Source organism: Streptomyces sp. NPDC001410 (assembly GCF_042895235.1).
GTDB lineage: Bacteria > Actinomycetota > Actinomycetes > Streptomycetales > Streptomycetaceae > Streptomyces.
Window position 1 is genome coordinate 1 of record NZ_JBIAWE010000023.1, and the last position, 103,624, is coordinate 103,624.

General features: G+C 72.2%; 93 protein-coding genes and 4 pseudogenes. 42 read left to right on the top strand and 55 right to left on the bottom strand.

Features of this window, described 5'->3' with window-relative positions; genetic code table 11:
- Nucleotides 1-57 precede the first annotated feature (57 nt).
- The gene (locus ACFY3C_RS38150) at nucleotides 58-954 is read right to left on the bottom strand and encodes a ketose-bisphosphate aldolase (protein WP_390774094.1); all 897 of its coding nucleotides are present in this window, start codon (nucleotides 952-954) and stop codon (nucleotides 58-60) included.
- 26 nt (nucleotides 955-980) lie between these two features.
- Nucleotides 981-1,862, bottom strand: a complete 882-nt coding sequence (locus ACFY3C_RS38155; protein WP_390774095.1) for an SIS domain-containing protein — start codon at nucleotides 1,860-1,862, stop codon at nucleotides 981-983.
- A 123-nt stretch (nucleotides 1,863-1,985) separates the two neighbouring features.
- On the opposite strand from ACFY3C_RS38155, the gene ACFY3C_RS38160 reads away from it, so the two are divergent.
- Complete coding sequence (locus ACFY3C_RS38160; protein WP_386575150.1) at nucleotides 1,986-2,765, top strand: DeoR/GlpR family DNA-binding transcription regulator; 780 nt, start codon at nucleotides 1,986-1,988, stop codon at nucleotides 2,763-2,765.
- Between the two features lies 1 nt (nucleotide 2,766).
- On the opposite strand, the gene ACFY3C_RS38165 is transcribed toward ACFY3C_RS38160, so the two are convergent.
- Together ACFY3C_RS38165 and ACFY3C_RS38170 are read right to left on the bottom strand one after the other, a co-directional pair.
- Entirely contained in the window at nucleotides 2,767-3,162 is a 396-nt protein-coding gene (locus ACFY3C_RS38165; RefSeq protein WP_390774096.1) for a luciferase family protein, read from the bottom strand.
- Nucleotides 3,163-3,418: 256 nt separating this feature from the next.
- Nucleotides 3,419-4,135, bottom strand: coding sequence for a DUF899 domain-containing protein (locus tag ACFY3C_RS38170; RefSeq protein WP_390774097.1), 717 nt, complete (start codon nucleotides 4,133-4,135; stop codon nucleotides 3,419-3,421).
- A 279-nt stretch (nucleotides 4,136-4,414) separates the two neighbouring features.
- Here ACFY3C_RS38170 and helR point away from each other — a divergent pair, with 279 nt between their 5' ends.
- The 3 genes from helR (at nucleotide 4,415) to ACFY3C_RS38185 (ending at nucleotide 7,884) form a co-directional block, all read left to right on the top strand.
- Nucleotides 4,415-6,568, top strand: a complete 2,154-nt coding sequence (gene helR, locus ACFY3C_RS38175) for an RNA polymerase recycling motor ATPase HelR (protein ID WP_390774098.1) — start codon at nucleotides 4,415-4,417, stop codon at nucleotides 6,566-6,568.
- Nucleotides 6,569-7,053: 485 nt separating this feature from the next.
- Nucleotides 7,054-7,632, top strand: coding sequence for a hypothetical protein (locus ACFY3C_RS38180; protein WP_390774099.1), 579 nt, complete (start codon nucleotides 7,054-7,056; stop codon nucleotides 7,630-7,632).
- Between the two features lie 9 nt (nucleotides 7,633-7,641).
- Nucleotides 7,642-7,884: a hypothetical protein gene (locus ACFY3C_RS38185; protein ID WP_208643372.1), complete on the top strand. Its 243-nt coding sequence runs from the start codon at nucleotides 7,642-7,644 to the stop codon at nucleotides 7,882-7,884.
- A gap of 11 nt (nucleotides 7,885-7,895) precedes the next feature.
- Here ACFY3C_RS38185 and ACFY3C_RS38190 read toward each other — a convergent pair whose 3' ends face one another.
- Nucleotides 7,896-8,945 (bottom strand): LacI family DNA-binding transcriptional regulator, encoded by a 1,050-nt coding sequence (locus ACFY3C_RS38190; RefSeq protein ID WP_390774100.1) that lies wholly within the window; start codon nucleotides 8,943-8,945, stop codon nucleotides 7,896-7,898.
- A gap of 40 nt (nucleotides 8,946-8,985) precedes the next feature.
- On the opposite strand from ACFY3C_RS38190, the pseudogene ACFY3C_RS38195 reads away from it, so the two are divergent.
- Nucleotides 8,986-9,105, top strand: a pseudogene (locus ACFY3C_RS38195) (sugar ABC transporter substrate-binding protein); the annotation flags it as partial.
- 47 nt (nucleotides 9,106-9,152) lie between these two features.
- Complete coding sequence (locus ACFY3C_RS38200; RefSeq protein WP_390774101.1) at nucleotides 9,153-9,893, top strand: maleylpyruvate isomerase family mycothiol-dependent enzyme; 741 nt, start codon at nucleotides 9,153-9,155, stop codon at nucleotides 9,891-9,893.
- Between the two features lie 7 nt (nucleotides 9,894-9,900).
- Here ACFY3C_RS38200 and ACFY3C_RS38205 read toward each other — a convergent pair whose 3' ends face one another.
- Nucleotides 9,901-10,299 (bottom strand): MarR family winged helix-turn-helix transcriptional regulator, encoded by a 399-nt coding sequence (locus ACFY3C_RS38205; protein WP_386575139.1) that lies wholly within the window; start codon nucleotides 10,297-10,299, stop codon nucleotides 9,901-9,903.
- An 85-nt stretch (nucleotides 10,300-10,384) separates the two neighbouring features.
- Here ACFY3C_RS38205 and ACFY3C_RS38210 point away from each other — a divergent pair, with 85 nt between their 5' ends.
- Nucleotides 10,385-11,875: an MFS transporter gene (locus tag ACFY3C_RS38210; RefSeq protein WP_390774102.1), complete on the top strand. Its 1,491-nt coding sequence runs from the start codon at nucleotides 10,385-10,387 to the stop codon at nucleotides 11,873-11,875.
- Between the two features lie 71 nt (nucleotides 11,876-11,946).
- On the top strand, nucleotides 11,947-12,231 hold the full coding sequence (locus ACFY3C_RS38215; RefSeq protein ID WP_386575137.1) for a DUF6332 family protein: 285 nt from the start codon (nucleotides 11,947-11,949) through the stop codon (nucleotides 12,229-12,231).
- Here the strand turns inward: ACFY3C_RS38215 and ACFY3C_RS38220 are convergent.
- The 3 genes from ACFY3C_RS38220 to ACFY3C_RS38230 all read right to left on the bottom strand — a co-directional run bounded on the left by ACFY3C_RS38220 (nucleotide 12,192) and on the right by ACFY3C_RS38230 (nucleotide 14,816).
- On the bottom strand, nucleotides 12,192-12,857 hold the full coding sequence (locus ACFY3C_RS38220; RefSeq protein WP_386575136.1) for a response regulator: 666 nt from the start codon (nucleotides 12,855-12,857) through the stop codon (nucleotides 12,192-12,194). The two genes, ACFY3C_RS38215 and ACFY3C_RS38220, sit on opposite strands and share 40 nt — an antisense overlap.
- A complete protein-coding gene (locus ACFY3C_RS38225; RefSeq protein WP_390774103.1) occupies nucleotides 12,854-14,074 on the bottom strand; it encodes a sensor histidine kinase in 1,221 nt (406 codons plus the stop codon). The genes ACFY3C_RS38220 and ACFY3C_RS38225 overlap by 4 nt, the downstream gene beginning before the upstream one ends.
- 91 nt (nucleotides 14,075-14,165) lie before the next feature.
- Complete coding sequence (locus ACFY3C_RS38230; RefSeq protein WP_390774104.1) at nucleotides 14,166-14,816, bottom strand: TetR/AcrR family transcriptional regulator; 651 nt, start codon at nucleotides 14,814-14,816, stop codon at nucleotides 14,166-14,168.
- Nucleotides 14,817-14,994: 178 nt separating this feature from the next.
- Here ACFY3C_RS38230 and ACFY3C_RS38235 point away from each other — a divergent pair, with 178 nt between their 5' ends.
- Nucleotides 14,995-16,047 carry a medium chain dehydrogenase/reductase family protein gene (locus ACFY3C_RS38235; protein WP_390774105.1) on the top strand — a complete coding sequence of 351 codons (1,053 nt, stop codon included), beginning with the start codon at nucleotides 14,995-14,997 and terminating at the stop codon, nucleotides 16,045-16,047.
- A gap of 33 nt (nucleotides 16,048-16,080) precedes the next feature.
- Here the strand turns inward: ACFY3C_RS38235 and ACFY3C_RS38240 are convergent, their stop codons facing one another.
- The gene (locus ACFY3C_RS38240; protein ID WP_390774106.1) at nucleotides 16,081-16,770 is read right to left on the bottom strand and encodes a TetR/AcrR family transcriptional regulator; all 690 of its coding nucleotides are present in this window, start codon (nucleotides 16,768-16,770) and stop codon (nucleotides 16,081-16,083) included.
- A gap of 149 nt (nucleotides 16,771-16,919) precedes the next feature.
- Between ACFY3C_RS38240 and ACFY3C_RS38245 the strand changes: the two genes are divergently transcribed.
- Nucleotides 16,920-17,375 carry a nitroreductase family deazaflavin-dependent oxidoreductase gene (locus ACFY3C_RS38245; RefSeq protein WP_386575130.1) on the top strand — a complete coding sequence of 152 codons (456 nt, stop codon included), beginning with the start codon at nucleotides 16,920-16,922 and terminating at the stop codon, nucleotides 17,373-17,375.
- On the opposite strand, the gene ACFY3C_RS38250 is transcribed toward ACFY3C_RS38245, so the two are convergent.
- The gene (locus ACFY3C_RS38250; RefSeq protein ID WP_386575129.1) at nucleotides 17,365-18,606 is read right to left on the bottom strand and encodes a geranylgeranyl reductase family protein; all 1,242 of its coding nucleotides are present in this window, start codon (nucleotides 18,604-18,606) and stop codon (nucleotides 17,365-17,367) included. The two genes, ACFY3C_RS38245 and ACFY3C_RS38250, sit on opposite strands and share 11 nt — an antisense overlap.
- 131 nt (nucleotides 18,607-18,737) lie before the next feature.
- Between ACFY3C_RS38250 and ACFY3C_RS38255 the strand changes: the two genes are divergently transcribed.
- From ACFY3C_RS38255 to ACFY3C_RS38265, 3 genes are all read left to right on the top strand, one after another.
- Nucleotides 18,738-20,093 (top strand): dipeptidase, encoded by a 1,356-nt coding sequence (locus ACFY3C_RS38255; protein ID WP_390774107.1) that lies wholly within the window; start codon nucleotides 18,738-18,740, stop codon nucleotides 20,091-20,093.
- A gap of 62 nt (nucleotides 20,094-20,155) precedes the next feature.
- The gene (locus tag ACFY3C_RS38260; RefSeq protein WP_390774108.1) at nucleotides 20,156-20,872 is read left to right on the top strand and encodes an MBL fold metallo-hydrolase; all 717 of its coding nucleotides are present in this window, start codon (nucleotides 20,156-20,158) and stop codon (nucleotides 20,870-20,872) included.
- Between the two features lie 11 nt (nucleotides 20,873-20,883).
- Nucleotides 20,884-21,939: a protein kinase family protein gene (locus tag ACFY3C_RS38265; protein WP_390774109.1), complete on the top strand. Its 1,056-nt coding sequence runs from the start codon at nucleotides 20,884-20,886 to the stop codon at nucleotides 21,937-21,939.
- A 147-nt stretch (nucleotides 21,940-22,086) separates the two neighbouring features.
- On the opposite strand, the gene ACFY3C_RS38270 is transcribed toward ACFY3C_RS38265, so the two are convergent.
- Both ACFY3C_RS38270 and ACFY3C_RS38275 read right to left on the bottom strand, forming a co-directional pair.
- Entirely contained in the window at nucleotides 22,087-23,142 is a 1,056-nt protein-coding gene (locus ACFY3C_RS38270) for an NUDIX domain-containing protein (RefSeq protein WP_390774110.1), read from the bottom strand.
- A 144-nt stretch (nucleotides 23,143-23,286) separates the two neighbouring features.
- Nucleotides 23,287-23,478, bottom strand: a complete 192-nt coding sequence (locus ACFY3C_RS38275; protein ID WP_386575124.1) for a hypothetical protein — start codon at nucleotides 23,476-23,478, stop codon at nucleotides 23,287-23,289.
- A gap of 220 nt (nucleotides 23,479-23,698) precedes the next feature.
- On the opposite strand from ACFY3C_RS38275, the gene ACFY3C_RS38280 reads away from it, so the two are divergent.
- Nucleotides 23,699-24,052 (top strand): hypothetical protein, encoded by a 354-nt coding sequence (locus ACFY3C_RS38280; RefSeq protein ID WP_389178005.1) that lies wholly within the window; start codon nucleotides 23,699-23,701, stop codon nucleotides 24,050-24,052.
- A 209-nt stretch (nucleotides 24,053-24,261) separates the two neighbouring features.
- Nucleotides 24,262-26,295: an NPCBM/NEW2 domain-containing protein gene (locus tag ACFY3C_RS38285; RefSeq protein WP_390774111.1), complete on the top strand. Its 2,034-nt coding sequence runs from the start codon at nucleotides 24,262-24,264 to the stop codon at nucleotides 26,293-26,295.
- A 432-nt stretch (nucleotides 26,296-26,727) separates the two neighbouring features.
- Here ACFY3C_RS38285 and ACFY3C_RS38290 read toward each other — a convergent pair whose 3' ends face one another.
- On the bottom strand, nucleotides 26,728-27,681 hold the full coding sequence (locus ACFY3C_RS38290; RefSeq protein WP_389178011.1) for an ROK family protein: 954 nt from the start codon (nucleotides 27,679-27,681) through the stop codon (nucleotides 26,728-26,730).
- A 211-nt stretch (nucleotides 27,682-27,892) separates the two neighbouring features.
- On the opposite strand from ACFY3C_RS38290, the gene ACFY3C_RS38295 reads away from it, so the two are divergent.
- Together ACFY3C_RS38295 and ACFY3C_RS38300 are read left to right on the top strand one after the other, a co-directional pair.
- Complete coding sequence (locus ACFY3C_RS38295; protein WP_390774208.1) at nucleotides 27,893-28,951, top strand: LacI family DNA-binding transcriptional regulator; 1,059 nt, start codon at nucleotides 27,893-27,895, stop codon at nucleotides 28,949-28,951.
- A gap of 7 nt (nucleotides 28,952-28,958) precedes the next feature.
- Entirely contained in the window at nucleotides 28,959-29,699 is a 741-nt protein-coding gene (locus ACFY3C_RS38300) for a hypothetical protein (RefSeq protein WP_390774112.1), read from the top strand.
- 165 nt (nucleotides 29,700-29,864) lie between these two features.
- Here ACFY3C_RS38300 and ACFY3C_RS38305 read toward each other — a convergent pair whose 3' ends face one another.
- A complete protein-coding gene (locus ACFY3C_RS38305) occupies nucleotides 29,865-31,163 on the bottom strand; it encodes a DUF6986 family protein (RefSeq protein WP_390774113.1) in 1,299 nt (432 codons plus the stop codon).
- 156 nt (nucleotides 31,164-31,319) lie between these two features.
- Between ACFY3C_RS38305 and ACFY3C_RS38310 the strand changes: the two genes are divergently transcribed.
- Nucleotides 31,320-32,225 (top strand): endonuclease/exonuclease/phosphatase family protein, encoded by a 906-nt coding sequence (locus ACFY3C_RS38310; protein WP_390774114.1) that lies wholly within the window; start codon nucleotides 31,320-31,322, stop codon nucleotides 32,223-32,225.
- 57 nt (nucleotides 32,226-32,282) lie between these two features.
- Here the strand turns inward: ACFY3C_RS38310 and ACFY3C_RS38315 are convergent, their stop codons facing one another.
- The 4 genes from ACFY3C_RS38315 to ACFY3C_RS38330 all read right to left on the bottom strand — a co-directional run bounded on the left by ACFY3C_RS38315 (nucleotide 32,283) and on the right by ACFY3C_RS38330 (nucleotide 35,409).
- A complete protein-coding gene (locus ACFY3C_RS38315; RefSeq protein WP_386575116.1) occupies nucleotides 32,283-33,245 on the bottom strand; it encodes an electron transfer flavoprotein subunit alpha/FixB family protein in 963 nt (320 codons plus the stop codon).
- Between the two features lie 56 nt (nucleotides 33,246-33,301).
- The gene (locus ACFY3C_RS38320; protein WP_386575115.1) at nucleotides 33,302-34,090 is read right to left on the bottom strand and encodes an electron transfer flavoprotein subunit beta/FixA family protein; all 789 of its coding nucleotides are present in this window, start codon (nucleotides 34,088-34,090) and stop codon (nucleotides 33,302-33,304) included.
- Between the two features lie 218 nt (nucleotides 34,091-34,308).
- The gene (locus ACFY3C_RS38325; RefSeq protein ID WP_390774115.1) at nucleotides 34,309-34,818 is read right to left on the bottom strand and encodes a flavin reductase family protein; all 510 of its coding nucleotides are present in this window, start codon (nucleotides 34,816-34,818) and stop codon (nucleotides 34,309-34,311) included.
- 216 nt (nucleotides 34,819-35,034) lie between these two features.
- Nucleotides 35,035-35,409, bottom strand: a complete 375-nt coding sequence (locus tag ACFY3C_RS38330; RefSeq protein ID WP_390774116.1) for a thioredoxin family protein — start codon at nucleotides 35,407-35,409, stop codon at nucleotides 35,035-35,037.
- Nucleotides 35,410-35,619: 210 nt separating this feature from the next.
- Here ACFY3C_RS38330 and ACFY3C_RS38335 point away from each other — a divergent pair, with 210 nt between their 5' ends.
- Nucleotides 35,620-36,348, top strand: a complete 729-nt coding sequence (locus ACFY3C_RS38335; RefSeq protein WP_386575110.1) for a lysophospholipid acyltransferase family protein — start codon at nucleotides 35,620-35,622, stop codon at nucleotides 36,346-36,348.
- A 58-nt stretch (nucleotides 36,349-36,406) separates the two neighbouring features.
- Here ACFY3C_RS38335 and ACFY3C_RS38340 read toward each other — a convergent pair whose 3' ends face one another.
- The 5 genes from ACFY3C_RS38340 to ACFY3C_RS38360 all read right to left on the bottom strand — a co-directional run bounded on the left by ACFY3C_RS38340 (nucleotide 36,407) and on the right by ACFY3C_RS38360 (nucleotide 41,051).
- Complete coding sequence (locus tag ACFY3C_RS38340) at nucleotides 36,407-37,117, bottom strand: B3/4 domain-containing protein (RefSeq protein WP_390774117.1); 711 nt, start codon at nucleotides 37,115-37,117, stop codon at nucleotides 36,407-36,409.
- Nucleotides 37,118-37,127: 10 nt separating this feature from the next.
- Nucleotides 37,128-37,721, bottom strand: coding sequence for a transglutaminase domain-containing protein (locus tag ACFY3C_RS38345; protein WP_390774118.1), 594 nt, complete (start codon nucleotides 37,719-37,721; stop codon nucleotides 37,128-37,130).
- A 77-nt stretch (nucleotides 37,722-37,798) separates the two neighbouring features.
- Nucleotides 37,799-38,869, bottom strand: coding sequence for a threonine aldolase family protein (locus tag ACFY3C_RS38350; protein WP_390774119.1), 1,071 nt, complete (start codon nucleotides 38,867-38,869; stop codon nucleotides 37,799-37,801).
- Nucleotides 38,866-39,657, bottom strand: coding sequence for an SDR family NAD(P)-dependent oxidoreductase (locus tag ACFY3C_RS38355; RefSeq protein WP_390774120.1), 792 nt, complete (start codon nucleotides 39,655-39,657; stop codon nucleotides 38,866-38,868). Before ACFY3C_RS38355 ends, ACFY3C_RS38350 begins: the two co-directional genes overlap by 4 nt.
- Entirely contained in the window at nucleotides 39,654-41,051 is a 1,398-nt protein-coding gene (locus ACFY3C_RS38360) for a DUF6421 family protein (protein WP_390774121.1), read from the bottom strand. The genes ACFY3C_RS38355 and ACFY3C_RS38360 overlap by 4 nt, the downstream gene beginning before the upstream one ends.
- Nucleotides 41,052-41,456: 405 nt before the next feature.
- Here ACFY3C_RS38360 and ACFY3C_RS38365 point away from each other — a divergent pair, with 405 nt between their 5' ends.
- Complete coding sequence (locus tag ACFY3C_RS38365) at nucleotides 41,457-42,140, top strand: glycerophosphodiester phosphodiesterase (protein ID WP_390774122.1); 684 nt, start codon at nucleotides 41,457-41,459, stop codon at nucleotides 42,138-42,140.
- Nucleotides 42,141-42,168: 28 nt separating this feature from the next.
- On the opposite strand, the gene ACFY3C_RS38370 is transcribed toward ACFY3C_RS38365, so the two are convergent.
- On the bottom strand, nucleotides 42,169-42,708 hold the full coding sequence (locus tag ACFY3C_RS38370; protein ID WP_386575102.1) for a GNAT family N-acetyltransferase: 540 nt from the start codon (nucleotides 42,706-42,708) through the stop codon (nucleotides 42,169-42,171).
- Nucleotides 42,709-42,779: 71 nt separating this feature from the next.
- Between ACFY3C_RS38370 and ACFY3C_RS38375 the strand changes: the two genes are divergently transcribed.
- Nucleotides 42,780-43,172 carry a VOC family protein gene (locus tag ACFY3C_RS38375; protein ID WP_386575101.1) on the top strand — a complete coding sequence of 131 codons (393 nt, stop codon included), beginning with the start codon at nucleotides 42,780-42,782 and terminating at the stop codon, nucleotides 43,170-43,172.
- Between the two features lie 43 nt (nucleotides 43,173-43,215).
- Here the strand turns inward: ACFY3C_RS38375 and ACFY3C_RS38380 are convergent, their stop codons facing one another.
- Nucleotides 43,216-44,046: a class I SAM-dependent methyltransferase gene (locus tag ACFY3C_RS38380; protein WP_390774123.1), complete on the bottom strand. Its 831-nt coding sequence runs from the start codon at nucleotides 44,044-44,046 to the stop codon at nucleotides 43,216-43,218.
- A 188-nt stretch (nucleotides 44,047-44,234) separates the two neighbouring features.
- Between ACFY3C_RS38380 and ACFY3C_RS38385 the strand changes: the two genes are divergently transcribed.
- A complete protein-coding gene (locus ACFY3C_RS38385; RefSeq protein WP_390774124.1) occupies nucleotides 44,235-44,999 on the top strand; it encodes a VOC family protein in 765 nt (254 codons plus the stop codon).
- A gap of 78 nt (nucleotides 45,000-45,077) precedes the next feature.
- On the opposite strand, the gene ACFY3C_RS38390 is transcribed toward ACFY3C_RS38385, so the two are convergent.
- Together ACFY3C_RS38390 and ACFY3C_RS38395 are read right to left on the bottom strand one after the other, a co-directional pair.
- Nucleotides 45,078-45,737: a MarR family winged helix-turn-helix transcriptional regulator gene (locus ACFY3C_RS38390; protein ID WP_390774125.1), complete on the bottom strand. Its 660-nt coding sequence runs from the start codon at nucleotides 45,735-45,737 to the stop codon at nucleotides 45,078-45,080.
- The gene (locus ACFY3C_RS38395) at nucleotides 45,734-47,398 is read right to left on the bottom strand and encodes an FUSC family protein (protein WP_390774126.1); all 1,665 of its coding nucleotides are present in this window, start codon (nucleotides 47,396-47,398) and stop codon (nucleotides 45,734-45,736) included. Before ACFY3C_RS38395 ends, ACFY3C_RS38390 begins: the two co-directional genes overlap by 4 nt.
- A 178-nt stretch (nucleotides 47,399-47,576) precedes the next feature.
- On the opposite strand from ACFY3C_RS38395, the gene ACFY3C_RS38400 reads away from it, so the two are divergent.
- Entirely contained in the window at nucleotides 47,577-48,140 is a 564-nt protein-coding gene (locus ACFY3C_RS38400) for a DUF5134 domain-containing protein (protein ID WP_390774127.1), read from the top strand.
- Between the two features lie 99 nt (nucleotides 48,141-48,239).
- Nucleotides 48,240-49,175, top strand: coding sequence for a M56 family metallopeptidase (locus ACFY3C_RS38405; RefSeq protein WP_390774128.1), 936 nt, complete (start codon nucleotides 48,240-48,242; stop codon nucleotides 49,173-49,175).
- Nucleotides 49,176-49,237: 62 nt separating this feature from the next.
- Here the strand turns inward: ACFY3C_RS38405 and ACFY3C_RS38410 are convergent, their stop codons facing one another.
- Nucleotides 49,238-49,450 (bottom strand): DUF4287 domain-containing protein, encoded by a 213-nt coding sequence (locus ACFY3C_RS38410; protein ID WP_390774129.1) that lies wholly within the window; start codon nucleotides 49,448-49,450, stop codon nucleotides 49,238-49,240.
- A gap of 72 nt (nucleotides 49,451-49,522) precedes the next feature.
- Nucleotides 49,523-50,197, bottom strand: coding sequence for a DUF998 domain-containing protein (locus ACFY3C_RS38415; RefSeq protein ID WP_390774130.1), 675 nt, complete (start codon nucleotides 50,195-50,197; stop codon nucleotides 49,523-49,525).
- 130 nt (nucleotides 50,198-50,327) lie between these two features.
- Here ACFY3C_RS38415 and ACFY3C_RS38420 point away from each other — a divergent pair, with 130 nt between their 5' ends.
- From ACFY3C_RS38420 to ACFY3C_RS38445, 6 genes are all read left to right on the top strand, one after another.
- On the top strand, nucleotides 50,328-50,948 hold the full coding sequence (locus ACFY3C_RS38420) for a TetR/AcrR family transcriptional regulator (protein ID WP_390774131.1): 621 nt from the start codon (nucleotides 50,328-50,330) through the stop codon (nucleotides 50,946-50,948).
- An 83-nt stretch (nucleotides 50,949-51,031) separates the two neighbouring features.
- Entirely contained in the window at nucleotides 51,032-51,721 is a 690-nt protein-coding gene (locus ACFY3C_RS38425; protein WP_390774132.1) for an HAD family hydrolase, read from the top strand.
- Nucleotides 51,722-51,880: 159 nt separating this feature from the next.
- Entirely contained in the window at nucleotides 51,881-52,546 is a 666-nt protein-coding gene (locus ACFY3C_RS38430) for a TetR/AcrR family transcriptional regulator (protein ID WP_390774133.1), read from the top strand.
- Between the two features lie 257 nt (nucleotides 52,547-52,803).
- A complete protein-coding gene (locus ACFY3C_RS38435; protein ID WP_390774134.1) occupies nucleotides 52,804-54,144 on the top strand; it encodes an FAD-dependent oxidoreductase in 1,341 nt (446 codons plus the stop codon).
- A 138-nt stretch (nucleotides 54,145-54,282) separates the two neighbouring features.
- Nucleotides 54,283-55,644 (top strand): nucleobase:cation symporter-2 family protein, encoded by a 1,362-nt coding sequence (locus tag ACFY3C_RS38440; RefSeq protein WP_390774135.1) that lies wholly within the window; start codon nucleotides 54,283-54,285, stop codon nucleotides 55,642-55,644.
- Between the two features lie 279 nt (nucleotides 55,645-55,923).
- Nucleotides 55,924-56,142, top strand: coding sequence for a hypothetical protein (locus ACFY3C_RS38445; protein ID WP_390774136.1), 219 nt, complete (start codon nucleotides 55,924-55,926; stop codon nucleotides 56,140-56,142).
- A gap of 19 nt (nucleotides 56,143-56,161) precedes the next feature.
- Here ACFY3C_RS38445 and ACFY3C_RS38450 read toward each other — a convergent pair.
- Nucleotides 56,162-56,977 (bottom strand): annotated as a pseudogene (locus ACFY3C_RS38450) (SGNH/GDSL hydrolase family protein); the annotation flags it as partial.
- Here ACFY3C_RS38450 and ACFY3C_RS38455 point away from each other — a divergent pair.
- Nucleotides 56,974-57,078 (top strand): annotated as a pseudogene (locus ACFY3C_RS38455) (pectate lyase); the annotation flags it as partial. The pseudogenes ACFY3C_RS38450 and ACFY3C_RS38455 sit on opposite strands and share 4 nt — an antisense overlap.
- 37 nt (nucleotides 57,079-57,115) lie before the next feature.
- Here the strand turns inward: ACFY3C_RS38455 and ACFY3C_RS38460 are convergent.
- Nucleotides 57,116-57,928, bottom strand: a complete 813-nt coding sequence (locus ACFY3C_RS38460; RefSeq protein ID WP_390774137.1) for a PaaX family transcriptional regulator C-terminal domain-containing protein — start codon at nucleotides 57,926-57,928, stop codon at nucleotides 57,116-57,118.
- A 71-nt stretch (nucleotides 57,929-57,999) separates the two neighbouring features.
- Between ACFY3C_RS38460 and ACFY3C_RS38465 the strand changes: the two genes are divergently transcribed.
- Both ACFY3C_RS38465 and ACFY3C_RS38470 read left to right on the top strand, forming a co-directional pair.
- Complete coding sequence (locus ACFY3C_RS38465) at nucleotides 58,000-59,664, top strand: acyl-CoA dehydrogenase family protein (RefSeq protein WP_390774138.1); 1,665 nt, start codon at nucleotides 58,000-58,002, stop codon at nucleotides 59,662-59,664.
- Between the two features lie 145 nt (nucleotides 59,665-59,809).
- Nucleotides 59,810-61,786, top strand: coding sequence for a HEAT repeat domain-containing protein (locus ACFY3C_RS38470; RefSeq protein WP_390774139.1), 1,977 nt, complete (start codon nucleotides 59,810-59,812; stop codon nucleotides 61,784-61,786).
- 79 nt (nucleotides 61,787-61,865) lie between these two features.
- On the opposite strand, the gene ACFY3C_RS38475 is transcribed toward ACFY3C_RS38470, so the two are convergent.
- Complete coding sequence (locus ACFY3C_RS38475) at nucleotides 61,866-62,453, bottom strand: hypothetical protein (RefSeq protein WP_390774140.1); 588 nt, start codon at nucleotides 62,451-62,453, stop codon at nucleotides 61,866-61,868.
- Nucleotides 62,454-62,724: 271 nt separating this feature from the next.
- On the opposite strand from ACFY3C_RS38475, the gene ACFY3C_RS38480 reads away from it, so the two are divergent.
- From ACFY3C_RS38480 to ACFY3C_RS38495, 4 genes are all read left to right on the top strand, one after another.
- Nucleotides 62,725-63,810, top strand: coding sequence for a WD40/YVTN/BNR-like repeat-containing protein (locus ACFY3C_RS38480; RefSeq protein ID WP_390774209.1), 1,086 nt, complete (start codon nucleotides 62,725-62,727; stop codon nucleotides 63,808-63,810).
- 159 nt (nucleotides 63,811-63,969) lie between these two features.
- A complete protein-coding gene (locus ACFY3C_RS38485) occupies nucleotides 63,970-64,647 on the top strand; it encodes a uracil-DNA glycosylase (protein ID WP_389178100.1) in 678 nt (225 codons plus the stop codon).
- Nucleotides 64,644-65,618 (top strand): N-acetylglucosamine kinase, encoded by a 975-nt coding sequence (locus ACFY3C_RS38490; RefSeq protein ID WP_390774141.1) that lies wholly within the window; start codon nucleotides 64,644-64,646, stop codon nucleotides 65,616-65,618. The genes ACFY3C_RS38485 and ACFY3C_RS38490 overlap by 4 nt, the downstream gene beginning before the upstream one ends.
- 142 nt (nucleotides 65,619-65,760) lie before the next feature.
- Nucleotides 65,761-66,684, top strand: coding sequence for a sirohydrochlorin chelatase (locus tag ACFY3C_RS38495; protein WP_386575077.1), 924 nt, complete (start codon nucleotides 65,761-65,763; stop codon nucleotides 66,682-66,684).
- Nucleotides 66,685-66,762: 78 nt separating this feature from the next.
- Here the strand turns inward: ACFY3C_RS38495 and ACFY3C_RS38500 are convergent, their stop codons facing one another.
- The 3 genes from ACFY3C_RS38500 to ACFY3C_RS38510 all read right to left on the bottom strand — a co-directional run bounded on the left by ACFY3C_RS38500 (nucleotide 66,763) and on the right by ACFY3C_RS38510 (nucleotide 69,834).
- Complete coding sequence (locus tag ACFY3C_RS38500; protein WP_390774142.1) at nucleotides 66,763-67,794, bottom strand: lactonase family protein; 1,032 nt, start codon at nucleotides 67,792-67,794, stop codon at nucleotides 66,763-66,765.
- Nucleotides 67,795-67,850: 56 nt separating this feature from the next.
- The gene (locus ACFY3C_RS38505; protein WP_390774143.1) at nucleotides 67,851-68,009 is read right to left on the bottom strand and encodes a hypothetical protein; all 159 of its coding nucleotides are present in this window, start codon (nucleotides 68,007-68,009) and stop codon (nucleotides 67,851-67,853) included.
- A 334-nt stretch (nucleotides 68,010-68,343) separates the two neighbouring features.
- On the bottom strand, nucleotides 68,344-69,834 hold the full coding sequence (locus tag ACFY3C_RS38510; protein WP_386575074.1) for an FUSC family protein: 1,491 nt from the start codon (nucleotides 69,832-69,834) through the stop codon (nucleotides 68,344-68,346).
- A 232-nt stretch (nucleotides 69,835-70,066) separates the two neighbouring features.
- On the opposite strand from ACFY3C_RS38510, the gene ACFY3C_RS38515 reads away from it, so the two are divergent.
- From ACFY3C_RS38515 to ACFY3C_RS38530, 4 genes are all read left to right on the top strand, one after another.
- Nucleotides 70,067-70,543 carry an Lrp/AsnC family transcriptional regulator gene (locus ACFY3C_RS38515; protein WP_179851790.1) on the top strand — a complete coding sequence of 159 codons (477 nt, stop codon included), beginning with the start codon at nucleotides 70,067-70,069 and terminating at the stop codon, nucleotides 70,541-70,543.
- Nucleotides 70,544-70,563: 20 nt separating this feature from the next.
- Nucleotides 70,564-71,259 carry an HAD family hydrolase gene (locus ACFY3C_RS38520; protein ID WP_390774144.1) on the top strand — a complete coding sequence of 232 codons (696 nt, stop codon included), beginning with the start codon at nucleotides 70,564-70,566 and terminating at the stop codon, nucleotides 71,257-71,259.
- Nucleotides 71,260-71,372: 113 nt separating this feature from the next.
- Nucleotides 71,373-74,204, top strand: a complete 2,832-nt coding sequence (locus tag ACFY3C_RS38525) for a beta-L-arabinofuranosidase domain-containing protein (RefSeq protein WP_390774145.1) — start codon at nucleotides 71,373-71,375, stop codon at nucleotides 74,202-74,204.
- A 66-nt stretch (nucleotides 74,205-74,270) separates the two neighbouring features.
- On the top strand, nucleotides 74,271-75,743 hold the full coding sequence (locus tag ACFY3C_RS38530) for an MFS transporter (RefSeq protein WP_390774146.1): 1,473 nt from the start codon (nucleotides 74,271-74,273) through the stop codon (nucleotides 75,741-75,743).
- A gap of 4 nt (nucleotides 75,744-75,747) precedes the next feature.
- Here the strand turns inward: ACFY3C_RS38530 and ACFY3C_RS38535 are convergent, their stop codons facing one another.
- Entirely contained in the window at nucleotides 75,748-76,536 is a 789-nt protein-coding gene (locus tag ACFY3C_RS38535) for a LysR family substrate-binding domain-containing protein (protein WP_390774147.1), read from the bottom strand.
- A gap of 58 nt (nucleotides 76,537-76,594) precedes the next feature.
- Here ACFY3C_RS38535 and ACFY3C_RS38540 point away from each other — a divergent pair, with 58 nt between their 5' ends.
- The gene (locus tag ACFY3C_RS38540; protein ID WP_390774148.1) at nucleotides 76,595-77,005 is read left to right on the top strand and encodes a DUF5997 family protein; all 411 of its coding nucleotides are present in this window, start codon (nucleotides 76,595-76,597) and stop codon (nucleotides 77,003-77,005) included.
- Between the two features lie 15 nt (nucleotides 77,006-77,020).
- On the opposite strand, the gene ACFY3C_RS38545 is transcribed toward ACFY3C_RS38540, so the two are convergent.
- From ACFY3C_RS38545 to ACFY3C_RS38630, 18 genes and pseudogenes are all read right to left on the bottom strand, one after another.
- Nucleotides 77,021-77,908 (bottom strand): peptidoglycan-binding protein, encoded by an 888-nt coding sequence (locus tag ACFY3C_RS38545; RefSeq protein ID WP_390774149.1) that lies wholly within the window; start codon nucleotides 77,906-77,908, stop codon nucleotides 77,021-77,023.
- Complete coding sequence (locus tag ACFY3C_RS38550) at nucleotides 77,908-79,467, bottom strand: DUF6519 domain-containing protein (protein ID WP_390774150.1); 1,560 nt, start codon at nucleotides 79,465-79,467, stop codon at nucleotides 77,908-77,910. The genes ACFY3C_RS38545 and ACFY3C_RS38550 overlap by 1 nt, the downstream gene beginning before the upstream one ends.
- Nucleotides 79,468-79,521: 54 nt before the next feature.
- Nucleotides 79,522-81,699, bottom strand: a complete 2,178-nt coding sequence (locus tag ACFY3C_RS38555; protein WP_390774151.1) for a hypothetical protein — start codon at nucleotides 81,697-81,699, stop codon at nucleotides 79,522-79,524.
- Nucleotides 81,699-85,460 carry a putative baseplate assembly protein gene (locus ACFY3C_RS38560; protein WP_390774152.1) on the bottom strand — a complete coding sequence of 1,254 codons (3,762 nt, stop codon included), beginning with the start codon at nucleotides 85,458-85,460 and terminating at the stop codon, nucleotides 81,699-81,701. Before ACFY3C_RS38560 ends, ACFY3C_RS38555 begins: the two co-directional genes overlap by 1 nt.
- A complete protein-coding gene (locus tag ACFY3C_RS38565) occupies nucleotides 85,457-88,558 on the bottom strand; it encodes a putative baseplate assembly protein (protein WP_390774153.1) in 3,102 nt (1,033 codons plus the stop codon). Before ACFY3C_RS38565 ends, ACFY3C_RS38560 begins: the two co-directional genes overlap by 4 nt.
- Nucleotides 88,555-88,941 (bottom strand): GPW/gp25 family protein, encoded by a 387-nt coding sequence (locus ACFY3C_RS38570; protein WP_390774154.1) that lies wholly within the window; start codon nucleotides 88,939-88,941, stop codon nucleotides 88,555-88,557. The genes ACFY3C_RS38565 and ACFY3C_RS38570 overlap by 4 nt, the downstream gene beginning before the upstream one ends.
- Entirely contained in the window at nucleotides 88,938-89,273 is a 336-nt protein-coding gene (locus ACFY3C_RS38575) for a hypothetical protein (RefSeq protein ID WP_390774155.1), read from the bottom strand. Before ACFY3C_RS38575 ends, ACFY3C_RS38570 begins: the two co-directional genes overlap by 4 nt.
- Before the next feature lie 17 nt (nucleotides 89,274-89,290).
- Nucleotides 89,291-89,827 (bottom strand): phage baseplate assembly protein V, encoded by a 537-nt coding sequence (locus tag ACFY3C_RS38580; RefSeq protein ID WP_390774156.1) that lies wholly within the window; start codon nucleotides 89,825-89,827, stop codon nucleotides 89,291-89,293.
- 117 nt (nucleotides 89,828-89,944) lie between these two features.
- Nucleotides 89,945-91,039 (bottom strand): hypothetical protein, encoded by a 1,095-nt coding sequence (locus ACFY3C_RS38585; protein ID WP_390774157.1) that lies wholly within the window; start codon nucleotides 91,037-91,039, stop codon nucleotides 89,945-89,947.
- A gap of 40 nt (nucleotides 91,040-91,079) precedes the next feature.
- Nucleotides 91,080-91,451, bottom strand: a complete 372-nt coding sequence (locus ACFY3C_RS38590) for a hypothetical protein (RefSeq protein WP_390774158.1) — start codon at nucleotides 91,449-91,451, stop codon at nucleotides 91,080-91,082.
- A gap of 12 nt (nucleotides 91,452-91,463) precedes the next feature.
- Entirely contained in the window at nucleotides 91,464-92,150 is a 687-nt protein-coding gene (locus ACFY3C_RS38595) for a hypothetical protein (RefSeq protein ID WP_386575057.1), read from the bottom strand.
- The gene (locus tag ACFY3C_RS38600) at nucleotides 92,147-92,860 is read right to left on the bottom strand and encodes a hypothetical protein (RefSeq protein WP_390774159.1); all 714 of its coding nucleotides are present in this window, start codon (nucleotides 92,858-92,860) and stop codon (nucleotides 92,147-92,149) included. The genes ACFY3C_RS38595 and ACFY3C_RS38600 overlap by 4 nt, the downstream gene beginning before the upstream one ends.
- Nucleotides 92,857-93,540, bottom strand: a complete 684-nt coding sequence (locus ACFY3C_RS38605; protein ID WP_386575055.1) for a hypothetical protein — start codon at nucleotides 93,538-93,540, stop codon at nucleotides 92,857-92,859. The genes ACFY3C_RS38600 and ACFY3C_RS38605 overlap by 4 nt, the downstream gene beginning before the upstream one ends.
- 16 nt (nucleotides 93,541-93,556) lie before the next feature.
- The gene (locus tag ACFY3C_RS38610) at nucleotides 93,557-100,090 is read right to left on the bottom strand and encodes a DUF4157 domain-containing protein (protein WP_390774160.1); all 6,534 of its coding nucleotides are present in this window, start codon (nucleotides 100,088-100,090) and stop codon (nucleotides 93,557-93,559) included.
- A complete protein-coding gene (locus tag ACFY3C_RS38615) occupies nucleotides 100,087-100,371 on the bottom strand; it encodes a hypothetical protein (protein WP_390774161.1) in 285 nt (94 codons plus the stop codon). The genes ACFY3C_RS38610 and ACFY3C_RS38615 overlap by 4 nt, the downstream gene beginning before the upstream one ends.
- Entirely contained in the window at nucleotides 100,362-102,341 is a 1,980-nt protein-coding gene (locus ACFY3C_RS38620) for an ATP-binding protein (RefSeq protein WP_390774162.1), read from the bottom strand. The genes ACFY3C_RS38615 and ACFY3C_RS38620 overlap by 10 nt, the downstream gene beginning before the upstream one ends.
- Before the next feature lie 36 nt (nucleotides 102,342-102,377).
- Complete coding sequence (locus tag ACFY3C_RS38625; RefSeq protein ID WP_390774163.1) at nucleotides 102,378-103,277, bottom strand: Pvc16 family protein; 900 nt, start codon at nucleotides 103,275-103,277, stop codon at nucleotides 102,378-102,380.
- Nucleotides 103,278-103,337: 60 nt separating this feature from the next.
- Nucleotides 103,338-103,624, bottom strand: a pseudogene (locus tag ACFY3C_RS38630) (hypothetical protein); the annotation flags it as partial.

Here is a 103,624-nt window from a genome sequence, read left to right on the forward strand (position 1 = left end):
TCCTCCACACCTACAACCACCACCGCTGCCACACCGCACTCGGCGGCCAGCCACCGATCAGCCGCGTGAACAACGCTGCGGGTCAATACACCTAGCGCCGGGCTCTCGGCCGAGGACGCCGATGAGGCGGGCGACCTCCTGGGCCATCGCCTCCCTGCCCACGCTGAGGTACTTGCGTGAGTCGACGGCCTCCGGGTGGGCGGCGAGGAAGGCCCGGATGGCGCTGGTCATGGCCGCGTTGAGGGCGGTGCCGACGTTGACCTTGGCGATGCCTCCCCCGACGGCGGCGACCAGGCCGTCGTCCGGCACGCCGGAGGACCCGTGCAGGACCAGCGGGACGGTCAGCGCGGCGGACAGCCGTCTGAGGAGCCCGTGGTCGAGGGCGGCGGTGCGGGTGGTCATGGCGTGCACGCTGCCGACGGCCACAGCGAGGGCGTCGACCTCGGTGCCGGCGACGAAGTCGCGCGCCTGGTCGGGGTCGGTACGGGCGCCGGGTGCGTGGGCGTCCAGCGGTGGCCGGCCGTCCTTGCCACCCACCTGCCCCAACTCGGCCTCGATCCACAGCCCTTGGGCGTGCGCCCAGTCGGCGGCGGCCCGGGTCGCGGCGAGGTTCTCGGCGTAGGACAGGCGGGCGGCGTCGTACATCACCGAGCTGAACCCGGCGTCGGGTGCCTGGCGCAGCAGGTCGTCGCTCTGCACATGGTCGAGGTGCAACGCGACGGGTATGTCGGCGCGTTCGGCGGCGGCGACGGCGGCGCGGGCGAGCGGCAGGAGCCGTCCGTAGCGGAACTTGACGGCGTTCTCGCTGACTTGGAGGACCACGGGTGCGCCGGCGGACTCGGCGCCCGCGATGACGGCCTCGACGTGTTCCAGGGTGATGATGTTGAAGGCGGCGACGGCGGAGCGGGCTTCGGCGGCACGGCTGACCAGCTCGCCGGTGTTCGCGAGGGGCACGGCTTGACTCCCTTCCGGGGCGCGGGTCAGTCGGCGAGGATCACCGAGCGGGTGAGGTGGCGCGGCCGGTCGGGGTCGAGGCCGCGGTGGGCGGCGACAGCCACCGCGAGGCACTGGACGCGGACGAGTTCGGCGAGCGGGTCGAGCGTGCCCTCGACCCAGAGGGCTCCCGTGCCGCGCACCTGTTCGGCGAGTCCGGCGGGCGCTTCGGCGAGCATCCAGGTCGCGGTGCCCTCGGTGGTGACGCTGATCGGGCCGTGCCGGTACTCCATCGCCGGGTAGGCCTCGGTCCAGGACAGCGAGGCCTCCCGCATCTTCAGGCCGGCCTCGTTCGCGAGCCCGACGGTCCAGCCGCGGCCCAGGAAGGTGAACTGGGTGCAGTCCACGAGCCCTTCGGGCAAGGGAGAGGTGAGTGCTGCGCGGGCGTCGGCGACGACGGCGTCGGTGTGCAGGCCGAGGTGGGCGCGCAGGAGGGTGAGGGCGGTGGTGGCGAACCGGGTCTGGACGACGGAGCGTTCGTCGGCGAAGTCCAGGACGACCAGGTCGTCGGCGGCCGTCATCACGGGGGTGGCCGGGTCGGCGGTGAGGGCCGTCGTCCGTGTGCGACCCCTCAACTGCCCGAGAAGGTCCAGCACTTCGGTGGTGGTGCCGGAGCGGGTGAGGGCGACGACCCGGTCGTACGACCGCCCGCGCGGGAACTCGGAGGCGGCGAACGCGTCCGTCTCCCCCTGCCCCGCGCCCTCACGCAGGGCGGCCACCGCCTGCGCCATGAAGTACGACGTCCCGCACCCGACGATCGCGACCCGCTCCCCCGCGTCCGGCAGCGCTCCGGCGTGCCGCCCCGCCTCCTCGGCCGCCCGTATCCAGCACTCGGGCTGGCTGTTCAGCTCGTCCTCGACATGGCTCATGCCACACCCTCCCCTTGCTGATTGTTCCTGCAAGATATAGCGAGCTTTCGAGCACAATCAAGCATTCGAGCGCAGGCGGGGGTGCGCTAGGGTCGCCGGAGAGACGGAGAACGGAGGCTGCGGATGTCCCGGGACGCCCGCTGGAAGGCGCTGCTGGAACTGCTCGTCGAGCGCGGCCGGCTGGAGGTCGAGGAGGCCGCGGTCGAACTGGAGGTGTCGGCGGCGACCATCCGCCGGGACTTCGACCAGCTCGCCGAGCAGCAGATGCTGGTGCGCACCCGGGGCGGGGCGGTGGTGCACGGGGTGTCGTACGAACTGCCCCTGCGCTACAAGACGGCTCGTCGCGCCTCCGAGAAGCAGCGGATCGCCAAGGCGGTGGCGGATCTCGTGGCGCCGGGCGAGGCGGTCGGGCTCACCGGCGGCACGACCACCACGGAGGTGGCCCGCGCGCTGGCCGTGCGCGGCGACCTCGGCACCGGCTCGCCGGCGCTGACCATCGTCACGAACGCCCTCAACATCGCCAACGAGCTGGCGGTACGCCCGCAGTTCAAGATCGTGGTGACCGGCGGGGTCGCGCGCCCGCAGTCGTACGAACTCATCGGTCCGCTCGCGGACGGCGTGCTCGGCCAGATCACGCTCGACGTCGCCGTCCTCGGCGTGGTCGCGTTCGACGTCACCCACGGCGCGGCGGCACACGACGAGGCGGAGGCGGCGATCAACCGGCTGCTGTGCGAGCGCGCCGAGCGGGTGATCGTGGCCGCGGACTCCAGCAAGCTCGGCCAGCGGGCGTTCGCCCGTATCTGCGCGGCGGAGCTGGTGGACACGCTCGTCACCGACACGGCGGTGGGGCAGGACACCGTGCGCCGCTTCGAGGAGGCGGGCATCCGCGTCCTCGCAGTGTGAGTCAGAAGCCGCTGCGGTCGGCGCTCACGAATCCCGCGCCGCGCTGGTCGTTGCAGCCGACCACCGCCCGGTCGACCGGGTCGGGCCAGGCCTGCTGGGCCTGGAGCGCCATGCTCACGAGCGTCAGCAGCAGGTCGACGTCGCTGGCGGCGTCGAGCCTGAGGGTCACCCACTGCGAGCCCGGCACGATCCGGATGGCGCCCGTGTGTTTCAGGTCCCGGGCGAACCGCCGGATGGCCCGGGCGGTCAGCCGCAGGTCGACATCACGGTCGGAGTGGAAGTGGGCGATCTCGCCCTGGGCCGAACACACGGCCTGTCCCAGGCCGCAGCTCGGGACGGCCTGTCTCAGCTCCGGCCAGGTCGCCAGTTGCGCGAGCGCGCGCGAGGCCAACGTCATGGGCCCATCATGGCCTGCTCACCCGCCCGCAACCAGCTCGTGAGCAAGCATTAACCGACCTGTTCCCATGACCGTTTCGGACACCCCCCGACGTGCCCGCATCGCGAACAGGGCCTGCCCGACGCCTGGTTGACCCCGCCGGACCGAACGGCGAGCCGGAAATCGTCCCTGGTCAGAGGCGTTTCAGGGGCACACTGCGCCTATCGAATTCCGTATGACAAACAGCCTCACGTGTGACAAACCCGTGCACCTGTTCTCATTCTTCGGAGCCCCGGCGGGTGATGGCCAGCCACTCCGGCGCCTGCTCGGGGGCGCCGTAGTTGTCGTGCCAGTTCCACCATTCGTACGGCGGGGTCTGGGGGTAGCCCTCGGGCGAGTCCTCCCAGGTCTCCTGCCGTCCGAGCGCGGTCATGTCGAGATAGCTCCAGGTGCTCCCCAGCGCCTCGTCACCGCGGGAGTTGATGAAATAGGTGCGGAACACGGTGTCGCCGGCGTGGATGAACGCGTTCGTGCCGTGCCACTCGTCCACACCGAAGTCGGCGTCGAAGTCGTCGGTCAGCGAGTACCAGGGAATCGTCCAGCCCATGCGCGCCTTCACCCGCTCGATGTCCGGTTGTGGCGCGCGCGAGGCGAAGACAAGAGTGGTGTCGCGGGCGTTCAGATGAGCCAGGTTGCCCACGTGGTCGGCCACCATGGAGCAGCCGCGGCAGGCGTGGTCCGGCCAGCCGAACACGCCGGGCTCGAAGAAGGCGCGGTAGACGATCAGCTGGCGACGACCGGCGAACAGGTCGAGCAGACTCACCGTGCCGTCGGGTCCGTCGAACTCGTACTTCTTCTCCACGGCCACCCACGGCATCCGCCGGCGCTTGGCGGCCAGTGCGTCACGGGCACGGGTCAGCTGCTTCTCCTCCACCAGCAGCTGCTGGCGCGCAGCCTCCCACTCTTCCGGCGAGACGATCGGAGGTGTCTTCATGGTTCCAGGGTCGAACGCCACCGACGCGTTCGCATCTTCGGCAAGGTGAGGGCTTTTCGTCTCGCGGCCGGGCCTGTCATCCGCGGCGGGCGAGGAAGGCAAGAAGGAACACCCACTCCTTGCCACTCTCAACGTATAGCGCACTGGGGGGCTTGCGGCAAGGCCCCGGTCGTGGCGCAGAATCGCTGGCCGATGCCACTACCTGCGGAAACGGGAGATTCACCGAGTATGCACGCTTTTGCGGAGGCCGGAGCCGGCGCCGAGGTCGGAGCTGATGCCGTGAACCCCCTGACCACCAGCGCTTTCGACCTTCCCGACCGGCTCGCCCCCAAGGCCGACCCGACGCTGATCGCCGGCGACGAACAGCACTTCGCGGCCATCGCGGAGAGTCTTGAGCAGGTGATCGCCGAACTGTCCGACCAGCTCGACGACTTGCGCAAGGCGCCCGGCGGCACGGGCCGGCAGGCGCTGGACCGGGACCTGGAGATCCACCGGCTGACCGCGCGCCTGCGCACCCTGCGCCGCTTCGGTCTGGACCTGTGCCTCGGACACATCGTCAGCGCGGACGACCCCGCGCCCTTGTACATCGGACGACTTGGGCTCACCGACAGCGCGGGCCGCCGGCTGCTGCTCGACTGGCGCTCCCCCGCGGCCGAGCCGTTCTTCGCGGCGACCCACGCCGACCCGATGGGTCTGGCGAGCCGCCGCAGGTATCGCTGGACCGGCGGCCGGGTCAGCGACTACTGGGACGAGGTGTTCGCCGCCGACGGGCTCGAAGGACACGCCGCGCTCGACGACCAGTCCGCCTTCATCGCCAGTCTGGGAAGCACCCGGTCGGCCCGGATGCGGGACGTGCTCGCCACCATCCAGGCCGACCAGGACGCGATCATCCGGGCGGGCTCCCGCGGCGCCCTCGTCGTCGACGGCGGTCCGGGTACGGGGAAGACCGTGGTCGCGCTGCACCGCACCGCGCACCTCCTCTACTCCGACCCCCGCCTCGGTCACCGTCGGGGCGGGGTGCTGTTCGTCGGTCCGCACCAGCCGTACCTGAACTACGTCGCCGACGTCCTCCCCAGCCTCGGCGAAGAGGGCGTGCAGACCTGCACCCTGCGGGACCTGGTCACCGAGGGAGCCGGAGCGGCGGTCGAGACCGACCCGGACGTGGCGCGGCTGAAGTCGTCCGCGGACATGGTGAAGGCCGTCGAGACGGCCGTCAGGTTCTACGAGGAGCCGCCCACCGAGGGGATGACGGTCACGACCGACTGGGCCGACGTCCGGCTGAGCGCGGACGACTGGGCCGAGGCGTTCGAAGCAGGAGGAGCGGGTACCGCGCACAACGAGGCCCGTGACCTGATCTTCGACGAGCTGGTCTCGATCCTGCTGGACAGGCTCGGCCGCGAGGACGTCACGCCCGACCAGCTCCGCACGGTGCTGCGCCGCGACAAGGAACTGGTCACCGCCCTCCACCGGGCCTGGCCGCTGCTCGAAGCGGCCGACCTGGTCGGGGACTTGTGGTCGGTCCCCGCCTACCTGCGCATGTGCGCGCCCTGGCTCGGCCCCGACGACGTACGCAAGCTGCAGCGGGGGGACGCACCCCAGGCCTGGACGGTGTCCGACCTGCCGCTCCTGGACGCCGCACGGCAGCGGCTCGGGGACCCGGAGGCGGCGCGGCGGGGGCGTCGGCAGGAAGCCGCTCTCGCCGCCCAGCGCGAGCGGATGGCCCAGGTCGTCGACAACCTGATCGCGGCCGATGACGACGGCGAAGGCCTCATGACCCAGCTGCGCCGGGAGGACTTCCAGCGCAATCTGGTCGACGAGTCCGAGCTGCCCACCCTCGACCCGGACCTGCTCGCGGGACCGTTCGCGCACATCGTCGTGGACGAGGCCCAGGAACTGACCGACGCGGAGTGGCAGATGCTGCTGCTGCGCTGCCCGTCCCGGAGCCTCACCATCGTCGGGGACCGCGCGCAGGCCAGGCACGGGTTCACTCAGTCGTGGCGGGAACGGCTCGAACGCATCGGACTCGACCGGATCGACGTGGCCTCCCTGAGCATCAACTACCGCACGCCGGAAGAGGTCATGACGGAAGCCGAGCCGGTCATCCGGGCCGCGCTCCCGGACGCCAACGTGCCGACCTCCGTGCGCAGCACCGGCGTTCCCGTCGCCCATGGATCCGTCGCGGACCTGGCCCCGGTCCTCGACACCTGGCTCGCCGGGCATGCCGAGGGGATCGCCTGCGTCATCGGCGATCCCACGTTCCGGGAGACGTCCCGCGTCCGGTCGCTCACCCCGGAGCTGTCGAAGGGGCTCGAATTCGACCTGGTCGTCCTCGTCGACCCGGAGAAGTTCGGCGAGGGCATCGAGGGAGCGGTCGACCGCTACGTGGCGATGACCCGGGCGACCCAGCGACTCGTCGTCCTCACCAGCTCCTGACGTCGGCCGCCGAGGCAGACATACCGGTGGCGACCTGAACGGCGTGCCCCGGTCGTGGAGCGTCCGGGGCAGCCCGAACAGCGGGAGGAGGCTGTTGTCGCCGAAACGGGTGAGGGCGGAGATCCGGTCGCCCTCCAGGGTGAGCACCAGCAGCCCGTAGGCGTGCGCGATCGGGCTGTGGGGGTCGCGGAGGTAGGACCCGAACGCGGGCTGGCCGTTCGCGCGCGTGGGTACGAGGCGAAGCGCTCGGCCGCCCCACCACGGGAGCCTCGGGTAGAACCCGGCGATCGCCGTGTGCCCCTGGTACTCAAGGGGCTCGGGCGGCATCGTCAGCCAGGCGTCCTCGGTCAGCAGTGCGACGAGACGGTCGATGTCGGAGTTCTCCAGCGCGTCCACGAACCGCCCGACGAGCCGGCGTTCCCGCGGCGAGCGGGGCAGCGGCGCCCGGTCGCGGTCGCGTGCGGGCCGCGGGTGTGCGCCCGCGGATGGCGCCGGTCGAGGAACAGAGCTGGGAGTCGTTCTCGGCACCGTGGAACGTCGACGTGAAGATCGCCTTCGAGGTCGGCCGTGCCGCCCTGGCCCGGCCGCTGCGTCCGCACTCGACCGTGGTGATCGTGTCCAGCGGCGCCGCGCTCGGCGGCTCGCCGCTGTCGGGTGGCTACGCGGGCGCCAAGCGGATGCAGATGTTCCTGGCCGACTACCTTCAGTACGCCGCAGACGCCCGCGACCTCGGGATCCGGTTCGTCGCCCTGGTCCCGCGCCAGCTGCTGGTCGGCACCGCGATCGCTGAGGCCGCGGCCGGCGCGTACGGCGCCCTGAACGGCCAGTCGGCCGAGGCCCACCTGAAGCAGCACTACCCCGTACCGCTGGACCCCGCCGGGGTCGCCCGCGCCATCGTGTCGATCGCCACGGACGAGGAACTCCGCCAGAAGACTCTGCTGGCCGTGACGGGCAAGGGGCTCAAGGCGATCCGATCCCTACTGACCTGCGTTTATACCGCGAACAAACAAAACCCGGTTGCCCAGCGAGAACACAGCGGGAACACACCGGCCGAGCGCGCTTAGGATCCGGACATGGCAGACATCCCGGATGAATTGATCAAGCTGGAACGTTCCGCCGAAGAGGAGCGGGCCAGACTGGCCGGCCTGACCGGCGACGAGTACGACGAGCAGTGGCGTCGCTGGCGCACGGCATCGGAGGCCGTACAGGCGGCGATCACCGCGCATGCCGAAGCGACCGAGGCGAGCCGGTACGAAGTGGAACAGGCGGTGAAGTGTGCGGTGCGGCATGCGCAGGAGGATCCGGCTGTCGAGTAGCCGGCGTGACGTCAGGGCTTCGCCTCTCCCGTGCTCCCCCTGACCACGAGCCGCGGCGCCAGCACCACCTCGCGCGGCTCCTTGCGCCCCTCGTCGAGCCGCTCCACCGCCGCCCGGACCGCGTGTCGGGCCTGGTCCTCCGCGCTCTGGCTGACCGTCGTGAGGTCGACGAGGCTCAGGCGGGAGAGCGCGTCGTCGTCGTAGCCGGCGACCGAGACCCGGCCGGGGACGGGCACACCCGCGCGGGACAGGGCGGCGAGGACGCCGATGGCGCACTGGTCGTTGTAGGCCACGACGGCGGTGGGGAGTTCGCCCTCGTCGAGCAGGTGCCGGGCCGCGCGCTCCCCGGACCGCTCGGTGCGGTCGCCGGACAGGATCCGGATGTGCTCGGCAAGTCCGTGCCGGCGCATGGCGTCCCGGTAGCCGCGGCGGCGGTCGGTGGCGATGACGCCCTTGCCGCCGTCCACGTGGGCGATGGAGCGGTGCCCGAGGGCGACCAGATGGTCGACGACCTGGCCGACTCCGTCGTCGTCCGCGGTGCGTACGACGTCGAGCTGTGCGCCGGGGATACGACGGCCCACGGCGACCACGGGCACCTTGTGGTGCAGGGCGGCGAGGGTGTCGGCGGGGGCGACCGGGCCGAGCAGGACGAGCGCCTCGCTGCGGAAGGCGAGCAGGGTCTCGACGGCGGTCTGCTCGTCGCGGGTGCGGGTCTGGGTACTCAGCACCAGGTCGTAGCCGAACTCCTCGGCCGCGGTGTGCAGATGCTCGACGAGTTCGGCGTGGAAGGGGCTGTGGACGTCGACCATGACGCCGAGCAGCCGGCTGCGTCTGCTGGCCAGCAGGCTGGCCGTGCGGTCGACCTGGTAGCCGAGGTCGGCGGCGGCCTTCAGGACCCGCTGCCGGGTGCGCTCGCTCGGACCGGGCACACCGCGCAGAACGAGGGACACCGAGGCGGTGGACAGGCCCACCCGCGCCGCCACGTCCTCCAGCCGGGGACGGGAACCTGCGTCGGCCACTGATCCTCCTGCCGGATTCTCCTGCTGCGACACCCTTGACATGTCGGCGAGACCGGTCCGACAGTACCAGCACTTAAAGCGTTTCAAAACGAGCTGCAACTACAGCGGCGGCGGTGAGGAGCCGGCGCTGACCGGTCCGGCCTTCGTCGACAAGTCCAACGTCGACACCGTCGCCCGGTTCGCCGCCGACGGAACCCACTGAGCGGAACACAGGCCTTCGAGCATGCTCCATCCGGCACACTCGCCCCTATGGAGACTGCCGAATTCCTTGAGACCCTGGACCGGGAGGGCCGGCTGCTGGCCGCCGCGGCCGAGCTTGCGGGTACGGACGCCAAGGTGCCGACCTGCCCGGAGTGGCAGGTCAAGGACCTGCTGGGGCACACGGGCGCGGTGCACCGCTGGGCCACGGCGCTCGTCGCCGACGCGCACACCGCGCCGCGCCCCCTCGCCGACGGCCCGGACCTGGACGGCGCCGAGCTGGTGGCCTGGTACCGGGACAGCCACCGCCGGCTGGTGGAGACCCTGGCCGCCGCGCCGGCCGACCTGGAGTGCTGGACCTTCCACCCGGCACCCTCCCCCTCGCCGCTGGCGTTCTGGACCCGGCGGCAGGCGCACGAGACGGCCCTCCACCGTTACGACGCCGAGGCCGCGCGGGGCGGTACGGCGTCGCCGATCGCCACGGAGTTCGCGGCCGACGGCATCGACGAGCTGCTGCGCGGCTTCCACGCCCGACCCCGGAGCCGGGTCCGCACGGAGCAGCCGCGCGTACTGCGGGTGCGAGCGGCGGACGCGGGTGCGGACGCGGTGTGGACAGTACGGCTGTCGGCGCAGCCGCCCGTGACCTCGCGGGACGGATCCGGCGAGGCGGAGACCGAACTGGCGGGCCCTGCCGACCAGTTGTACCTGGCTCTGTGGAACCGGATACCCGTACCGGACGTGACGGGTGATCCCGCGCTCGCGGCGCTGTGGCGGGAGAGGTCCGGGATCTGAGGCCCCGTCAGTCGGTGTCGGCCAGCATACGAGCCAGCACCGCGCGCTGCATCGGCCGTACCTCGCCGTGCAGCGCGCGCCCCTTGGCCGTGAGCACCACGCGCACCCCGCGCCGGTCCTCCGGACACATGGCCCGCTCGACGAGGCCGTCCTTCTCCAGGCGGCCGATCAGCCGGGACAGCGCGCTCTGGCTCAGATGGACCCGCTCCGAGATCTCCTGGACGCGGTAGGCGCAGCCGCCGTCCGCCGCCGCGGACTCGGCGAGCAGGTCGAGCACCTCGAAGTCGCTGGCGCACAGGCCGTGTCCGTGCAGGGTCCGGTCCAGCTCGCACTGGGTGCGGGCATGCAGCGCGAGGATGTCCCGCCACTGCTCCACGAGCGTCCGCTCTGCCCTGTTCGCCGCCATGGGCGCACCGTAGCAGAGAAACGAGATTGTTGCATCGGAATTAAATGCATTTGCATTCCATGCATGCGCATGTAGTGTCGTCGCCATGACCTCTCCGCTCACCACCCCTGCGGCCTCGTCCTCGACGGTTCGCTGGACTCCCCGGCTGTGGGGCACCCTGCTGGTGCTGTGCGCCGCGATGTTCCTGGACGCGCTCGACGTGTCGATGGTCGGCGTCGCGCTGCCGTCCATCGGCTCCGATCTCCATCTGTCCACGGCGACGCTGCAATGGATCGTCAGCGGCTACATCCTGGGATACGGCGGCCTGCTCCTCCTCGGCGGCCGCACCGCCGACCTGCTCGGCCGGCGCCAGGTGTTCCTGGTGGCCCTCGGCGTCTTCGCGCTCGCCTCGCTGCTCGGCGGGCTCGTGGACTCGGGCCCGCTGCTGATCGCCAGCCGCTTCATCAAGGGCCTGAGCGCCGCCTTCACGGCGCCGGCGGGCCTGTCGATCATCACCACGACGTTCCCTGAGGGCCCGCTGCGCAACCGCGCGCTCTCCATCTACACCACCTGCGCCGCCACCGGCTTCTCGATGGGCCTGGTCCTCTCCGGCCTGCTCACCGAGGCGAGCTGGCGCTTCACCATGCTGCTGCCCGCACCCATCGCACTGATCGCGCTCGTCGCCGGCCTCAAACTGCTGCCGCGCAGCGCACGCGAGAGGACCCACGCCGGCTACGACATCCCGGGCGCGGTCATCGGCACCGCGTCGATGCTGCTGCTGGTCTTCACGGTCGTCCAGGCGCCCGAGGCGGGCTGGGCCTCCGCCCGTACGCTGCTGTCCTTCCTGGCCGTCGCCGTCCTGCTGACCGCGTTCGTCGTGGTCGAGCGGCGCTCGCCGAGCCCGCTCGTCCGGCTCGGGGTGCTGCGCTCGGGCAGCCAGGTCCGCGCCCAGCTCGGCGCGGTGGCCTTCTTCGGTTCGTACGTCGGGTTCCAGTTCCTGACGACCCTGTACATGCAGTCCCTGCTCGGCTGGTCCGCGCTGCACACGGCGCTCGCCTTCCTGCCGGCGGGCGCGCTGGTGGCGGTGTCCTCGACGAAGGTCGGCGCGATCGTCGACCGGTTCGGCACCCCGCGGCTGATCGCGACCGGCTTCGCGCTGATGGTCGTCGGGTACGCGCTGTTCCTGCGCGTCGACCTGGACCCGGTGTACGCGGCCGTCATCCTGCCGTCGATGCTGCTGATCGGCGCGGCCTGCGCGCTGGTCTTCCCCTCGCTCAACATCCAGGCCACCAACGGGGTGGAGGACCATGAGCAGGGCATGGTCTCCGGGCTGCTCAACACCTCGGTGCAGGTGGGCGGGGCCATCTTCCTGGCCGTCGTGACGGCCGTGGTGACCGCGGCCGCACCGGCCGACGCCACCCCGCAGGCCGTCCTCGACAGCTACCGGCCGGGCTTCATGGTCGTCACGTGCGTCGCCGTGGCCGGCCTGCTGATCACGCTCACCGGGCTGCGCAGCCGTCGCGCCCAGCCGTCGATCGTGGTCGCCGGATCCACCGTGCAGGAGGCGGAAGCGGAGCGCGTGGCGGTCCGGGACTAGGGGATGCCTCCAAGCGTGCGCCCGGCGGGAGTTGGTTGTCCCGCCGGGCGCACGTCCGTGAGACTGGCCGGATGGACACATACGGGGGACGGCGTAACAAGGCCGAGCAGGACGCGGCCACGGTGGAGATCGGATACGCGCTGGTCAGTGCCGCCTTCGCCGCGGCCGTGGTGTTCGGGGCCGTCGCCGGGCCGGCGTTGCTCTTCCATCTTCCGCAGCTGCTCGGTGCCGCCTTGCTGCGGCTCGGCCTGGTGGTCGCTCCGGTGGTCTTCGTGGCCCGGGTGGTGAGTGTGCTGGTCCGTTTCCGGCGGGAGCGTCAGCCGAGCCAGCCGGGTCGTACCAGTCCCGACTCGTAGGCGAGGACGACGAGTTGGGCGCGGTCCCGGGCGCCCAGCTTGACCATCGTGCGGCTCACATGGGTCTTGGCCGTGAGCGGGCTGACCACCAGGCGGCGGGCGATCTCCTCGTTGGACAGGCCGATGCCGACCAGTGCCATCACCTCCCGCTCCCGCTCGGTGAGTTGGGCGAGCGTGTCCGCCGCCGCGGGCTCCTTGGAGCGGGCCGCGAACTCGGCGATGAGCCGGCGCGTGACACCCGGGGACAGCAGCGCGTCCCCCTCGACCACCGCCCTTACCGCGCGCACGAGTTCGTCCGGCTCGGTGTCCTTCACCAGGAACCCGGAGGCGCCCGAGCGGATCGCCTCGAAGACGTACTCGTCGAGTTCGAAGGTGGTGAGCATGACCACCTTCACGTCCTTCAGCTCCGCGTCCCCGGTGATGCGGCGGGTCGCGGCCAGGCCGTCCAGCCGGGGCATGCGGATGTCCATCAGGACGACGTCGGGCCGCAGTTCGCGCACCCGGCGCAGGGCCTCCTCGCCGTCGGCCGCCTCCCCGGCCACCTCGATGTCCGGCTGCGCGTCGAGCAGCGCCTTGAAACCGGCCCGCACGAGCGACTGGTCGTCGGCGAGCAGTACCCGGATCACTGGTCCTCCCTGGTGTGCAAGGGCAGTACGGCGAGCACCCGGAAGCCGCCGTCGGGGCGCGGGCCCGCCTCGATGGTGCCACCGAGCGCGGCCGCCCGCTCCCGCATGCCGGCCAGCCCGTTCCCGCTGCCGCCGGCGTCGGCTCCGGTCGCGGGCCCGTCGTCGTCGACGCACAGCCGGAGTTCGCCGCCGCCGTGCTCGAACCGCACGCGCGCGTGCCTCGATCCGGAGTGCCGTACGACGTTGGTCAGGGCCTCCTGCACGATGCGGAAGGCCGCGAGGTCGGTGCCGGGCGGCAGGTGCGGAGCCTCGCCCCGGACGTCGACCGTCAGTCCGGCGGCCGCCGCCTGTTCGACCAGCTCCGGCAGCCGGTCCAGGCCCGGCGCGGGGGTGCGCGGCGCGGCGCCCGGTGCGCGCAGCGTGTCGAGCACCTGGCGCACCTCACCGAGGGCCTCCTTGCTGGCCGCCTTGATGGTGGTGAGCGCGGCGCGCGCCTGTTCGGGGTCGCTGTCCAGCAGCGCGAGGCCCATGCCCGCCTGGACGTTGATGACGGAGATGCTGTGCGCGAGTACGTCGTGCAGCTCACGGGCGATCCGCAGCCGCTCCTCGTCGGCGCGCCGCTTGGCGGCCTGGGCGCGGTCCGCGCGCTCGCGCGCCCACTGCTCGCGGCGTACCCGGGCGAGTTCGGAGAGCGCGACGATGGCCAGCACCCAGGTGGCGACGACGATCTCCTGCCCCACGCTCGCCGCCGTGTCGCCCCTGGGCGGAAGCCACCGGTAGAGCCAGAGCGCGACCAGGGCGTGCCCGGCCCACAGCAGGCCGAGTGCGGCCCAGGCGGCCCGCCGGTGCCCGGCGACGACGGCACTGAAGCAACCGACCGCGACGGTCAGGAAGACCGGGCCGTAGGGATAGCCCGCACTCAGGTAGACCAGCGCCGCAGCCGCCGTACCGAAGACGACGGCCACCGGGTGGCGGTGCCGCCACAGCAGCAGGAGCGAGGCCACGAGCAGCAGCACGCGCGCGTATCCGTCGAGCGGCTCCCGGTGCGGCTGCGAGTGTGCGGCGAAGTTCGAGCCGGCGAGGACGAACACGGTGATCAGCGCCGTGGAGCGCCAGGGCAGGCGGGCGGTGTGCGACTCCGGTTCGTCGGGCCGGTTCCCCCACGGTGGCCCGTACCGCCACCAGTGCGAGGGGCCGCCTCCGCGCTGCTCTTCCATGCCCGCCACGCTAGACGCCGACGGGCCGCGCGGACGTCAGCCGGGCGAGGTGATCACGGATACTCCCCGGGGAGTACGACCGCCCGCGCGCTCAGCGCCCGCCGGTCAGCCCCTCCACCTCGGCGGTGAACAGCAGCTCGGGGTCGAAGCCCATGCCCGTGAAGTGGCCGGCGAGTTCGAGGGAGAGCATCCCGTGCAGACGGGTCCAGAAGGCCAGGGCACGGTGCAGGACGCGCGGCGGGGCGGTGTGGTCACCGGCCCACTGGCGGTGGTCGGCGAGGTGGGTCTCGAGCGCGTCGGGGGACGCGGTCCCGGGCCCCTCGGCCGCGCACGCGTCGAGCAGGGCCGCCATGATCTCCTGGGCGATCGCGGTGGTGTCCTCCGGCGCCTGATAGCCGGGGACCGGCGTGCCGTAGACGAGGAAGTAGCGCTGGGGGTCCTCCAGCGCCCAGCGGCGCAGCGCTCCGGCCAGGCCGGGCAGTCCCGAGCCCGCGTCGGCCGCGGCGCGGAAGGTGTCGGCCAGGCTGCGGTAGGCGTCCCGGACCAGCTCGGTGATCAGGTCGTCCCGGCCGCCGAAGTACCGGTAGAGCGCGGGGCCGCTCATACCCAGCTCCTTGGCGATGGCGTTGAGGGACAGCCCCGACGCCCCCGCCGTGGCGATCTGTTCCCAGGCCCGTGCCTTGATCTCCGCGCGCACCTGACTGCGGTACCGCTCCCGGGGACTTGCCGCGCCTGCCGCCATGGCCCTCAACTCCTCGTCTTCGGAGTTTCAACCTATCACTGTCGAGAGAGGGCGTAACGAAGGGCTTGACGAAGTTGTCGGCGAGAGCTTGACACCGAACGAATGGAGGGTCACTTTAGTTATAGCTTCTAACTCAAGCGAAGTGCTCTAGCACTCCTTCTCCGACCCGGAGGTCGTCATGGAAAGTGTCAGCACGGAGAGCAAGGAACTCGTCGAGGTCGTCCTGCCGGGCACGGTCGAGCCCGAGGAGTTGCAGCTCCGGCGCCGAGACATCCCGCTGCCGGGCGCCGGGCAGATCGTGGTGCGGGTGGAAGCCACCGGCGTGTCCTTCGCGGAGCAGCAGATGCGCCGGGGCCGGTACTACGACCAGCCGCCGTTCCCGTTCGTGCCCGGCTACGACCTGGTCGGCACGGTTCTCACGGCCGGCACCGGCGTCGCGCCGGGTCTCGTCGGCAAGCGGGTGGCGGCGCTGGTCAAGGTGGGCGGCTGGGCCAGCCACGTGGTGCTCGACGCGGGCGACGCGGTGGAGGTGCCCGCCGGGATCGGCGCCGCGGAGGCCGAGACGCTGGTGGTCAACGGGATCACCGCGTGGCAGATGCTGCACCGCAAGGCCCGGGTGCGCAGCGGCGGGACGATCCTGGTCCACGGCGCCAACGGCGGTGTCGGCACGGTCCTGGTCCAATTCGCGCGGGCGGCGGGCCTGAAGGTGATCGGCACGGCGTCCGCCCGCCACCACGAGGCCCTGCGCGAGCTGGGTGTCGTCCCCGTCGACTACCGCACCGAGAACGTCCCGGCCCGGGTCCGGGAACTCGCCCCCGGCGGGGTCGACGCCGTCTTCGACCACCTCGGCGGGCGCAGCGTCACCGACTCCTGGCGGCTGCTCGCCCCCGGCGGGACCCTCGTCGCCTACGGCAGCGCCACCACCCGGGACGACACGGGCTCCAAGCAGTGGCCCGTCCTGAAGATCCTCGGCCGGGTGTCGTGGTGGAACGCGCTGCCGAACGGCCGCCACGCGTACTTCTTCAACGTCTGGGCGGGTCGGGCCCTGAGCAAGGACCGCTTCCGGACCCGGCTGCGCGCCGACCTCACCCAGGTGTTCCACGCCCTGGAGCGCGGCGAGGTCACCGCGCGGATCGCCGCCCGGCTGCCGCTCACCGAGGTCGCGCAGGCGATGCGGCTGGCGGAGTCCGGCACGGTGGCCGGGAAGGTCGTCCTGATCCCGGGGGCGTAGGTGAGGCCGGGAGCCGGGCTCGGACTCCGGCCGTCAGGGGCGCAGTCCCACGCCGTGGGCGAGCCGGGCGGCCGCGTGCCGGAAGAAGGTCTCCCGGTCCTCGACCACCCGGTGGAACTGCCCGAACAGCTCGAACCCGACCAGCCCGAACAGCTCGGCCCAGGCCGCCACCAGCGCCACGGCCGCCTCGGGAGGCAGGTCGGGTGCCAGGTCCGCCGCCATGCGCTCGGCTTCGGGGCGCAGCTCGGCCGGCAGGGGCAGGTCGGCGAGGCCGGGACCCTGGTGGGCGTCACGGACGATGCCGATGAAGAGCAGGCCGACGCGGGAGGCGGCCGGGACGGTGGTCTCGGGGGCGGCGTAGCCGGGGACGGGCGATCCGTAGATCAGGGCGTACTCGTGCGGATGGGCGAGGGCCCAGGCGCGCGCCGCCTCACACACGGCCGTCCAGCGCCGCACATGCTCCGTGTCGGCAACCGCCCCGTGGGCCGCCTCCGCAGCCTCGCCGAGGGAGTCGTAGGCGTCGATGATCAGCGCGGTCAGCAGCTCGTCGCGGCTCGGGAAGTAGCGGTAGAGCGCCGAGGAGACCATGCCCAGCGCGCGGGCCACGGCCCGCAGCGAGAGCTTGGCCGCGCCCTCCGCCGCGAGCTGTCTGCGCGCCTCGTCCTTGATGGCGGCGGCGACTTCGATCCTGGCCCGCGCGCGGGCGCCCTGTGCGGTGCTCATGCCAGCAGTGTGCCACGACGGCAGAGCAGTGCACACAAACGAGAGCGCCGAACAAAAACGAGAGCACTGCTCTTGCGCTGACATGCCCGTCTCCCCCACACTGGAGTCAAGCGAGAGCACCGCTCTCCCAACAGTGGGGGTCAGTCACCATGTCGTCGTCTTCGCCGTACTACGTGAAGAGCAGCCCGATGGCCGTGCGCATGAACGGGATCGTCGCCTGGCTCGCCCGGCACGGACTCAGCATCGCGGGCTCCGCCGAGCTGTCCGTGCGCGGCCGCAAGAGCGGCGCGATGCAGCGCGTCCCGGTCAACCCCCACACCCACGAGGGCGAGCAGTACCTGGTATCGGCGCGCGGCCACTCCCAGTGGGTGCGCAACATGCGGGCCGCGAACGGCGGAGAGCTGCGGGTGGGCCGGAAGGTGCGCGCGTTCACCGTGGTGGAGCTTCCCGACGAGGAGAAGCTCCCGATCCTGCGCACCTACCTGGAGAAGTGGGGCTGGGAGGTCAAGGACTACTTCGCGGGCGTCACGGCCACGTCCTCCGACGCCGAGATCCTCGGGATCGCCCCCGACCACCCGGTCTTCCGGATCACCGTCACGAAGTGACGGGGTCCTCCGCCGCGGTCGCCGGCCCCCGGTCCAGCGCGGTCAGGGCGCGCTGGGCGAGCGGGTGCGCCCGGACCAGCTCACCCAGGGACGTCGAGCCCTGCGTGATCTCCTTGAACGCCCGCCAGGCGGGACGGAAGCCGGTGAGGGCCGCGTGGAAGATGCCGGGACGGCGCTCGAACGCGGCCAGCATGCGCTTGCCGACGCTCATCTCCACGCCGAGCCCCGCCTTGATCGCGAACGCGTAGTTCAGGGCCTGGCGGCGGGTGTCGACGGCGTCGTGCGCCTCGGCGATCCGGACCGCCCACTCCCCCGCCAGCCGGCCCGAGCGCAGCGCGAAGGAGATGCCCTCACGGGTCCACGGCTCCAGCAGGCCCGCCGCGTCACCGCAGACCAGCACCCGGCCGCGGGAGAGCGGCGAGTCGTCGGCACGGCAGCGCGTCAGATGCCCGGAGGAGATGCTCGGTTCGAAGCCGGCCAGCCCGAGCCGGGCGATGAAGTCCTCCAAGTACCGCTTGGTGGCGGCACCTTCGCCGCGCGCCGAGATCACACCGACCGTCAGGGTGTCGCCCTTCGGGAAGACCCAGCCGTAACTGCCCGGCATGGGGCCCCAGTCGATGAGCACCCGGCCCTTCCAGTCCTCGGCGACCGTCTCCGGGACCGGGATCTCCGCCTCCAGGCCGAGGTCGACCTGGTCCAGCTTCACCCCGACGTGCGCCCCTATGCGGCTGGCGCTGCCGTCGGCACCGACGACCGCGCGCGCCAGGACGGTCTCCCCGCCCTGGAGCACCACGGCGACCGTGCGCCGGTCCGGCACCGCGGAGCCGTGCTGCTCGACGCGCTGCACCGCGGCGCCCGTCCGCAGTTCGGCGCCCGCCTTCTGGGCGTGCTCGACCAGCTGCTGATCGAACTCGGGCCGGTTGATCAGCCCGAACAGCATCTGCTTGGAGCGGCGGGTGCGGGTGAAGCGTCCGTTGTTCGAGAACGTCACCGCGTGCACACGGTCCTGGAACGGCAGCTCGAAGCCGGGCGGCAGCGCGTCGCGCGAGGGGCCGATGATGCCGCCGCCGCACGTCTTGTAGCGCGGCAGCTCGGCTTTCTCCAGCAACAGCACGCGTCGCCCCGCGACCGCTGCCGCATAGGCGGCCGAGGCCCCCGCGGGTCCCGCGCCCACCACGACGACGTCCCACACCCGCTGCACGTCGTCCGCCGAAGAGTTCTCGCCGCTCACGATGGTCTACTGCTCCGATCAAGCCGCTGCCGCACCTGTCCTCCGCATCCTACGGCGACCGTCGTCGCAGGCCACTGTGGGAGGATCGGTCTATCCAGCCGTACAACGTCGCACCCACGAGGAGCGTGCCCATGTCGTCGAATCCGGTCGCCGAGACCGTCGCCTCGCTGCTGCCCAGAGCGAAGGCGGAGCTGACCGAACTGGTCGCCTTCAAGTCGGTGGCGGACTTCGCGCAGTTCCCGAAGAGCGAGAGCGAGGGTGCCGCGAACTGGATCGCCGACGCGCTGCGCGCCGAGGACTTCGTGGACGTGGCCGTCCTCGACACCCCCGACGGCACGCAGTCGGTGTACGGCTACCTGCCGGGCCCCGAAGGCGCCAAAACGGTTCTGCTCTACGCGCACTACGACGTGCAGCCGCCGCTGGACGAGGCCCGCTGGGACACCCCGCCGTTCGAGCTGACCGAGCGGGACGGCCGCTGGTACGGCCGCGGGACCGCCGACTGCAAGGGCGGTGCGATCATGCACCTGCTCGCGCTGCGCGCCCTGAAGGCGAACGGCGGCATCCCCGTGCACGTGAAGGTGATCGTCGAGGGCTCCGAGGAACAGGGCACGGGCGGTCTGGAGCGGTACGCCGAGCAGCACCCCGAGCTGCTGAAGGCGGACACGATCGTCATCGGCGACGCGGGCAACTTCCGCGTGGGCCTGCCGACGGTGACCACCACTCTGCGCGGTATGACGCTGGTCCGGGTCCAGATCGACACCCTCGCGGGCAACCTGCACTCGGGCCAGTTCGGCGGCGCCGCCCCGGACGCGCTGGCCTCGCTGATCCGCGTCCTGGACTCCCTGCGCGCCGAGGACGGCTCGACCACGATCGACGGCCTCGACGCCACGGCGCAGTGGGACGGTCTCGAGTACACCGAGGAGCAGTTCCGCAAGGACGCCAAAATACTGGACGGGGTCGGTCTGATCGGTGACGGCTCGGTGGCCGACCGCATCTGGGCCCGCCCGGCCGTCACCGTCCTCGGCATCGACTGCCCGCCGGTGGTGGGCGCCACCCCGTCGGTCCAGTCGAGCGCCCGCGCCCTGATCAGCCTGCGGGTGCCGCCGGGCGTCGACTCGGCCGAGGCCACCAAGCTGCTCCAGGCCCACCTCGAGGCCCACACGCCGTGGGGCGCACGGGTGAGCACCGAGCAGATCGGCCAGGGCCAGGCGTTCCGCGCCGACCCCTCCAGCCCGGCCTACCAGGCGATGGCCGACGCGATGGCGGTCGCCTACCCGGGCGAGACCATGCAGTACGCCGGCCAGGGCGGCTCCATCCCGCTGTGCAACACCCTCGCCGGCCTCTACCCGGAGGCGGAGATCCTGCTGATCGGCCTGAGCGAGCCGGAGGCACAGATCCACGCGGTCAACGAGAGTGTGTCCCCCGAGGAGCTGGAGCGGCTGTCGGTCGCCGAGGCGCTGTTCCTGCGGAACTACGCGGCGGGCTGAAGTCTTCTGCCGACGGCAGAGCGCCCTCGCCCGACGGCGGGGGCGCTGCCTAGCGTCGGCGCATGGACGTCATCGAACTGCTCCCCCGCCTCCACCTCCTGCGCTTCCCGGTCGGCCAGGCCTACCTCTGGCACGACGACACGGAGTCCACGCTGATCGACGCGGGCTGGATCGGCGCGGGCCGCACGATCGCCGACGCGCTCACCGCGCTGGGCCGCGCCCCCAGGGACGTACGACGGATCGTGCTGACCCATTTCCACGAGGACCACGCGGGCGGGGCGGGCGAGTTCGCCGCGCTCAGCGGCGCCGAGGTACTGGCCCACGACCTGGACGCACCGTTCGTCCGGGGTGAACTCCCCGGTCCGCCCCCGCGGTTCGAGGACTGGGAGCTGCCGATCCACGCGGAGGTGTCCCGGCACCTTCCCCAGGGCGAGCCGGTGCGCCCGCGGAGCGTCACTCCCGTGTCCGACGGTGACGTGCTCGACTTCGGCGGCGGTGCGCGGGTCGTCCATGTACCGGGGCACACGGACGGCAGCATCGCGCTGTTTCTTCCCGACGAGGGCGTGCTGTTCACCGGTGACACGGTGGCGGCCTCGCCGGTCGACGGAGCGGTGATGTCGGGCGTGTTCAACCTCGACCGTCCCCAACTCCTGGGCTCATTCCACCGGTTGGCGGCCCTCGACGCGGACGTGGCCTGCTTCGGGCACGGCGATCCGGTGGTGGGCAGGGCCTCGGCCGCACTTCGGAAAGCGGCGGACAGTCACCCGGCCACCGGCTGATCATGGGGGGCATGACCTCCCCCGAACGCCTCGCCGCCCACACCCGCATCGCCCGTTCCCTCGCCCCGCTGGGCGACCGGGAGCTGGCCGAGCTGGTCGCGGCGGGCGAGCCGCTCGGCACGGGCATCGGCGGCAGAGCCGTACGCCTCCTGGTCGACGGCCGGCCGGTGTTCGTCAAGCGGGTGCCGCTGACGGACCTGGAACGGCTGCCCGGGAACGAGCGGTCGACGGCGAACCTGTTCGGCCTGCCGTCGTACTGCCACTACGGCATCGGCAGCCCGGGAAGTCCGGGATACACCGCCTGGCGGGAGCTGGCCACGCACACGCTGACCACGGAGGGCGCGGCGGCCGGAGGATTCCCCGGCTTTCCGCTGCTGCACCACTGGCGGGTCCTGCCCGACGAGCCCCAGCCCCTCCCCGACGAACTCGCCGACGTGGAGCGGGCCGTGGCCTACTGGGGCGCGGGCGTGCGGGAACGCCTCGAAGCTCTGCGGACGGCCTCCGCGAGCCTGACCCTGTTCCTGGAGCACGTCCCGCACACCCTGCACGACTGGCTGGCCGCCGAACTGCGCACGGACCGCGCGGACGCGGCGTGCACCTGGGTGGCGGAGAGCCTGACGGAGCTGACAGATGCGCTGGAGTCCTACCGACTCCTGCACTTCGACGCCCACTTCCGCAACATCCTGACCGACGGCCGCAGGCTGTACCTCACCGACTTCGGCCTCTCACTCGGATCCGCCTTCCAACTGGACGCCGAGGAGCGGGAGTTTCTCGCCCGGCACCGGCACTACGACCGCGTCTACACCGCCTATCACCTGGTGATCTGGCTCGTCACCGCGCTGTACGGGTACGGCCGGGAGGAACGCGAGGAGTACATCCGGGCGCTGGCCGCCGGTGCCCGGCCCGAGGGCATTCCCCGGGCCGCCGCCGAGCTGCTGACCCGCTACGCGCCCGTCGCCGCCGCCATGGGCGACTTCAGCCGGCCGCTCGTGCGGGAGAGCCGGCTGACCCCGTACCCGGACGCCGAGCTGAGCCGCGCCTACAACATTTCGATGCTCTCGGCGTAGTGGCAGGCCACCGGGTTCACGCCGGGCGGATCGTGGAGAGCGGCTCGGTCCAGGACATCTGTGGGCGAGGACATCCGTAGAAGAGCCAGGGCGGGATTCCCCGCCGACATCACGGACGCGGCGGGGATCCGGGGGCGTCAGAGTGTGTCAGGCGGCCTGTCCGGCGACCGGCACGCCGGCCTCCAGATAGAGCGCGGCGCCGCGTTCGCGGGCCCGTAGCGCCCAGCGCAGCCGCTCGTAGCGGACCGGCGGCAGCATGTCGGCGGCCTCCTGTTCGGTCGCGAAGCGCCAAGCGCGCAGCTCAGGCCCCGGCAGCAGCACCCGGGCCGCCGCGGCGGTGTCCAGCCGGCCGCCGTCGAAGAGCAGGCGCAGCCCCCCGAAGCCGGGGGGAACGGGCCGCTCCCAGTCCACGACGAGCAGCCGGGGCACCTCCCGCAGCCTTATCCCGGTCTCCTCGGCGACCTCGCGCATACCGGCGCGGGCGGGGGCCTCGCCTCGCTCGACGACCCCGCCGGGGAACTCCCAGCCGGGCTTGTAGGTGGGGTCGACGAGCAGCACCCGGTCCTGCTCGTCGAAGAGGAGCACGCCGGCGGCGAGGGTCTCGGCGGTGGGTTCGGGGGTCTGCACGATGTCACAGGGCGGTACGGTGCCGCTGCCGACGGCGTCGGCGACGCGGACGGCGGTCTCGTACGGGGTGAGCGTGCTGGTGTCCACGAGGTGGGCGTCGGCGGTGAGCCAGGCGGTGAGGGCGGCGCGGTAGGGCTCGATGTGGTCGTACGCCCACTGCCGCTGGCGTATCTCGCCGTCGGGCAGGTCCGGCGGGATCTCCCGCCCGGCTATCCGCTCGCGCAGGATCGTTTCCGCCGGGGCGAGGAGCAGATGGCGTACGGGGATCCGGCGGGCGGCGAGGCCGCCGAAGATCTCGTCGCGGTACTCCTGGCGCAGCAGGGTCATCGGGACCACCAGGGTCCCGCCCAGCTCGGCGAGCATCGCGGCCGCCGTGTCGATCACGAGCCGGCGCCAGATCGGCAGGTCCTGGAAGTCGCCGACCTCGGAGAGGCGCTTGGGCGGCAGCAGGTGCGAGAGCGCTCCACCGATGACCTCGGGGTCGAAGAGCGCGCTGTTCGGGATCAGTTCGATCAGTTCCCGTGCGGTGGTGGTCTTCCCCGCACCGAACGCGCCGTTGATCCAGACGACGGTCACGGACTCCCCCTCTTCTGTTGGCCCCCTGTGGCTTGCCCGCTCCACCCTGCCACGGAAACCACATCCAGTTGAGGGCGCGCACACGCGCGTGCCGGTGCCCCTCGCGTCGGGGACACCGGCACGGGGTCCGGGCACCGGGCCGGGCTACTCCCGCCCCTGCGCGTGGTCGTCCACGGCGAAGCTGTCCTGGCTGACGATGTGGTCGACGTGGTCGAGGGTGCCGGAGACGTTGAGGTCACCGAGCGGTCCCTTGTCCGCAGAGTGCGAGGGGGTGACGGCGGCCACGACGAATCCGGTGGCGAGGGTGGCGATGGCGAGCATGCTGCGCTTCTTCATGCCCTGGATCAACTGCGGAACCGTCCGGGGGTCACGCGGATCACCGCGATTCCCGGCAAGGTCACGAAGACGGCGAACCCCATGGGTCAAGCGCCCGGGAGCGGCGGTCAGGAGCGGCGGTCCCTACGGAAACCCTGTGGCCGCAGTGATCACGGCGTCGGTATCGTCCTGGTCCCGGCCCGCCCGAAGCAGGCGGACCACGACCAGGAGAACGACAGCCATGACCAGTCCCCGCCCGACGACCACTCTCTGGCGCCCCACCGGTCCCGAGGAGCTGGACCTGGTCCGGGAGCTGGACTGGAGAGCCTGGCCGCCGCGACTGCCCGAGCAGCCGATCTTCTACCCGGTTCTCAACGAGGACTACGCGATCAGGATCGCCCGGGACTGGAACGTCAAGCACAGCGGCGCCGGGTTCGTCACTCGCTTCGAGGTCGACACGGAGTTCCTCGGCCGCTATCCCGTCCGGCAGGCCGGCGGCGAGACGATCCTGGAGTTGTGGGTGCCCGCCGAGGAGCTGGACGAGTTCAACGCCCACATCGCGGGCCGGATCGAGGTCGTGCACGAGTTCCGGTGAGGCCGCGGGAGGCCCGGCGATCCAACAGAACCGAACGCCCGGCCTCCCCACCCTCTCCCAAAACGCCCTGCTGTCAAGGGGATTGACGGAATATCGAACAACTTCGACGCGCCTCTTCCAACACAGTCCGACACGTCCTACCGTAAGCGCGCACTGGTGACACGTACATGCCGTCATCCCACCTTGCGCGAGTCGGAGGAACGTCAACGATGCGTCACCCTCACACCCGCACCACCCGGACCACCCGCCGAAGAGTGGCCGGAGCGCTCACCGCAGGGCTGCTGTGCACGGCGGGCCTGGCCGCCCCCGCCGTCGCGGCCCCCGCCCGGCACCCCGTCGCCGCACCCTCGCCGGCCGACGGCCTAGCCCTCACCCCGCCCATGGGCTTCAACAACTGGAACTCCACGCACTGCCGTGCCGACTTCAACGAGGCCATGGTCAAGGGGATCGCGGACCTCTTCGTGGCCAAGGGCCTGAAGGACGCCGGCTACCAGTACGTGAACCTCGACGACTGCTGGGCCCTGCCGAACCGGGACGCCGCGGGCAAGCTGGTGCCGGACCCGGCCCGTTTCCCGAACGGGATCAAGGTCGTCGCCGACTACGTCCACAGCAAGGGCCTCAAGCTCGGCATCTACACCAGTGCCGGCTTCAAGACCTGCAACAGCGCGGGCTTCCCGGGTGCGCTCGGCCACGAGTACAGCGACGCACAGCAGTTCGCCGACTGGGGCGTCGACTACCTCAAGTACGACAACTGCAACAACCTGGGTGTCGACGCCAAGCTGCGCTACCGGACCATGCGTGACGCCCTCCAGGCGACCGGCCGGCCCATCGTCTACAGCATCTGCGAATGGGGCGAGAACAAGCCCTGGGAGTGGGCGTCGGACGTCGGTCACCTGTGGCGGACCACCGGTGACATCAGCGACAGCTGGGGTTCGATGCTGTCGATCCTCAAGCAGAACCTGCCTCTCGCACCGTACGCCGGGCCCGGCCACTGGAACGACCCCGACATGCTGGAGGTCGGCAACGGCGGGATGACGGACACCGAGTACCGCTCGCATTTCTCCCTGTGGTCCGTCATGGCCGCGCCCCTGCTCATCGGCACGGACCTGCGCAAGGCCTCGCAATCGACCTTCGACATCCTGGACAACAAAGAGGTCATCGCCGTCGACCAGGACCCGCTGGGCAAGCAGGGCACGGTCGTCTCCTCCGGGGGCGGACGCTGGGTGATCGCCAAGGAGATGAAGGACGGCAGCCGCGCCGTCGCCCTGTTCAACGAGTCCGGCACCGCCCAGCGGATCGCCACCACCGCGGCAGCCGTCGGCCTGCCCGACGCTCCCGCCTACACCCTGCGCGACCTGTGGCAGCACCGCAGCTACAACACCGCGGGCACCCTCGCGGCCACCGTCCCGGCCCACGGCACGGTCCTGCTGCGGGTCGCGGCCGACCCGGACTGGGCCGTCAACCCGCCCGCAGCGGAACTCGGCCTGGACTCAAGCCCGTTCGTGGAGGCGGGCACCCCGGCCACGCTGACCACCGCCGTCACCGATCTCGGCCGGACATCCGCCCGCCGGGTGTCCGTTTCACTCACCGGCCCGGACGGCTGGACCGTACGTGCCACCTCGGCGACCACGGCCACCGCCCTCACCACGGGCAAGTCGCTGCGCACGGGCTGGCGGGTCACCGCCCCCGCGGGGACACCGACCGGTTCCTACGGCCTCACCCTCAAGGCGAGTTACCGCTCACCCACCGGAGAGAACGTCACCAGCGCCCTCCCGCTGACCGCGACCGTCGTGCTGCCGCCGCCCACCGGGACGTCGTACCTCAGCGATCTGCCCTGGTTGTCGGCGGCCGGCGGCTGGGGGCCGGTCGAGCGCGACACCAGCAACGGGGAGAGCGCCGCGGGCGACGGTCACCCCATCACCCTGGGCGGCGTCGCGTACGCCAAGGGGCTCGGCGTCCACGCGGACAGTGAGATCTCCTTCTACACCGGCAAGACCTGCGAGAAGGTCACCGCGGACGTCGGCGTGGACGACGAGAAGGGCACGAAGGGCACCGTCGCCTTCGAGATCTGGGCGGACGGCACCAAGGCCGCCTCGACCGGCGTACTGACCAACACACAACCCGCCCAGCCGCTCACCGCCGACGTCACCGGCGCCCAGGTCGTCCGCCTCGTCGTCACCGACGGCGGAGACGGCATCGACTCGGACCACGCGGACTGGGCGAACGCACGGCTGAGCTGCTGACCGCGGCTCGGAACGCGGGCGCCGGGCTCAGCCGCTGACCACGGCTCGGAACGCGGGCGCCGGGCTGCGCTGCTGACCGCCGCTCCGAACGCGCATGCCGTGCCCAGCCGCTGACGGTGGCTCCGAACACGGACGCCGGGCTCAGCCGCTGACCGTGGTTCCGCACGCCCACGCCAAGCTCAGCCGCCGAGCCGCCCTCAAACCCCTGCCGCGGTCGCGTCCGGCCTACGGGCCAACGCGGCCGCGGTGGCACCGATGAGACCCGCGGCCGTTCACGCGCCCGCGGCCCTCAGCCGCCGAGCCGCCCTCAAACCCCCGCCGCAATCGCATCCGGCCTACGGGCCAACACGGCCGCCACGGCCGCCACGGCGCCAACCAGACCCGCACCCGTACCCATCCGCGCAGGCGTCACCGTAAGCCGCCCAACCGCCCTCAAACCCCCGCCGCAGTCGCATCCGGCCTGAGAGCCAACGCGGCCGCGGCAGCGCCGACCAGACCCGCATCGGTACCCATCTGCGCAGGCGTCACCGTGAGCCGCTGGACGAAGGAGAGGGTCGCGTAGTCGGCGAGGGCCTTGCGCAGGGGGGTGAAGAGGATGTCGCCGGCCTTGCCGACACCCCCGCCGATCACCGCGATGTCGATCTCCACCAAGGTCGCGGTGGCCGCGATGCCGGCGGCCAGGGCCTGGGCGGCCCGCTCGAAGGAGGCCACGGCGACCGGGTCGCCCTGCCGGGCGGCGGCGGCGACCGCCGCGGCGGAGGTGTCGCCGTCCGGGCCCGGCCGCCAGCCCTGCTCCAGGGCGCGGCGGGCGATGTTGGGGCCGCTGGCGATGCGCTCGACGCAGCCGCGCGAGCCGCACGGGCACGGGTCGCCGTCGAGGTCGACGCTGATGTGCCCGATGTGCCCGGCGTTGCCGGTCGGGCCGGGATGCAGCTGCCCGCCGAGGACCAGGCCGCCGCCGACGCCGGTGGAGACCACCATGCACAGCGCGTTGTCGTGGCCGCGGGCGGCGCCCTGCCAGTGTTCGGCCGCGGTGATGGCCACCCCGTCGCCGATCAGCTCGACCGGCAGCCCCCCGGTGGCTGAGCGCACCCGCTCGACCAGCGGAAAGTCACGCCAGCCCGGCACGTTCACGGGGCTGACGGTGCCCGCGGAGGCGTCCACCGGGCCCGCACTGCCGATGCCTATGGAGCCGGCGCGTCCCCACAGGGGTGACCCGGCGAGGTCGCCGAGTACCTCCTCGACGGCCCGCATGACCGTTTCGCCGTCCTGCTGCGCGGGCGTCGCACGCTGTGCGCGTGCCTGGATCCGTCCGTGACCGTCCACCAGAGCGCCGGCGATCTTGGTGCCGCCGATGTCCAGGGCCGCCACGAGGTCGGTGTACATCAGTGTCAGATCTCCCCGTTGAACCTTGAATAACCAGAAAGAGGCAGGCCGGTCCAGCGGTGGGGGCGCAGGCCGGAGACAGCGGTGGACAGTGTCTCGCGGATCTGACAACGTTGTCCAGGCTCTATGCTCGACGCCACATCCTCATACAAACCACGGATCTACGCACCACCCCGTGGACAACCCGGACGACAGGACAGGACGCCGCATCGTGCCCGAGACCAGCCGCCGCGCAGATCGCCCCACAGACCGCTCCGGGTCGCGATACGGCAACCGTCCCACGATGAAGGACGTGGCCGCGCGCGCCGGGGTCGGCCTGAAGACGGTGTCCCGTGTGGTCAACGGCGAGCCGGGCGTCACCCCGGACACCGAGCGCCGTGTCCAGGAGGCGATCGACGCGCTCGGCTTCCGTCGCAACGACAGCGCGCGCGTCCTGCGCAAGGGCCGTACGGCCAGCATCGGCCTGGTCCTGGAGGACCTCGCCGACCCGTTCTACGGCCCGCTGAGCCGCGCGGTCGAGGAGGTGGCCCGGGCCCACGGCGCCCTGCTGATCAACGGCTCCAGCGCCGAGGACCCGGACCGGGAGCAGGAGCTGGCGCTGGCGCTGTGCGCCCGGCGGGTGGACGGTCTGGTGGTGATCCCGGCCGGGGACGACCACCGCTACCTGGAGCCGGAGATCGGGGCGGGCGTGGCCACCGTGTTCGTGGACCGCCCCGCCGGGAAGATCGACGCCGACGTCGTGCTGTCGGACAACTTCGGCGGCGCCCGCGACGGCGTCGCCCACCTGATCGCGCACGGCCATCGCCGCATCGGGTTCATCGGCGACATGCCCCGCATCCACACCGCGGCCGAGCGCCTGCGCGGCTACCGGGCCGCCATGGAGGACGCCGGGATACCGGTCGAGGAGCGGTGGATGTCGCTCGGGGCGACGGACCCGGCGCGGGTGCGCCGGGCGGCCGAGGAGATGCTCGCCGGCCCCTCCCCCGTCACCGCGATCTTCGCGGGCAACAACCGGGTGACGGTCACCGTGATCCGGGTCCTCGCCGAGCAGTCCCGCCCGGTCGCCCTCGTCGGCTTCGACGACATCGAGCTGGCCGATCTGCTCCAGCCGGGTGTCACGGTCGTCGCCCAGGACGCGGCCGCCCTCGGCCGGACCGCCGCCGAGCGTCTCTTCCGCCAGCTGGACGGCACCCTCGTCGCGCCCGAGCGCATCGAGCTGCCGACCCGGCTCGTCACCCGCGGCTCGGGCGAGCTGCCGCCCGCGGACTGAGCCGCCCGTGACCCGTGACGTCGGCCGCACCCTGGCGGAACTCGGCCTCGCCGAGGCACCCCGCGACCATCCGCTGACCTATCCGGGCGCCTGGCCCGCCGACTCCGGGCTGCTGCACGGCGACCGGATGCTGCCGCTGGACCGGTTGGTGCACGAGGACCGGACGCCGGTCCTCGCCGTCGGCTCCAACGCCTGCCCGGGCCAACTGCGCCACAAGATGGACGAGTCCGGGATCGACGCGGCCATCCCGATGGTGCGGGCGCGGGTGACCGGGATCGACGTGGGCGTCTCCGCCCATGTGAGCGTGCGGGGCTATGTCTCCGCCTCTCCCGTCAGGTCCGCTCGCTGCTTACGGGAGTTGTTCGTCATCTGGCTGGACCCGCGGCAGCTGGCGGTGATCGACGCCAGCGAGCCGCACTTCCGGCGGGCCTGGCTGCCCGCACCGGACGTGCGGATCGAGCTGCCGGACGGCTCTGCGCTGACCGGCGCGTTCGCCTACGTCAACCGGCACGGCGTGCTGCACGACGGCATGGGCGCACCCCGCCGGCATCCCGGGCAGCGCCCGCTGCTCACCGAACTCCTCGTGGCATCAGCCCTGTTGCGCGCGCTGTTCGGGGTCACACCGGAGGAGTTCTGCGCGCGGGCCCGCGCCGACGCCGCGCTGTGCGCGCGGGGCACCCGGCTGTTCGCCGAGCACGCGTGGGTGACGGAGTCGGGGCTGGAGCCGTACGCGCACGGCCGGCCGTAGCCCACACCTGCCCGTCGGCGCCGTCGGCCGTGTTCGGTGCGGCCGACGGCTGCTCGGGATGATGCCCGCCGGTCAGGGCTGACGGGGCGGGCGTGGGCTCACGGGGCCAGGTTGAAGTGCATGACGACGCTGCACCGGGGCGGCTCGTCCTGTCGCGGGAGGCCGCTACTTCGCCGAGGCCGTCAGGTCGCCGCGCCGGGGCGCCGCGAAGCCCTCCAGGTCGGCCCGGGTCAGGCCGGTGAGGCGGGCGACCTCGGCGATGTCCAGGGCGCCGCAGTCCAGGCCGCGCAGCAGGTAGCCGCTGAGGGCCTTGGCGGTGGCGGGCTCGTCCATGACGTCGCCGCCGGCGCGGTTGGCATAGCGGGCGAGGCGGGCGGCCGCCTGCTCGAAACCTTCGCGGTAGAAGGCGAAGACGGCGGCGTAGCGGGTCGGGATGTGGCCGGGGTGCATGTCCCAGCCCTGGTAGTAGGCGCGGGCGAGCGCGCGCCGCGTCAGGCCGTAGTGCAGGCGCCAGGCGTCGTGGACCTTCGCGGTCGGGCCGACCGGCAGGACGTTGGTGGAGCCGTCCGAGACGCGTACGCCGGTGCCCGCGGCGGCGACCTGCATGATCGCCTTGGCGTGGTCGGCGGCGGGGTGGTCGCTGGCCTGGTAGGCGGCGGAGACGCCGAGGCAGGCGCTGTAGTCGAAGGTGCCGTAGTGCAGGCCGGTGGCGCGGCCCTCGGCGGCCTGGATCATGCGGGCGACGGTCGCGGTGCCGTCGGTGGCCAGGATGGACTGGCTGGTCTCGATCTGGATCTCGAAGCCGAGCCGCCCGGACTCCAGGCCGTGCACCTTCTCGAAGGCCTCCAGCAGGCGTACGAACGCGCCGACCTGCTCGGCGTACGTCACCTTCGGCAGGGTCAGCACCAGCCCGTCGGGCAGGCCGCCGGCCTCGATCAGCGCGGTGAGGAAGACGTCGAGGGTGCGGATGCCCCGGTCGCGTACCGCGGCCTCCATGCACTTCATGCGGATGCCCATGTACGGGGCCGCCGTGCCGTTCTTGCAGGCCTCGGCGATCAGACGGGCGGCGCGGGCGGCCGTCTCGTCCTCCTCGGCGTCCGGGCGGGGGCCGTAGCCGTCCTCGAAGTCGACGCGCAGGTCCTCGATCGGCTCGCGCTCCAGCTTGGCGCGGACTCGGGAGTAGACGGGCTCGGCGAGGTCGTCGGACAGGCCGAGGACGGCCGCGAACGAGGCCGCGTCCGGGGCGTGCTCGTCGAGGGCGGCGAGGGCCCGGTCGCCCCAGGAGCGGATGGTGTCGGCGGCGAAGGCGTCACCGGGGACGTACACGGTGTGGACGGGCTGCCGGGTGCCGGGGTCTCCGGGGTAGCGGCGCTCCAGTTCCGCGTCGACCGGCGCGAGGGAGGCGCTGATCCGCTCGCTGACGGCGCCCGCGAGGCTCGTCGCCACCTTCTCCTGCTGACCCATCCCACACCCTCCATGTTTCCGCTCTGCGGAATCAACAATCCGTAGAATGAAGTTATCCGGGGACCTTCGAGATGGTCAACACCATGTCCACGGGACGCCGCTGCGGCACACTTTCTTTCGCACGACTCGCCCGGCCGTTCCACCGAAGGAGCCTCCGTGTCGAACCGCAGCCGAGTCACGCGCCGTCTGGGTCTCAAGGCCGCACTGCTCGCGGCCGTCACCACTCCCCTGTCCAGTACAGCACTGCCCGCCCCGTCCGCCTCGGCGCGGGAGCACCGGGCCCGCCCCCTGGGGATCATGTCCTTCAACCTGCGCTTCGCGAGCGCCGCCGAGCCCAACAGCTGGACCGTCCGCAGACCGGTGATGAGCACACTGCTGCGCCGCGAGCAGCCCCATGTCATCGGCACCCAGGAAGGCCTCTACCAGCAGCTGCGCGACATCGACGCCGACCTCGGTCCGCACTTCGACTGGATCGGCACCGGCCGCGAGGGCGGCAGCCGCGACGAGTTCGCGGCGATCTTCTACGACACCCGGCGCCTGTCCCCGGTCGAGCACTACACCTTCTGGCTCTCCGACACCCCGGAAGTGATCGGCTCCAACACCTGGAGAGCCGCGTTCCCGCGCATCGTCACCTGGGTCCGCTTCCGCGACCTGCACGACGGCGGACGGGAGTTCTACGTCGTGAACACCCACTTCGACCACGCGAGGCAGTCCGCGCGCGAACGCAGCGCCGCCCTCATGGCCCAGCGGATCGCCGGCCTCGACCGCTCCCTGCCGGTCGTGGTGACCGGCGACTTCAACGTCGCCGCGCATCGGAACCGGGTCTACGACACGATGCTCGGCGCCGGTCTCGTCGACACCTGGGAGACCGCCGCCGAGCGCAGCGCGCTGTACGGCACGTTCCACGGCTACAAGCCGCTCGTCCGGAACGGCGACCGCATCGACTGGATCCTGTCCACGCCGAGGGTCACGACCCGGCGGGTGTCGATCAACACCTTCTCCAGGAACGGCCGGTTCCCGAGCGACCACCTGCCCGTGCAGGCCTGGATCACCCTGGGATGAGCAGAGGCCCCCGTGACCGGCGCGCGGTCACGGGGGCCTCGTACAGCCTGGCGGCGATCAGCCCTTGCGGGTCTTGATCTCCTCGGTGAGCTGCGGGACGACGTCGAAGAGGTCGCCGACGACGCCGTAGTCGACCAGGTCGAAGATCGGGGCCTCGGGGTCCTTGTTGACCGCCACGATCGTCTTCGAGGTCTGCATACCGGCACGGTGCTGGATCGCGCCGGAGATGCCGTTGGCGATGTACAGCTGCGGCGAGACCGACTTACCGGTCTGGCCGACCTGGTTGGTGTGCGGGTACCAGCCGGCGTCCACCGCGGCGCGCGAGGCGCCGACGGCCGCACCGAGCTGGTCGGCGAGCGCCTCGATGATCGAGAAGTTCTCGGCACCGTTGACGCCACGGCCACCGGAGACCACGATCGCGGCCTCGGTCAGCTCCGGACGGCCCGTCGACTCACGGGCGGTGCGGCCGGTGACCTTGGTGCCGGTGGCCTTGTCGGAGAAGGACACGGCCAGGGCCTCGACGGCGCCGGCGGCCGGGGCGGCCTCCACGGCGGCGCTGTTGGGCTTGACCGTGATGACCGGGGTGCCCTTGATGACGCGGGACTTGGTGGTGAAGGACGCGGCGAACACCGACTGGGTGGCCACCGGGCCCTCGTCGCCGGCCTCCAGGTCGACGGCGTCGGTGATGATGCCGGAGCCGATGCGCAGCGCCAGACGGGCGGCGATCTCCTTGCCCTCCGCGGAGGACGGGACCAGCACGGCGGCCGGGGAGACGGCCTCGTAGGCGGCCTGCAGGGCCTCCACCTTCGGCACGACCAGGTAGTCGGCGTACTCGGACGCCTCGTGCGTCAGGACGCGGGTCGCGCCGTGCTCGGCGAGCGCGGCGGCGGTGTCGGCGGCGCCGTTGCCCAGCGCGACGGCGACGGGCTCGCCGATGCGGCGGGCCAGGGTCAGCAGCTCCAGGGTGGGCTTGCGGACGGCACCGTCCACGTGGTCGACGTAGACGAGAACTTCAGCCATGGGAACGGATCTCCTTGCGGATTACGAAGTCTGAGGGGCGGTCAGGCTGTCGAGCCTTAGATGAACTTCTGGCTCGCGAGGAACTCAGCGAGCTGCTTGCCGCCCTCGCCCTCGTCCTTGACGATCGTGCCGGCCGTGCGGGCCGGACGCTCGGCCGCGGTCTCGACCTTGGTCCAGGCGCCGTCGAGGCCGACCTCCTCGGCGTCGATGTCCAGGTCGGACAGGTCCCAGGACTGAACCGGCTTCTTCTTGGCGGCCATGATGCCCTTGAAGGACGGGTAACGCGCCTCGCCCGACTGGTCCGTGACGGAGACGACGGCCGGCAGGGAGGCCTCCAGCTGCTCGCTCGCGGCGTCGCCGTCGCGGCGGCCCTTGACCGTGCCGTCCTCGACCGAGACCTCGGAGAGCAGGGTGACCTGCGGGACACCCAGACGCTCGGCCACCAGGGCCGGGACGATACCGGCGGTGCCGTCGGTGGAGGCCATGCCGGAGATCACCAGGTCGTAGCCGGCCTTCTCGATCGCCTTGGCCAGCACCAGCGAGGTGCCGATGGCGTCGGTGCCGTGCAGGTCGTCGTCCTCGACGTGGACGGCCTTGTCGGCGCCCATGGACAGCGCCTTGCGCAGCGCGTCCTTGGCGTCCTCCGGGCCGACCGTCAGAACGGTGACCTCGACGTCGTCGTCCGAGTTCTCGGAGATCTGCAGCGCCTGCTCGACCGCGTACTCGTCCAGCTCGGAGAGCAGACCGTCCACGTCGTCGCGGTCGACGGTCAGGTCATCGGCGAAGTGCCGGTCGCCAGTGGCGTCGGGCACGTACTTCACAGTGACAACGATCCTCAAGCTCACGCCGGCTCTCCTACTGCATCGTCATTTCCGGGCTGCCTCTTGCAGGCAGCATAGGCGCCTCAAGCGGCCGATCCCGGTCGGGGCGTCCGCGCGCTCCGACCGAAATATTACTCGTCAGTACACCCAGTTCATGCCCGCTAAGCAAGCGCTTTGAACTGTGACCTTCGCAACGCAGCGTAACCGGAACTCGACGGCTTCGCAGGGCGGGAGAGGCGTGATCAATCCCGCAGGCGGTTGAAGCGGCCCTGGTGGTAGAGAAGGGGACGCCCCGCGCCCGTGGAGTCGCCGAGGACCACCTCGGCGAGCACGATGCGGTGCTCACCGGCCGGTACGCGGCCGACGATCCGGCAGACGAGCCAGGCCAGCACGTCATCCAGGACCGGTACGCCGTTCGGGCCCTCCCGCCAGACCGTGGGCGCGCCGAAGCGGTCGGCGCCGCTGCGGGCGAAGGTGGCGGCCAGGTCGCTCTGGTGCTCGCCGAGTATGTGGATTCCGACGTGCTCGGTCTCGGCGACGGCGGGCCAGCTGGAGGCGCCCGTGCCGATACCGAAGGAGACGAGCGGCGGGTCGGCGGACACGGAGGTGAGAGAGGTGGCGGTGAACCCGACCGGGCCCGAGGCACCGCGCGCGGTGATCACGGCGACACCGGCGGCGTGCCGACGGAAGGTGGAGCGCAGCAGGTCGGGCGAGGCGAGCTGGAAGGTGCCGAGTTCGGGCGAGGCCGTCATGGAGTTGTCCTTCTGCGAGGGGTGACGAGCGGGGCCGGTGCTGTTCAACAGCGCGGACAGCGCGCGCTCGACGTGCGGACCAGGGCGCCTTCGTGAAGGTGTCCCCGCCCGAGGAGAAGGAGTTCGGTCGGCATAGGGTCAGGCTGACGATAGGTGGCGTGCACAGTCAAGTTCGTTCCGGGATCTGGGAGATGCCTCACCGTGCGCGCGAGGGCCTCACACCGCCTCCCCCAGGGCCGCGATCACGTCGGCCTTGCGGGGCTGTCCGGTGGCGCGTCGCACCACCCGGCCGTCCGCGTCGAGGACCAGCACGGTGGGCGTTTTGAGGATCTCCAGCTCGCGTACGAGGTCCAGGTGGGCCTCGGCGTCGATCTCGACGTGGGTGACGCCGGGGACCATTGCGGCGACGTCGCCGAGGAGGCGCCGGGTGGCCCGGCAGGGTGCGCAGAAGGCACTCGAGAACTGCACGAGCGTGGCCCGCTCCCCCAGTTCACCGCCCAGCTCGGCCGCTCCGAGCCGCCTGCCGCCGTCTCGCCCGCGCACCCGCACTCTCCCTCTCCGTCGCCTGCAGTCGTCCGCACCAGCATTCACAAGACTGCAAAGATTCCCGCCTCCCGATGGAGTCTGCCTTGCGGATTACTAGGCCGACGTGACGAGGATCTCGCCGCCGCGAGGCACCAGGACTGGCTACCGGTCCGTTCTTCGGGCACGATCTGCGAGACGCCGTAAACCTACGGCTGCGTAACTTTCCCGCCGGGAGCCCCCCTTTCCCGAGCAGAGCAGAAAGGGCCCACCCCGCCCATGGCAGAGCTGGTCTACCGTCCCGTCGTCGGTCTCGCCAAGACGCTGTTCAAGGCCTGGGACCTGAAGATCGACTGCCAGGGGTCGGAGAACATCCCGCGCTCGGGCGGTGCCGTCCTGGTGAGTAATCACATCAGCTACCTGGACTTCATCTTCAACGGCCTGGCGGCCCTGCCGCAGAAGCGTCTGGTGCGCTTCATGGCGAAGGAGTCCGTCTTCCGGCACAAGGTGTCCGGGCCGCTGATGCGCGGGATGAAGCACATCCCGGTGGACCGCAAGCAGGGTGAGGCCGCCTTCGCGCACGCGCTGGACTCGCTGCGCTCCGGCGAGGTCATCGGGGTGTTCCCGGAGGCCACGATCTCACAGTCCTTCACCCTGAAGAGCTTCAAGTCGGGTGCGGCCCGCCTCGCCCAGGAGGCGGGCGTCCCGCTCGTCCCGATGGCGGTGTGGGGCACGCAGCGGCTGTGGACCAAGGGGCACCCGCGCAACTTCAAGCGCAGCCACACCCCGATCACCATCCGGGTCGGCGAGGCGGTCGAGGCCCCGCGCGACCAGTACGCGGGCGCCATCACCCGCCGCCTGCGCGAGGGCGTCCAGGAACTGCTGGAGGCCGCCCAGCGCGCCTACCCCGCACGCCCGAAGGGCGCGGAGGACTCCTGGTGGCTCCCGGCCCACCTCGGTGGTACGGCGCCCACGGCCGAGCAGCTGCGGGCGGCCGAGGCGCACTGACGCGGCCGATCCCCCGTCACTCAGGGCCGGGAGATCAGCGAGTGCGACGAAGCGTCGGTCAGGCGGGAGCGCCGGCCGACACCGGAGCGTGTACCTCGATACGGGCGCCGGGGCTGAACTTCTCCAGCAGCTCGGCGAGTTCGGCGGCCGCCGCCTCCGCCTCCGGGACCGGCATCGGGGCGAGGGTCTCCAGCAGGAACAGGCCGGAGACCGTCTCCTCGGTGAGCCGGGTGCGCGGGCCCTGGCGCCAGTTCCAGCGACGGCAGGTCACACCGGCCTCGTCGCGCCACACGACCTCGCCCGTGTCGGGGTGTTCGACGGCCTCCTCGCCGCCCGCGACCGTCACGAAGTCCTCCTCGCCGGTGGCGCGCACGAGCCGCATCTCGCCCTGGATGCGGTCGATGTCCTCGCCGCCGACGGGGACAAGGTGGGCGACGCTGATGGCGTTGTAGAGGTCCACGAGCAGGTTGATCCGGGGCAGGCCTCCATCGGCGAGAGCCCGCTTGGCCAGTGCCTCGGCCGAGTTGCGGGTGCGCGACGGCTTGGAGCCGAAGGCGGTGTACGTCTCCCGCCAGGCGACCATGTGCGGGTCCTCGTGCGGCGCTCGTCCGTCCAGGCGGGCGGCCAGCCGGCCGGCCGCCTCGTCCAGCAGCGCCGAACTCGCTTCGGTGCTGGGCCCGTTGACCAGGTCGTACGCCTCGATCACGACATGGGTGAAGCCGGGCGCGAGCGCGCGGACCTCGCCGGACACGGTGAGAGTGAGCGTCATCTGCCTCGCCTCAGAGAGTGCTGGGGAGCGTCTTCCACAGGGCCGACCGGTCCGGGGCCGCTTTCAACGCACTGAGGACGGCCGGGTGCGGTTCAGCATACAAGGCCGGGTAGTCCACCTCATTGGACGCCGGGTCGGGGATCCAGGCCAACTGCTCGCCCTCCAGGGAGAACTGGGCGCCCACGCCCGCCTTGTTGCCTCGCGGGTCCTGCCGGTGCCAGGCCCCGTGAAAGCGTACGGCGACCAGGCCGTGCACGGCGTGACCGCTGCCGTCGTCGTGCATGAGCCGCTGGTAGCACAGGGCGGTGGGGATGTCCTCGGCCCGCAGCAGGGCCGCCAGGGCGTGTGCCTTGGCGCAGCAGATGCCCGTGCGCCGCTCCAGCACGTCCGAGGCACGCCAGGTCACGCGCGGGTCGTCGGCGTCGGCGGAGTGCGGGATGGTGTCGCGGACGAACTCGTAGGCGGCGCGCGCATAGGCATACGAGTCTGCGATCCCCTCGGCCAGCCGGGCGGCCGTCTCCCGCACCACGGGATGGTGATGGTCGATGACCTCGTCAGCAGCCAGGTAAGCGGACAGGTCGGCGGTGTTCTGGATCAGCTCCATGGCCGCAGAGCATAGGAATGCGATCACCGACAGTCAATGACTTTTCAGGTGACCGCATACCTATGCAAACGCGGGGGCTAGCGCGCCATCTCCTCCTTGAGCGCCGCCACGAACGTGTCGACGTCCTCCTCCGTGGTGTCGAAGGAGCACATCCAGCGCACGACGCCCGCGGTCTCGTCCCAGAAGTAGAACCGGAACCGCTTCTGCAGCCGCTCGCTCACGTCGTGCGGGAGCTTGGCGAAGACACCGTTCGCCTGCACCGGGTAGAGGATCTCCACCCCGTGCACCGCGCGGACACCCTCGGCCAGCCGCTGGGCCATCTCGTTGGCGTGCCGGGCATTGCGCAGCCACAGGTCCTTGGCGAGCAGCGCCTCCAGCTGCACCGACACGAAGCGCATCTTGGAGGCGAGCTGCATGGACATCTTGCGCAGATGCTTCATGCGGCCGACGGAGTCCTGGTTGAGGACCACGACCGCCTCGCCGAACAGGGCGCCGTTCTTCGTCCCGCCGAGCGAGAGGATGTCGACGCCGACCGCGTTGGTGAACGTCCGCATGGGCACGTTCAGGGACGCGGCCGCGTTGGCTATCCGCGAGCCGTCCAGGTGCACCTTCATGCCGTGCGCGTGGGCGTGCTCGCAGATCGCCCGGATCTCCTCGGGCGTGTAGAGCGTACCCAGCTCCGTGCTCTGGGTGATCGAGACGACCTGCGGCATCGCGCGGTGCTCGTCCTCCCAGCCCCAGGCCTGCCGGTCGATCAGCTCGGGGGTGAGCTTGCCGTCGGGCGTGGGCACGGTGAGCAGCTTCAGGCCGCCCATGCGCTCGGGGGCGCCGCCCTCGTCGACGTTGATGTGCGCGCTCTCGGCGCAGATCACCGCGCCCCAGCGGTCGGTGACCGCCTGGAGCGCGACGACGTTCGCGCCGGTGCCGTTGAAGACCGGGAAGGCCTCCGCGGTGGCCCCGAAGTGGCTGCGGATGATCCGCTGGAGGTTCTCGGTGTAGTCGTCCTCGCCGTACGCCACCTGGTGGCCGCCGTTGGCCAGGGCCAGGGCGGCCATCACCTCCGGATGCGCCCCGGCGTAGTTGTCGCTGGCGAAACCGCGGACCTGCGGGTCGTGGTGGCGACGCGCGTCGGTCCTGGGAGGGTTCACGGCTTCTCGGTCAGCCACAGACGGTTTCCGTTCACTTCGGCGGCGGACTTGCTCCAGACGCCTTCGATGGCCTCGGCCAGGTCCTTGACGTCCGTGAAGCCCGCGAACTTCGCGCTGGGGCGTTCGGCGCGCATCGCGTCGTGCACCAGCGCCTTCACCACCAGGATGGCAGCCGCCGAGCGCGGACCCTCCTCGCCCCCGGCCTTGCGGAAGCCGTCGGCCATGGCGAGCGTCCAGGCCTCCGCGGCGGCCTTGGCCGCGGAGTACGCGGCGTTGCCCGCGGTGGGCTTCGACGCGCCGGCGGCGCTGATCAGCACGTACCGGCCGCGGTCGCTGCGCTGCAGGCCGTCGAAGAAGGCCAGGGAGGTGTGCTGGACGGTGCGGACGAGCAGCTTCTCCAGCAGGTCCCAGTCGCCCAGGTCGGACTCGGCGAAGTTCGCGCTGCCGCGCCAGCCGCCGACCAGGTGGACCAGGCCGTCGATACGGCCGTGGTCCTTCTCTATGCGCGCCGCCCACTCACGGGTCGACTGCAGGTTGAGCAGGTCGACCGTCTCGCCGGTGACCGTGGCACCGCCGCCCGCGTAGCGTGCCGCATCCACGGCCTCCGCCAGGCGCTCGGGGTTGTTGTCGGCACCGACGACCACCGCGCCGGCCTCGGCGAGCCGGACCAGCGCCGCGTGCCCGGCGGGTCCGCCCGCACCGGCCACCGCGATCACCGCACCGCTGAGAGACCCGTTGTTCCCCACGTTCTTCCCCTCTTGAACAGTGTTCTGGACGCGGCCGCTCACGCAGCGAGCCGCTCGGCGCTGTCCGCCGTGATGCCCTTGGTGGAGGCGATCACATTCTTCAGCTTCTTGGACAGGGCCTCAAAGAACATGCTCAGCGGAAACTCGTCCGGAAGCACGTCGTCGACGAGCTTGCGCGGCGGCTGGGTCAGGTCCAGGGCGTCAGGACCCTTGGCCCACTTGGAGCCGGGGTGCGGGGCGAGGTAGGTGGAGACCAGCTCGTAGCCCGCGAACCAGTGCACGAGCTTGGGGCGGTCGATGCCGTCCCGGTACAGCTTCTCGATCTCGGCGCAGAGCTGGTTGGTGATCTGCGGGGCGCGCTCCCAGTCGATGGTGAGCTTGTTGTCGGTCCAGCGGATGACGTCGTGCTTGTGCAGGTAGGCGAAGAGCAGCTGGCCGCCGACGCCGTCGTAGTTGCGCACGCGGTCGCCGGTGATCGGGAAGCGGAACATGCGGTCGAAGAGCACCGCGTACTGCACGTCACGGGCCTGCGGGACGCCCTCCGCCTGGAGCTTCACGGCCTCCTTGAAGGCGGTGAGGTCGCAGCGCAGCTCCTCCAGGCCGTACATCCAGAACGGCTGGCGCTGCTTGATCATGAACGGGTCGAACGGCAGGTCGCCGTGGCTGTGGGCGCGGTCGTGGACCATGTCCCACAGCACGAAGGCCTCTTCGCAGCGCTTCTGGTCGTGGACCATCGCGGCGATGTCCTCGGGCAGCTCGACACCGAGGGTGTCGACGGCGGCCTCGGTGACCCGGCGGAAGCGGGCGGCCTCGCGGTCGCAGAAGATGGCACCCCAGGTGAATCGTTCCGGCGCCTCACGCACGGCGACGGTCTCCGGGAAGAGGACGGCGGAGTTGGTGTCGTACCCGGCCGTGAAGTCCTCGAACGTGATGCCGCAGAAGAGCGGGTTGTCGTAGCGGGTGCGCTCCAGCTCGGCCAGCCAGTCCGGCCACACCATGCGCAGCACGACCGCCTCGAGGTTGCGGTCCAGGTTGCCGTTCTGCGTGTACATCGGGAAGACGACCAGGTGCTGCAGACCGTCCGCGCGGCCCGCCGCGGGCTGGAACTCCAGCAGGGAGTCGAGGAAGTCCGGCACCTGGAAGCCGCCCTCGGCCCAGCGGCGCAGGTCCTTGACGAGGGCCTCGTGGTAGGCGACGTCGTGCGGAACCAGTGCGGAGAGCTGCTGGACACCGGCGACGACACGCTCCACGGCCGCCTCGGCCTCGGCTCGCTGCGGGGCGCCCTCGCCCTCGAAGTCGATCGATCCGTCCTTCGACTGCCATGGCCGGATCTGCTCCACGGCATCCTTGAGCTCGGGCCAGGCCGGGTGCTCAACGACCCTGGTCAGCGAAGGAACCCGTCCCTCGGTACCCGCCTGCACAAGAATTTCCGTCATGTCCCATCCTCCACGGGAGAACCTCGCGTAAGGACACCGTATGCATACCCAGTTTCTCCCAGCAAGAGGCAGCTCGGGAAATTATTCTGCCGAGCCGCATGGTCACCGACATTTTTCCTGTCTGAAACCGTGACGACGGTCACTTTCGCCGCGATCACGGGGTATGGGCGACCGCGGAGGGACCGATCAGATCCAGCCGGTCAATACCGTTGGGGACTCGCCCACCCCAGGGTGACCACACAGGCGCATCCGAGCCAGGTGCCACAGGCGCCGCGCCCCGATCCGCCGCGCAAGTGCGGGTTCATCGCGGGAGCAGGCCATTAGGCTGCGACCTTGCCGCGCGGACACCGACGTCCCGTCGGGTTCGCGGGCGCCGAGCCGCCGTCGACGGAAGCGAGTTGAACCTTGAACTTCCTTACCATCGGTCACCGCGGGGTCATGGGTGTCGAGCCCGAGAACACCCTCCGTTCCTTCGTCGCCGCGCAGCAGGCCGGCCTCGACCTGATCGAACTCGATCTCCATCTGAGCAAGGACGGCGCCCTGGTCGTCATGCACGACGCGGAGGTGGACCGCACGACCGACGGCACCGGCCCGATCGCCGAGAAGACCCTCGCGGAGCTGCGCGCCCTGGACGCGGGCCGCGGGGAGCGGGTGCCGGTCTTCGAGGAGGTGCTGGACGCGGTGAAGACGCCCTTGCAGGCGGAGATCAAGGATGTGGCGGCGGCCAGGGCGCTCGCCGAGGTCATGCACCGGCAGGACCTGGTCTCCCGGGTGGAGGTGTCCTCGTTCCACGACGAGGCGGTCGCCGAGATCACCCGGCTGGTGCCGGGCGTGCGCACCGCGCTGATCGCGAGCCGCTACGGCACCGACGTCGTGGAGCGCGCCACCGAGGTGGGTGCCGGGACCGTCTGTCTCAACATCCGCCGGCTGACCCTGGAGGTCGTCGAACACGCGCGCGCGGCCGACCTGAAGATCATCGGCTGGGTGGTCAACACGCAGGACCACCTGCGGCTCGTCCGCGCACTCCAGCTGGACGGGGCGACGACCGACTACCCGGAGATCAAGCGCACGGGCCGCTTCACCGCCTGACCCGGCGCACGATCTCCCGCGACAGGCGTCACGCCAGCGGCTTGACCAGCAGCTCGAACTGCAGGTCGTCGCGCTGCGGGATACCGAAGCGCTCGTCGCCGTACGGGAAGGGCGTCATCTCTCCCGTACGGCGGTAGCCGCGGCGCTCGTACCAGGCGATCAGGTCGTCACGGACCGAGATCACGGTCATGTGCATCTCGGTCACGCCCCAGGTCCGCCGGGCCAGCTGTTCCGCCTCGGCGATGACGACCTTGCCGAGGCCCGCGCCCTGCAGTGCGGGGCTGACCGCGAACATGCCGAAGTAGGCGTGCCGGCCGCGGTGTTCGAGCTGGCAGCAGGCGACGAGCCGGCCGTCCTGCTCGACGGTCATGAGCCGGCTGTCCGGCGACTTGATGACGTCGAGCACGCCCTCCGGGTCGGTCCGCTGCCCCTCCAGGATGTCCGCCTCGGTGGTCCACCCGGCCCGGCTGGAGTCGCCCCGGTACGCCGACTCGATCAGCGCGACCAGCGCGTCGACATCGGCGTCGGTGGCGTCTCGGAACGTCGGTCCGGTTGCGGTGGTGTCCATGGGGGCGGTCTCCGATCTCGGGCGCGGCTGAGCCAGGAATGAGGGTAACTCTGCCACTAGAGTCCGGATGCATGGTGCACGTACTGAGCAGCAGGACCCTGCTGCGCCCCAGCGACCCCGAGCGCTCCCGCGCCTTCTACGGCGAGCAGTTGGGCCTGGCCGTCTACCGGGAGTTCGGCACGGGTCCGGAGCGCGGGACCGTCTACTTCCTCGGCGGCGGCTTCCTGGAGGTCTCCGGCCGCTCGCCGGCCCCGCCGTCGCCGGCGGTCCGGCTGTGGCTGCAGGTCGAGGACGTGACCGGCGCGCACGAGGAGCTGGTGGGCAAGGGCGTCGAGATCGTACGGCCGCCGGTGAAGGAGCCGTGGGGCCTGGTCGAGATGTGGATCGCCGACCCGGACGGCACCCCGATCGTGCTGGTGGAGGTGCCGTCGGATCATCCGCTGCGGTACCGGCCGGGGACCTAGGGGTGTCTTCCGGATCATGCCGGCGACCTGATCCGGACGCTCCCTAGGCCTTGCTGCCCGCCGTGAGCAGGTGGCCGCTGATGCCGAGCAGCGACGGCTCGGACTCGGTCTGCCGCAGTGCGCGCAGGACCAGGTCGCGGCGGGCGGGGTCGTGGAGCCAGTCGGAGACGTCGCCCATCAGCCAGGCGGCGCCCTCCAGGCCGTACTGACCCTGCGGTGTCAGGCCGGCGTCCGCGAACTCGGCCGGGACGTCGGCGGGGTCGTGGAAGTAGGCCGTCGTGAACAGGGACTTCGGCCCGCCGGTCGGTCGCATCCGGCCGTCGCCGACCGCTGCCTCGATCTGTGGCCGGTGCTCGGCGTCGAAGTACAGCCCCGTGCTCAGGTTGTCGTGCAGGGCCGCGTACCGGTTGATCGTGGCGGCCACCACGAGGCCTCCGGGCCGCACCACCCGGCGGGCCTCGGCGAGTGCCCGGACCCGGTCCTCCCGCTCGGGCAGGTGGTAGAGGGGGCCGAGGAGCAGCGCCACGTCCACGGATGCGTCCGGCACCGCCAGGGCACGGGCGTCGCCGACGCGCGTGCTCACGCCGGGCAGGCGGGCCGCGTGTTCCACGTGCAGGGGCACCGGGTCCACGAGTTCCACCGCGTAGCCGTCGGCGGCGAGCCACTGCGCGTGGACACCGCTGCCGCCTCCCACATCCAGGATGCCGGCCGGAGCGGGTGGCAGGAGGCGGCGCAGGACGTCCTGGGTGCGCCACAGCTCCAGGCGTCCGGCGCCCGAGCGCAGCCGGCCGTCCTCCCGGTCCCGCTCGTAGTACTCCGCGATCTCCTCGGCGAGCGCGGGAAGCCCGGCTCCCACTGTGTGATCCGTCTCCATCCCCGCAGCCTCCCGTCTCGTGCCGGGACGGGACAACCGATTTCCGCGTCGGCACCTCGGCGGCCGGCGCCGGGGAAGGGGAAGCGGTCTCCGGATGGCCGGTGCCCGTGGCCGCGGCTAGCGTGCGAAAGGGAGCCCTCCTCGGTCTCTTCTCACACGGCGGGCCGGGGCGACCGGAAGGAGCTGTCATGAAGTTCGACAAGCCGGTGATCGGCGGCCCCTGCTGGACCGAGTTGGGGACCAGTGACCTGGAGAGGGCCAAGGGGTTCTACACGGAGCTGTTCGGCTGGCGGCCGGAGACGGATCCGCGGCAGGAGGCGGGCGGGTACACCGTGGCGCACGTGGGAGACGCCGCGGTCGCCGCACTCACCCCGCTGTACCAGGAGTCCCAACCGGTCGCCTGGAACGTGTCGTTCGCGGTCACGGACGCCGACGACGCGGCACGGCGCGTGGAGGAGGCCGGCGGGACGGTGATCCTCGGCCCGATGGACGTCTTCGACGTGGGCCGGTTCGCGGTGGCCCTCGACCCGACGGGCGCGGCGTTCCAACTCTGGCAGGCGCGGGCCTTCCCGGGCGCCGGTCTGTTCAACTCGCCCGGCACGCTCGGCTGGGTGGAACTGGCGACCCGGGACACCGACCGGGCCCGGGACTTCTACACCACGGTGTTCGGCTGGAGCGTCAACGCCTCGGAGTGGTACACGCAGTGGGGCATCGACGGGGAGGACTTCGGCGGGATGGCCGACATGGGCGACCGGTTCCCGCCCGACGTGCCGCCGCACTGGCTGCCGTACTTCGCGGTGGACGACGTGGACGCGACGGCTCAGATCGCCCAGCAGGCGGACGGCATCATCGTCATGCCACCCACATCGGTCCCCGACGGCCCCCGCATCGCGGTTCTGCGGGACCCGCAGGGAGCGGCGTTCGGCGTGTACAAGGCAGGCGAGGAGGGCTGAGCGGCGGCCCGGCGTCGAAGCGCACGTGCCGGCCGGGGGCCGTACGGGTCGAAGGCCGGCACTGCGTGGCACTTGCGCTCACGCCCGCACCGGACCCATCCGCCCCTCCAGGCCGCTGAGCAGGTCGGCGAGGAGTGCGGCCAGGTCGCCCTGGCCCTCGGGGGCGAGGACGGACAGTACGGCGGTCTCGTACGAGAGTTGTTCGGGGAGGATGCCGTCGACCAGGGCGCGGCCGGTGTCGGTGAGGCGGAGGTGGGCGACCCGGCGGTCGCGGGTGTCGCCGCGCCGCTCGACCAGACCGCGTTCGGTCAGGTGCTTGAGCCGCTTGGTGACGGCGGCCCCGGAGGAGAAGGTCTCCCGGGCAAGGTCCCCCGGGGTCAGCTCGTGACCGGTGCGGCGCAGCGCGCCGAGCAGGTCGAACTCCGGGCGGCTGAGCCCGGCGCGGCGCAACGGGGCGTCCTCGGCCTGCTGGAGGAGGGCGGCACAGCGGTTGATGCGGCCGATGACCTCCATGGGCCCGGTGTCCAGCCCGGGGTGCACGGCCCGCCACTGCCGAACGACCGCGGCGACGGTGTCCCGCCGCGCCGGGCCGGGTCCGGCCCCGCTCTCGTTCCCCGGCTGCCCGTCGGCCCGGGAGTCCGCGGTCGTCGGCCTCCCCTCGACCGTGCCGCCCCCGGCCCCCGCCTGTCCTCCGCCCGCTGCGTCCCCGGCCGGCGGTCGTCCGTTCGTCGGCGTCATGGCCGTACGTCCTCCGTTGTCCTGCCCGTGTCGTGGTCCAGGGGTGCGAGCCCCCGGTGTCGTGCCGTCGCGGCGAGCGTACGGTGTCCGGACTGTTCGGCGAGCACGACCCGCTCCGTGGGCAGGGCGCGCTGCCACCACTCGCCGGAGGCGGCGTCGGCCGTGGCGCGCAGGTCGACCAGCGCGGCGGCGAGGGTGCGGCCCGCGGTCTTCAGGGCGCGGGGCTCCGGGTGCGGCTCGGCGAGCAGGCGGGTGGCGCGCTCGCGGGCGCGTTCGACCGTGGTCAGGGCGTGCTCGATGCGGTCGCCGGCGCGCCGGTTGGTGACGGCCACGGCCGCGACGAAGCCGACCAGGGCGCCGACGAGGGTGTCCGCGATCCGCTCGGTCATGAGCCGTTCGGGGTCCTGGCTGCGGGCGAACTCGGTGATGAGCAGGGCCATCGGCGTGACGCACACGCTGCCGAGCCAGTAGTTGCGGCTGATCAGCGCTTCGGCGCCGAAGTTGAGGGCGAGGCAGAGCAGCACCAGGGCCGCAGGGTGCAGCTGGGCGAGCGGAGTGACCGCGGCGAAGACGAGCACGCCGACGAGGTTGCCGACGACGCGCTGGATGCCCCGGCTCCAGGTGAGGGTGACGTTGGCCTGGTAGAGGGAGGCCGCGGTGACCAGCGCCCAGTAGGGGCGACCGACGCCGAGGGCGAGGGAGGCGTATCCGGCGAGGGCGCAGCCGATCGCGGTGCGGACGGCGATGGGCGCGAGCGGGGCGAGCCGATGCCGCAACGGGCCGCGTGGGAAGGCGAGTTCGGTGTCCACACCGAGCAGTTCGCCGGTCGGGTCGTGGGGAAACCCTATCCCGCAGACCGGGCCGGCTCCGCGCAGGTCTCGGGCCCAGGCGCGCAGCCGTTCGGGGTCGGTGTCGGCAGGGGCGGCCAGGGCGACCTCGGCGCGGATCAGGAGCCGTTCGAGGGTGCGCCGGGTGCGGTCGGGGCGGGTGCCCGCGGCGAGCAGGGACTGCCAGGCCGCGTGGATGGCGGCGGCACTCGCGGCGCGGGCCCGGGCGTGGCCCTCGGTCGTACCGCGCGTGGCGGCGTACGCGGCGGCCGCGTCCAGGGCCTGGGCGGTGGCGCGCCGCTCGGGGCCGTGCGGGCGCAGCAGCCCGGGTGCCATGCCGACCAGCCAGGCCCAGGCACCGGCGGCGAGCGCCAGCCCGGCATGGCCGGGGACCTGGCCGAGGCTCTGCGGCGCGAACAGGGAGGCGGAGGTGATGAAGGTGAGAACCACGTTGCCGGGCGGACCGATACGGGTGGCGTCGCACACCGCCTTCTGCACGGCCGCCATGAGGGCGCCGACGGTGACCAGCACGACGGCATCGGTGGTGAGCGACGCCGTGAGCAGGGCGACGGCGAGGCCGCCGACCATGCCGAGCACCACCCAGGCCAGGGCCCGGGCCCGGACGGCGTAGGGCCGGTTGTGGCCGTAGAGCGCGCACAGGGAGCCCGCCATCGTGTACATGGCGAGGTCGAGGCGGCCGAGCGCCAGCAGGGTCAGGTTGGGCGGGGCGACCGCGGCGACCGCGCTCAGCGCGGGCTTGAACCAGATGTCGGAGGGCCGCCCCAGGCGGAGCACGCCGGCGAGGGGAAGACGGTGGCGGGTCGCACTGCTCATACCATCAATTTAGCATGTGATTTACTAGTAAAAGATACGCCCTGGCGCATCGATGACCCCCTTCCTCACCTGCTGTGCTCCGGCGAATGCTCCCCGTGTACACCCTTGCGCTCGTATACGCCCCGCGTGCCGTGGGCATCGCATTCCTCGACGGACCGTCGAGCGTGGAGGTGGGCGCGTGCACGGACCGGTGTCGGCCGCCTGGCTGCTGGTCGCGCTGTGCGCGGCGACCGGGGCGTACTGCCTGCTGCGGATGCGCAGTGGTGTCGAGGAGCAGCGGCGCTCCGCGGGCGGCGAGGCGCTCATGGGGTTCGGCATGGCCGCGATGGCCGTGCCCGCCGCGGTGTTCACCCCGCCGGGCTGGGCGTGGCCGCTGTACGCGGCCGTGTTCGGAGCGGCGGCGCTGCGCGCCCTGTGGGCCGCGCGCAGCGGCCCGCATCATCTGCACCATGTGGTGGGGACGGCGGCGATGGTCTACATGTCCCTCGTCATGGCGACCTCCCCCGCCTCGTCCGCCGCCCACCACCATCCGCACATCGGCGCCGGGGTGCCCCTGGTGACGGGTGCGCTGCTGCTCTACTTCACCGGCTATGTGCTGCTGTCCGGCGCCCGCCTGGTGCCCGCCACCGCCACGGCGGGCGGCGGGACGAGGGCCGTGCGCTGGGGCGACCGTCCGGAGCTGGCGCGGGCGTGCCGGCTGTCGATGGGGATCGGGATGGTCGCGATGCTGCTGACGATGTGAACCGCCGGTCCTCCTTGGAGGAAACGCAAACGTTGCCTGCGTCACTTCGGCGCAAGGGACCGTACCCGTGAGCGGCTCCGCGCTCATAGGGTGCTGCCCATGATGGTCCCCGTGGCACTGCTGCTGCTCGGCGCCGTGACCGCCGTCGTCGCCCCGCGCCTGCTCGCCCGGGCCAACTGGCGGGACCGTGAGCCGGTGGTCGCTCTGTGGGTGTGGCAGTGCGTGGTGGCGGCCGTACTGCTGTGCTGTGCGCTGTCGATGACGCTCAGCGCGGCGGCGGCCTGGGAGGCGGTGCGGGGGCATGTCTTCGCTACGGCCCCGCGCGCGGTGGTGGACGCGTACGCACTCGGTACCGCCGGACCGTGGGCGGCGGCCGTCGCGGTGACGCTCGCCTGCGGCGGACTGTGGAGCCTGGCGATGCTGGTGCGCGAGGTCGTACGAGCCCGGGCGCGACGGCACCTGCGGCGGGCCGAACTCCTCGTGCGCGCCCCGCTGTTGCCGGGCGAGGAGGCGACGAGCGAGCGGCTGGTGGTGCTGGAGGGCGAGCGTCCCGACGCGTGGTGGCTGCCGGGTACGGCGCCCCGACTCGTGGTCACGACGGCCGCCCTGCACCGACTGAAAGGGCGTCAACTCGACGCCCTGCTCGCCCATGAGCAGGGCCACGACCGGGCCCGGCACGACTGGCTGCTGCACTGCTCGGCCGCGCTGGCGGGCGGCTTCCCGCAGGTGCCGGTGTTCGCCGCCTTCCGCGACGAGATGCACCGGCTGGTCGAACTGGCGGCAGACGACACGGCCTCCCGGCGCTTCGGCCGACTGACGACCGCGCTGGCGCTGGTCGAACTCAATGAGGACCGGGGCGTGTTCGGGCCCTCCCCCACCCCGCACGCCCACGTCCCGCAGCGCGTGCACCGCCTCCTTACTCCCCCGGACCGCCTCCCGGCCCTGCACCGCCTGCGCCTGACGGCGGTGGCCGCGCTGGTACCGGCGATCCCGGTCGTGGTGGCGCTGGTGCCGGGGCTTCGGGCCTTGGGGTAGACGTCGGGCACGGCGCATGGGCGTGCAACCCACTTTGCGGGCTGGGGAGTTACCCCCTGCGGCTACTGGTTGGCGTCTTCGGCCAGGGTGTGCGCCACCAGTGCATTGGCGTGGCCGTGTCCCAGGCCGTGTTCGGCCTTGAGCCATGCGACGAGTTCCATGTGCTTGGTCAGCGGCGAGGTGCGGATGAGGTCCTTCCACTCCGCAATCGGGCGTCCGTACTTCTTCTCGATCGAGGGGAAGTAGCTGGCGGGGCCCTTCATGGGTGCGGTCATGGGTGCTGTCTCCTGTCGGCTCGGTGCGTTGCTGTCCTGGTGAGAGTTGTACGTGTGGTGAGGCGGGAGCGGTTACCGCTGTGCGGTGGGCATCGGGCGGGCCAGGCGGGCGGACAAGGCGGTGAGCCAGAGCAGGCCGAGTCCCGCTCCGGCGGTGAAGGCTGCCACCGAGGCGGAGGAGGCGGCGAACCCGGCGAGGACGCCGACGGGTACCAGCCGGGAGACGAGGGACCAGCCGCGTCGGCCGTGGGCGGCGAAGTACCGGGCCAGCACGAGGAATGCGGCGCACAGCGCGAGGAAACCGGTCATGGCGGCGGCCATGTGGACGGCTCCGTGTGTGCTCAGGGTCCCGGCCGGGGCCTGGGGAGCGCCCGCAGGGAACCCGGCCCCGGGGTCGGGGGCGAAGAGCCCGGCCAGGAGAAACGACGCGCCGAAGACGCCGATCAGCCGCGGTGCCCAGGTTTCACCGGGCGCACCGCGCAGCACCTGGCGCATCCCGGCTGCGCCCGCTGTCGCCAGAACACCGGTGAGCAGGAAGACGGTCACCTGGATCCAGCCGAGGGCGCCGAGGCTGAGCTGGCTGAGCGCGTTGTGGGTGAAATCGAAGCCGTCCCGGGTCAGCCCCTGGATCAGACCCGCGCCGAGGAAGAGGGGGCCTGCGGTGATGCCGCCGGCCAGCAGGAGCCGCGGGACGGACCGGGACGCGGCCGGCTTGGCGACGGCCGGGGCGCCGAGCGTGTGAGTCATGCGAGGTCTCCTGCTCCAGGAAGAAGTGAGAACTAGACGGTGTGGTACCCGCTGGAACTGGACGGTACAGTACTCACACAGAAACTAGACTGTCCAGTACTAGGGATTGCTGTTGATGATTGGAGGAGGCATGGAGGCCAACGAGCAGGGGCGATCGGCCCGCAAACACCGGGCGATCATGGAGGCCGCGACCCAGGTGTTCATGGAGAAGGGCTACGCCGGTACCAGCATGGACGACATCGCCAAGCTGGCCGCGGTGTCCAAGCAGACCGTCTACAAGCACTTCGCGGACAAGGAGAAGCTGTTCGCGGAGATCGTCCTGGCCACCACCGACCGGATCGACGCCATGATCGACCTGGTGGCGGACATCCCCGCCGACGCCGCCTCTTTGGACGAGAACCTCAACCGGCTCGCCCGCCGGTTCGTGGGCACCCTCACCCAACCCCAGGTTCTGCAGCTGCGGCGCCTGGTCATCGCCAACGCCGAAGCATTCCCCGAGCTGGGCGCCGCCTGGTACGCGCAGGGTTTCGAACGGGTCCTGGACACCCTCGCGACCACCTTCAAGCACTTGGCCGACCAGGGGCTGCTCCGCATGGACGATCCGCTCCTGGCCGCCGACCACTTCGCCGGCCTGCTGCTGTGGATCCCGGTGAACAAGGCGATGTTCACCGGCTCGCTCCAGCACACCGAGGCCGACCTCGACCACTACGCCGCCGCCGGCGTCCGTGCTTTCCTTGCCGCCTACCGCTGATCATCAGGAGGAAGCACTTGCCTCGACCTGAAGGGGACCGCAGGCAGGGTCCGGGCGATCATCGCGCGGGTAGAGTCCGGCGCATGGCTGCCGTGCTCTTCGATTTCTCGGGAACCCTGTTCCGCGCCGAGTCCACCGAATCCTGGCTGCGGGCCGTGCTGGAGGAGACCGGCCTGACGTTGTCCGAGCCCGAACTCGCCGACACCGCCAAGGCGTTGGAGGCTGCCGGTGCGCTGCCGGGCGGGGCGGAACCCGTCGAGGTGCCGGCGGACCTCGCCGGTCTGTGGGCGGTGCGGGACGAGAGCGCCGAGCTGCACCGGGCCGCCTTCACCGGAGTGTCGCGGCGTGTGCCGCTGCCCGCCCCGGGCCTGCACGACGCGCTGTACGAGCGGCACATGTCCCCCGCCGCCTGGTCGCCGTACCCGGACACCGCCGAGGTGCTGCGCACGCTGCGCGAGCGCGGGATCGGCGTCGGCGTGGTCAGCAACATCGGCTGGGACCTGCGCCCGGTCTTCCGCGAGCACGGTCTCGACGCGTACGTGGACGCGTACGCGCTGTCGTACGAACACGGCGTGCAGAAGCCGGACCCGCGGCTCTTCTCGGCCGCCTGCGCGGCACTGGACGTCGATCCGCGGCAGGTGCTGATGGTCGGCGACAGCAGGGTGATGGATGGTGGCGCCGCCGCACTGGGCTGCCGTGTGCACTTCGTGGACCATCTGCCGGTGACGCGGCGGCCCGACGCGCTGCTTCCGGTGCTGGATCTCGTGGGCTGACCCGGGCCCGCTCGGCGTCTCGGCGGACACGCGCCGTCCGTCTGAGACGATCCCCCGCGTCGCCCCAGACGGACGGCAGCCCTGAGCAGGCTCCGCACACAGCGGTGCCACTGCGTTGAGTATAGTTGGCTGGCAGCCAGTCAACGCAGGAGTTACAGGATGTCCCCGCGCAGCGCCTCGGTCAATGAAGAGTTGCGCCGCCGTTCCAGGGAGCGGCTGCTGCAGGCCGCTGTCGAGCTGGTCGACGAGAAGGGTTTCGAGGCCACCACGCTGGCTGACATCGCGGACCGGGCGGGCTCGGCGCGCGGACTGGTGTCGTACTACTTCCCCGGCAAGCGCCAGTTGGTGCAGTCCGCCGTGCACCGGCTGATGCACCGCACGCTGGAGGAGGCGCTGGAGCGGGAGCCGTGCACCGACGACGGCCGGGAGCGGCTGGCCCGGGCCATCGACGCGATCCTGGGCCTCGCCCGCGACCGGCCGGTGCTCATGCGGCAGCACATGGCGGGGCTGCTCCAGGCCGAGGGCTTCGTGCAGTGCCCGGAGCAGCGGCGCCTGTCGGAGCTGCTGAGCGACACGGTCGCCCGGTACGGCTCCCAGGACGTGACGGCCGACTATCCGCTGCTGCGGGCCCTGCTGATGGGGGCGGTGTACGCGGCACTGGTGCCAGGGGTGCCGATGCCCGTGCCGGCGCTGCGGGCCGAACTGTTCCAGCGGTACGGGCTCGACTGGGAGCTGGGCGTGCCGCCGGGGAGCGACCAGGACGCCGGGGCGCGGCCTGCGCAGGATCTGTCGCGGTTCTTCGCGACCGAGGAGCGGGCCGAGTAGCGGATCCCCCACCCCCGGCCCTGCACATTCAACTGCCCTTTTCAGCGCCTTGCGTGACGAGGCACCGGGAATCCGGCGTCCCGCGCCTGGGCAATCAGCCGGCACCCCTCGATACACACGGAACGTAACCGCATCATCACATTCCATGAGAAAGGGTCCCGCGTCGGGTCACCCTGCCGGCCTCTGCCGTTGCGCGCCCGGCGGTGCCATGCTGGAGCCGTCCGCACACCCTTCCCCTTCGGGCAAGGAGTACCGCCGTGCTGCGTGTCGCCGTCGTCGGATCCGGGCCGAGCGGATGCTACACCGCCCAGACTCTGGTCCAGCTGGATCCCGAGGTGCGCGTGGACGTACTGGACCGGCTGCCGTGCCCCTACGGGCTGGTGCGCTACGGCGTCGCCCCGGACCACGAGAAGATCAAGTCCCTGCAGGGCAACCTGCGCACGGTGCTGGAGCACGACCGGGTGCGCTTCCTCGGCGGGGTCCTGGTGGGCGGACCCGGCGGGCTGTCCGTGGCGCGGCTGCGGACGCTGTACCACGCGGTCGTGTACTGCGTGGGCGCCGCCACCGACCGCCACCTCGGGATCCCCGGCGAGGAGTTGCCGGGCAGCTGGTCGGCGACCGAGTTCGTGTCCTGGTACAGCGCGCACCCGGACGCGACCGACGCGGGGTTCGTGCGCGGGGTCCGATCCGCGGTGGTCATCGGCGTGGGCAACGTGGCCGTGGACGTCACGCGGATGCTGGTGCGGGGCGCCGGTGAGTTGCGGCCGACGGACATGCCGCAGGCGGCGCTGGACACGCTGACGGCGAGCGGGGTCGCCGAGGTCCACATGGTCGGTCGGCGCGGCCCCTCACAGGCCCGCTTCACCACCAAGGAGCTGCGCGAGCTGGGCGCGCTGCCGGACACCGAAGTGATCCTGGATCCGGCCGAGTTGGAGATGGACGCCGGATACGTCGACTCCGCCGCGCTGCCCGCTGTGCAGCGTCGCAACGTGGAGGCGCTGCGCGGCTGGGCGGCGGCGCCGGCCCGGCATGCGGCCCGCCGGATAAGGATGCGGTTCTTCCTGCGGCCCGTGGAACTGCTCGCGGACGGCGGCCGGGTGGGCGCCGTGCGCTTCGAGCGGACGGCACCGGACGGGCACGGCGGCATCACGGGCACGGGGCGGTACGAGGACGTGACGGCCCAGTTGGTGCTGCGCTCGGTCGGCTATCGCGGAGTGCCGCTGGAGGGACTGCCGTTCGATGCGGCGAGCGGCACCGTGCCACAGGCGGAGGGCCGCGTACTGCGCGACGGCGCCGTTTCCCCCGGCGAGTACGTCGCCGGCTGGATCAAGCGCGGGCCCACGGGTGTCATCGGCACCAACCGGCCGTGCGCCAAGGAGACCGCGACCTCCCTGCTCGCGGACGCGCCCGCGCTCGTACGCCGGGAGGTGCCGGGGGACCCGCTCGAAGCGCTGCGGGCGGCGGGTGTCGAGCCGGTGCAGTGGGCGGGGTGGCAGGCGATCGAGCGCGCAGAGGCCGCACTGGGCGCGCGGCTCGGCCGGGGTGTGGTCAAGCTGGCCGACTGGGACGCGCTGCTGGGGGCCGCGCGGTCGGCCTAGGACGGCCTGTCGGAGTCGGCGGCTTCCGGGTGGGCATGACACACACCGGCAACGGGATCGAAATCAACAAACTGTTCAAGGGTCTTACGGTCTCGTGCTGTTCGGATGTCACTCCCCGCCCGCCGCTCTGGAGTCCCCATGGCCACGACCGCAGATGTGCACCCCGTCGACGAGATACCACCGGTACGCCGGCTTGCGGCCTTCGGACTGCAGCATGTGCTCGCGATGTACGCGGGCGCCGTCGCAGTGCCGCTGATCGTGGGCGGCGCGATGAAGCTGTCGCCCGCCGACCTGGCGTATCTGATCACCGCCGATCTGCTGGTGTGCGGCGTCGCCACGCTGATCCAGTGCGTCGGGTTCTGGCGGTTCGGGGTCCGCCTGCCGATCATGCAGGGCTGCACGTTCGCGGCCGTGTCGCCGATGGTGCTCATCGGGACGACGGGCGGCGGACTGCCCGCGATCTACGGCTCGGTGATCGTCGCGGGGCTCGCGATCATGCTGCTCGCGCCGGTCTTCGGCCGGCTGCTGCGCTTCTTCCCGCCGCTGGTCACCGGCACCGTGATCCTGATCATCGGGGTCTCGCTGCTGCCGGTCGCGGGCAACTGGGCCGCCGGCGGTGTCGGTGCGAAGGACTTCGGGGAGCCGAAGAACCTGGCACTGGCGGCCTTCGTGCTGGCCGTCGTGCTCGGCGTGCAGCGGTTCGCCCCGGTCTCCCTCAGCCGGATCGCCGTGCTGATCGGCATCGCGGTGGGCCTGGCGGTCGCCGTGCCGTTCGGGTTCACCGACTTCGGCGGGGTCGGGGACGCGGACTGGGTCGGGATCAGCACGCCGTTCCACTTCGGGGCGCCGGCGTTCAGGGCGTCCGCGATCGTGTCCATGCTGGTGGTGGCCCTGGTGACAATGACGGAGACGACCGGTGACCTGATCGCGGTCGGCGAGATGACCGGCCGCCGGGTCGAGCCGCGCTCGCTGGCGGACGGCCTGCGCGCGGACGGCCTGTCGACCGTCCTCGGCGGGGTGTTCAACACCTTCCCGTACACGGCGTACGCCCAGAACGTGGGCCTGGTCGGGATGACCCGGGTGCGCAGCCGCTGGGTGGTCGCGGCGGCCGGCGGCATCCTCGTCCTGCTCGGTCTGCTGCCCAAGCTGGGCGCGGTGGTCGCGGCGATCCCCGCGCCGGTGCTCGGCGGGGCCGGTCTGGTGATGTTCGGGACGGTCGCGGCGAGCGGGCTCAGGACACTGGCCCGCGTCGACTTCAAGGGCAACAACAACCTGACGGTGGTCGCCGTTTCGGTGGCGGTCGGCATGCTGCCGGTGGGCGTGCCCACGGTGTACGCGAAGTTTCCGGACTGGTTCCAGACGGTGATGAACAGCGGTATCAGCGCGGGCTGCCTGACGGCGATCGTCCTGAACCTGCTGTTCAACCACCTTCCTGTGAAGGCGGGTTCGACCGGAGCGGAGACGGTCGGTGCCGTGGTCGGCGACGAGAACGCCGCCTGACAATCGCCGACTTGACGTCTCCTCAGTAGGCCGAGGGATACACTCGCCCTGCACGGCTGGCTTCGCCGGCCGCGACGGGAATGGGTCCGGCGTCCCTGTCGGGCGTGACCGCCGAGGTGTTCGGCGGTCCGTCAATCGCGACAACTTCACACGCGGCCTGCACGCCGGCAGGGCCTCAGTTGATCACCGTCATTCGGGGTGGTCGACCTGAGACACCTGCCATTCTGCAAGCGGCTCGCGCTCGGTTCGACCATCCCCCATTGTCCGGAGGGGCCGAGCATGGAGTCACAGATCGTCCTGGGGATCCTGGGTACGGCGAGCGTCGCGTCGGTATTGATCTACGTCCTGAAGGGACTCCTCGACCAGATCCCGGATCTCATCCGCTCCTGGCGCCGGGTCGTGCGCGAGGCCAGGACCTTTCGTCGCGGCGACGCGGCGGGACCGGACGAGACCGGCGCGGCCGCGGCGGACCCCAGGAGCCGGCGCACCCCGTCCTGACCGGCCCCGGGTGCTGCGCTCACCTCCTCGGGAACAGTCCGGCGGGTACCGCCCCGGCCGGCACCCCGTACCCCTTGGGGTTCAGGTGCAGCCCGTCCCCGACCTGAGGTCGGGCAGCAGCCGGCTCGACTGTGCCGGGTCGCGTACCGCGCGATCGAAGTCGATCACCGCGTCGAAGTGGCCGGGGGTGCGGATCCAGGCGTTCACGCGCTCGCGGGACGCCTCCCGCTCCCCCGCCGTGTCGTCGTAGAGGGTGTTGCCCGCGAACGGCGTCAGGGTCGCGCCGTAGACGCGGATGCCCTGGGCGTGGGCGCGGACGACGATCTGCCGGTACCCGGCGATCAGGTCGTCGGTGACCGCGCGCTGGGCCTCGGGGGTGGCGTCGGCGGTGCCGATGTCGTTCACGCCCTCGAAGAGGATCAGCCAGGCGACGCCGCTGCGGGACAGGACATCACGGTCGAGGCGGGCCAGGACATTGGGGCCGAGCCCGTCGTTGAGGACGCGGTTGCCGCCGGCGGCCTGGTTGAGGACGACGACGTCCTAGGTGCCGGCGCGGGTCCGGAGCCGGTCGAAGAACTGGTCCGGCCAGCGGTCGTTGCCGTTGGTGGTGGACCCGCGGCCGTCGGTGAGCGAGTCGCCCACGACGGCGACCGCCTCGGTGCCGCCGGGCGCGAACACCTCGACGCCGCTGAGCAGATACCAGTGGTTGACCGGGGGTCGCGTCCGGGAGGTCGTCGTCCCGGGTGTGGTCGCCGTGCAGCAGGTACGAGGTGGTGCGCGAGCCCGGGTGCGAGGTGAGCGCGAGCGGCGGCCGGCCCTGCGCGGTGTATCCAGAAGTACATCGGGAACAACACCGGCAAGGAGCCGACCACCAACGGCTCGGGTCCTGACGGGACTTACTGCAAGTACGCGTCGTCGGACATCACCTACAAGTAGGCGCCAGGGGGCCGTCGTCCGGTGCGGACGACGGCCCTCACGCCTTCCGTGCGCGATCCTCAGCGTGCCCCGGCCGACCCTCTCCGTGCCCTCCAGGTGTCCCGCGCAGCCCCACCGACGCGGCCAGTTCCTCCTCGTAACCCGCGTAGGCCGTGCGCAGGGCCTCCCCCGGCCAGTCGGGCGGCAGGAGCGCGGGCGGGAGGACGGGGTCGGTGAGCAGGTGGCGTACGGCCGCGGCGAAGGCGGTGAGGCGGTCGGCCGGGTGGTGGGCGCCGGTCGCGTGGGCGAGCAGGGTGCGCGCCGTGGTGGCCCAGGCGTCCAGCGGCCACAGGCGGGCGACCAGGTCGTGCGGGGAGCCGTCGGGGTGTGCGGTGTAGGACTCGGCCACGCGCGCGAGGTCGTCGGGCAGGGGCCGGGCGAGATTGGCCGCGCGCAGCCACACGCCCTCGCGGAGTTCGGCCAGGCGCAGGGCGGCCAGCCGGGCGCGCAGGTCGGCCCGTTCGGCGGGGCCGCGGCCGGTGGCCGTGATCACCACCATCTCCCAGTCGCCGTCCCACGCGCGCGTGCGGGGATGCAGCGCCTCGTCCTGGCGGCGCTGGCGGGCCAGCAGCCGGTCGCTGAGCCCGTACACGCCGTCCGTGCGGCGCAGGTCCCCGGCGGCCACCATCCGGCTCAGCGCGGCCCGCAGCGTCGAGCCGCCGACACCGAAGGGCTCCACCAGCCGGACCAGGTCCTTCACCGGCAGCTCGGGGGGATGCGCGCCCAGCAGCAGGCTCAGCACCACCGACCGCGCGGACAGCGGCCGCAGACCGGCGGCCTCACCCGCCTCCGCCGACACGTTCATGCGCATGGGCACGTACTGTACGTGCGCCTCCATGTTGCATCATTGCTACAGCCGCAGGAAGAGTGCAACATGACGGTATGGACTCGACACCCGTACAGTCGCCGCCGCAGCAGTACGCCACCCACGACGTCACCAACCAGGCCCCGCCCCTGGCCCCCTACGACGCCTCCGACGACCGGGCCCTGCTGGAGGGGCTGCGCCGGGAGGGTGCCGAGTGGGCCGAGGACGGCATCCGGCGGCTGGGGCTGCAGGCCGGCGGCGAGGAGGCCCAGGAGTGGGGTGAGCTGGCGAACCGGCACGAGCCGGAGCTGCGCACCCACGACCGCTACGGCCACCGGATCGACGAGGTCGAGTTCCACCCCAGCTGGCACCACCTGATGGGGACCGCGGTCGCCGAGGGCCTGGCCGGTGCGCCGTGGGCGGACGACCGGCCCGGCGCCCATGTGGCCCGCACGGCGGGCGGACTGGTGTGGGGGCACACGGAGGCCGGGCACGGCTGTCCGACGTCGATGACGTACGCCGCCGTCCCCGCGCTGCGCGCCCAGCCGGAGCTGGCCAAGGTCTACGAACCACTGCTCACCAGCCGCGCGTACGACCCGGAGCTGCGCGTCCCCACCGAGAAGCCCGGGCTGCTCGCCGGGATGGGCATGACCGAGAAGCAGGGCGGCTCGGACGTCCGCACGAACACCACCACGGCCACGCCCACCGGTGAGCCGGGCGTGTACACGCTGCGGGGCCACAAGTGGTTCACGTCGGCGCCGATGTGCGACGTGTTCCTGGTGCTGGCGCAGGCTCCGGGCGGCCTGTCCTGCTTCCTGGTGCCCCGGATCCTGCCGGACGGCAGCCGCAACACCTTCCGCATCCAGCGGCTGAAGGACAAGCTCGGCAACCGGTCCAACGCCTCCTCCGAGCCGGAGTTCGAGCGGACGGTGGCCTGGCTGGTCGGGCCCGAGGGGCGGGGTGTGAAGACCATCATCGAGATGGTCAACTGCACCCGCCTGGACTGCGTGATGTCCTCGGCGACCCTGATGCGCAAGTCGCTCGTCGAGGCGGGTCACCACGCACGCCACCGCAGCGCGTTCGGCGCCCGGCTGTACGACCAGCCGCTGATGCGCAACGTTCTGGCCGACCTGGCGCTGGAGTCGGAGGCGGCGACGACGCTCACCCTGCGGCTCGCTGGTGCGGCGGACCGGGCGGTGCGCGGGGAAGCCGGCGAGCGCGCCTTCCGCCGGATCGCCACCGCCGTCGGCAAGTACTGGGTCACCAAGCGAGGCCCGGCGTTCACCGCGGAGGCCCTGGAGTGCCTGGGCGGCAACGGGTACGTCGAGGAGTCCGGCATGCCCCGCCACTACCGGGAGGCTCCCCTGCTGTCGATCTGGGAGGGCTCGGGGAACGTCAACGCGCTCGACGTGCTGCGCGCCCTGGGTCGGGAACAGGACACGGCCGAGGCCCTGTTCGCCGAACTCGCCCTCGCGCGCGGGGCGGACGCCCGGCTGGACGCGGCCGTGACCGGGCTCAAGGACCAGTTGGCCGAAACCGACCAGGTGGGCGCACGCCGGCTGGTCGAGCGGATGGCCCTGGCCCTTCAGGCATCGCTGCTGGTCCGGCACGCCCCGCACGCGGTTTCGGACGCCTTCTGCGCGACCCGGCTGGGCGGCGACTGGGGGCACGCGTTCGGCACGCTGCCCGCCGGCACCGGCTTGGACGCGATCCTGGAGCGGGCCCTTCCCGGCCGCGACTGATCCGGGCCCGGGGGGACCGGGGCGGATCCCGCCCCGTGGCCGGTGACAGCCGACGGATCGCACACAGTCAGCGCGTGACTTCGCTTCGTTGTCAGTGCCGTGGTGCAGACTCGCGATCAGGTGGTACCGGCCTGGGGAGGACAACGTGTTCACGGGGATCGACGAGGTCGACTGGGCCTCGCTGCACCATGCGTACGGCAGCGCGGAGGACGTGCCCGGATGGTTACGGGCGCTGGCCTCCGCGGACGCCGCCGAGCGACAGACCGGGCTCGACGGCATGTACGGCACGGTGCACCACCAGGGGAACGTGTACGACTCGACGCTGGCCTGCGTTCCCTTCCTGTGCTCGCTCGCGGCCCGCGAGGCGGTGCCGGACCGGGGCTGCATCGTCGAACTGCTGGTCAGCATCGGGGCGGAGAGCGGGGACGCACACGCGCGTGAGGCCGTGCGTGCGGGCTCCGAGGTGTTCGTGCCTCTCCTCGGGGATCCGGACCCGGGAGTGCGCCGAGCGGCGGCCGGAGCCGTCGTACGCTTCCTGGACGGCCCGGAGCGCGTCCTGGACCTGTTGCGGCAGCGGATCCCGGTCGAGCGGGACGGCAGGGTCCTGCTCGCGCTCACCGAGGCCCTCGGCCTGTTCGTACGGCGGCATCCGGCGCACTCCACCACCGCGGTGGACCTGTTGGCCACGCAGAGCGCCCCGCCCTACGAGCCCGGGCTGCGGCTCGCCGCGCTCGGCCAGCTCGCCCTGGGGGCCCCGGAGCTGCTTCCGGCCGACCTGGTGCCGACGGCCGTCGAGCTGCTGCGGGACAGGTCCACGCGCCGCTCCCGGGTACCGGAGCCGTCCGGGAACGACACCCTCGTGGGCCGGATACGACGACTGCGACCCTCGGACGAGGAGGGCGCCCAGCTGCTGCGCACCCTGCACACCGCGCTCGGCGACCGCACCGCTGACCGGATCGCCCTGCTCACCGGGCAGTTGACCAGCCCGGACCCGATGGACCGGTGCAATGCCGTGTGCATGTCGGCGGCGCTGTTCCGCGGCTGGCGGGCCGACTGTGCCGGGCCCGTGGCCCTGATCGGTGCCCAGCTGGACACGGAGCAGGACCGGTTGCGGGACGCGGCGGTCTCGGTCCTGGTGGAGCTGTACGGCCTGGCCGCGCCCGCCGCGGACGACCTGTACGCCCTGGTGGCCGCCCGGCCCGACCTGTGGACGCACCGCTGGGAGCGCGGCTCGCCCGCCCTCGGCGGCCCGCTCAAGGCCCTGGCCCGGACCGGCGATCCACGGGCGGTCCCGGTTCTGGCCCAGGTGCTGGCCGGCCCGGTCGTGCCCGGCGGCCTTGGGCACGAGATCGCGCATCTGGGCCCGGCCGCGGCTCTCCTCGCCCCCGCGCTGCGGCACCATCTGGCCCGTGTCCCCCTGGAGTCCCCGGCCGCCGACACACTGGCCGCTCCTCTCCTGGCCGCGATCAGAGCCGTGGGCGACCGGCATGCGGTGCCTGAGGTGCTGCGACTCCTGTCCGGGGCATCGGACGGCCTCGGGGCACGGGAGAGACTCGTCGGACCGGCCATCGAGACGCTGGACGCCCTCGGGGCCGCCGCACAGGCGGCACCCGTCCTCCGGGGCCTGCTGCACACCCGGCACGCGGCCGCCGCTGCGGGCGCCCTGTGGTCGGCAGGGGATCCGGACTCCGCCGTACTGCCCGTCCTTCTGCGGGAGTTGACGCAGGGCGAGCCGGGGAGCCGCCGGCTGGCCGCCCGGCAGCTGGCCAGGCTGGGTCCGGCCGCCCGCGCGGCCCTGCCGGAACTGCGCCGGACGGCCCGCTCGGGGCAGGTGTGGCAGCGGACGGCAGCCGCGTGCGCGCTGTGGCACATCGGCCGGGACCCGGAACCCGTGCTGCCGGTGTTCCGGGCCGCATGGTCGCAGAACCCCTATACGCGCGGCCCGATCGCCCAGTGCCTCGCGGCCATGGGCCCGGCGGCCGCACCGCTGCGGGACCTGGTGACCGCCGAACTGACCGGCCCCCGGCGCCACACGGCCGGCGAGGGCGGGTACGGCAGCCAGGACATCGCCAAGGACGAGGCGTTGCTCAGGACCTGCGGGGAGGTGCTGGCGGGGCTGTAGCCGCGCGCCGGAGCGCACGGCCCGTCGTGGACGCAGAGCCTGTCACGGACGTAGTGCCTGTCATGGACGCAGGGGCCCGTCACCATTTCATCCGGCCCCACTGCGGCCCCAGTCGGGCCCACTCCGCGTCCCAGCGGTCCATGCGGCGGCGCTCCAGGCGACCGCGCAGGACGCGGCCGCCGACGAAGGGGACGGCGGCGGTGCTCACGCCGACCAGGCCGCCTATCAAGGTGGCCCGGAAGGCGGCCTCGGAGGCGGTGGTGGGGCGGGTGACCAGGTGTCCCTGCGGGTCGGTCCACACGGTGACCGGGGATCCGGCCTTGCTGCCCGGCGCGACCCGGGCCTGGCCGGTGTGGGCCGAGCCGTCGGCGACGGTCCAGCGGACCTCGGCCCAGACCCGCTCGCCGCCGGTGCCCGCGGCGGTGGCGCTGCCGGGTGCCTGGGCGACGACGTGGGCGACGGTGGGATGCCAGGCGGCGCGCTCCCGGGCCAGTCCGTGCTCCACCGAACGGGCCGCCGCGAGCCCGGCCAGCACCCCGGCCAGGACGGTCAGCAGCCAGGCGGCGAGCACCACCCAGGCCTCCACCACGTCGGCCCGGCGCCGGAGCGGATTGCGCCGCCAGCGCCACAGCCACACCTTGGGACCACGCAACGCCTTCAAAGGCATCTCCTCACGAGCGCACCGACAGGCCGGGCCGACCTCCCATACGGGCAGGGCCGCCCCGTTGCTCACGACGAGCCGTCACCTCGACGGTCGCACGAGACACCCCCCTCGCGCAGGCGCATGCGACAACGCACCTTGCCGATCTCTACGACAGGCCGACAGCACCGCCGTGACCTGCGCGGACGCCACGCCCGGGGCCGACTGTCAGTGGTGGGGTGCAGACTGGCCGGTATCTGACGACTACCTGGACAAGGACGTCCCGGAGGTGATCGGCATGACCGAGGTCCTGCTCGCTGTGGGCACCCGCAAAGGCCTCTTCATCGGGCGGCGGCGCGGCGGCGCCTGGGAGTTCGACGACAGCCCCTACTTCAACGCCCAGGCCGTCTACTCGGTGGCCATCGACACCCGCGGCGGCACCCCGCGGCTGCTCGCGGGCGGCGACAGCGCGCACTGGGGCCCTTCGGTCTTCCACTCCGACGACCTGGGCCGCACCTGGACCGAGCCGGCCCAGCCGGCCGTCAAGTTCCCCAAGGACACCGGGGCTTCGCTGGAGCGGGTCTGGCAGCTGCACCCGGCCACCGCCGAGCCGGACGTGGTGTACGCGGGCACCGAACCGGCCGCGCTGTACCGCTCCGAGGACCGCGGGGAGAGCTTCGAGCTGGTGCGTCCCCTGTGGGAGCACCCGACCCGCTCCCAGTGGGTGCCCGGCGGCGGTGGTGAGGGCCTGCACACGGTGCTCACCGACGCACGCGACCCGCGGGCCGTGACCGTAGCCGTCTCCACGGCCGGGGTGTTCCGCACCACGGACGGCGGGGCGAGCTGGGCGCCCTCCAACTCCGGTGTCTCCGCGGTGTTCCTGCCGGATCCGAACCCGGAGTTCGGCCAGTGCGTCCACAAGATCGCCAAGGACGCGCGCGACCCGGACCGGCTGTACCTGCAGAACCACTGGGGCGTGTACCGCAGCGACGACGCGGGCGCGCAGTGGACCGACATCGGCGCGGGCCTGCCGTCGACGTTCGGATTCGCGGTGGCCGCCCACCCGCACCGCGGTGACACCGCGTACGTCTTCCCGATCAACGCCGACGCCGACCGGGTGCCCGCCGGCCGCCGCTGCCGGGTCTTCCGCACGGCCGACGCGGGCAAGAGCTGGGAGCCGCTGTCGCACGGGCTGCCGGCGGAGGACCACTACGGCACCGTGCTGCGCGACGCGCTGCGGACGGACGACGCGGACCCGGCCGGGGTCTACTTCGGCAACCGCAACGGCGAGGTGTACGCCTCGGCCGACGACGGCGACAGCTGGCAGCAGCTCGCCTCCCATCTGCCGGACGTACTGTGCGTGCGGGCCGCGTTGATCGACTGACGCGCCCGGCCCGCCCCCGAGGCGCACGGGAGCCGCAGAGGCGCACGGGAAAGGAGGTGAGGGCGGAAACGGTCATTCGAGCCGACGGTCCGATCATCCTCGGTCGGCCTCCGGTCGCAGCTTGATCGCCGACCGGTGTACGGCAGTAGGGTGACGCCCGTGGCACCACGACCTTTGCATGAAATCGTCGAACCGGGCTGGGCGAAGGCCCTCGAACCCGTCGCCGGACGGATCGCCGCGATGGGCGACTTCCTGCGCGCGGAGATCGCCGCGGGACGCACCTACCTCCCGGCCGGACCGAACGTCCTGCGCGCCTTCCAGCAGCCCTTCGACGACGTACGCGTCCTGATCGTCGGTCAGGACCCGTACCCGACCCCGGGGCACGCGGTCGGCCTCTCGTTCTCGGTCGCGCCCGAAGTGCGTCCGCTGCCGCCGAGTCTGATCAACATCTTCCGCGAGCTGAACGCCGACCTGGGGCTGCCCCAGCCGTCCAACGGCGACCTCACCCCATGGACGCAGCAGGGCGTGCTGCTGCTCAACAGGGCGCTCACCACGGCACCGCGCAGCCCGGCCGCCCACCGCGGCAAGGGCTGGGAGGAGGTCACCGAGCAGGCGATCCGGGCCCTGGCCGGGCGCGGCAAGCCGCTGGTGTCCGTCCTGTGGGGACGTGACGCCCGGAACCTGCGTCCGCTGCTGGGCAGTCTGCCGGCCGTGGAGTCCGCGCATCCCTCGCCCATGTCGGCCGACCGCGGCTTCTTCGGGTCGCGTCCGTTCAGCCGGGCCAACGACCTGCTGATCCAGCAGGGCGGACAGCCGGTGGACTGGCGTCTGCCGTGACCGTCCCCGGTTACCTGGCGGTGGACTCCGGGGGCTCCGGTCTCCGGGTCGCCGTCGGCATTCCGGGGCAGGCGCCATCGGGCCGGCGAGCGTCGGGAGAGCCGGTCCGTACCGGTGCGCGGGGAATCGACCCCGCCCACCTGATGGCGCAACTCGTCCCGCTCGCCCGCGCGTTGGCGGCGGAGGCCGGGGTGGGCGAACTGGACACGGCCGTCGTCGGCGCCGCCGGGTTCTCCTCCCTGGGTGACGCCCTGCGCGCCGAACTGCCGGGCGCGCTCGCCCGGGAGCTGGGCGTACGGAACGTGGCGCTGGCCGCCGACGCCGTGACGGCATACGTGGGCGCCCTCGGGCCGCGGCCGGGTGCCGTGGTCGCCGCGGGCACCGGTCTGATCGCGGTCGGCACCGATCTGACCGGCTGGCGGCGGGCGGACGGCTGGGGCCATCTGCTGGGCGACTGCGGCGGCGGGGCGTGGATCGGGCGGGCCGGGCTGGAGGCGGCGCTGCGCGCCCACGACGGCCGGGACGGCGGCTCCGCGCCACTGCTGGCGTGCGCCGAGGAACAGTTCGGCCCGGTGCGGGGACTGCCCGGCCTGCTCTACCCCCGTACCGACCGGCCCGCGCTGCTGGCCTCCTTCGCACCCCAGGTGGCCGCCTGCGCCCCGCGCGACCCGGTGGCCGCCGGCATCCTGCGTGCGGCGGCCCGGAACATCGCCGAGTCCGCCGCCGCGGTGTGCCCGGCCTCCGGTGCGCCCGAAGTGGCGTTCACCGGCGGCCTGCTCGAGATGGGCGACCCGCTCCTCGTACCCGTGCGGGAGGAGTTGGCCGGGAGGCTGCCGCACGCCCGGCAGGTGCCGGCCGAGGGCGACCCGCTGCACGGCTGCGTACGGATCGCGAACGAGCTGGCGGCCGGGCGGCTCACACTGCCGGGTGAACCGTCCATGCTCTACGTGGTCCCCACAAAAGGGTATTGACCCCCTTCGCGGTACATCTGTCCGGCAAGTGCCCGGAACACGTGCCAAGGGTACGTAACTCATCAGACAAAACCGGACGTAAACCGCTCACCTGCACCCTCCCCGAACAAGGGAGCCCAAGAAGCCAGTAACATGCGGCGCCATGAGCTCCCCCACTGGGCCCGCGTCCGGCCTGCCAGTACGAATGCCGCGACCCCGCCAGCCCGGACGGCACCGCCGACCGGAACCGCTGGTGGCTCCCGAGGACGCGCCCGCGCTCGTCCTCGCGGTGCCCGGCGCGCCCAGCGCCGCCGCGCGCAGCCTCGCCGAGGAGGTCGTGAGCATCGCCCGCTCCGAGCTGCCCGGCCTGAATGCCCGGATCGGGTACCTGGACGGGGACGACACCGAGTTCCCGAGCCTCCGTGCCGTGCTGGCGCACGCCGCCGAGGAGCGCGCCGCCCGCTACGAGCAGGCCGTCGCCGCCGGCCTCGATGTCAAGGAGCCGGACAGCCCCGTCGCGGTCGTCGTGCCGCTGCTGGCCGGTCCGGACAGCGCGCTGCTGCGCCAGGTCCGCCAGGCCGTGATGGACAGCCGGGTCGCCGCCGACCTGACCGATGTCCTCGGCCCGCACCCGCTGCTCGCCGAGGCGCTGCACGTGCGCCTGTCCGAGGCCGGTCTGGCCCGCGCCGACCGTGCCCGGCTGTTCACCGTGGCCACCGCCGCCGACGGCATCATCCTGGCCTCCGTGGGCGGCGACGAGGCCGTGCAGGCGGCCGGGATCACCGGCATGCTGCTCGCCGCGCGCCTGGCCGTGCCGGTGATGGCCGCGGCCCTGGACCAGGAGGGTTCGATCACCTCCGTCGCCGAGCAGCTGCGTTCCTCGGGCTCGCAGCAGCTGGCCCTGGCGCCGTACCTGATCGGCCCGGAGATCGACCCGGCGCTGCTGGCCGCGGCCGCCGAGGAGGCGGGCTGCGCCACGGCCGAGGCGCTCGGCGCCTACCCGGCGATCGGCAAGCTCGCGCTCGCCAAGTACACGACCGCGCTGGGCATCGCGCCGCAGCAGCCGCAGGGCACGCCGGTCCGCTGACGCCGGTCACGGCACCCGTACGGCACAGGGCCCGCTCCAGATCATCGGAGCGGGCCCTGCGCATTGCCGCTCGGCCGCTCAGCCGAAGACGATGCAGGAGGCCGCGGCGACCTCGACGGAGCCGTCGTAGCGGGGCAGCCCGGTCCGCTCGTCGACGGCGAACCAGGTCACGTCTCCGGATCGTTCGTTGGCCGCGTAGAGGAAGCCGTCGTGCTCGGCCAGCGCGCGCGGCCAGTGTCCGCCGCAGGGCACCGTGCCGATCAGGCGGAGTCCGTCCCCCTGGACGGCGAGCACGGACAGGACGTCCTCGCCGCGGGTCGCGGTCCACACGAAGCGGCCGTCGGGCGAGACCACGATGCCCGAGGCGTAGGCGTCGCCGGCCGGGGCGCCCGGCAGGACCGGGACCTCGGTCAGCGGCTTCAGGGAGCCCGCGTCGGCGTCCCAGAGGCAGACCGTGACGGTGGGGGTGAGTTCGTTGACCACGTAGGCGTGCTCGCCGTCCGGGTGGAAGGCCAGGTGGCGGGGGCCCGATCCCGGGCGCAGCGCGATCTCGCGGTGCAGGGCCGGGATGCCGTCGTCCAGGGTGCACACCCTGACCGAGTCCGTGCCGAGGTCGACGCTGACCGCCCACCGGCCGCTGGGGTCCGGCTGCACCTGGTGGGCGTGCGGGCCGCGCTGCCGCCGGTCGTGCGGGCCGGAGCCGGTGTGCTGGAGCACTCCCGAGGGCGCGGGGGCCAGGCTGCCGTCCGAGCGCACCGGTACGGCCGTGACGCTGCCGGAGCCGTAGTTGGCGGTCAGGACGTGCCCGGCGTACAGGCTGAGGTGCGTGGGTCCGCTGCCGTCGACCGGCACGGGCGGCCCCGCGGGCTCCGGCTTGTCACGGCCGACGCGGAACGCGGCGACAGCACCGTCGGCGGTCTCGCTGACCGCGTAGAGCATGGTCCCGTCCGGCGACAGGGCCAGGTAGGAGGGGTCGGGAACGGCGCCGAGACGGCCGGTGACGGTCAGCGCCCCGCTGCCCGGGCGCACGTCCGCGGTGACCAGCCCGGGCCCGCCCGCAGCCGTGAACGACCCGATGAACGCCCTGTACCGCCTGCCGCCCTCTGCCACCGCTGTCCCCTCTCGGTCCGAGCCAGTGCCGACGGTAGCAGTCGATCAGTTCAGGTCTAGACCAAATGGGTGACGAGGGAGTGTTCCGCCGACACTGCCCGGGCCCCGACCAGCGGCGATCCCGACGGAGCCCGCAGGGGCTCGACCAGGGCGCGCACCAGGCCGAGCAGGTGGGCCAGGACCGGCTCGACAGGAGCCTCGGCGGACCGCTGCATGCCGGAGCAGGCTGGACCGGGGCTTCGGAGGCCCGGTGGACTCTCTCGGAACCACCGACGGCGAAATACCTCGACCACCGCCTCGAACCAGCCGCAAGGCCGCCGTAGAGGCGCTCCGCCAGCCCCGCCCCTCAGGCCCCCACCAGCGGCGATCCCGACGGAACCCGCAAGGGCTCGGCCAAGTCCGCCAAGGCGCATTCCAAGCCGTGCAGGTCGGCCAGGGCCAACTCGGCCGGAGCGATGGACGCGGCCGGAGCCGCTGGCGGCGAATCCCCCGACCGCGACCCGGAGCAGCCGCAAGGCCGCCCCCGAGGCGCTTCGCGGACCCCGCCCCTCAGGCCCCCACCAGCGGCGATCCCGACGGAGCCCGCAGGGGCTCGGCCAGGTCGGCCAGGGCGCGTTCCAGGCTGTGCAGGTGGGCCAGGGCCGGCTCGGCAGGGGCGTCGGCGGGGCGGTGGACGCGGTCGGTGCCGCCGGTGGTGAGTGCCTCGACCGCGGCCTCCACGCGCCAGCAGGCGGTGGCCAGGCGGGCGTCGTGGGAGGCCTCGGGGTCGGCGGCGACGGCGACCAGGCCGCGGATCTCCCGGGCGCAGTCGTCGAGGAGGGCGAGGACCCGGCGGGCGCGCCGCTTGCGGCCGAGCATCGGGTTCAGCGGGTGCACCAGCGGTGCGACCGAGAGCCGGACCCGGCCGAGCAGCTGCTCCAGCTCGGCCACGCGCGGCGCCGGGTCGGCCGTGGCCGAGCCCGCGAGGCGCGCGGCGGCCTCCGCGGTGCAGGCGTGGACGCAGCGCAGGGCGCGCTGGATCCAGGCGTCGGTGGTGGCGTGGGTGGTGACCGGCAGCACGAACAGCACGGCCAGCACCGCGCCGAGGGCGCCGACGCCGGTCTCGGCGAGACGCAGCGCGAGCAGACCGGGACCGAGGACGCCGAGCAGGCCGTAGAGCAGCTCGGCGAGCAGGGTCACCCAGAGCATCATCCAGGTGTACGAGACGGCGGCCGTGTAGAAGATGCCGAAGACGGCGACCGCGACGAGGACGGCCGTCGGAACCGGCGCGCCGTCCACGGGTACGGCGACGAGGAAGCCCAGGCCGATGCCGATGACCGTGCCGAGGACCCGCCGGAAGCCGCGTACCAGCGTCTCGCCGCGCGAGGCGGTGTTGACGAAGACCCACCAGGTGGCGCCCACGGCCCAGTACCAGCGCTGCCCTGACACCAGCTGCCCCACGACCAGAGCGAACCCGGCTCCGGCGACCGCCTGGACCGCCTGCCGGGTGGTCACGCGGGCCAGCCCGGACCCGGCGGGCGGCGCGGGTACGACGGCCGGGGGCAGCCGGCGCTCGTAGCACCACAGGCCGAAGCGCACCGCGGCCGCGCTGAGCACGGACAGCAGGACAGCCGCGTACAGCTCGGGCAGCTGTCCGGGCGTGGCGTGCAGGAACTGGGCCACGAAGAAGGTCATGAAGGCGAACACGCCGAGGCTGTGCCCGCGGGGGCCCCAGCGGCGGGCGTACACGCCGGCTCCGACGATGGTGAGGAAGGTCAGGTCCCGCGCCACCGGGTGATCGTGCAGTTCGGCCGCGGCGGCGAGCACGGGCACGCCGACGACGGGCAGCAGCGCGGTGGTGACGGCCTGCCGGCGCACGGTGGCGTCGGTGACGGTGAACAGGGCGAGCAGCGCGGCGAGACCACCGGTGACCGCGCCGACGAGCGAGTGCCCGGCCAGCCCGCACACGACGACGGCCAGCCCGATGCCGAGGACGGCCCGCACGGCGAAACGCAACCGCGCCCGCCCCGGGTCCGGAGCCACGAACACCCTCTTCAGCACTGACGCCCTCCCTTGGGAAACACCTGGCATACAAAAGGCGCCGCGGGGATCCGCAGCGCCATCGACGTGTCCATGAGAGCATCACAGAGGTCGATGGCTCAAGTGTCGGCTGAGTCACTGAGCCATTGGTCCAGCGCCGTGCGCGCACGATCGTCCGGCTGAATACCAACGGACCAGGTCGGGCGGCACACCGGGGCTGCGGCCCGCTGAGCCATTGGTACAGTCGTAGATCATGACCGTGGACGCACTCGACACCCGCATCCTGCGGCTGCTGCTGGAGCAGCCGCGCACCAGCGTGCGCGAGTACGCCCGCATCCTCGGCGTCGCCCGCGGCACGCTCCAGGCCCGCCTGGACCGCATGGAACGGGACGGCGTGATCACCGGCACGGGCCCCTCGCTCTCCCCCGCCGCCCTGGGCCACCCGGTGCTGGCGTTCGTGCACATCGAGGTCACCCAGGGGCATCTGGACGACGTCGGGGACGCGCTGGCCGCCGTGCCGGAGATCGTCGAGGCGTTCTCGATCACGGGCGGCGGGGATCTGCTGGCCCGGGTGGTGGGGCGGGACAACGCCCACCTGGAGGACGTGATCCAGAAGCTGATCAGCCTGCCGGGCGTGGTGCGCACCCGCACCGAGGTGGCCCTGCGCGAGCGCGTGCCGTACCGGCTGCTGCCGCTGGTGGAGTCGGTCGGGCGAGCGGCCCGCGCCTGACGCTTGGCATGCTGGACCGCATGGGCAAGTTCGGCGCACTTTCGGTCATCTTCGATCTCGACGGAACGCTGGTGGACAGCGAGCCGAACTACTACGAGGCGAGCCGACAGACCCTGGCCGAGCACGGCGTCCTCGACTTCACCTGGGCGGAGCACGAGAGCTACGTCGGGATCAGCACCCTGGAGACGGTCGCGAGCCTGCGGGAGCGCTACGGCCTGCGCGCCACGGTGGACGAGCTGTTCCACGCGACGAACCGGCGCTATCTGGAGCTGGCCCGGGCCGGCACGCACGCCTACCCCGAGATGCGGAAGTTCGTGGAGCTGCTGGCGGCCGAGGCCGTTCCGATGGCGGTGGCCTCCGGCTCCTCCCCCGAGGCCATCGAGGCCATCCTCGGGGGGACCGGTCTCGACGCCTTCCTGCGCATCGTGGTCTCGGCCGACGAGGTGGCCCACGGCAAGCCCGCCCCCGACGTCTTCCTGGAGGCGGCCCGGCGGCTCGGGACGGACCCGGCCGACTGCGTGGTCCTGGAGGACGCGGCACCGGGTGCGGCCGCCGCGCACGCGGCCGGGATGCGCTGCATCGCCGTCCCGTACGTGGCCACCCAGGCCGACGCTCCCGAGTTCGCCACGGCCGCGCTGCTGCTGCGGGGCGGCCAGACGGAGTTCACGGCACAGTCGGCATACACCTGGCTGACGGATCCGGTCACCTCCGACTGAGCAACTCCCTTACTCGTCAGTACCGTTGACGCTCCTCCGCCCCTTCCCTATCTTCTGGGCGACTTGTCGAACGCCGTTCGATATCACGGACAACGCTGGGAAACGAGGAGCACATGACCCCGCCCCTCTCGCGACGCACTCTCCTCCAGGCGACCGCACTCACGGCCGCGGCGACCGGTCTGACCGTGGCACCCGCCGGTACGGCGGCCGGTCTGACCGCCGCCCCCGCCGGTGCGGCGACCGTCGCCGCCCAACCCGCCTGGAAGGTAAGGCCGTTCGGGCTGGGTGAGGTGACGCTCGGCCGCGGTCTGTTCGCCGACAAACGGGCCCTGATGCTCGACCACGCCCGCGGGTACGACGTGAACCGGCTGCTCCAGGTCTTCCGCGCGGGCGCGGGCCTGTCCACGGGCGGTGCGATCGCGCCCGGCGGCTGGGAGGGGCTGGACGGCGAGGCCAACGGCAACCTGCGCGGCCACTACACCGGGCACTTCCTCACCATGCTGGCGCAGGCGTACGCGAGCACGGGCGAGGAGGTGTTCGCACAGAAGATCCGCACCATGATCGGCGCACTCACCGAGGTACGGGACGCGCTGCGCCACGATCCCGCCGCACTGACCGGTCAGGGCCGCTTCGGCTCGGCCGTCGAGCAGGTGCGCGGCTCCTACCGGTACGTCGACCTGCCCTCCGGGGTGCTCGGGACCGGCACCGCGGTCACCCTGTCCGCCTGGGTGAAGCCCACCCACGACGCGAACTGGGCCCGCGTCCTCGACTTCGGCGACAACACCACCCGGTACCTGTATCTCGCCGTCCGCAACGCCTCCGGCGTGCCCCGGTTCGCCGTCACCACCTCGGGCCCCGGCGGCGAGCAGGGCCTGAACGGGACCGCTCCGCTGCCGCTGAACGAGTGGAGCCATCTGGCCGTGACCCTCGGCGCCGGCACCGGCACGCTCTACGTCAACGGCACGGCCGTCGCCAGGAACACCGCCATGACGCTCACCCCGGCGGCCCTGGGCGACCTCACCGACCACTGGCTGGGCCGCTCGCACTACGTTGCCGACCCCGTGTTCGCGGGCGCCGTCGAGGAGTTCGCGATCTGGTCGCGCGCGCTCAGCGCCGCCGAGATCGGCGAACTCCAGGGCGCACGCGCGGCCGAGACCCCCGCCGGGCCCGGCGACCTGGTGTCCTACCGCTTCGACGAGACCTCCGGGGCGCACTTCGCGGACTCCTCCGGGCGTGGCCTGGACGCCACCCTGCGCCGCACCTGGGGCGGCCCCAGCCATCCCGGCTTCCTCGCGGCCTACCCGGAGACGCAGTTCATCCTGCTGGAGTCGATGACCGGCAGCGACTACACGAAGGTGTGGGCGCCGTACTACACCGCGCACAAGATCCTCCGGGGCCTGCTGGACGCCCACCTGGCCACCGGCGACGAACGGGCACTGGACCTCGCCTCGGGCATGGGCGACTGGATGTACTCCCGGCTGTCCCGGCTGCCCGCGGCCACCCTGCAGCGCATGTGGGGGATCTTCTCCAGCGGCGAGTACGGCGGGATCGTCGAGGCGATCTGCGACCTGCACGAGCGCACCGGCAGGGCCGAACACCTCGCGCTGGCCCGCCTGTTCGACCTGGACCGGCTGATCGACGCGTGCGCGGCGGACACCGACGTCCTCGACGGGTTCCACGCCAACCAGCACATACCGATCTTCACGGGTCTGGTCCGGCTGTACGACGCGACGGGCGAGCAGCGTTACCTCACCGCCGCGAAGAACTTCTGGCGGATGGTCGTACCCCATCGCATGTACGGCATCGGCGGCACCAGCACCGGCGAGTTCTGGAAGGCGCGGGACGTCGTCGCGGGGACGATCGGTGCGACGACGGCGGAGACGTGCTGTGCGTACAACCTGCTGAAGCTGAGCCGGTCGCTGTTCTTCCACGAGCAGGATCCGGCCTACATGGACTACTACGAGCGGGCGTTGTACAACCAGGTGCTCGGCAGCAAGCAGGACAAGGCCGACGCGGAGAAGCCGCTCGTCACGTACTTCATCGGGCTGACGCCGGGTCATGTCCGGGACTACACGCCGAAGCAGGGCACGACCTGCTGCGAGGGCACCGGCATGGAGAGCGCCACCAAGTACCAGGACTCGGTGTACTTCGCGGCGCCCGACGCCAGCGCCCTGTACGTCAACCTGTACAGCCCGTCCACCCTGACCTGGGCCGAGAAGGGCGTCACGGTCACCCAGACCACCGCCTACCCGCGCGAGCAGGGCAGCACCCTCACCGTCGGCGGCAGCGGCCGTGCCTCGTTCGCGCTGCGGCTGCGGGTGCCCGGGTGGGCGACCGCCGGGTTCCGGGTGACGGTCAACGGGCGTGTGGTGGAGGGCACTCCGACGCCCGGCAGCTACTTCACCGTCTCGCGGACCTGGCGGCCCGGCGACACGGTACGGGTGGACATGCCGTTCCGGCTGCGGGTGGAGAAGGCCCTGGACGACCCGTCCTTGCAGGCCCTGTTCTACGGCCCGGTCAACCTGGTGGCCCGCAACTCCGCGACGGAGTACCTGAAGTTGGGCCTGTACCGGAACGCGGCGCTCTCCGGCGACCTGCTGCCCTCCCTGACTCCCGTCTCCGGTTCTCCGCTGCACTACACCCAGGACGGCATCGAGTTCGCCCCGTTCCTCGAAGGGACCGAGGACCCGACCCACGCGTACTTCCGGCGGTCCGAACCGCGTGTGGTCCTCGGCGGCCTCGACGCCGGCGTGGCGAACCCCGCCCGGTCCGACGGGACCACCCTGCTGGACGAGATCTGGGCGAGGGCGCCCTTCCGGAACAAGGGCGCGCTGGTCACGCGCGTACAGGACGTCGTGGCGGAGTGGGTGGCGGCGGGGCTGCTCGGGCAGGAGGAGGGGGAGGCGGTCGTGCGTACGGCGCGGAAGGCGTCGTACACGCCGTGACGCCTCCGACGCGCGCGGAAGTGCTCCTTCCGTGCGTTGGGCGGGGTGGCTGCTTAGCGTGACCCCATGACCACAGTCCAGGCCCGGCCCGCCCCCGACGACCGGCGGTGGAAGGCGCTCGGGGTCTGTCTGACGGCGGGCTTCATCTCGCTGCTCGACACCTCGATCGTGAACGTGGCGCTGCCCTCGATGGAGCACGGGCTCGGCGCCTCGGAGGCCGCCCAGTCCTGGGTGGTGTCCGGGTACGCCCTCACCTTCGGGCTCGCGCTCGTCCCGGCGGGCCGGCTGGGCGACATGCGCGGGCGGCGCCAGGCCTTCCTGTTCGGGCTCGCCGTGTTCACGCTGGCCTCGGCTGCCTGCGGGCTCGCGCCCAGTGCCTCCTGGCTGGTGCTGTTCCGGCTGATCCAGGGCACGGCGGCGGGCATGGTCGCACCGCAGACCTCGGGGCTGATCCAGCAGATGTTCCAGGGCGCCGAGCGGGGCAAGGCCTTCGGTCGGCTCGGCAGTGTCATCGGGGTCTCGACGGCGGTGGGCCCGCTGGCGGGCGGTCTGCTGATCAACGCGGTCGGCACCGACGACGGCTGGCGCTGGGTGTTCTTCGTCAACCTGCCGATCGGGGTCGCCGCGTTCGCCGCGGGACTGCGGCTGCTGCCCCGATACCCCGCCCTGTCGGACAAGCGGGAGGAGTTCGATCTGTGCGGGGTGCTGCTCCTCGGCTCGGGCGTGCTCGCGCTCATGCTGCCCCTGGTGCAGGAGCAGCAGTGGACCGGGCGGCTGAAGTGGGCGCTGATGCCGGTGGCCGCGCTGCTGCTGGCCGCGTTCTGGGCATGGGAGCGGCGCGAGGGACGGCGCGGGCGGGCGCCCCTGCTCGACCTGAACCTGTTCTCCCTGCGGTCCTTCACGCTCGGCGCGCTGATCAGCCTGATCTACTTCGCGGGCTTCACCACGGTCTTCTTCGTCTACACGCTGTACCTGCAGGACACGGTCGGATACAGCGCGCTGACGGCGGGGCTCACGGTCCTGCCCTTCGCGGTCGCCTCAGCGGTCGGCGCCGCCATCGGCGGGCGGCTGGTGGTGCGCCACGGCCGCAAGCTCGTCGTCATCGGTCTGAGCGGGGTGGCGGCGGGGCTGCTCGGGGTGGTCGTGGCGGTGCAGCTGGTGCCCGGGCAGGCCGTGGGATGGGCCTCGGCACTGCCGCTGTTCATCGGCGGGATCAGCTCCGGCCTGGCGGTCTCCCCGAACACCACCCTCACCCTGACCCGCGTCCCCGTGCACCGTGCCGGTGCGGCCGGCGGGGTGCTGCAGACGGGCCAGCGCGTCGGCTCGGCCGCCGGGATCGCCGTGGTCGGCGCGGTGTACTTCGCGCACCTGGCCAACCACGGGCGCTCCGTCACGGCGATTCAGCTCGGGCTGCTCACCGCCGTGGGGATCATCATGATCGCGCTGGTACTGGCGATGGCGGACCTGCGGGAGCGGCATGTGCATCCCGAGCCGGAGACCGCCGGCGGGACGGAGGAGCCGGTCCGGAGCGGATCCTGAAGGGTCAAGACCTGCGGCGCGGCTTGCCGCGCTTGGCCGGCTTGGCTCCCCCGGAGCCCGTGCGGCCCCGTGCGCTGCGGCTCGCGGGCTTGCCGCCCGTCGACTTCGCGGCCGCCGGCTTCTGCCGGGTGCCGGCCTGCTCCGGGCGTTTCCGCTTCTGATCCGCCTCGGCCTTCGCCGTCGTACGGCCGCGCGTGCTGTTGACGGTCCGGCCGCGGACGATGCCGATGAAGTCCTCCACCAGGTCGGTGGTGGCCTCCTCCGGCCAGGACAGGGCGACGCTCGACTGGGGTGCGTCGACGACCGGGCGGTAGGTGACGTCCCTGCGGTGGTGGAGGCGGGCCAGGGACTGCGGGACGATCAGGAGGCCCACTCCCGCCGCCACCAGCTCGATGGCGTCCTCCGTCGTCGCCGGGCGCTCGAAGGCGGGTTCGCCGGGCGGGCTGTCCCAGTCGAAGACGTCGTCCAGGGGGTGGAAGAGCACCTCGTCGGCGAGGTCGGCCAGGGTCACCTCGTCCGCCGCCGTGATCAGGTGGTCCTTGGGGACGACGACCACCGTGGTCTCGGTGTAGAGGGGGATCGCGCTGAAGAACGTACGGTCGACCGGCAGCCGTACGAGGCCCGCGTCCGCGTCGCCCGCCCGCAGCACGTCCGCCGCCTCGGTGCTGGGCACCTGGACGAGGGTGAGCGGGACGTCGGGCCGGCGCTCGTTCCAGATCCGCACCCACTTGGCGGGCGTCGCTCCGGGAACGTACGCGAGCCGGAACGACGGTGTTTCCTCCGAGCCTGTCACCAGGCCAGGTTACCGGCCGTGGTCGGCCGTCCGGCACGCGGCCGATACCCTTGACCTCATGAGTTCGCAGCAGAGCACCCAGACGATGAAGCCCGCGACCGCGGCGAAGAAGCTGGGTGTGTACCTCCCCGCCACCCCCGCCGAGTTCCAGGAGGGTGTGGTCTCGCGCGCCGAGCTGAACGAGTTGCAGGCCAATCCGCCGGAGTGGCTGCGCGTGCTGCGAGAGAACGGCCCGCACCCGCGCCCGGTGGTCGCCGCGAAGCTCGGCGTGTCCATCGCGGGGCTCGCCCGCGGCGGGATCACCGAGGCGCTGACCACCGAGCAGATCGAGGCGCTCAAGGAAGAGCGGCCCGAGTGGCTGGAGAAGGAGCGCGCCACCCAGGCCGAAGTCCGCAAGGAAACGGTGCGGATCAAGAAGCTGCACAAGGAGAAGCAGGAGAAGCAGGAGAAGGGCGCCGAGCGGCGCTGACGCCCTTTGGCTGGCTCAGCCGTCCGACGGCACCTTCAGCCGGTCCCAGCTGGCCTTGCCGGGGATACCGTCCGCGTCCTTGCCCTTGAAGCCGAGCTTGTGCTGCCAGGCGGCGTAGGACCGGCGGTCGGCCTCGGTCCACTCGGGGCTCGGCCCCTCCTCGTAGTGCCCGCAGCCCTCGGCGACCAGCCGGCGGCCCATGGCCGTGATGACGGGCGACTTCTGCCCGATGTGGAAGAAGCCGCTGCCCGGGAACGGCGCGTACTTCGGCTTGGGCGCGGGCTTGGGGTCCGGGTCCGTGCCGCCGCCCTTTCCGGCCAGCCGGTCGGCTATCCGCTTGCGCATCCCGTCCATCGTGAAGCCGCGCGGATCCTGCTTGCCCGGCTGCCACTCCTTGTGCCCGATGACGGAGCGCTCGGACCAGCCGTGGTGCCGGCAGATGGCGACGGAGACCTTCTCGATGGCCTCCTTCTGCGCCTCGGGCCAAGGGTCCCTGCCGTCACCGAGGTTGATGCACTCGAAGCCGTAGAAGTGCCGGTTGCCGTCGACGTCGGCCTGGTTGTCGTGCGGCAGCCTGGTCTCGTTGACCACCGCGCGCAGCACGTCGCTGTCGCCGAGGCCCGCGTGGTTGGCGCGGCCGTTGCCGACGAGGTGGACATGACCCTGCTTGTCGATCACGCCGTGGCACAGCGGGCCGGGCAGGCCGGAGTAGCCGTTGTAGCAGATGTTCACGGAGTTCTCGGTGCCCGAGGTGACGGTGTGGTGGATCATCACGCCGTTCACCGGGCCCCAGGGGCCCTTGGTGTTGCGGTTGTGGTGGCGCCAGTCGCGCACCTCGTGGACGGTCAGGCCCTCGGCGCGCAGCACCTGCAGCAGCTTCGACCCGGTCATCGGCTCAGCCATCAGTCGTCTCCTTCCACGGCGGCCTCGGCCGCCGCTGTGGTCTGCGAGCGGCCGCCGGAGGCGTCGGCCTCGGCGGCCTGCTCCTCGCGCGCGGCCAGGGCCTCGGCGTCCAGGGCCGCCCGGTCGGCCGCAGGGATGTCCGTGCCGAGCGGGCCGAAGGCGAACCGCAGGTCGACGGTGCTGCCTTCGCCCTGCACCAGAGCCAGCGGCGCGAAGTGCCGGGCGATCCCGGCCGGGGTCCGGAGCAGGGGGCGGCGCGCCGCGTCGGCCGGCCACTCGACGCTGCCGGTGGCGGTGCGGGCGGGGATCAGCCAGTGGTCGCCGGTGCGGTAGCCGCCGCCCTTGGCGAAGTACACCTCGACACCGTCCTCCAGGGGCAGCCACTGCCCCTCGACGACGGGGACGGCACCGCCCTTCAGCGCCGTCGTACGGCCCTTCTGCTTCGGACCCTCGTGGTGGTCCCAGCGGCGCAGGAACGGGTGCAGGTGCGGGAGGCGTCCGACATGCGGGTCCGGCTCGGCGGAGAGGCGGACGCGGCGGCCGGGGAGGTCCAGTTCCTCGACCCGCAGCAGGGGCCGGGGTTCGAGGCGGGAGGCGCAGGCCGTGTCGGTGAACTCGACGTGGTCGCCGACGTCCAGGTCGAGCTTGCCGTCGAGGCCGAGGGTCGCCAACTGCACCCAGGTGCCGTCCAGTTCGTCCACCGGGAAGACCACGGAGCCGTTCTCCCGGGACCACTTGAAGGTGGCGTCCTTCGCCTCGCCGCCCGCGTGGATCTCCACCCGGTACAGCTGGTTCTCCGGACCGCGGTAGCGGGCGTCGGGCCGGACCAGGCAGGGGTCCTCGTCGGCGTGCTCGGGCCGCTCGCTGCGGGCGGCGAGCCGGGCGGAGGGCTCCGCCTGGGCCTTCGCCCACTTCTCGAACGCGTCACGCACGGCCTGCGCGGACGGTTCGCTCCCCTCGATGTCGAGCGCGGACAGGGACAGCGGCAGCACCTGCCAGACCACCTTGGCGCGGACGGCGGTGTCGGGCAGCGCGGCGCCGAGGGCGACCTCGCGCAGCGCCGGGTCCTCGGCCGCGGAGACGGCCCGCTCCCACACCTTCAGGTAGACGACGAAGGGCGACTGGGCGGGCGAGGGCAGCTTGTCGGCGGGGTTCTCCGGGTCGCGGAAGCCGTCGGGCTGGTTCCAGTAGTCCCAGTAGGCGTCGGTCTCGGGCGCCGGCTGCTCCTTGTCGTCCTCGTCCGGTACGGGGACGCCGGGCGCCGGGCGGTCGGCGTCGCACAGGATGCCGTCGACGTAGTAGCGGCCGCCGTGGATGCGCAGGGTGTCGATGTCGAGCTTGCCGCCCACGTACTCGATGCGGAAGCCGGTGACCCGGCCGGGTCCGCCGGGTCCCCCGTGCCGGCCGATCAGGTCGGCGGCGAGCGTGCGGGCCTGGTGGAGCTGGATGGCGGCCTGCTCGTTGAGGTCGGCGTCCAGCTGGACGCGGCCCTGCTGGGCGACGACCGCGGAGTAGTGCCGCTCCGGGCGGAAGGTGGAGCGGGAGAGATCAGCGTGCATGAAGGGGGTCCCCCTGGTTCGGAAATCTGCGGGTGGGTCGTACGGCGGCACTGCTCACGTCACGAAGAAGATCCCGGTGTCCGCGCCCGCGGGCGTGTACTCCGCGAGCCGCGCCCTGAGGCCGTCCTCCCGCTGGGGCCGGTACAGGTCGTGGAAGGCGCCGAGTTCGGCGCCGTCGTCCGCGCCGCGCCGGATCTCCTCGGCGCACCGGTCCGCCAACTGGCCGTACCAGGGCGTCCCGTAGCGCTCGGAGGCGAACAACGGCCGTACGCGCCCCGCCTGTTCGGGACCGACGAGGTCGGGCTGGCAGCGGTGGCGGCGCGGGGTGCGCGAGCCGGGCGGGACATAGGAGTACCGCAGGCAGCCGATGCCGCGCCGGGCCACGTGGAGCCTGCCGGTGAAGACCGAGTTCTCGGCGATCTCCACCGCGTGCGTGTGCACCTCGCCGATGACGGTCGTGCGGTGCAGGTGCAGGACGGCGTGGGCGTGGCGGCAGTCCGGGGCGGAGAGGGCCTCGCGGTCGGGGCCGGTGGCGTCCAGGACGCTGTCGCGCAGATGGATGTCGAGGGGGTCCTCCGAGACCTCGTCGCCGATGACCTCGATGGTGCCGAGGATGCTGTGCTCGATCTGGAGGCAGGCCGTGGTGCGTTCCAGGACGATGCTGGGTTCGTCGGGCGAGTGCGGCTCGCACTCGGGCTCCAGCGACCAGCCGGGTACCAGGGTGGAGTGCCGGACGACGACGGCGCCCATCGGGCCGGTGACGTTGATGCCGCGGCCCGCGACGAGAAGTCCGTCGAGGACGACCCGCGGCCGCTCGTGCGGGGCGCAGTCGTCCTGCACCGCACGGATGTTGAGGGCGTCGGGGCGGTTGCTGTACCAGTCCAGCAGCCGGATCACCGGCCTGGTGCCCTCGGCGGCCCGCAGTTCGAGGCGGTCGCCGGGGTCGAGGTCGAAGTCCAGCTGCTCCTGGTAGGCGCCGCTGTGGGTGATCTCGATGACGCCGGTGCGCTCCGGGCTGCCCTCGTCCTGCCAGGCCCGGTAGGCGTCCATGATGCGCTGGTACGGCTGGCCGGGGCCGACCCGGTAGAAGTCGGCGTCAGGTCGCGGCTCGCGGTCGGGGCGCTCGTACTCGCCGCCGCCCATGTCGGCGCCGGACGCGTAGTGGTAGTCGACCCACACGCCCTGCCGGGGCGCGGAGCGGGAGCCGAAGGCGATGCGGCCCAGCTCCGGGTCGACGGCGACCTGTCCACGCCCCGGGCGGTAGCGCCAGTCGGACAGGTCGGCGACGACGATGTCGGCGGGTGGTACGGGCCGGTCCTCGCCGTCGCGCCGGATGACGAGGCTCTTGCCGGGGCCGTAGTAGTCGGCGAGCCGGTCGTGCAGCAGGCGGCGGGTGATGAACGCCGGGACGTTGTCGACGGCGGCGATGTGCGCGGGCGAGGGCTCCGGGACCGGCTTGGTCACCAGGGGGGTGTCGTTGCCCAGGATGGAGAAGGTGTACAGGTTGCGGGCGCGGTCGATGCAGTAGGCCGGGGACGAGGTCAGGGAGTACGGCTTCAGCCGCCAGACGAAGAGCCCGACTCCGGCGGGAGTCCGACCGCCCTGCCTCTTGGCGGAGTTGGCGCGCCGCACGTCGACCGTCCGGGCCGTCTGCTCGAAGGGACCGCCGGCCAGGGCGAGCGCGCTGCCGTCCCGCAGGTCGAGCAGGCGTCCACGGTCCCCGCGCCGGCCGGTGCCGTACAGCTTGACCGGCTGGGTGTGGGCCACCAGCCGGGACAGTTCGACGGCGCGGGCCGGCCAGTCGGCGACCTGCTCGGACAGCTCCTCCAGGAGGTGGAGGGTGCCCTTGCGGCGCCGGTTGGCGACCGTGGCCGCCACGTCGCGGCGCGGGGCGACGGCCTCGGCGAGCGCGTCCCGGCCGCCGGTGTGCAGGCCGGTGGTGAGGACCCGCTCGTAGCCCGGCAGGGTGCGGTAGCCGACCAGGTCGCCGAGGTACGGCAGCACCCAGGGCGCCGCGGTCTCCACGAACAGGTCCGCGTAGCCCCGCTGGACGCCGTCACGGACCCGGTCGAGCTGCTCGGCGATCACCGCGAGCAGGGCCCGCAGCGGCTCGCCCTCCTCGGCGTCGCGCAGCCGGTGCCAGCGGGGCAGCAGCTCGGCGAGCCCGTCGGGTTCCCGGGGCAGCACCGGGGCCAGGGCCTCCAACTCGACATCCGTCGGCTTCGCGGACATCACTTGACCTCCGTCAGAATCAGGGTGTCCGCGGCCCGTGCCGACAGCATGGTGAGCTGGGCCGGCCGGATGCCGCGGAAGACGAACACCGTCCGGCCCTCGTCCAGGCGCCGGGTGTCGGTGATGTCGGGGTTGAGGCGCAGGAGTTCGGCGAGCGAGATGCCGTGGCTGGCGCAGACGGACGACAGGGTCTCGCCGTGCGTGTCGCGGACCGTGTGGGTCCGTTCCTCGTACGACGCCGGGTGCGCGGGGACGGACACCCTCGGTGTGCCGGGGCTCGCGAGCAGTGCGGTGAGCTGTTCCGGGGTGGCGGAGGCGGGCACGCCGGTGAAGACGTCCACGTCCACGTAGTCGACTCCGGGCACGGAGTGCGCGGCGGCGAGGACCTCGGAGAGGCGGGCCGGACGGCCCAGCTCCCTTCCCTCGTAGCCGAGTCGGAGCAGCAGTGCCTGGCGCAGCCTGGGCTCGACGTACTCCCAGGCGTGGTCCGGGGCGAGCTTCGCCCTGGCGGCGATCAGCAGCAGGACGAGTTCGCGCACGTCCACCCGGACCGGCAGGTTCGGGTCGCCGTACTCGGTCAGTGCCCCGCGCAGGGGCCGCAGGTTGTCCTCGCCGAGCGGGACGTCGTCGGTTCCGGCGACCGTCACGTGCAGCACGCGCCGCCGTCCGTCGAAGAGTTCGCGGGCCGCCGCCCGGCCGATTCCGGCGCGGGAGCGGGCGAAGTCCTCGTAGTCGGCCTCGGAGACCAGCCGGTCCAGGGCGGAGACCGCGAGCGGGATCGTACGGCGGGTGAGTCCGGGCCCGTCCGCGTCGGCGCCGCCGGTCGCCGGGCGCGGGTTGGTGACCGCGGTGACGCCGAGGGGACGGGTGAGCGGCTGGGTGATCCGGTCGGCCGGCACGTTGGCGGCCTTGCCGGTGCCGAAGCGGTAGCGGGCGCGGACGTTCTCGTGGCCGCTGGGCAGGCGGGCGCCGTGGACTCCGTCGCCGAAGGTCACGGTCGTACGGCCGTCGGAGGCGGTGCCGGTGATGTACACCCGCTCGGTGGGGCCGCGCCCGGCGAGGCTGTCGACCTCGTGCCAGAGCACACCGTCCACGCGGATGTCCAGGACGGGCGTGGCGCCGAGGGGGTTGTCGGCGGCGAGCCAGGTCAGCGGGGACTGCCAGAGGGCGAAGGTCTGGTTGACGCGGTCGGAGTCCCCGCTGCCGATGGCCTCCTCGCGGCTCTCGCCATGGGTGGCCTCGACGACGTTGCCGAGGACGCGGACGCTCGCCCGGTGGTAGCGGTGGACCAGGTCGGTGGTGAGCGTGAGCCGGGTGTGGACGTGGTCGCCGGGGAGTCGCGGGTCGACGGCCGGGTCGGCGGCGGCGATCGTGACCACCTCGGTGGCGGTGACGCCGGTCGTGCCCGGGACGTCGGTGCGCTCGCCGCTCACGATGAGCGTGCGGCCGGGGCGCAACCCGTCGTACAGCTCGTCGAGTTCGATCTCGTTGCCGTGCACGTCCTCGCCGAGCGGCTCGTCGGCCGGGCGCAGCGGCTCGCCCGCCGCGTGCACGGTGGTGTCGCGGATGTGGGAGAGCAGGACGTCGGACTCGTCCAGCCAGGGTTCCGCGAGGGTGAGTTCGGTGCCGCGGCCGGTGATGCCGTAGTTGGAGTACGCCGCCGTACGTGCCGCCACGACCTGGGTGGTGACGAAGGCGTACTTGGCGTCGCCGGGTACGGTCGTGCCCTTCGTGGGCCGCTGGATCGCCACCCAGCTGCCGACGGTGATGTTGTCGTGCACGCTGTCCAGTTGCAGGACCCGGCGGTTGAGGGGCTCCGGCTTGCCGGCGATGACGATCTCGACGTTGGGCTCGGTGCTGCCCACCGTGTACCTGAGGCTCACCTCGTACTCGCCGTGGGTGATCTGCTTGGTCTCGCCCGGCCGCAGGGAGATCTCCTGGGCCGTGCCGTTGTGGATGCCGATGTGCACCTGGCCGTCGCCGTCCGGGCGGGACACGAACAGCCTGCGTTCGGGCAGGCCGGAGTGGAGGCGGGCGGTGACGCCGGGTTCCTCGGCGGTGGCCGGACGGCGGCTGAGCCAGCTCAGCTCGCGGTCCTGGGGGGAGCGGGTCGACAGCTCGACCTGGCCCGGGCCCAGGATGAACGTGACCGGCTGGGCGACGGGCAGGTTCTCCGCGCGCTGGTCGCTGCTGCTGCCCTCGACGTACTGGAACTCCGCCCGGACCGGGGCCTTGCCCGCGGGGTCGTACACCACGCGCATGCTCGCCAGCACCGCGCCGGTCAGCGGCCAGTCGGCGGTGCGGATGACCCGGCCGCGCTCGTCCTGGACGGGCTTGAGCGGGGCGGTGGCACCGAAGGGGGCCGCCGTGACACGCATCGCGAGCAGGTCGCGCAGGAGCTGCACGGTGCCGGGTGCGGCAGCCGTGCGCCAAGCCGGGTAGAGGCTGCCGAGGCCCGGGTTGAGCGCGGAGAGGAGACGGGCGGTGTCGGAGCCGGGGCGGCGGCTGCGGGCCCCCTGCCCGGGGGCGGGGACGGCGGTTCGCAGGGCCGGGAGGACGGTACTCAGGGCCTGGAGGGCGGCCTGGCGGGGGTCCGGGAGCGTGGCCTTCTCGGCGGCGGCCTCCGTCGGCTGCGCGAGCTGTGTCGGCCGTGTCGGCTGTGCGGGCGCCAACTCCAGTGCGCGCTCGGCCAGTTCCGCAAGCACCGCCTCCAGCTGCTCGAACCACGCCGCCACGTCCTCGTACGGCTCGGCCAGGACCTCGGCCTCGCGCAGGCGGGCGACGGGCTCGCCGAGGCGGGCGGCGAGGCGCTCCGGGGTCCTGACGCCGTCCAGGTCCGTGCGCAGCGGGGCGAGGACCTGGTCGTCGAAGTCCTCGATCAGGCGGCTGACCGGGCGCGGGTTGGGGACCTCGGGGGTCGGCGGCTCGTCGCCCGGTTCGCCGGGGGCGGCCGGCGCGGCGGTCCAGCGCCGGACCTCGTCCACCAGCTCCTTGAGCGTGGGCGGGGCCGATTTGGGCAGCGAGATCGCGGTGATCTCGTCGTCGCGGTCGATCCGGACGCCGGCGACGGGCAGCAGCTTCCGCTGGCCACCCGCCTGTTCACCGAAGACGAAGAGCAGCTGGTCGCCGGTCTGGAGGGAGTTCGCGGTGCCCTCCACGAACAGTTCGGAGCGGCGGTCGAGGTCCTCGGGTGTGACGAGGGAGGGGCGGCGGCGCCGTACCTTCAGCTCGTTCCAGTCCCAGCGGGCGGTCAGGTCCCGCGCGGTCTCGAAGGTCAGCGACTGCTCGTCGGCGGAGGCGGGCACGCTGTGGCTGCGCGCCCCGCGCGGGACGAGCACGGGCAGGGCCTCGGCGCGCGGGTCGCGTTCGAGGGTGTACGCCAGATGCGTGGAGGCCGCGACTCCGGGGCGCGGCCGGTGCCCGACGAGCCGTCCGAGCAGCACCAGGGAGCGGTGCTCGTTGGCGGTTCGGATGTAGGCCTCGTCGGCGATCCGCTCGGAGTGGAAGGTGAGCAGGTCGCCGAGGACGGCGGTGGCGTCGAGCAGGCCGACGGCCGGATCGTCCGGGGTGCGGACGGTCAGATCGGCCAGGGCCGGGTAGGCGGGCGAGGCCAGCCGGTCGAGAAGGGCGGCGAGGAAGGAGCCGTACTCGCCGACCCGGTAGTCGAGCGCGGTGCGGCCGGGCGGGTTGTGCGGCGGGGCGGGGGCGAGGCGCTCGTCGTGGCCGCCGCACGCGCCGCCGCAGGAGCAGGCCTGGCTCATCGGGAGCCTCCCAGGGATATCGCCAGCCGGCCCTGTTCGGGCCGGTCCGGGTCGTTGTCGCAGGTGGCGATCTCCAGCGGGCCGAGCCGCAGCACGCCGTCCTCCCTCTCTCCTCGGTCAGGTTCGAACAGCCGCCGCATCCGGGTGACCTCGACGCTCTCCACCCCGGGGACGGCCGCCGCGGCGGCGACCAGACGGCTGAGCCGGACCGGCTCGCCGAAGATCAGCGCGTCGGGGTGGAAGAAGCCGAGCCGTCCGCCGGGCAGCCGGCCGCTGCCCAGCACGCGGTACAGCTCGGCCAGGATCTGCCCGTGCTGGTGGCCGGGCAGGGCGCACACGGTGAGCGCGATGTCCAGCGGCACCGGCCGGGCGGGGCCGACCACCAGGTCGTGCCCGATGCGCCGGTACGCCTCCAAGGCCTGCGCCGTCGAGGCGAGCAGCTCGTCGGACGGGGTGCCGCTGCCGTACGCATCGATCGCGACGTGCGCCTCCTGGACACTGCCGGTCCAGCGGATCTCGGCGGCGGCCCGCTGCACTCCCGGCAGGGCGGAGGCGAGGGCCGCGTAGTCCTCGGCGGTGACCGCGCGCAGCCGGGTGCGGCGCAGATCGAGCGGTGCCAACTGGCGTACCTGCTCCAGCGGTTCGGGCTCGGTGCCGCCGGTGGCGGGCAGCGGGTTGCGGACCGTGGCGGCCGGTGCCGCGCCGCCCGCCTCGACGACGAGGTGGTTGATGGCCTCCGCGCCGACGTTGCCCGCGAAGCCGCCGCCCAGCCGGTAGCGCACGGCCAGGCGTGCTCCGGGCGCCGGCTCGGCGCCGTGCCGTCCGTCGCCGAAGCGCAGGGCGAGGCGCCCGTCGTCCTCCGGCTCGCCGACGAAGTGCCGGTCGCGGGCGGCGCTGTCGAGCAGGTCGCGGCGCGGTTCCCAGACCGTGTCCGTGCCGTCGTGGAGTCGTACGGCGGGCAGCGCGCGGCGCGGGTCCTGGGCGAGCGCGACGGTGGCCGAGCCGCGCAGGACCGGCTCCTCGGGGTGGAGTCCGGCCGCGTACGCCGGGCCCCAACTGTGTGCGATCTCCCAGGCGATGTGTCCGTCGAGGACGGTGCCGGCGCGGGCCCGGGCGGCGAGGATCTCGACGCGGCGCAGCTTGGCGTCGAGCAACTCGTCGGTGCGGTGCAGGAGTTCGCGCAGGGCGCGGACCGGGTGGCGGCGCAGTTCCAGCCGGTCCAGCACCTTCAGGCCGTAGATCAGGGCGAGTTCGGTGATCTCCTCCTCACCGAGCCCGTCCCGGTCGCGCGCGCTGCGCCACAGTTCGACGAGCCGCTGCCGGACCCGGCCGGGGATGGCGGCGATCCGCTCGGCCTGCCCGGCGGCGACCGTGCCCGGGTCGGGGAACGGCACGGCCTGGGTGACCGGCGCCCGGCCGAGGACGGGGCGGAAGCGGGGGCGGATGCCCGGGTAGACGGACTGCGCGAGCAACGTCCGCAGCGCGGCGGCCTGCGCGTACGCCGTGCCGGGCACGACGCGCTCATGCCGCTGCCCGGCGCGCTCCAGGCCGAGCCCGGCGCGTACGGTGGCCCGCTCCCCCACGACCTCGAACAGCTCGCGGATGTCGTCCGGGGTGAGTTCCCGGCCGCTTTCCGCCTTGTCCGTGAGGGAGCCGAGGAGTCGGGCGGGCGCGTTGCCCTCCGTACGGTCGTAGCAGCCGAATACGGGAGGGTCGCAGGGCGCCACGACGGCCGGTACCGGCGGCACGGTGACCGTCTCGGTCGAGCCGGAGCGGCCGTGGTCGACGAGGACGGCGTTGCCGCGGGCGAGGGTGACGTCCTCGACGGGCAGGCAGTCGCGCCCGCCGCGGGTGGCGAGGCACAGCGGGAAGCGCAGGGCGTCCTCGGCGGCCCAGGTGACCTCCAGGACGGGCTGGTCCTCGATGCGGTCCAGGCCCGGGGTGACGGAGGTCAGGCGTACGGCCTGGCGGTGGGCGGGATCCGCGTCGCCGGGGGTGCCGGTGCGCGGGCCCTTGACCTCCTCCAGGACCAGGACGTCGCCCGGTTTCAGGTCCAGTCGGCGTTCCCGGCAGGTCTCGGGGTCCGCCCACTCGTCGCGCAGGGTGGCCGCGGTGGCCCCCTTGGGCAGGGCGCACACCTCGCCGCCCCAGGTCCACAGCCGGATCGCGTTGTGCGCGACGCGCAGCCGCAGCGGGTCGGCGGCGACGACCGGTTCGAAGACCTCCACCGAGCCGCGCTCGTCCAGGTCGCCGAGGTCGTTCTCGTCGATGACGGTGCCGGGCTCGGGGCGGTCGTGCGGGTCGAGGGTGCGCACGTCGACGGAGGCGAATCGGAACGTGCCCGGGGCCAGGGTGTGGTCGGCGGCGGTCTCGACGGTCACGTACGCACGGGCGTTGCAGCCGTCGTGCATCGCGTAGTCGATGAGCCGGACGTGCCGGCGCACCGAGACCCGGCGGCGCGCGGTGTCCAGGTAGGCCTCGGTGGCGACCGCGTCCTGCTGGTAGCTGATCTGGTCGCCGGTGTACGCGAGCAGTTCCACCAGGGTCGTGCCCAGGTCGGCGGGGTTGCGCTGCACCCAGTCGGGGGTGGTCAGCGCGAGCCGGTCGAGCAGCAGCTTGCGGATGGTGTCGTAGTCGCGGGCCGTGTAGTCGATGACCGGGGCGGTCGGGAAGGCCGGGGGCTCCTCGGCCTCGTCCGTGCAGTCGAAGGAGGTGGGGCAGTCGGGCCGGAAGGCGAAGGTCGCGCTGTGGTAGCGCTGGTCGAAGCCGCGGTACGGCTCGCTGCCGGGCCGGCCGTAGGGGTCGGCCTCCACCAGCGACAGCCGGTAGCGGGAGGTGTCGCCGGCCCGGTCGAGGGTGACGTAGAGCCGGTCGTCCAGCTCCGGGTCCTCTTCGCGCTCGACACTGACGTCGACGGCGGTGATGCCGGTGATGCGCCGGCCGCCGTCGATGCGGACGTTCTCGGGGCCGAGGCCGTGCGGGGCCTTGCCGAGGAAGGTGACGGTGAGCAACAGCCCGTCGTCGCTGACCTCGACGGCGTCGACCCCGCCCAGCTGGGCGGCCCGTACCTTGGCCCGCCGGGCGGTTCCCGCGCTCATGCCGCCCTCCCCTCGAAGACGTCCTCGCGGACCGCCCCGGTGACGCGTACGAGGTACGACAGATGCACGCGTACGACGTCGTCGCCGCTCTCGATGTCGAGGGCCACGACCTCGACCAGGTCGCCGAGCCAGCGCTGCAGCGCGGCCCGGACGGAGAGTTCGAGGGTGCTGACCAGTTCGGGGCTGCTCGGGGCGAAGACCAGGTCGAGCAGTCCGCAGCCGAAGTCGGGCCGCATCACCCGCTCGCCGGGGCTGGTGAACAGCAGCTGCTCGATCAGGTCGTGGACGTGCTCGGCGGGGCGGGCGTGCGCGGTGCGTCCCCGGCGGTCGGCGTGGAAGGGGAACGCGATGTCGGTGCGGGTGCGTGGGCTCGTCGGCGTCATCGGACGGTGACCTTTCGCTGCGCGGCCTGGACGACGGGCGGTCCCTGCGGGACGAGGGCCGCGCTGAAGCACTGGGCGGCGGAGGTGTCGAGCAGCACGGACGCGCCGGCGACCATCACGCCGGTGTCCGCGGCGCTCCAGCGGACCGAGACGCACGGCGAGGGCACCCCGTCGAGCGTGTGCGAGCAGCCGGTGACGACGTACGTGTGGGCGGCCGTGGCGACGGCGGCGCCCGCGATCCGTGCGCCGCCGGAGGGTGTGGTGGCGGGCGCGGCACGGCCGCCGTGCGGGCAGCCGATCACGGCGCTCGCGTCCAGCAGACTTCCGGACAACTTCTTTCCCCCGTTGTCTATCGCTTGGAGAGAACGGTCAACTGGCCCTCGTTGATGGTCACTTCGCGGCCGCGCAGGACGACCTCGGCGCCCGCGCCGGTGGCGATGACCACGGCTTCCTTGGTGATGCGGATGTAGGCACCGCCCTGGGCCTGGAGGAGGATCCCCTGTTCGGCGCCGGCGGTGTCGTTGAGCACGATCTTGTGGTTGCCCGGGGTCTGCACGACGACGGGCTTGTTCGTCGCGTTGCCCTGGAGTTCGCGGCGCGCGTCGGGCGGCAGTTCGCCGGCGTCGCCGTACCAGCAGCCGGTCCATACCGGGAAGCTGGGGTCCCCCTGCTCGAACTCCACCCACACACCCGCGCCCGGTGGCGGCACCACGAACTGCCCCGACTCCGGCCCGGTGAACGGCAGGCAGGGCAGCGCCCAGGTCGACGGTTCGTCGCCGAGGACGTCCGGGACCTCGGCCGTGATCCGGCCGATGCGCAACGGGTCGTCGTTGCTGACCACCCGGCCGCGGAACTTGCCGAGGTAGCGATTGTTGGGTGCCGCCATACTGAACTGCTCCTGGTCGGTGGGTGGTTCAAGTGCTTCGGTCGGTTCGGTCGGTTGGCGCTCTTCGACCGCTCGGGGCTCTTCTGTCGCGGCGGCCGCGTCGGGTCACGCGCACGGTCACGGCTCCACGCGGTCGCTGCGCGCCTCCAGCCCCTCTCGGGAGAGGGTGAAGTTCTGCTGGAAGGAGCCGGGGCGGAGGTTGTGGGTGACGGACTTGACGTAGTAGTCGCCGTCGTACGCCCGTCCCGCGCCGCGCACGCCTACGAGCCGGCGCGGCTGGAGGAGGTAGCCGTGCCGGTTCACGTCCAGCGAGCCCGAGCCGGAGACGACGTCGGCGGAGACCGCGGCCCTGGCGAGCAGTTCGGCCTCGGCCTGCTCACGCTGCTGCTTGGCGGTGCCGGACAGCGTCTTGCGCTTGAGGGCCGGCGTCGGGCGCCTGCCGAGGGGCGGGCGCAGGGGGCTGATCGGCGGCTGGGGCAGGAGGGTGGCGTGCCGGGTGCCAGGGTCCTGCCAGCGGGCCTGTGGCTCTTCGCGCGCGGTACCGTCGTAGGCGAAGGTCAGCTGGTCCACCGTGGAGTTGGCGTCCATATTGACGTTGAGGGCGTGCTGACGCGCGCCGAGACGGACCTCGGGTCCCCAACGGGCGGACGACTGACCCGGGTTGGGACCGGGCTCCAGATAGAAGGTGTATCCGTTGGCGCGGGCCAGGTCGGTGACGTACTGGAGGTCGGTCCCCGTCTGGTAGTGCACGCGGAGGTCCTGGTGCGGGGGCTGGGCCACCCTCTCGGTGTAGACGTCCGGCCGGATGCCGTAGTCCGAGTACCGGCGCAGGATGGCCAGGACGCGCTCGGACGGGGGCAGGTTGGGGTAGCGGGCGGTGCGCTCCTCCAGGTCCATGAGCAGGGTCAGGTCCTCGCCGGTGACGGTGAGGGTGGAGTGGCCGGGGATGTTGCTGGCGCCGACCTCCTGACGCACGATCAGCCCGTCGAACAGCACCTCGGGCGTACCGCTCACGCTGACGTTGACGATGACGCGGGTCTTCGGGTCGAAGAATCCCTCCGGCAGGAGCCGCGTGCTGATCATCCCGGTCTTGGTGAGGTCGAACGCGATCTGGAAGCCGCTGCGTTCGCCCGCCGTGGCGGTGATCTGGGCGGACAGCAGCGCCTCGGCGACCTCGGCCGGGACCGGGCGGGCCAGCGTGGGCCCCCCCATGAGGATCTGTATGTGTACGGGGCCCTGCCCCACGCGCTGTTCAGACACGCCGGTCTCCGCGCGAGAACCCGCCGGCCGAAGGTATGTCGATCACACGGCCGGCCTCGTCGGTCAACTCCCGCGGATCGAGAACGGGATTGGCGTCGGCGATCCGCCACCACTGGCCGGGGTCGCCGAAGAACCGCTGCCCGAGCAGATCGGGCCGGTCGCCGGCGCCGACGCTGTGCGCCTCGGTCTCCTCACCACTCCGGTCGAGCGGCGGCAGCAACCGCCGTTTGGTGTACCGCACTTCGGTCCCGTCATCCCTCCGGTACACCCCGATCTCCGCATCGTGGTACCGGCTGGTGCGCGGGTAGGGATGCGCCCCCGGTATGGAGTCCAGGGCACTCTCATAAGGCTCGGTGTTGGACATGGCGTGCTGTGCTCATCCCCTTCCGGTCACGAGGTCGGCACCGCCGAGCCCGAGCAAGCCGAGGCTGCCACCGCGGGCCATGGCGGCGAGCCGTTCCTTCTGGGCGAGGTGCGCCATGTACAGGTCGGCACCGCGATGCCCCGCGGGCAGGTCACTGACGGTCAGGATCTTCATCCCGATGCTGAGCGAGGCCCGGATGGGGTTGAGGTTGACGTCGAAGGCGGACTCATTCACGGAGAGTTCGGTCAGCCGGACGGGCATGACCCGCTTGCTCCCCCACGTGAACAGAGTCAGTGGCATCTCGATCGGACTGATCTCGATGGCCCCCTTCTCCGTCAACTTGCTCGCCGCCCGCAACTGCGCGGTGGTCGGCTGCACGAGCATCTCGAGCGTCGCGAGCTGCGGATGGATCCCGTCGGGCGCGGCGATCTCCAGCTGATCGGTTGCGTCGATCTCGGCGGTGAACTTCCAGGTCTCCTGGGCGGGACCCTTGAGCCGGAGTGCCTCGTTACGGTCCCCGCTTCCGGTTCCGCCCCCTCCGGCGTCACCACCGTCGCCGGCGGACTGCGGCGAGATGCTGCGCTCCAGGGTGTCGGGGTTGAACTGGAGCACGACGATGCGCTGCGGGGTCCCGGTGGCGGGGTCCAGTACGACTATGCCGGAGCGGATGGGCTTGGGGATGTCGGCGTAGCGGGTCATGCGCGCGCCTCCAGGCGGGCCCTGAGGCCGGAGTAGTCATGGTCGGGAAAGATCTCCGGGAACACCTGCAGCATGTTCTGGATGTTCTCCGCAGCTCCCTGGAAGTCGATGTCGCCGAACCGCACGTCGGTGAAGAGGTACTGCCAGCCGTAGGTCCCCTTGGTGACCAGCAGCGCTTCCAGGTATTCGGGGTACCCGATGTCCATGCGGAAGGTCCCGCGCGTGGCGTGGTGGTACCAGACCTCGGGAACCGTCGAACCCTCGGTGACGCGCAAGGCCGACAGGGTCCCGCCGCCCCCTCGCAGGTGTTCGTCGAAGGGGCGCAGCTCGGCGCAGAGCCGCTCCTCCTGTTCCGACGGTTCGTCGACGGCCGGCTCCACGCCCGGAATCAGCATGGCCGCGGCGATGTGGTGGAGGGAGAATTCTCCGGTCAGGTACAGGTCCGGCCGTTCGACGGCCCAGTGGCTGGACAGCCCCTTGAATCGCAGATAGACGCGGCGCAGCGAGGCGTCCAGGCTGATTCCCAACTCGTCGGTGAGCAGCTGGAACGCCTCGTCGGCATCGCCGATGTACTCGTCGACAGGGCCCCTCTCCTCATGGAGGACGTCGACGCCGGGAGCGTCACTCAGTTCGTCGAGCAGACCGAGGAAACGCCGCTCGGCTTCGGTCAGTTCGAGTCCGCTCCCCGGCGACTCGGCGTAGCGGGTCATGTGCGCGCCTCCAGGCGGGCTTTCAAAGGCGCATAGGCGCGCTGCGGGAATGCGCTCGAGAAAAGGGCGAATGCTTCCGTCAGGTTTTCGACGACTTCGCCGAATTCGGGCTGCCCCAGGTCGATGTCGGCGAAGAGGTACTGCCACCCGAAGGCACCCTTGGTGACCAGCACCGTGTCCAGGTACGTTCCGTAGGTCAGGTCCAGGCGCTCAAGCCGGGACCTCGTCGCGTCGTGGTACCAGAGTTCGGGCTCCGGGCTCTGCGAGGACGCACGCAGCCCGGTAGCCCGGCCGGTGCCGGCGTAGGGCTCCTCGTCCATGATCTTCAGGCCCGCCAGTACCCTTCGCTCCTCTGGGGTGAGAGCGGCGTCCTCCATCGGTGGATGCCAGCGGGTCAGGCAGGTGACGATGTTCGTGATGCAGAACTCGCCGCCGACAAAAGGTCCGTCGACCGAGTTCCAGGAGAGGTGCACTTCCTCGACGGGAAAGTAGTACTCCGACAACCGATCGGCCGCGAGCGGTTCGACATGCTCCAGAAGCACCGCACGCGCCTCGGCCGGCCCCGTGGGCAGGAGGAGCGACTCGTCGAGGGGGCGGGTCTCCGTCTCGATCGAGTCAAGCGCGCTCAGTTCCCGCACCGCGTGGGCACTGCGCCCGGCGAAATCACTCTCGTTTGCCATCCTCTTCACCCCTCCCTCACCTGAAAGAAGTCCAGTCGATTCTTTTGGCGTCGTCCAGCTTCTTGAGGTTCACGATCGACCGCCAAAGGTCTCGCCTCGTGTCGGGACGCATCCGCGGCCGTGCAGCCAGCACCGCTTTTCCGATGTCCCGGATTCCGCTGTAGACAGGGCGAGGCCCGGTCGACTTTCCGTCCGCATCCTTGCCCGCAATATATCTGGCGGCCGTGATCGAAATTTCACCCGCCGCAACGTAAATGCTGTCTTCACCCGCCTGGTTGATGAAGAGCTTGTTGTGCTCGTCCTTGCCGGGCAGCGGAATGTTGCTCCATCGGACCGTCCGCTTCGCCGGCAGAGGAAGCCAGGAACTACGCTTCTCTCGCGCTTCTCCTTCGATGCGCCGATAACCGCCGTAACTCGACTCCATCGACCGGGGGAAACCTTCCGGGTATCCGTCCGGAGACGGGGTGGGCCCGGCAGGGTGGAACTGGACTCTGGACGAGAACCAGACCATCTCCTCGGGTGACGGAACCGCGTCGAAGGCAGGTCGTTCGACCTGGGTCTTGAAGTCGCCGTTCATGACGTTCCTGGCGGGCACGAGATTGTTGTCGGTGGCCATGCCGCCGAGCGCTTCCGGGAGCAAGTGCATACGTACCCAGGCCGTGTTGTTCGAGAGTCGCTTGTCCCTCACGTACTGCCACCCGTTCGGATGGTTGCCCCGCTCTGCCTGACTTGCGATCTGTCCGGTGTTCTTGACATGGCGGCTCAGGAACTTGGCCGTGATCTGACTGGCCTGCGTCTGGTGGAACACCGGGAGTTCGGGTTTCGGCAGACCGTCCTCATCGACCTTGTCGAGCTGGATCCTGCTGTTGACCCGCTCTCCGACGATCACCGGGGCCGACGGATTCAGCCTGGCCGTCGTCGTGACGTCCGGGTTCCCGGCGGCGTCGAGCGCCGTCAGGCGGTACCAGAGACGTTGCACCTCCAGCAGTTCCCGGAAGTTCACCTCCCACATCCCGTCGCCCTTTAGCTTGTCCTTCAGCAGGCGGCGGATCCTGGCGACGATCTTCTGGAGACGTTCCTCCTTCGACTCCTTCGAGTTCTCCTCCTTCTTGTGCCTGTCCTTCTCCCGCCTCGGCTTGGGTCTGCCCGGTCCGCCCTTCTCGTGGTGGGGCTTGGACCTGCCCGGGCCCTTCTCGCCCGGCTTGGACCGGGGTCGCTCCGGGCCGTCCTTGTCCGGCTTCCGCTTCGGCTTGTCCGGACCGTCCTTGCCGGGCTTCGCCTTGGGATTGCCAGAGGTGTTCCCGTCCTCTTTCGGCCGGGGCTTCCCGGGGGCGTCCTTGCCGTCCTTGTCCTTGGGCGGGGTCTCCTTTCCGTCGCCCTTGGACTTGCCGGGGGCCTCCTCCTTGGGCCTGCCCGGAGTACTGCCCTCCGGGTCCTTGGGCTTGGTCGTGCTCGGTGTCTCCTTGGGGTCCTTCGGCTTCTCCGGTGTGGCGTCCTTCGGCCTGCCCGGTGCCTTGTCGTCGGCGTGCTTCGGCACCGCGTCCGGCTCGGGCTTCGGCTTGGGCCGGGGCGCCGGCTCCGGCTTGGGTCGCGGGGACGGTGTGGGCCGGGTGTCCGGCTTGCCGGCCGGCCGCGTGCTGCCGGGCTCGTTCGTCTTCGGCCGGGCCGGGGCACCCGCGTTCTCGGGCACGGGCCTCGCGTCCTTCGGCCTGCCGGGGCCCGCGCTCGCCTCGTTGGGACGCGTCGTCGGGCGCTCGGCAGGGGGGTTCGCCGTAGGCCGGTCCCGGCGCGGCGCGCCCGGCTCGTCGGCTCCGCCGGCCGGAGCCCTGCCCTCGCCCCGGCCTTCCTTGCCGCCGCGGCCGAGCTTCGCCGCCACACCCTTCAGACGCTTGCCCACCTTCGCGACGTACTTGCCGATGCCGTCCAGCAGTGCCTGGTAAGCCAGCTCCAGGAGGGCGACGATGCCCGCCGCGACCGCCTTGGCGAACAGGAGGCCCGCGCCTCCCTGGCGGACCGCACGCAGCCAGGCCAGGACCGCGCCCATGGCGCGCAGGATCTCGCCCAGGGCGCCGATCGCCGTCCGGATCGCGTCGATGACGGCCATCACCCAGCCCGCGCCGGGAATCAGCTTCGCGATGACCTTGGTGATCACGATCTCGCCGATGATGAACGGGAGCTGGGGCACCACGGCGTCCCAGGTCTCCTTCACGATCCGTTCGAGCGAGAAGCCGCCCTTGATCAGCTTGTCGATGATGGCCTTGGGTACGCCGATGATCTCCTCGATCTTCGACTGGAACCACTGCTTGACGGCGGACTGGACCTCGTGGAACAGGTGGTTCTTCGCGCCGTCCACCGCGGAGTTCTTCGCGCCGCTCAGCCAGCCGCCGGGGTCGTCCAGGAAGTCGATCGCGATCATCATGAACTCGCCCAGCGCACCCAGGAGTTTGGAGGCGTAGTCGAGGATCGTCCTGACCGCGTCGATGACGGACTTGATGACGTCCATGAGCATCTTCTTGAGGATGTTCAGGATGTCGCTGAGCATCTTGGCGAGGGCGTTGAGCAGGTCCGTGACGATCTGCTTCAGCGCTGCCGCGAGCCTGGTGACGAACGCGATCGCCGCCGCGATGAGGTCGGTGATGAACTTCCTGATGCGGGCGGCCAGTTCGATGACGGCCCGGACCATCGCCTTGGCGAACTCGATCAGGTCGTTGATCAGGTTCTTGACGGTGTCGACGATGAACTTCCGGGCCTCGTTGATCCAGCGCTCGACGGTCTCCTTGAAGTTCTTGATGAAGCCGACGACCGCGTCACGCGCGTCCCGGATGATCCGGACGATCGCGTTCTTGATCTCGATGACCTTCTCTTTGATCCAGTCGAAGGCCTTCGTGAGCCAGTTACCAGAGTCCTTGGCCGCGCCGTCCGTCTTGTTCTTGGCGTCCGTCTCGGCCTGGTCGCCCTTGTCCTTGATCTGCTTGTCGCTGTCGGTCTTCTGCTTCGAGACGTCGTCGTCGGTCTTCTTCTCGCGGTCCTCGACGTCCTTGCGCAGCTTCTCCGACCGCTCGGTCTTCTTGCTGCCGAGCTTCTGGAGCTCCTGGTCCTGTTCCTTGCGCCAGTCGGTGCGCTGTGACGTGACCTCGTCGAGGGCCTTCGTCCGCTGACCCGTCTGTTCCCGCGTGTTCTTGCCGATCTCGCCGTCGACCTGCTGCTTGTGCTTCTGCTGCGAGTCGCGGAAGTCCTTGTCCTTGGTCTGACGGCTGTCGGACATGCCCTTCTGGCCCTGGCTGAACGCCGCCTGGAACTCGGGCCCGCGGTCGTGCTCCGCCACCGCGGACGCCGCGTCCGGGGGTACGGCGCCGGTGGACGCCTTGCCGGGCGCGGCGGCCTTGGCGCCGTCCGCGCCGGGCACCTTGCCCTTCAGCTGCTCCTGGGGGGCGTCGGGGTAGACCTGGTCCTCGCCCATCCCGCGGCCGGAGTCGTCCCGTGCCGTGTCGACGGTCTCCTGGCCCTTCGCGTCGACGGCGGAACCCTGTTCGCCGGCCGTCTGCTCCGCGGCACCCTGCATCTGCACGCCGGGCGCGTTGCCAGCCTGGGCCTGCTTGAGGGCCTCGTCCTTCGTGGGCAGCCCGGCGAACTTGGCCGCCAGCTCCTGCTTGTCGACCTTGAAGCCGAGCTTCTCGGCGAGCCAGCCGATGCCGAAGCCGAGCGCCATCTTGAAGGTCTGCCAGCCGCCCGGCTCCTCGGCCTTCTCCGCCTCGATCTGGCCTTCGGGCTGCTTCGCGCCCGTGACTTCGGCGTTCTCCTGCTCGGGTGCCTCCGACTTCTGCGCCGGGTCCTGCGAGTACTGGGCGGGTGAGTCGGTCCTCGGCTTGCCCTCCAGGGTCTGCGGCGCGCCCGCGGGACGCTGCATCGAGGGCGGCGCGGCAGCGAGCTGTTTGTGTTCGTCGCCGACGCTGCGGTCGACCGAGCCGCCGACCCCGCCCATCGCCTCCAGCGCCTGGTGGGGCTTCAACCGGGCGGCCGTGCTCAGCCCGGCCTCGGGCGAGACCTGGGAGAGGTTCGGGGCCGGCCCCGAGTCCTTCTTCCCCTTCCCCTTGCCGGCCGGCTTGCTGGCGACGCCGCCGCTCGTGGCGCCGGAGGCAGCGGGTGCCGACTTCGGGACCACGGTCCTGGGTGCCCGTTCCTCCGTCGGCGCGGGCTCGGCGTCGGCTGCCTTGGGCGCGGGCGGCTCGGGCGCCGGGGCTGGGGCGGTCGTCCGGGTAGGAGCGGGCTGCGGGGCCGCGCTCTGCTCGCTCGGAGAGTGGTCGGCCTCGGTCGATGCCCCGCTCCGCGAGCCGCTGGTGGAGCTGCCGGGACGGCCCGCGTTGGATCCGCCGGTGATGTGGGAGTCGCGGGCTGCCGAGGGCGACTTGGCGTCGTCCGTGCGCTCGGTTCCGGCGGCCGCGGCCGTGGGGCCCTGCTGCTGCTCGCTCTTCGGCGCGGGCGCAGCGGCCGTACCGCCCACCGCCTGCGGGGAACTCTTCTCCTGACCGGCTGCCGCCCCGTCCCCCGCGGCCGGAGTGCCCTTCTCCTGCTTGGCCGCGGTCTCCTTCGCGGCCCCGCTCTCCTCCGACCTCCCGCCGTCCTGCGCGCCGGGCGCCTGCTGCACCGTGGTCTGTGCCGTGACCGGTCCGGCCTTCGGATCGTCGCCGCGCTTCGGGTCCTTGGAGACGGTACCGGTGTCCGACGGAGTCGTGACCGTCCGGTCCGCACCGAGATCGGCGAGCAGGGTGTCACCCGGTCCGCCCTCCGTCTCGCGGGACGCGGAGGTCTCGGCAGCCGTTTCCTCGGCCGTGTCGTCCTCGGACTCCGCCTCCGCTTCGGCCGCCGCGTCGTCGGCGTCCTCGGCGTCGCGCTCGGCCTGCACCCGGTCGGCCTTGGTCAACGGGGGTGCGGGGAAGTCGGGGAGCGACTCGCTGCCGGACGTGGCGTCCTGCGTCGCGTCCGCCGTAGGAACCCCGGACAGGTCGGGGTCCTGCTCCGGCAGGAAGTCCTCCGGCTGGAGCTTGGTGTCCCAGGCGCTCGCCTCGCCCCCTCCGACCTCCACCTCCGAGGTGCTGTCAGACTCGGCCGCGTCCTCGTCCGCCGACTCCTCGGGGCCGTCGAGATCCTGGTTGCGTACGCCGTCCAGCCTGCTCGACAGTGCGGGCAGCTCGGTGTCGCGGCCCACAGTGGGCGAAGCGGTCGGTTGTTCCGGGCCGCGCTTGTCCTCCTTGCCTGCCTGCTTGCCGGTGACGAACTGCTCGGCGGCACCGGGGCGGTTCCGGGCGGCGGACTCCTCCGCGCCGGCCGTGGGGGCGCCCTGCTGGTCGCCCGTCTCCTTGGCGCCCTCCTCCTTCTTCTGCCCCTGGTCGGCTCCCTGTGCCTGCGTCTTCTCCTCGGCCTGCGCGCCCTGACCGCCCTGTGCGGTGGTGGCCCCTCCCGCCGGTGCGGCCGCCGTCGCCTCCCGTTGCCCGGATCCGGAGGACGACCGGGCTCCGCCGCCGCCCGCCCCGGAGCCCGACTGCTGCCGCTGCTCCTCGCGGGTGCCGCCGTTCGGCGGAGTGCTTCCGGGCGCGCCCTCGCGGTCGGTCCGGTCCTTCTCCGGACCGGGTGCGGTCTCCGGCTTGTCCTTCCGGGCCTGCTCCTCCGTGTCGCCGCGCCGGGCGCTCTCCCGCTCGGCCTGGATCTCCTCGGCCGTGTCGGGCTCGATCTCGGGGGCGTCGTGGGCGTCGCGCTCCACCCGGTCGTCGGCGAAGTCGTCGTACGCGTCGATCTCGTCGACGAGGTCCAGCACCCGGTCCTGTTCGGAGCCGAGCAGCCGGATCTGCAGCCGGTCGAGGACCTGGTCGAGCAACTCCTCGGGCAGTCCGGCCAATTGCTTGCGGGTGCGCTTGGACAGGTCCTCGGGGTCGCCGCGCAGCGACCGTACGACCGAGTTGGCGAGCCGGTCGACGAGGGTCGCCGGATCGATCGCCTCCGTGCGCCTGCGGTCCGCGTCCAGGGTGGCGTACCGCAGCCAACCGGGTGTCTCCTGCCCCTCCCGCACCTCCGGGGCGGACTGAGCCGGGTCCGGTCGTACGAGGTCCTGCGCGGCCGCCTCCGCCTCCCGCTCGATCGCCTGCTGCGGCAGACTCACCGCCCCCGGTTCGCGTCCGGCCCGCAGCGCCCCGAGGCCATGCGGGTTCTGCACGGTGTGCAGCAGCTCATGGGCCAGCAGGCGCCGGCCCTCGTCGGTGCCCGGCTTGAAGGCGCCCTCGCGGAAGAGGATGTCCTGGCCGACGGCCACGGCGTCCGCGCCGAGCAGCTGGGTGAGCTGTGCGGCGTCCCGGCCGGTGTGCAGGCGTACCCGGCTCAGGTCGTGGCCGAGCTGCTCCTCCAGCTCGCGGCGGACGCCGGGGTCGAGCGGCTGGCCGGCGCCGCTGACGATGTCCTTCGGCTCGGGGGCACGTGACTTGGCGGCGCGCTCCTTGCGCTTGCGCCGACGTTGTTCGGCGCTCTGCTCCGCGCTCTCCTGCTGTGCCTGGGAGCTCACGGTGTCACCTCCCCGTGGCCGCTGAGTCCCTCGTGCACCGCGCGGGCCAGTTCCTGGCCGAGCCGGCGTGCGGACAGCCCGGCGGGCAGGGGCGCGAGGCCGCTCAGGGCGTCGACGGTCAGGGCGCCGTGCGCGGCAAGGGGTACGCCGCGCAGCCTTACCAGCCGGGTCAGTTCGCGTTCGAACGCGGCCGAGACGTGGGCCGGGTCCGCGCGGAAGCCGTCGAGTACGAGTTCGCCGATCTCCACGCGGATCGCCGAAGGCCGTCTGCTCACACCCATCCGCGGACCTCCGTCGGGGTCAGCGAGCGTTCCAGCTTGAGGTATTCGGTGCGGGCGGCCGCGAGCATGTGCCGCATCTGCAGCCGGTCGCCCTCCTCGGCGGCGAGGAACGCCCCGGACAGGGCGATGTTGCGGATGGAGCCGCCGGCGACCGTGAGCCGGGCGAGGAGTGCCGGGTCGATGTCCTTGACGGGGGCCTGCGGTGGCAGCACCCGGCGCCAGATCTCGGCGCGTTCGTGCTCGGCCGGGAAGGGGAAGTCGACCACGAAGCGGATGCGCCGAAGGAAGGCCGTGTCGAGGGCCTGCTTCATGTTGGTGGTGAGGATGGCGAGGCCCCGGTAGGCCTCCATCCGCATGAGCAGGTAGCTGACCTCCAGGTTGGCGTACCGGTCGTGGCTGTCCTTGACCTCGCTGCGCTTGCCGAAGAGGGCGTCGGCCTCGTCGAACAGCAGAAGTGCGCCGCCGCGTTCGGCGGCGTCGAAGACGCGGCGGAGGTTCTTCTCGGTCTCGCCGATGTACTTGCTGACCACCTGGGAGAGGTCGACGACGAACAGGTCGAGGCCCAGCTCGCGCGCCATGACCTCGGCGGCGAGCGTCTTGCCGGTGCCGGAGCCGCCCGCGAACATCGCGGTGACGCCGAGGCCGCGGCGCAGGGTCGCGGCGAAGCCCCACTCCTGGTGGACGGTCGCCCGCTGCCGTACGTGCGCGACGATCTCCCGCAGCACGGCCGTCTGCCGTTCGTGCAGGACGAGGTCGTCCCATCCGGCCTGCGGCTCGATCCGGCGGCCGAGTTCGTCCATGCCGATACGGGCCTCGTCCAGACCGGCCCGCCAGGCGAGTTCGGCGGGGTCCAGCTCGTCCTCGTGGGGCAGTCGCCGACGCACGGTGGCGGCCGCGGACCGTACGACGTGCGGGGGCAGCTGGAACTGCGCGACCAGGGAGCGGAGTTCGGTGTCGCCGAGGTCGGTGACCTCCTCGAACGCCTGGGACCAGAGTGCCAGTTGCTCCTCGTCGTCGAGTTTCGGCACGGGCACGCGGACGCCGTGCGGGCGCCCGCCGCTCAGCGGATCCTCGCCGGACACGACGACGGGTACGGCGGCTCCGGCCAGGAACGCCTCGGTCGCGGCCCGCTGGTCGCGGTCGAGTTCGCCGGCCTCGACCAGCAGCGCGGCGGGCAGCAGAATCGCCTCGCGCTGCCACAGCCGGGCCAGCCGGTCGCGTTCGGCGGGGTCGGTCGGCACGTCCTCGGCGCTCATCGCGTACAGGCCGAGGCCGCAGCGGGCGGCCGCGGCGGCGGCGATGTCGGCCCGGCTGCGCAGGTCACCGCCGGTCACCTCGACCAGCATCGGTGCGCCGGGGCTGCGGACGTCCTCCGTCCAGCCTTCCGCGAGCCGGCTCGCGGCAAGGTCGTAGGAGGGCGGCAGCGTGTCCGGTGCCGGGCTGCGGCGCAGCTGGCCGTGCAACCGGGTGTCGAGGTAGGGCGAGCCCAGCAGGAAGTGCAGGATGCGTTCGTCCAGCCGCAGTCGGGACGCGGTCAGCCGGGTCTCGTCCTCCAGCTCCACGATGCGCCAACGCCGCAGCGGTGCCACGGGGGTGAGGGCGCTCCAGTGCGGCCCGTCCAGGGCGGCGAGGGCGAGGGAGAGGGTGGGGTACGTGCGCTGCGGGTCGCCTGCGGCCGCGGCGCACCGGGCGCCGGTCGTGGAGTCGAGTTCGTCGGCGGCGGTGAGCAGGACGAGGTCGCGCTCGAAGGGGGTGAGGCCGAAGCACGTGACGAGGGTGTCGAGGGGGGCGGTGTCCTCGGGCACCGGTACGACGCCGGTGTCGGGGGCCGCGGCCGGCTGCCCGCCGGTCCCCTGGTCGGTGACGCGCGCCGCGTGGGCGTCGACCCGGGCCAGGACGCGCCGGATCCCGGCGGTCAGCGCCGTGCCGTCGTCGCTCGGGTGCGTCGCGCTCGGCTCGTTCGTGCCCATGTGTTCACCTGCCCCCGTCGTGTCGCCCATGCCGTCTCAGTTCTCCGCGCCCTCGTCGCCGCCCGCCCGCGTCGCGGAGCCGGAGTCCGGGTCCTCGGCGGGCCGTGCGCTCTTCGGCGTCCGCTTCGCGGTCCGTGCCGGCTGCGCCGCCTTCCGCGTACGGGCGGGTGCCTTGGCCGCGGTCCTGGCGACGGCCTTGGCAGGCGCCGCCTTCGCGGCCTTGCCGGGTGCGGGCTCTTCGGCGGGGGTCTCGACGTCCTTGTCGGGCCCGTCTGTTGACGGTCCTTCAGGCTGCGGCTCAGCCCCTGGAGGGACCGGCGCTCCCGGTGCTCCGAACGGCAGCACCCGTACCTCGGGCCGTTCGACGGGCTTCGCCGGTGCCGGGGTCTCGCGGCCGTCGATGAAGACGAGGGAGGCCTGGTAGACCACCGACAGCGCGTACGGGGTCTGGTAGAGCATCCCCCACAGCTTCGACGTCTCGTCGATGTCCATGACCGACTGGGTGAACCGCACCCGCTGGGCCGCCTCGGCGAGGTTGCTGCCCGCCAGGTAGGGCTTCTCACCGGCGAGTTCGATGACGTCCTTGGGCAGGACGGGTATCTCGTGCAGGGTGCGCACCACCGAGCCGATGAGCCGCTGCCCGACCAGCTCGGTCTCGTCGCCGTACGCGGTGATCAGGTACTGCAGGTCGAGTGCGGCGGCGGCCCGGCGCACCAGCCTGCCGTCGGGCGCGCGGGTGGGCAGGTCGTTGTTGCGCTGCGAGGTGTTGGGGGTGACCTGGTAGAGGAAGACGGAGATGGTGGGGTCCGTCGGCGGCTCGGTGGGCGGCTTGCGCGGCTCCACCTTGACGGCCATGTCGATGTCCGGCTGCAGATGGGACTCGATCAGCAGGGCCAGGGCCTGGCTGACGTGGGCGAGGGCGAGTGCGTTGCTCATGACGTCAGTTCCCCGGTTCCTCTCGTGTTGCCTCTCCCGCCACGCTCACTGCCGTGCGGCTCACTCGCGCCCCCGTGCCAGGTAGTCCGCGAGGCTGAGGGCCGCCCCGGGCCGCTGTGCCGACCGCGCCGGCTGCCGTGGCCCGTTCCTCGACGGCGACTGCCCGGCGGTCACCTCCAGGCGGCCGATCTGCACCTGCACCACCTGTTCGGGCGCCTTCCCCGGCCGACGTGCCGCGGCTTGTCGTACGGCCTCGCGGGCCGCCGTCGTGTCCGCGGCGCTCGGCCTCGGTGCCGCGGACACGACGGCGGCGGGAGCGGCGCCCGCACCCGGGGGGGTGGGTGCGG

Bases quoted from the DNA above. Each gene is read 5' to 3' on its own strand.
- ACFY3C_RS38155 (WP_390774095.1), bottom strand. From the start codon at position 1,862: ATGAGCCATGTCGAGGACGAGCTGAACAGCCAGCCCGAGTGCTGGATA.
- ACFY3C_RS38160 (WP_386575150.1), top strand. From the start codon at position 1,986: ATGTCCCGGGACGCCCGCTGGAAGGCGCTGCTGGAACTGCTCGTCGAG.
- ACFY3C_RS38165 (WP_390774096.1), bottom strand. From the start codon at position 3,162: ATGACGTTGGCCTCGCGCGCGCTCGCGCAACTGGCGACCTGGCCGGAG.
- ACFY3C_RS38170 (WP_390774097.1), bottom strand. From the start codon at position 4,135: ATGAAGACACCTCCGATCGTCTCGCCGGAAGAGTGGGAGGCTGCGCGC.
- ACFY3C_RS38180 (WP_390774099.1), top strand. From the start codon at position 7,054: ATGGCGCCGGTCGAGGAACAGAGCTGGGAGTCGTTCTCGGCACCGTGG.
- ACFY3C_RS38185 (WP_208643372.1), top strand. From the start codon at position 7,642: ATGGCAGACATCCCGGATGAATTGATCAAGCTGGAACGTTCCGCCGAA.
- ACFY3C_RS38190 (WP_390774100.1), bottom strand. From the start codon at position 8,945: ATGTCAAGGGTGTCGCAGCAGGAGAATCCGGCAGGAGGATCAGTGGCC.
- ACFY3C_RS38200 (WP_390774101.1), top strand. From the start codon at position 9,153: ATGGAGACTGCCGAATTCCTTGAGACCCTGGACCGGGAGGGCCGGCTG.
- ACFY3C_RS38205 (WP_386575139.1), bottom strand. From the start codon at position 10,299: ATGGCGGCGAACAGGGCAGAGCGGACGCTCGTGGAGCAGTGGCGGGAC.
- ACFY3C_RS38210 (WP_390774102.1), top strand. From the start codon at position 10,385: ATGACCTCTCCGCTCACCACCCCTGCGGCCTCGTCCTCGACGGTTCGC.
- ACFY3C_RS38215 (WP_386575137.1), top strand. From the start codon at position 11,947: ATGGACACATACGGGGGACGGCGTAACAAGGCCGAGCAGGACGCGGCC.
- ACFY3C_RS38225 (WP_390774103.1), bottom strand. From the start codon at position 14,074: ATGGAAGAGCAGCGCGGAGGCGGCCCCTCGCACTGGTGGCGGTACGGG.
- ACFY3C_RS38230 (WP_390774104.1), bottom strand. From the start codon at position 14,816: ATGGCGGCAGGCGCGGCAAGTCCCCGGGAGCGGTACCGCAGTCAGGTG.
- ACFY3C_RS38235 (WP_390774105.1), top strand. From the start codon at position 14,995: ATGGAAAGTGTCAGCACGGAGAGCAAGGAACTCGTCGAGGTCGTCCTG.
- ACFY3C_RS38240 (WP_390774106.1), bottom strand. From the start codon at position 16,770: ATGAGCACCGCACAGGGCGCCCGCGCGCGGGCCAGGATCGAAGTCGCC.
- ACFY3C_RS38245 (WP_386575130.1), top strand. From the start codon at position 16,920: ATGTCGTCGTCTTCGCCGTACTACGTGAAGAGCAGCCCGATGGCCGTG.
- ACFY3C_RS38255 (WP_390774107.1), top strand. From the start codon at position 18,738: ATGTCGTCGAATCCGGTCGCCGAGACCGTCGCCTCGCTGCTGCCCAGA.
- ACFY3C_RS38260 (WP_390774108.1), top strand. From the start codon at position 20,156: ATGGACGTCATCGAACTGCTCCCCCGCCTCCACCTCCTGCGCTTCCCG.
- ACFY3C_RS38265 (WP_390774109.1), top strand. From the start codon at position 20,884: ATGACCTCCCCCGAACGCCTCGCCGCCCACACCCGCATCGCCCGTTCC.
- ACFY3C_RS38275 (WP_386575124.1), bottom strand. From the start codon at position 23,478: ATGAAGAAGCGCAGCATGCTCGCCATCGCCACCCTCGCCACCGGATTC.
- ACFY3C_RS38280 (WP_389178005.1), top strand. From the start codon at position 23,699: ATGACCAGTCCCCGCCCGACGACCACTCTCTGGCGCCCCACCGGTCCC.
- ACFY3C_RS38285 (WP_390774111.1), top strand. From the start codon at position 24,262: ATGCGTCACCCTCACACCCGCACCACCCGGACCACCCGCCGAAGAGTG.
- ACFY3C_RS38290 (WP_389178011.1), bottom strand. From the start codon at position 27,681: ATGTACACCGACCTCGTGGCGGCCCTGGACATCGGCGGCACCAAGATC.
- ACFY3C_RS38305 (WP_390774113.1), bottom strand. From the start codon at position 31,163: ATGGGTCAGCAGGAGAAGGTGGCGACGAGCCTCGCGGGCGCCGTCAGC.
- ACFY3C_RS38315 (WP_386575116.1), bottom strand. From the start codon at position 33,245: ATGGCTGAAGTTCTCGTCTACGTCGACCACGTGGACGGTGCCGTCCGC.
- ACFY3C_RS38325 (WP_390774115.1), bottom strand. From the start codon at position 34,818: ATGACGGCCTCGCCCGAACTCGGCACCTTCCAGCTCGCCTCGCCCGAC.
- ACFY3C_RS38335 (WP_386575110.1), top strand. From the start codon at position 35,620: ATGGCAGAGCTGGTCTACCGTCCCGTCGTCGGTCTCGCCAAGACGCTG.
- ACFY3C_RS38340 (WP_390774117.1), bottom strand. From the start codon at position 37,117: ATGACGCTCACTCTCACCGTGTCCGGCGAGGTCCGCGCGCTCGCGCCC.
- ACFY3C_RS38345 (WP_390774118.1), bottom strand. From the start codon at position 37,721: ATGGAGCTGATCCAGAACACCGCCGACCTGTCCGCTTACCTGGCTGCT.
- ACFY3C_RS38360 (WP_390774121.1), bottom strand. From the start codon at position 41,051: ATGACGGAAATTCTTGTGCAGGCGGGTACCGAGGGACGGGTTCCTTCG.
- ACFY3C_RS38370 (WP_386575102.1), bottom strand. From the start codon at position 42,708: ATGGACACCACCGCAACCGGACCGACGTTCCGAGACGCCACCGACGCC.
- ACFY3C_RS38375 (WP_386575101.1), top strand. From the start codon at position 42,780: ATGGTGCACGTACTGAGCAGCAGGACCCTGCTGCGCCCCAGCGACCCC.
- ACFY3C_RS38380 (WP_390774123.1), bottom strand. From the start codon at position 44,046: ATGGAGACGGATCACACAGTGGGAGCCGGGCTTCCCGCGCTCGCCGAG.
- ACFY3C_RS38385 (WP_390774124.1), top strand. From the start codon at position 44,235: ATGAAGTTCGACAAGCCGGTGATCGGCGGCCCCTGCTGGACCGAGTTG.
- ACFY3C_RS38390 (WP_390774125.1), bottom strand. From the start codon at position 45,737: ATGACGCCGACGAACGGACGACCGCCGGCCGGGGACGCAGCGGGCGGA.
- ACFY3C_RS38395 (WP_390774126.1), bottom strand. From the start codon at position 47,398: ATGAGCAGTGCGACCCGCCACCGTCTTCCCCTCGCCGGCGTGCTCCGC.
- ACFY3C_RS38405 (WP_390774128.1), top strand. From the start codon at position 48,240: ATGATGGTCCCCGTGGCACTGCTGCTGCTCGGCGCCGTGACCGCCGTC.
- ACFY3C_RS38410 (WP_390774129.1), bottom strand. From the start codon at position 49,450: ATGACCGCACCCATGAAGGGCCCCGCCAGCTACTTCCCCTCGATCGAG.
- ACFY3C_RS38415 (WP_390774130.1), bottom strand. From the start codon at position 50,197: ATGACTCACACGCTCGGCGCCCCGGCCGTCGCCAAGCCGGCCGCGTCC.
- ACFY3C_RS38420 (WP_390774131.1), top strand. From the start codon at position 50,328: ATGGAGGCCAACGAGCAGGGGCGATCGGCCCGCAAACACCGGGCGATC.
- ACFY3C_RS38425 (WP_390774132.1), top strand. From the start codon at position 51,032: ATGGCTGCCGTGCTCTTCGATTTCTCGGGAACCCTGTTCCGCGCCGAG.
- ACFY3C_RS38430 (WP_390774133.1), top strand. From the start codon at position 51,881: ATGTCCCCGCGCAGCGCCTCGGTCAATGAAGAGTTGCGCCGCCGTTCC.
- ACFY3C_RS38440 (WP_390774135.1), top strand. From the start codon at position 54,283: ATGGCCACGACCGCAGATGTGCACCCCGTCGACGAGATACCACCGGTA.
- ACFY3C_RS38445 (WP_390774136.1), top strand. From the start codon at position 55,924: ATGGAGTCACAGATCGTCCTGGGGATCCTGGGTACGGCGAGCGTCGCG.
- ACFY3C_RS38460 (WP_390774137.1), bottom strand. From the start codon at position 57,928: ATGCGCATGAACGTGTCGGCGGAGGCGGGTGAGGCCGCCGGTCTGCGG.
- ACFY3C_RS38465 (WP_390774138.1), top strand. From the start codon at position 58,000: ATGGACTCGACACCCGTACAGTCGCCGCCGCAGCAGTACGCCACCCAC.
- ACFY3C_RS38475 (WP_390774140.1), bottom strand. From the start codon at position 62,453: ATGCCTTTGAAGGCGTTGCGTGGTCCCAAGGTGTGGCTGTGGCGCTGG.
- ACFY3C_RS38480 (WP_390774209.1), top strand. From the start codon at position 62,725: ATGACCGAGGTCCTGCTCGCTGTGGGCACCCGCAAAGGCCTCTTCATC.
- ACFY3C_RS38495 (WP_386575077.1), top strand. From the start codon at position 65,761: ATGAGCTCCCCCACTGGGCCCGCGTCCGGCCTGCCAGTACGAATGCCG.
- ACFY3C_RS38505 (WP_390774143.1), bottom strand. From the start codon at position 68,009: ATGCAGCGGTCCGCCGAGGCTCCTGTCGAGCCGGTCCTGGCCCACCTG.
- ACFY3C_RS38515 (WP_179851790.1), top strand. From the start codon at position 70,067: ATGACCGTGGACGCACTCGACACCCGCATCCTGCGGCTGCTGCTGGAG.
- ACFY3C_RS38520 (WP_390774144.1), top strand. From the start codon at position 70,564: ATGGGCAAGTTCGGCGCACTTTCGGTCATCTTCGATCTCGACGGAACG.
- ACFY3C_RS38525 (WP_390774145.1), top strand. From the start codon at position 71,373: ATGACCCCGCCCCTCTCGCGACGCACTCTCCTCCAGGCGACCGCACTC.
- ACFY3C_RS38530 (WP_390774146.1), top strand. From the start codon at position 74,271: ATGACCACAGTCCAGGCCCGGCCCGCCCCCGACGACCGGCGGTGGAAG.
- ACFY3C_RS38540 (WP_390774148.1), top strand. From the start codon at position 76,595: ATGAGTTCGCAGCAGAGCACCCAGACGATGAAGCCCGCGACCGCGGCG.
- ACFY3C_RS38545 (WP_390774149.1), bottom strand. From the start codon at position 77,908: ATGGCTGAGCCGATGACCGGGTCGAAGCTGCTGCAGGTGCTGCGCGCC.
- ACFY3C_RS38550 (WP_390774150.1), bottom strand. From the start codon at position 79,467: ATGCACGCTGATCTCTCCCGCTCCACCTTCCGCCCGGAGCGGCACTAC.
- ACFY3C_RS38555 (WP_390774151.1), bottom strand. From the start codon at position 81,699: ATGTCCGCGAAGCCGACGGATGTCGAGTTGGAGGCCCTGGCCCCGGTG.
- ACFY3C_RS38560 (WP_390774152.1), bottom strand. From the start codon at position 85,460: ATGAGCCAGGCCTGCTCCTGCGGCGGCGCGTGCGGCGGCCACGACGAG.
- ACFY3C_RS38565 (WP_390774153.1), bottom strand. From the start codon at position 88,558: ATGAGCGCGGGAACCGCCCGGCGGGCCAAGGTACGGGCCGCCCAGCTG.
- ACFY3C_RS38570 (WP_390774154.1), bottom strand. From the start codon at position 88,941: ATGACGCCGACGAGCCCACGCACCCGCACCGACATCGCGTTCCCCTTC.
- ACFY3C_RS38580 (WP_390774156.1), bottom strand. From the start codon at position 89,827: ATGGCGGCACCCAACAATCGCTACCTCGGCAAGTTCCGCGGCCGGGTG.
- ACFY3C_RS38585 (WP_390774157.1), bottom strand. From the start codon at position 91,039: ATGGGGGGGCCCACGCTGGCCCGCCCGGTCCCGGCCGAGGTCGCCGAG.
- ACFY3C_RS38590 (WP_390774158.1), bottom strand. From the start codon at position 91,451: ATGTCCAACACCGAGCCTTATGAGAGTGCCCTGGACTCCATACCGGGG.
- ACFY3C_RS38595 (WP_386575057.1), bottom strand. From the start codon at position 92,150: ATGACCCGCTACGCCGACATCCCCAAGCCCATCCGCTCCGGCATAGTC.
- ACFY3C_RS38600 (WP_390774159.1), bottom strand. From the start codon at position 92,860: ATGACCCGCTACGCCGAGTCGCCGGGGAGCGGACTCGAACTGACCGAA.
- ACFY3C_RS38605 (WP_386575055.1), bottom strand. From the start codon at position 93,540: ATGGCAAACGAGAGTGATTTCGCCGGGCGCAGTGCCCACGCGGTGCGG.
- ACFY3C_RS38615 (WP_390774161.1), bottom strand. From the start codon at position 100,371: ATGGGTGTGAGCAGACGGCCTTCGGCGATCCGCGTGGAGATCGGCGAA.
- ACFY3C_RS38620 (WP_390774162.1), bottom strand. From the start codon at position 102,341: ATGGGCACGAACGAGCCGAGCGCGACGCACCCGAGCGACGACGGCACG.
- ACFY3C_RS38625 (WP_390774163.1), bottom strand. From the start codon at position 103,277: ATGAGCAACGCACTCGCCCTCGCCCACGTCAGCCAGGCCCTGGCCCTG.